Annotated in this window: 100 protein-coding genes and 3 pseudogenes (1 of these 103 running past the window's edge); 45 read left to right on the top strand and 58 right to left on the bottom strand. The window is 70.4% G+C overall.

What is annotated here, in order from left to right; translation table 11 throughout:
- Positions 1–251: 251 nt before the first annotated feature.
- Genes ACW4TU_RS23190 through ACW4TU_RS23180 form a run of 3 tightly spaced genes read right to left on the bottom strand, consistent with a single transcriptional unit; the run spans position 252 to position 2,793 of the window.
- A complete protein-coding gene (locus ACW4TU_RS23190; RefSeq protein WP_457416507.1) occupies positions 252–920 on the bottom strand; it encodes an ABC transporter permease in 669 nt (222 codons plus the stop codon).
- On the bottom strand, positions 917–1,633 hold the full coding sequence (locus tag ACW4TU_RS23185; protein WP_457416505.1) for an ABC transporter permease: 717 nt from the start codon (positions 1,631–1,633) through the stop codon (positions 917–919). The genes ACW4TU_RS23190 and ACW4TU_RS23185 overlap by 4 nt, the downstream gene beginning before the upstream one ends.
- Positions 1,630–2,793: an ABC transporter ATP-binding protein gene (locus tag ACW4TU_RS23180; RefSeq protein WP_457416503.1), complete on the bottom strand. Its 1,164-nt coding sequence runs from the start codon at positions 2,791–2,793 to the stop codon at positions 1,630–1,632. Before ACW4TU_RS23180 ends, ACW4TU_RS23185 begins: the two co-directional genes overlap by 4 nt.
- 367 nt (positions 2,794–3,160) lie before the next feature.
- On the opposite strand from ACW4TU_RS23180, the gene ACW4TU_RS23175 reads away from it, so the two are divergent.
- From ACW4TU_RS23175 to ACW4TU_RS23165, 3 genes are all read left to right on the top strand, one after another.
- Positions 3,161–3,346 (top strand): hypothetical protein, encoded by a 186-nt coding sequence (locus tag ACW4TU_RS23175; RefSeq protein ID WP_457416501.1) that lies wholly within the window; start codon positions 3,161–3,163, stop codon positions 3,344–3,346.
- 248 nt (positions 3,347–3,594) lie between these two features.
- The gene (locus ACW4TU_RS23170) at positions 3,595–4,374 is read left to right on the top strand and encodes a hypothetical protein (RefSeq protein WP_457416499.1); all 780 of its coding nucleotides are present in this window, start codon (positions 3,595–3,597) and stop codon (positions 4,372–4,374) included.
- 154 nt (positions 4,375–4,528) lie between these two features.
- Entirely contained in the window at positions 4,529–5,104 is a 576-nt protein-coding gene (locus tag ACW4TU_RS23165) for a YdeI/OmpD-associated family protein (RefSeq protein WP_457416497.1), read from the top strand.
- A gap of 59 nt (positions 5,105–5,163) precedes the next feature.
- On the opposite strand, the gene ACW4TU_RS23160 is transcribed toward ACW4TU_RS23165, so the two are convergent.
- Positions 5,164–5,460, bottom strand: a complete 297-nt coding sequence (locus ACW4TU_RS23160; RefSeq protein WP_457416495.1) for a protealysin inhibitor emfourin — start codon at positions 5,458–5,460, stop codon at positions 5,164–5,166.
- Entirely contained in the window at positions 5,457–6,704 is a 1,248-nt protein-coding gene (locus ACW4TU_RS23155; protein ID WP_457416493.1) for a M4 family metallopeptidase, read from the bottom strand. Before ACW4TU_RS23155 ends, ACW4TU_RS23160 begins: the two co-directional genes overlap by 4 nt.
- Before the next feature lie 290 nt (positions 6,705–6,994).
- On the opposite strand from ACW4TU_RS23155, the gene ACW4TU_RS23150 reads away from it, so the two are divergent.
- Positions 6,995–7,237 (top strand): hypothetical protein, encoded by a 243-nt coding sequence (locus ACW4TU_RS23150; RefSeq protein WP_457416491.1) that lies wholly within the window; start codon positions 6,995–6,997, stop codon positions 7,235–7,237.
- A 15-nt stretch (positions 7,238–7,252) separates the two neighbouring features.
- On the opposite strand, the gene ACW4TU_RS23145 is transcribed toward ACW4TU_RS23150, so the two are convergent.
- A complete protein-coding gene (locus ACW4TU_RS23145) occupies positions 7,253–8,161 on the bottom strand; it encodes an NAD(P)-dependent oxidoreductase (RefSeq protein ID WP_457416489.1) in 909 nt (302 codons plus the stop codon).
- Positions 8,162–8,256: 95 nt separating this feature from the next.
- Between ACW4TU_RS23145 and ACW4TU_RS23140 the strand changes: the two genes are divergently transcribed.
- Positions 8,257–11,370: a beta-N-acetylglucosaminidase domain-containing protein gene (locus ACW4TU_RS23140; RefSeq protein ID WP_457416487.1), complete on the top strand. Its 3,114-nt coding sequence runs from the start codon at positions 8,257–8,259 to the stop codon at positions 11,368–11,370.
- Positions 11,371–11,421: 51 nt separating this feature from the next.
- On the opposite strand, the gene ACW4TU_RS23135 is transcribed toward ACW4TU_RS23140, so the two are convergent.
- From ACW4TU_RS23135 to ACW4TU_RS23115, 5 genes are all read right to left on the bottom strand, one after another.
- On the bottom strand, positions 11,422–11,709 hold the full coding sequence (locus tag ACW4TU_RS23135) for an SCO5918 family protein (RefSeq protein ID WP_457416485.1): 288 nt from the start codon (positions 11,707–11,709) through the stop codon (positions 11,422–11,424).
- A 125-nt stretch (positions 11,710–11,834) separates the two neighbouring features.
- On the bottom strand, positions 11,835–13,403 hold the full coding sequence (locus tag ACW4TU_RS23130) for a DEAD/DEAH box helicase (protein WP_457416483.1): 1,569 nt from the start codon (positions 13,401–13,403) through the stop codon (positions 11,835–11,837).
- A 281-nt stretch (positions 13,404–13,684) separates the two neighbouring features.
- Positions 13,685–13,888, bottom strand: coding sequence for a cold-shock protein (locus ACW4TU_RS23125; RefSeq protein WP_006373337.1), 204 nt, complete (start codon positions 13,886–13,888; stop codon positions 13,685–13,687).
- Positions 13,889–14,050: 162 nt separating this feature from the next.
- Entirely contained in the window at positions 14,051–14,323 is a 273-nt protein-coding gene (locus tag ACW4TU_RS23120; RefSeq protein WP_457416481.1) for a hypothetical protein, read from the bottom strand.
- Between the two features lie 112 nt (positions 14,324–14,435).
- Entirely contained in the window at positions 14,436–15,023 is a 588-nt protein-coding gene (locus ACW4TU_RS23115; protein WP_457416479.1) for a GNAT family N-acetyltransferase, read from the bottom strand.
- Positions 15,024–15,192: 169 nt separating this feature from the next.
- Between ACW4TU_RS23115 and ACW4TU_RS23110 the strand changes: the two genes are divergently transcribed.
- On the top strand, positions 15,193–15,936 hold the full coding sequence (locus tag ACW4TU_RS23110; RefSeq protein ID WP_457416477.1) for a DUF4142 domain-containing protein: 744 nt from the start codon (positions 15,193–15,195) through the stop codon (positions 15,934–15,936).
- Between the two features lie 2 nt (positions 15,937–15,938).
- Here the strand turns inward: ACW4TU_RS23110 and ACW4TU_RS23105 are convergent, their stop codons facing one another.
- Positions 15,939–17,636, bottom strand: coding sequence for a glycoside hydrolase family 13 protein (locus ACW4TU_RS23105; protein WP_457416475.1), 1,698 nt, complete (start codon positions 17,634–17,636; stop codon positions 15,939–15,941).
- Between the two features lie 315 nt (positions 17,637–17,951).
- On the opposite strand from ACW4TU_RS23105, the gene ACW4TU_RS23100 reads away from it, so the two are divergent.
- The gene (locus tag ACW4TU_RS23100) at positions 17,952–18,914 is read left to right on the top strand and encodes an LAETG motif-containing sortase-dependent surface protein (protein ID WP_457416473.1); all 963 of its coding nucleotides are present in this window, start codon (positions 17,952–17,954) and stop codon (positions 18,912–18,914) included.
- Positions 18,915–19,029: 115 nt separating this feature from the next.
- Here the strand turns inward: ACW4TU_RS23100 and ACW4TU_RS23095 are convergent, their stop codons facing one another.
- A complete protein-coding gene (locus ACW4TU_RS23095; protein WP_457416471.1) occupies positions 19,030–20,037 on the bottom strand; it encodes a nucleoside hydrolase in 1,008 nt (335 codons plus the stop codon).
- Between the two features lie 165 nt (positions 20,038–20,202).
- On the opposite strand from ACW4TU_RS23095, the gene ACW4TU_RS23090 reads away from it, so the two are divergent.
- Together ACW4TU_RS23090 and ACW4TU_RS23085 are read left to right on the top strand one after the other, a co-directional pair.
- A complete protein-coding gene (locus ACW4TU_RS23090; protein ID WP_457416469.1) occupies positions 20,203–21,162 on the top strand; it encodes a hypothetical protein in 960 nt (319 codons plus the stop codon).
- A gap of 182 nt (positions 21,163–21,344) precedes the next feature.
- Positions 21,345–21,980: a hypothetical protein gene (locus tag ACW4TU_RS23085; RefSeq protein WP_457430260.1), complete on the top strand. Its 636-nt coding sequence runs from the start codon at positions 21,345–21,347 to the stop codon at positions 21,978–21,980.
- Positions 21,981–22,099: 119 nt separating this feature from the next.
- Here the strand turns inward: ACW4TU_RS23085 and ACW4TU_RS23080 are convergent, their stop codons facing one another.
- From ACW4TU_RS23080 to ACW4TU_RS23050, 7 genes are all read right to left on the bottom strand, one after another.
- Positions 22,100–22,768: a hypothetical protein gene (locus ACW4TU_RS23080; RefSeq protein WP_457416467.1), complete on the bottom strand. Its 669-nt coding sequence runs from the start codon at positions 22,766–22,768 to the stop codon at positions 22,100–22,102.
- On the bottom strand, positions 22,765–23,373 hold the full coding sequence (locus ACW4TU_RS23075) for an RNA polymerase sigma factor (protein WP_457416465.1): 609 nt from the start codon (positions 23,371–23,373) through the stop codon (positions 22,765–22,767). Before ACW4TU_RS23075 ends, ACW4TU_RS23080 begins: the two co-directional genes overlap by 4 nt.
- Positions 23,374–23,472: 99 nt before the next feature.
- Positions 23,473–24,180, bottom strand: a complete 708-nt coding sequence (locus ACW4TU_RS23070; RefSeq protein ID WP_457416463.1) for a TIGR03943 family putative permease subunit — start codon at positions 24,178–24,180, stop codon at positions 23,473–23,475.
- Between the two features lie 23 nt (positions 24,181–24,203).
- Positions 24,204–25,193 (bottom strand): permease, encoded by a 990-nt coding sequence (locus tag ACW4TU_RS23065; protein ID WP_457430258.1) that lies wholly within the window; start codon positions 25,191–25,193, stop codon positions 24,204–24,206.
- 149 nt (positions 25,194–25,342) lie between these two features.
- A complete protein-coding gene (locus tag ACW4TU_RS23060) occupies positions 25,343–26,686 on the bottom strand; it encodes a helix-turn-helix domain-containing protein (protein WP_457416461.1) in 1,344 nt (447 codons plus the stop codon).
- A 306-nt stretch (positions 26,687–26,992) separates the two neighbouring features.
- The gene (locus tag ACW4TU_RS23055; protein ID WP_457430256.1) at positions 26,993–27,559 is read right to left on the bottom strand and encodes a Uma2 family endonuclease; all 567 of its coding nucleotides are present in this window, start codon (positions 27,557–27,559) and stop codon (positions 26,993–26,995) included.
- A 172-nt stretch (positions 27,560–27,731) separates the two neighbouring features.
- On the bottom strand, positions 27,732–29,012 hold the full coding sequence (locus ACW4TU_RS23050) for an RNA-guided endonuclease InsQ/TnpB family protein (RefSeq protein WP_457416459.1): 1,281 nt from the start codon (positions 29,010–29,012) through the stop codon (positions 27,732–27,734).
- Positions 29,013–29,035: 23 nt separating this feature from the next.
- On the opposite strand from ACW4TU_RS23050, the gene tnpA reads away from it, so the two are divergent.
- Positions 29,036–29,464 (top strand): IS200/IS605 family transposase, encoded by a 429-nt coding sequence (tnpA, locus tag ACW4TU_RS23045; protein WP_457416458.1) that lies wholly within the window; start codon positions 29,036–29,038, stop codon positions 29,462–29,464.
- Positions 29,465–29,653: 189 nt separating this feature from the next.
- Here tnpA and ACW4TU_RS23040 read toward each other — a convergent pair whose 3' ends face one another.
- Positions 29,654–31,168, bottom strand: a complete 1,515-nt coding sequence (locus ACW4TU_RS23040) for an NCS1 family nucleobase:cation symporter-1 (RefSeq protein ID WP_457416456.1) — start codon at positions 31,166–31,168, stop codon at positions 29,654–29,656.
- A 196-nt stretch (positions 31,169–31,364) separates the two neighbouring features.
- On the opposite strand from ACW4TU_RS23040, the gene ACW4TU_RS23035 reads away from it, so the two are divergent.
- From ACW4TU_RS23035 to helR, 3 genes are all read left to right on the top strand, one after another.
- Positions 31,365–31,616 (top strand): hypothetical protein, encoded by a 252-nt coding sequence (locus ACW4TU_RS23035; protein ID WP_457416454.1) that lies wholly within the window; start codon positions 31,365–31,367, stop codon positions 31,614–31,616.
- A gap of 160 nt (positions 31,617–31,776) precedes the next feature.
- On the top strand, positions 31,777–31,911 hold the full coding sequence (locus tag ACW4TU_RS23030) for a glycosyltransferase (RefSeq protein WP_457416452.1): 135 nt from the start codon (positions 31,777–31,779) through the stop codon (positions 31,909–31,911).
- Between the two features lie 44 nt (positions 31,912–31,955).
- Positions 31,956–34,151, top strand: a complete 2,196-nt coding sequence (gene helR / locus ACW4TU_RS23025; RefSeq protein ID WP_457430254.1) for an RNA polymerase recycling motor ATPase HelR — start codon at positions 31,956–31,958, stop codon at positions 34,149–34,151.
- Here the strand turns inward: helR and ACW4TU_RS23020 are convergent.
- Positions 34,126–34,398 carry a DUF397 domain-containing protein gene (locus ACW4TU_RS23020; protein WP_457416450.1) on the bottom strand — a complete coding sequence of 91 codons (273 nt, stop codon included), beginning with the start codon at positions 34,396–34,398 and terminating at the stop codon, positions 34,126–34,128. The genes helR and ACW4TU_RS23020 overlap by 26 nt on opposite strands.
- Entirely contained in the window at positions 34,358–35,206 is an 849-nt protein-coding gene (locus ACW4TU_RS23015) for a helix-turn-helix domain-containing protein (protein ID WP_457416448.1), read from the bottom strand. The genes ACW4TU_RS23020 and ACW4TU_RS23015 overlap by 41 nt, the downstream gene beginning before the upstream one ends.
- Positions 35,207–35,289: 83 nt before the next feature.
- Here ACW4TU_RS23015 and ACW4TU_RS23010 point away from each other — a divergent pair, with 83 nt between their 5' ends.
- From ACW4TU_RS23010 to ACW4TU_RS23000, 3 genes are all read left to right on the top strand, one after another.
- Positions 35,290–35,742 carry an ATP-binding protein gene (locus ACW4TU_RS23010; protein ID WP_457416446.1) on the top strand — a complete coding sequence of 151 codons (453 nt, stop codon included), beginning with the start codon at positions 35,290–35,292 and terminating at the stop codon, positions 35,740–35,742.
- A 57-nt stretch (positions 35,743–35,799) separates the two neighbouring features.
- Positions 35,800–36,111, top strand: coding sequence for a DUF6401 family natural product biosynthesis protein (locus tag ACW4TU_RS23005; protein WP_457416444.1), 312 nt, complete (start codon positions 35,800–35,802; stop codon positions 36,109–36,111).
- Between the two features lie 100 nt (positions 36,112–36,211).
- The gene (locus tag ACW4TU_RS23000; RefSeq protein WP_457416442.1) at positions 36,212–36,763 is read left to right on the top strand and encodes a DinB family protein; all 552 of its coding nucleotides are present in this window, start codon (positions 36,212–36,214) and stop codon (positions 36,761–36,763) included.
- Positions 36,764–37,025: 262 nt separating this feature from the next.
- Here ACW4TU_RS23000 and ACW4TU_RS22995 read toward each other — a convergent pair whose 3' ends face one another.
- From ACW4TU_RS22995 to ACW4TU_RS22980, 4 genes are all read right to left on the bottom strand, one after another.
- Entirely contained in the window at positions 37,026–37,910 is an 885-nt protein-coding gene (locus tag ACW4TU_RS22995) for an aminoglycoside phosphotransferase family protein (RefSeq protein ID WP_457416440.1), read from the bottom strand.
- Positions 37,911–37,959: 49 nt separating this feature from the next.
- Positions 37,960–39,048, bottom strand: coding sequence for an IS630 family transposase (locus ACW4TU_RS22990; RefSeq protein WP_457416438.1), 1,089 nt, complete (start codon positions 39,046–39,048; stop codon positions 37,960–37,962).
- 54 nt (positions 39,049–39,102) lie between these two features.
- Entirely contained in the window at positions 39,103–39,264 is a 162-nt protein-coding gene (locus ACW4TU_RS22985; protein WP_457416436.1) for a carbohydrate-binding protein, read from the bottom strand.
- A 362-nt stretch (positions 39,265–39,626) separates the two neighbouring features.
- The gene (locus tag ACW4TU_RS22980) at positions 39,627–39,935 is read right to left on the bottom strand and encodes a VOC family protein (RefSeq protein ID WP_457416434.1); all 309 of its coding nucleotides are present in this window, start codon (positions 39,933–39,935) and stop codon (positions 39,627–39,629) included.
- Positions 39,936–40,166: 231 nt separating this feature from the next.
- On the opposite strand from ACW4TU_RS22980, the gene ACW4TU_RS22975 reads away from it, so the two are divergent.
- A complete protein-coding gene (locus ACW4TU_RS22975) occupies positions 40,167–41,363 on the top strand; it encodes a glycoside hydrolase family 64 protein (protein ID WP_457416431.1) in 1,197 nt (398 codons plus the stop codon).
- On the opposite strand, the gene ACW4TU_RS22970 is transcribed toward ACW4TU_RS22975, so the two are convergent.
- Complete coding sequence (locus ACW4TU_RS22970) at positions 41,356–45,129, bottom strand: nSTAND1 domain-containing NTPase (protein ID WP_457416429.1); 3,774 nt, start codon at positions 45,127–45,129, stop codon at positions 41,356–41,358. The genes ACW4TU_RS22975 and ACW4TU_RS22970 overlap by 8 nt on opposite strands.
- A 255-nt stretch (positions 45,130–45,384) precedes the next feature.
- Here ACW4TU_RS22970 and ACW4TU_RS22965 point away from each other — a divergent pair, with 255 nt between their 5' ends.
- Positions 45,385–46,197 (top strand): NPP1 family protein, encoded by an 813-nt coding sequence (locus ACW4TU_RS22965; protein WP_457416426.1) that lies wholly within the window; start codon positions 45,385–45,387, stop codon positions 46,195–46,197.
- Positions 46,198–46,315: 118 nt separating this feature from the next.
- On the opposite strand, the gene ACW4TU_RS22960 is transcribed toward ACW4TU_RS22965, so the two are convergent.
- Positions 46,316–47,119 carry a mechanosensitive ion channel family protein gene (locus ACW4TU_RS22960; RefSeq protein ID WP_457416423.1) on the bottom strand — a complete coding sequence of 268 codons (804 nt, stop codon included), beginning with the start codon at positions 47,117–47,119 and terminating at the stop codon, positions 46,316–46,318.
- Between the two features lie 112 nt (positions 47,120–47,231).
- Between ACW4TU_RS22960 and ACW4TU_RS22955 the strand changes: the two genes are divergently transcribed.
- Complete coding sequence (locus ACW4TU_RS22955) at positions 47,232–48,509, top strand: amidohydrolase (RefSeq protein WP_457416420.1); 1,278 nt, start codon at positions 47,232–47,234, stop codon at positions 48,507–48,509.
- Here ACW4TU_RS22955 and ACW4TU_RS22950 read toward each other — a convergent pair.
- Together ACW4TU_RS22950 and ACW4TU_RS22945 are read right to left on the bottom strand one after the other, a co-directional pair.
- On the bottom strand, positions 48,506–50,002 hold the full coding sequence (locus tag ACW4TU_RS22950) for a hypothetical protein (RefSeq protein ID WP_457430252.1): 1,497 nt from the start codon (positions 50,000–50,002) through the stop codon (positions 48,506–48,508). The two genes, ACW4TU_RS22955 and ACW4TU_RS22950, sit on opposite strands and share 4 nt — an antisense overlap.
- Positions 50,003–50,156: 154 nt before the next feature.
- Positions 50,157–51,389, bottom strand: coding sequence for a PP2C family protein-serine/threonine phosphatase (locus ACW4TU_RS22945; RefSeq protein ID WP_457416417.1), 1,233 nt, complete (start codon positions 51,387–51,389; stop codon positions 50,157–50,159).
- A 99-nt stretch (positions 51,390–51,488) separates the two neighbouring features.
- On the opposite strand from ACW4TU_RS22945, the gene ACW4TU_RS22940 reads away from it, so the two are divergent.
- Positions 51,489–51,920 (top strand): hypothetical protein, encoded by a 432-nt coding sequence (locus ACW4TU_RS22940; protein WP_457416414.1) that lies wholly within the window; start codon positions 51,489–51,491, stop codon positions 51,918–51,920.
- Between the two features lie 48 nt (positions 51,921–51,968).
- Here ACW4TU_RS22940 and ACW4TU_RS22935 read toward each other — a convergent pair whose 3' ends face one another.
- A complete protein-coding gene (locus ACW4TU_RS22935) occupies positions 51,969–52,424 on the bottom strand; it encodes an SH3 domain-containing protein (protein WP_457416411.1) in 456 nt (151 codons plus the stop codon).
- 153 nt (positions 52,425–52,577) lie between these two features.
- Between ACW4TU_RS22935 and ACW4TU_RS22930 the strand changes: the two genes are divergently transcribed.
- On the top strand, positions 52,578–53,534 hold the full coding sequence (locus tag ACW4TU_RS22930) for a hypothetical protein (protein WP_457416408.1): 957 nt from the start codon (positions 52,578–52,580) through the stop codon (positions 53,532–53,534).
- A 54-nt stretch (positions 53,535–53,588) separates the two neighbouring features.
- Here ACW4TU_RS22930 and ACW4TU_RS22925 read toward each other — a convergent pair whose 3' ends face one another.
- Positions 53,589–54,938, bottom strand: a complete 1,350-nt coding sequence (locus tag ACW4TU_RS22925; RefSeq protein WP_457416405.1) for an aminotransferase-like domain-containing protein — start codon at positions 54,936–54,938, stop codon at positions 53,589–53,591.
- Positions 54,939–55,159: 221 nt separating this feature from the next.
- Between ACW4TU_RS22925 and ACW4TU_RS22920 the strand changes: the two genes are divergently transcribed.
- Together ACW4TU_RS22920 and ACW4TU_RS22915 are read left to right on the top strand one after the other, a co-directional pair.
- The gene (locus ACW4TU_RS22920) at positions 55,160–55,873 is read left to right on the top strand and encodes an alpha/beta fold hydrolase (RefSeq protein ID WP_457416403.1); all 714 of its coding nucleotides are present in this window, start codon (positions 55,160–55,162) and stop codon (positions 55,871–55,873) included.
- A gap of 63 nt (positions 55,874–55,936) precedes the next feature.
- A complete protein-coding gene (locus tag ACW4TU_RS22915) occupies positions 55,937–57,883 on the top strand; it encodes an FUSC family protein (RefSeq protein ID WP_457416400.1) in 1,947 nt (648 codons plus the stop codon).
- Positions 57,884–58,032: 149 nt separating this feature from the next.
- Here ACW4TU_RS22915 and snpA read toward each other — a convergent pair whose 3' ends face one another.
- Entirely contained in the window at positions 58,033–58,689 is a 657-nt protein-coding gene (gene snpA / locus ACW4TU_RS22910) for a snapalysin (protein ID WP_457416397.1), read from the bottom strand.
- Between the two features lie 200 nt (positions 58,690–58,889).
- Here snpA and ACW4TU_RS22905 point away from each other — a divergent pair, with 200 nt between their 5' ends.
- On the top strand, positions 58,890–59,831 hold the full coding sequence (locus tag ACW4TU_RS22905) for a LysR family transcriptional regulator (RefSeq protein WP_457416394.1): 942 nt from the start codon (positions 58,890–58,892) through the stop codon (positions 59,829–59,831).
- A gap of 28 nt (positions 59,832–59,859) precedes the next feature.
- Here the strand turns inward: ACW4TU_RS22905 and ACW4TU_RS22900 are convergent, their stop codons facing one another.
- The gene (locus ACW4TU_RS22900) at positions 59,860–61,929 is read right to left on the bottom strand and encodes a PhoX family protein (RefSeq protein ID WP_457416391.1); all 2,070 of its coding nucleotides are present in this window, start codon (positions 61,927–61,929) and stop codon (positions 59,860–59,862) included.
- Positions 61,930–62,260: 331 nt separating this feature from the next.
- Between ACW4TU_RS22900 and ACW4TU_RS22895 the strand changes: the two genes are divergently transcribed.
- The 3 genes from ACW4TU_RS22895 (at position 62,261) to ACW4TU_RS22885 (ending at position 66,015) form a co-directional block, all read left to right on the top strand.
- Positions 62,261–63,859 (top strand): VWA domain-containing protein, encoded by a 1,599-nt coding sequence (locus tag ACW4TU_RS22895; RefSeq protein WP_457416388.1) that lies wholly within the window; start codon positions 62,261–62,263, stop codon positions 63,857–63,859.
- A gap of 133 nt (positions 63,860–63,992) precedes the next feature.
- Positions 63,993–65,624: a methionine--tRNA ligase gene (gene metG, locus ACW4TU_RS22890; RefSeq protein ID WP_457416385.1), complete on the top strand. Its 1,632-nt coding sequence runs from the start codon at positions 63,993–63,995 to the stop codon at positions 65,622–65,624.
- Positions 65,625–65,736: 112 nt separating this feature from the next.
- A complete protein-coding gene (locus ACW4TU_RS22885; protein WP_457416382.1) occupies positions 65,737–66,015 on the top strand; it encodes a hypothetical protein in 279 nt (92 codons plus the stop codon).
- A 29-nt stretch (positions 66,016–66,044) separates the two neighbouring features.
- Here ACW4TU_RS22885 and ACW4TU_RS22880 read toward each other — a convergent pair whose 3' ends face one another.
- Both ACW4TU_RS22880 and ACW4TU_RS22875 read right to left on the bottom strand, forming a co-directional pair.
- Positions 66,045–66,491, bottom strand: coding sequence for a PIN domain nuclease (locus tag ACW4TU_RS22880; RefSeq protein ID WP_457416379.1), 447 nt, complete (start codon positions 66,489–66,491; stop codon positions 66,045–66,047).
- Positions 66,488–66,697: a type II toxin-antitoxin system VapB family antitoxin gene (locus tag ACW4TU_RS22875; RefSeq protein WP_164408396.1), complete on the bottom strand. Its 210-nt coding sequence runs from the start codon at positions 66,695–66,697 to the stop codon at positions 66,488–66,490. Before ACW4TU_RS22875 ends, ACW4TU_RS22880 begins: the two co-directional genes overlap by 4 nt.
- Before the next feature lie 122 nt (positions 66,698–66,819).
- Between ACW4TU_RS22875 and metG (ACW4TU_RS22870) the strand changes: the two genes are divergently transcribed.
- The gene (gene metG / locus ACW4TU_RS22870; protein ID WP_457416377.1) at positions 66,820–68,544 is read left to right on the top strand and encodes a methionine--tRNA ligase; all 1,725 of its coding nucleotides are present in this window, start codon (positions 66,820–66,822) and stop codon (positions 68,542–68,544) included.
- A 21-nt stretch (positions 68,545–68,565) separates the two neighbouring features.
- On the opposite strand, the gene ACW4TU_RS22865 is transcribed toward metG (ACW4TU_RS22870), so the two are convergent.
- Positions 68,566–69,009 (bottom strand): hypothetical protein, encoded by a 444-nt coding sequence (locus ACW4TU_RS22865; RefSeq protein WP_457416374.1) that lies wholly within the window; start codon positions 69,007–69,009, stop codon positions 68,566–68,568.
- Positions 69,010–69,247: 238 nt separating this feature from the next.
- On the opposite strand from ACW4TU_RS22865, the gene ACW4TU_RS22860 reads away from it, so the two are divergent.
- Positions 69,248–72,448, top strand: coding sequence for an FG-GAP repeat domain-containing protein (locus ACW4TU_RS22860; protein WP_457416371.1), 3,201 nt, complete (start codon positions 69,248–69,250; stop codon positions 72,446–72,448).
- 68 nt (positions 72,449–72,516) lie between these two features.
- Here ACW4TU_RS22860 and ACW4TU_RS22855 read toward each other — a convergent pair.
- The 3 genes and pseudogenes from ACW4TU_RS22855 to aspS form a co-directional block, all read right to left on the bottom strand.
- Positions 72,517–73,081 (bottom strand): annotated as a pseudogene (locus tag ACW4TU_RS22855) (peptidase associated/transthyretin-like domain-containing protein); the annotation flags it as partial.
- A gap of 16 nt (positions 73,082–73,097) precedes the next feature.
- A complete protein-coding gene (locus tag ACW4TU_RS22850) occupies positions 73,098–74,042 on the bottom strand; it encodes an intradiol ring-cleavage dioxygenase (RefSeq protein WP_457416368.1) in 945 nt (314 codons plus the stop codon).
- A gap of 122 nt (positions 74,043–74,164) precedes the next feature.
- Entirely contained in the window at positions 74,165–75,928 is a 1,764-nt protein-coding gene (gene aspS, locus ACW4TU_RS22845) for an aspartate--tRNA ligase (protein WP_457416366.1), read from the bottom strand.
- A 220-nt stretch (positions 75,929–76,148) separates the two neighbouring features.
- Between aspS and ACW4TU_RS22840 the strand changes: the two genes are divergently transcribed.
- On the top strand, positions 76,149–78,296 hold the full coding sequence (locus tag ACW4TU_RS22840) for an ATP-binding SpoIIE family protein phosphatase (RefSeq protein WP_457416363.1): 2,148 nt from the start codon (positions 76,149–76,151) through the stop codon (positions 78,294–78,296).
- A gap of 47 nt (positions 78,297–78,343) precedes the next feature.
- Complete coding sequence (locus tag ACW4TU_RS22835) at positions 78,344–79,756, top strand: cytochrome P450 (protein WP_457416360.1); 1,413 nt, start codon at positions 78,344–78,346, stop codon at positions 79,754–79,756.
- Between the two features lie 100 nt (positions 79,757–79,856).
- Here ACW4TU_RS22835 and ACW4TU_RS22830 read toward each other — a convergent pair whose 3' ends face one another.
- On the bottom strand, positions 79,857–80,045 hold the full coding sequence (locus ACW4TU_RS22830; RefSeq protein WP_457416357.1) for a hypothetical protein: 189 nt from the start codon (positions 80,043–80,045) through the stop codon (positions 79,857–79,859).
- On the opposite strand from ACW4TU_RS22830, the gene ACW4TU_RS22825 reads away from it, so the two are divergent.
- Positions 80,002–80,781, top strand: a complete 780-nt coding sequence (locus tag ACW4TU_RS22825) for a BRO-N domain-containing protein (protein WP_457416355.1) — start codon at positions 80,002–80,004, stop codon at positions 80,779–80,781. The genes ACW4TU_RS22830 and ACW4TU_RS22825 overlap by 44 nt on opposite strands.
- A gap of 87 nt (positions 80,782–80,868) precedes the next feature.
- Here ACW4TU_RS22825 and ACW4TU_RS22820 read toward each other — a convergent pair whose 3' ends face one another.
- From ACW4TU_RS22820 to ACW4TU_RS22810, 3 genes are all read right to left on the bottom strand, one after another.
- On the bottom strand, positions 80,869–81,840 hold the full coding sequence (locus ACW4TU_RS22820) for a pirin family protein (RefSeq protein WP_457416352.1): 972 nt from the start codon (positions 81,838–81,840) through the stop codon (positions 80,869–80,871).
- A gap of 127 nt (positions 81,841–81,967) precedes the next feature.
- Entirely contained in the window at positions 81,968–83,920 is a 1,953-nt protein-coding gene (locus ACW4TU_RS22815) for a YncE family protein (protein WP_457416349.1), read from the bottom strand.
- A 206-nt stretch (positions 83,921–84,126) separates the two neighbouring features.
- On the bottom strand, positions 84,127–84,591 hold the full coding sequence (locus ACW4TU_RS22810) for an SseB family protein (RefSeq protein WP_457416346.1): 465 nt from the start codon (positions 84,589–84,591) through the stop codon (positions 84,127–84,129).
- A gap of 209 nt (positions 84,592–84,800) precedes the next feature.
- Here ACW4TU_RS22810 and ACW4TU_RS22805 point away from each other — a divergent pair, with 209 nt between their 5' ends.
- The 4 genes from ACW4TU_RS22805 (at position 84,801) to ACW4TU_RS22790 (ending at position 89,580) form a co-directional block, all read left to right on the top strand.
- Entirely contained in the window at positions 84,801–85,673 is an 873-nt protein-coding gene (locus tag ACW4TU_RS22805; protein WP_457416343.1) for an intradiol ring-cleavage dioxygenase, read from the top strand.
- 208 nt (positions 85,674–85,881) lie between these two features.
- Positions 85,882–87,708: an acyl-CoA dehydrogenase gene (locus tag ACW4TU_RS22800; protein WP_457416341.1), complete on the top strand. Its 1,827-nt coding sequence runs from the start codon at positions 85,882–85,884 to the stop codon at positions 87,706–87,708.
- A gap of 218 nt (positions 87,709–87,926) precedes the next feature.
- Entirely contained in the window at positions 87,927–89,249 is a 1,323-nt protein-coding gene (locus ACW4TU_RS22795; protein ID WP_457416338.1) for a M18 family aminopeptidase, read from the top strand.
- A gap of 112 nt (positions 89,250–89,361) precedes the next feature.
- Positions 89,362–89,580, top strand: coding sequence for a DUF6458 family protein (locus tag ACW4TU_RS22790; protein ID WP_457416335.1), 219 nt, complete (start codon positions 89,362–89,364; stop codon positions 89,578–89,580).
- Between the two features lie 29 nt (positions 89,581–89,609).
- On the opposite strand, the pseudogene ACW4TU_RS22785 reads toward ACW4TU_RS22790, so the two are convergent.
- A pseudogene (locus ACW4TU_RS22785) lies at positions 89,610–89,918 on the bottom strand (cupin domain-containing protein); the annotation flags it as partial.
- Between ACW4TU_RS22785 and ACW4TU_RS22780 the strand changes: the two are divergent.
- A pseudogene (locus ACW4TU_RS22780) lies at positions 89,820–90,197 on the top strand (helix-turn-helix domain-containing protein); the annotation flags it as partial. The pseudogenes ACW4TU_RS22785 and ACW4TU_RS22780 overlap by 99 nt on opposite strands.
- 282 nt (positions 90,198–90,479) lie before the next feature.
- A complete protein-coding gene (locus ACW4TU_RS22775; RefSeq protein WP_457430250.1) occupies positions 90,480–90,974 on the top strand; it encodes an LURP-one-related/scramblase family protein in 495 nt (164 codons plus the stop codon).
- Positions 90,975–91,136: 162 nt separating this feature from the next.
- On the opposite strand, the gene ACW4TU_RS22770 is transcribed toward ACW4TU_RS22775, so the two are convergent.
- Positions 91,137–91,934 carry a carbon-nitrogen family hydrolase gene (locus ACW4TU_RS22770; protein ID WP_457416332.1) on the bottom strand — a complete coding sequence of 266 codons (798 nt, stop codon included), beginning with the start codon at positions 91,932–91,934 and terminating at the stop codon, positions 91,137–91,139.
- A 222-nt stretch (positions 91,935–92,156) separates the two neighbouring features.
- Here ACW4TU_RS22770 and ACW4TU_RS22765 point away from each other — a divergent pair, with 222 nt between their 5' ends.
- Entirely contained in the window at positions 92,157–92,981 is an 825-nt protein-coding gene (locus tag ACW4TU_RS22765) for a maleylpyruvate isomerase family mycothiol-dependent enzyme (RefSeq protein WP_457416329.1), read from the top strand.
- 143 nt (positions 92,982–93,124) lie between these two features.
- On the opposite strand, the gene ACW4TU_RS22760 is transcribed toward ACW4TU_RS22765, so the two are convergent.
- Positions 93,125–94,456 carry an MFS transporter gene (locus ACW4TU_RS22760; protein ID WP_457416326.1) on the bottom strand — a complete coding sequence of 444 codons (1,332 nt, stop codon included), beginning with the start codon at positions 94,454–94,456 and terminating at the stop codon, positions 93,125–93,127.
- Complete coding sequence (locus tag ACW4TU_RS22755; protein ID WP_457416323.1) at positions 94,453–95,115, bottom strand: GntR family transcriptional regulator; 663 nt, start codon at positions 95,113–95,115, stop codon at positions 94,453–94,455. Before ACW4TU_RS22755 ends, ACW4TU_RS22760 begins: the two co-directional genes overlap by 4 nt.
- A gap of 310 nt (positions 95,116–95,425) precedes the next feature.
- On the opposite strand from ACW4TU_RS22755, the gene ACW4TU_RS22750 reads away from it, so the two are divergent.
- Positions 95,426–96,340: a D-alanyl-D-alanine carboxypeptidase family protein gene (locus ACW4TU_RS22750; RefSeq protein ID WP_457430249.1), complete on the top strand. Its 915-nt coding sequence runs from the start codon at positions 95,426–95,428 to the stop codon at positions 96,338–96,340.
- A gap of 57 nt (positions 96,341–96,397) precedes the next feature.
- On the opposite strand, the gene ACW4TU_RS22745 is transcribed toward ACW4TU_RS22750, so the two are convergent.
- From ACW4TU_RS22745 to pdhA, 3 genes are read right to left on the bottom strand one after another with little or no spacing between them, the layout of a single operon-like run.
- Positions 96,398–97,867, bottom strand: a complete 1,470-nt coding sequence (locus tag ACW4TU_RS22745) for a dihydrolipoamide acetyltransferase family protein (RefSeq protein WP_457416320.1) — start codon at positions 97,865–97,867, stop codon at positions 96,398–96,400.
- A 10-nt stretch (positions 97,868–97,877) separates the two neighbouring features.
- On the bottom strand, positions 97,878–98,843 hold the full coding sequence (locus tag ACW4TU_RS22740) for an alpha-ketoacid dehydrogenase subunit beta (RefSeq protein WP_457430247.1): 966 nt from the start codon (positions 98,841–98,843) through the stop codon (positions 97,878–97,880).
- Positions 98,844–98,890: 47 nt separating this feature from the next.
- Positions 98,891–100,162, bottom strand: a complete 1,272-nt coding sequence (pdhA, locus tag ACW4TU_RS22735) for a pyruvate dehydrogenase (acetyl-transferring) E1 component subunit alpha (protein ID WP_457416317.1) — start codon at positions 100,160–100,162, stop codon at positions 98,891–98,893.
- A 321-nt stretch (positions 100,163–100,483) separates the two neighbouring features.
- Here pdhA and ACW4TU_RS22730 point away from each other — a divergent pair, with 321 nt between their 5' ends.
- The 3 genes from ACW4TU_RS22730 to ACW4TU_RS22720 all read left to right on the top strand — a co-directional run bounded on the left by ACW4TU_RS22730 (position 100,484) and on the right by ACW4TU_RS22720 (position 103,024).
- Complete coding sequence (locus ACW4TU_RS22730; protein ID WP_457416314.1) at positions 100,484–101,170, top strand: response regulator; 687 nt, start codon at positions 100,484–100,486, stop codon at positions 101,168–101,170.
- 83 nt (positions 101,171–101,253) lie between these two features.
- Complete coding sequence (locus ACW4TU_RS22725; protein ID WP_164312100.1) at positions 101,254–101,649, top strand: pyridoxamine 5'-phosphate oxidase family protein; 396 nt, start codon at positions 101,254–101,256, stop codon at positions 101,647–101,649.
- A gap of 76 nt (positions 101,650–101,725) precedes the next feature.
- Positions 101,726–103,024, top strand: coding sequence for a phosphotransferase (locus ACW4TU_RS22720; RefSeq protein WP_457416310.1), 1,299 nt, complete (start codon positions 101,726–101,728; stop codon positions 103,022–103,024).
- Between the two features lie 137 nt (positions 103,025–103,161).
- Here ACW4TU_RS22720 and ACW4TU_RS22715 read toward each other — a convergent pair whose 3' ends face one another.
- Positions 103,162–104,730 (bottom strand): protein kinase domain-containing protein, encoded by a 1,569-nt coding sequence (locus tag ACW4TU_RS22715; RefSeq protein WP_457416307.1) that lies wholly within the window; start codon positions 104,728–104,730, stop codon positions 103,162–103,164.
- 351 nt (positions 104,731–105,081) lie between these two features.
- On the opposite strand from ACW4TU_RS22715, the gene ACW4TU_RS22710 reads away from it, so the two are divergent.
- Positions 105,082–106,788, top strand: coding sequence for a protein kinase domain-containing protein (locus ACW4TU_RS22710; protein WP_457416305.1), 1,707 nt, complete (start codon positions 105,082–105,084; stop codon positions 106,786–106,788).
- 89 nt (positions 106,789–106,877) lie between these two features.
- Here ACW4TU_RS22710 and ACW4TU_RS22705 read toward each other — a convergent pair whose 3' ends face one another.
- Positions 106,878–107,420, bottom strand: coding sequence for a bacterial proteasome activator family protein (locus ACW4TU_RS22705; RefSeq protein WP_457430245.1), 543 nt, complete (start codon positions 107,418–107,420; stop codon positions 106,878–106,880).
- Between the two features lie 165 nt (positions 107,421–107,585).
- Here ACW4TU_RS22705 and ACW4TU_RS22700 point away from each other — a divergent pair, with 165 nt between their 5' ends.
- Complete coding sequence (locus tag ACW4TU_RS22700) at positions 107,586–107,990, top strand: hypothetical protein (RefSeq protein ID WP_457416302.1); 405 nt, start codon at positions 107,586–107,588, stop codon at positions 107,988–107,990.
- Positions 107,991–108,009: 19 nt separating this feature from the next.
- On the opposite strand, the gene ACW4TU_RS22695 is transcribed toward ACW4TU_RS22700, so the two are convergent.
- The 4 genes from ACW4TU_RS22695 to ACW4TU_RS22680 all read right to left on the bottom strand — a co-directional run.
- The gene (locus ACW4TU_RS22695) at positions 108,010–108,990 is read right to left on the bottom strand and encodes an NAD(P)H-quinone oxidoreductase (protein ID WP_457416300.1); all 981 of its coding nucleotides are present in this window, start codon (positions 108,988–108,990) and stop codon (positions 108,010–108,012) included.
- Positions 108,991–109,195: 205 nt separating this feature from the next.
- A complete protein-coding gene (locus ACW4TU_RS22690) occupies positions 109,196–110,302 on the bottom strand; it encodes a potassium channel family protein (RefSeq protein WP_457416297.1) in 1,107 nt (368 codons plus the stop codon).
- 43 nt (positions 110,303–110,345) lie between these two features.
- Positions 110,346–111,812 carry a molybdopterin molybdotransferase MoeA gene (locus tag ACW4TU_RS22685; protein WP_457416294.1) on the bottom strand — a complete coding sequence of 489 codons (1,467 nt, stop codon included), beginning with the start codon at positions 111,810–111,812 and terminating at the stop codon, positions 110,346–110,348.
- On the bottom strand, positions 111,809–112,115 hold the 3' portion of the coding sequence (locus ACW4TU_RS22680; RefSeq protein WP_457416291.1) for an NTP transferase domain-containing protein. The gene runs 632 nt beyond the window's last position; the window shows 307 of its 939 coding nt (coding positions 633–939); its start codon lies off the right edge, out of view; the stop codon is at positions 111,809–111,811. The genes ACW4TU_RS22685 and ACW4TU_RS22680 overlap by 4 nt, the downstream gene beginning before the upstream one ends.

Here is a 112,115-nt window from a genome sequence, read left to right as displayed (position 1 = left end):
CTCCGAAGCCGGCCACGCCCGGGGCCTGCTCCGGGCCGGGGCAGGCCCCGGCGGACCGTGCCGCAGACGCGGGTCGGTCGGCCCACGCCCTCCCCCAGAGCCAGCAGGAGGGCCGGACCCCCAGCGGGGGGACCCCAGCGCGTCGACGCCGCCCGCCACCTCGCAGCTGCACGCAGCAAGCCTCGCTCACGCGTGCTGATGAGGCGCAGCGGCATTCCTCCGACCTGATCCTGATCCTCCGCCGGTCGGTCTTAGTTGCTCCTGCGCACTCCCGGCGAGACCGCCGCCTTCGTCGCCGCCCAGAACACCGCGAGCGTCGCGAGTGCCATGCCGGCGACCAGGGTGGCGCCGCCCACCACCTTCTCGTAGTCGTGCTGGTAGAGGCCGTCGACGATGTAGCGACCGAGGCCACCGAGGCTGACGTACGCGGCGATGGTGGCCGTGGAGACGATCTGGATGGCCGCCGAGCGCAGACCGCCGAGGATCATCGGCAGCGCGACGGGCAGTTCGACGCGCAGCAGGATGCCGGTCTCGCCCATGCCCATGCCCCGCGCGGCGTCCACGGGGGGCGGATCCACGGAGCGCATCGCCTCGTAGGTGGTGACCAGGATCGGCGGTACGGCGAGGACGACCAGCGGGATCATCACGGGCAGCATGCCGAACCCGAGTGCGAGGGTCGCCACCACCAGCAGGCCGAAGGTGGGCAGTGCGCGGCCGGCCGTGGCCACCAGGGACAGGACGTTGCCGCCCCGCCCGTAGTGACCGGTGATCAGGCCGATCGGCAGTCCGATCGCGGCGGCGATGGCGAGCGCCTCCAGGGAGTACTGGACGTGCTCCCACAGCCGGGTGGGAATGCCGTCGTAGCCGTGCCAGTGCGCGCTGTCGCCGAAGAAGGCGTGGATGAAGTTGATGACGTTCACCGGGCTGCGTCCTCCAGGGCGGGCACGGCCGGCTCGGGCCGGACCCCGGCGGGCCTGGACTTGGCGCCGCGCGCGGCGCTCGGCATCCAGGGGGTGAGCAGGATGCGTACGACGACCAGGGCGGCGTCCGCGAGGACCGCCAGGGCGGCGCTGGTGATCACGGAGTTCCAGGCGAGTTCGGGCCGGTTGTAGATCTGCGCGTCGTGGAGCAGGTTGCCGAGCGCGCCCTGGTTGCCGATCAGCATGCCGACGCTGACGAGGCTGATGCTGGACACGGTGGCGACCCGCAGACCGGCGATGATGGCGGGCACCGCGATCGGCAACTGGACCTGTACGTAACGGCGTACGGGCCCGAAGCCCATGGCGGTCGCGGCGGCGAGGGTCTCCTGCGGGACCGAGCGGACGCCGTCGACGATCGCCGGGACGAGCACGACCAGGCTGTAGACGGTGAGCGGGATCATCACCGTCAGTTCGGTCTGCCCCGTGTAGTCGATGAGGACCACGAAGAAGGCCAGCGACGGGATGGCGTAGAGCACGGTCGTCACCCACAGCACGGGCGGGTACAACCAGCGCAGCCGCACGCACAGTTGGGCCAGCGGAAGCGCCAGCAGCAGCCCGCCCAGCACCGGCAGCAGGGCCTCGCGCAGATGGAGCCCGATGAGGCCGAGCCAGTCGTGCTGGAGGTCGCTGGGAATGTCGAAGAAGCGGTTCACCGGGTGGCGGCCTTCCGGAAGCCCGCCCCGGTGGGAGACGTCTCCGCACGGCCTGCCGCGTGGGCGTGGGCGCCGCGGATGGCGTCGCCGATGGCCGCCTGCGAGACGACTCCGGCGGCCCGGCCCTCGTCGTCCACCGCGACCGCCCAGCCGGTGGGCGACAGGACGGCGCAGTCGAGCGCGGCACGCAGCGAGTCCCGTCCGGCGACGAACGGCCGCCCGTACGGCAGCAGTTGGCCGGCGTCGACCTGTCCGGCCGTCAGAGCGCCGGGCTCGCTCCAGCCGAGCGGACGCCCGTCCAGATCGGCGACCAGGAGATAGGGGGCCTCGGCCGCGCCACGCGCGGCGATCTGCTCGGCGGTGGCGTCGATCGCGACGATCGGGGTGGTGAGCAGTTCAAGTCCGCCGGAGGAGAAGAACGACAGACGCCGGATGCCCCGGTCGGCGCCGAGGAAGTCCTCGACGAACGCGTCGGCGGGGTCGGACAGCAGCTCGGCGGGCGGCGCGTACTGGGCGAGCTTGCCGCCGGTACGCAGCACGGCGACCATCGTGCCGAGCTTGACGGCCTCGTCGATGTCATGCGTGACGAAGACGATGGTCTTGCCCAACTCCTCCTGAATGCGCAGGAGTTCGTCCTGAAGTCCCTTACGGACGACGGGGTCGACGGCGGAGAACGGCTCGTCCATCAGCAGCACCGGAGGATCGGCGGCCAGGGCCCGTGCCACGCCGACGCGCTGCTGCTGGCCGCCGGAGAGCTGATAGGGGTACCGCTTGGCGAACGAGGCGTCGAGCCCCACCCGTTCCATCAGTTCCCGCGCCCGCGCCCGGGCCTTGTCCTTGCTCCAGCCGAGCATCCGGGGCACGGTCGCGATGTTGTCGACGATCGTCCGGTGCTGGAAGAGTCCGGCGTTCTGGATGACGTAACCCATGGACCGGCGCAGGGTGTTGACCGACTGCTGACGACTGTCGACGCCGTCGATGAGGATCGTTCCCTCGCTGGGCTCGACCATCCGGTTGATCATCCGCAGCGTGGTCGTCTTGCCACAGCCCGAGGGGCCGACGAGGACGGTGATCGAACGGTCCGGTATGTCGAGGGAGAGCCGGTCGACGGCCACCGTGCCATCCGGGTATCGCTTGGTGACTGAATCTATCCGTATCAAAGCGCCGAATACCCTTCGGGTCTGGCTGTTCACGCCCACTCTTGACCGCCGAGTTTCGGGCCGTTGCGGGGAGAGTCTAAACCGCTTACGTTTCGGACGTTTTCGCGGGAGAGGCGCGTTCTCCAAGCACCCCGGTCTGTGCACGACAGCCCTGGTGGCGAGGACAGTTGTGCGGTGCTCCTCGTACGACATGGCGACGGACCACCGAAAAGGTGTAGCGGGCTACACCCCGGGTTCGGGAGAGCACTCCCTCGTGACGGAGAGGCGTTCCCGGGATCGTTGACCTCGGAAGCAAACGCCTCCCCGACCACCTCCCCCCGCGTCTCCCACCTGGCCCTCCTTGGGCCTCACCTGGAAGGAAGCCCCCATGAAGTCCCTGCTCGCCTCCAAGCCCGTCCTCTGGTTCCTGTTCCTGTTCAACCTCGCCGTCGCGGCCGCCGCCCCGTTCGTCGTCGACGGGACGCAGGGCGTCATGACCGCTGTCGGTATGGGAGTCGTCTCGCTCGGCGCGGGCGTCAGCCTCTTCAAGAGCAGCGGCCAGCGGCAGGGGTGACAGGGACAGCAGGGACACGGGGCGCACCGGCAGCAGATCTGACGTGCCCCTTCCATACCGTCGGGAGGAACTCCCCTGACAGCCGAATGGCTCCGCACCGCGATCTCACGCGACGCACGACGAAACGCGCAGGTCAGCCGGGTCACGGCGAGCGAGACCGAGGTTACCGAGAGTCTGCGTTCGGTTGCGGGCAGTGGCCGGTGTTCTCACCGTGGGGCCAAAGAGAGCAGCTCTCGAAAGGACTGCGCATGCGCGCCCTCGTATCCCGTTCCGGCCTCGGCCCCCGCTCCCGCGGGCTCCTCCTACCGTCGTCCGTCGTCTGTGCCGCGCTGATATTCGGCCCGGTCGGCACGGCCGTCGCCGTCACCGACGCCAGCCGGGACGCCTACGCCTCCATCGGCGCCCACACGTCGTGGTCCACCACGTCCGGCACCTCCTCCAACGCCTCCTCCTACGCGGACCGGGTGCTCAAGCGGCTCGGCGCCCTCGACCGCGCCGACCGCACCGACGTACTCGCCCCGGTACTGAACGTCCTGACCGACCTCACCGAACAGACCGGCACCGGCCGCCTCACCGCGACCCAGGCGGCCGGGTTCGCCAAGGCGGTCGAGACGGCGAACGCCTCGCTCAAGCAACGCCTGGCGGAACGGACCGGTACGACGAACAGGGCCGCGGCAGCCATGGCCGACCCGATCTCGGACCTCCTCGACCAGCTCCAGGCAACCCTCAGCGGGCTCCTCGACACGGTGACCGGCCTGGTCGACGGCCTGCTGGGCACGGTCACGGGCCTGGTGAGCGGCCTCCTCGACACCCTCGACGGCCTCCTCGGAGATCTCCTGGGCGGTCTGCCGCCACTGCCGGTGGAACTGCCCCCGGTCGCACTGCCGCCGCTGGAGCTGCCCCCGGCCCCGGTACCCGCATTGCCCGCGCTGCCCCCGGCCCCGGTACCCGCGCTGCCCGCGCTGCCCGCGCTGCCCGCAGCAGGGGGCGCGGCGGGAACGGGGAGTACGGCAGCCACGGTTCAGTGACACCGACGCGCTAGCCCCGGTAGCCCGCCCCGTCGACCACGGGAACCAACAGTCGGCGGGGCGGGCCGCGAACCGTGGCCGGAAGGCGGCACCCGCACGGCCAGCGCGACACTGCGGCCTCCCGACGGAGGGCCGGATGTGATTCGCTGCCGGCGTGACTCAGGATCTGGAGACTGTCGACTTCCCATCCGCCGAGGCCTTCGAGGCATGGCTCGGCGAGAACCACGCGACCTCGCCCGGCATCTGGCTCAAGCTGCGCAAGAAGGGCCCCGGAATCGTCGCGCTGAACTACGCCCAGGCGCTCGACGTGGCACTCTGCTACGGCTGGATCGACGGCCAGAAGGCCGCGTTCGACGACCAGTGGTGGCTCCAGCGGTTCACCCCGCGCAGGCCGCGCAGCAAGTGGTCCAAGGTCAACTGCGGCAAGGTGGCCGTCCTGATCGAGCAGGGCCGGATGCGACCGCAGGGACTGGCGGAGATCGACCGCGCCAAGGCGGACGGCCGCTGGGAGGCGGCGTACGACAGCGCGAGGACCGCCACGGTGCCCGACGACCTCGCGGCGGCCCTGACCGCCGACCCGGCCGCGGCGGCGTCCTTCGAGACCCTGGACCGGCAGAACCGCTACGCGATCCTGTACCGGATCCAGGAGCCCAAGAAGGCCGAGACCCGAGCACGCCGGATCGAGAAGTACGTGGCGATGCTGGCGAAGGGCGAGAAGCTCCCCTTTTAGGGCCTGTCCGGCGGACAAACCCTAGGCACACAGCCACTCGGCGATGGACTGGTTCCTGGTCACCGGTGACTGTCGAGCCACCTCAGCAACGCCGCGAACCCCGGAGACATGCTGGTGTCCGACTGGGTGAGGACGGTGGTGGAACGGCCGTCCTCCTCCACCGTGATCGTGTAGCTCATCGCGTCCCTTGCCCGGCCGGCCCGGTCCTCCTCGGTCGCCGGAACCGCCGCGGCGACCAGTCGGGTCAGCTCGGCGGCGGCGTTCTCGGGCAGGGAGTCGGTGTCCAACTCCTGCGGCGGGAGGCGGAGTTGGATCGCAGCCGCCTGCCCGCCGTGTCTCGCCAGAGTCACCCTCATCCGTGGGTCACGTGTTCGCGCTGCAGTGCGGTCACGGCCTTGGACAGCCCCGCCACCTGGGCGGCCAGCGCCTCGACCTGCCGGTTCAGGGCCACCAGCCCGTCCTCCCGGCCCGCTCCACCGTCCTGGCCGGCCGCGCGACCCCGCGCACCGTTCCGGCCGGCGCGGCCCCGCGCCCGGGCGACCCCGGCCGGGACCCCGCTGATCTGGATGCCGACCTCCTGCCACGCCGACAGCACGGCCAACTGTTCGGTGCTGTCGGCCCCGTACAGCTCCTCGGCCTTCTGGTGGGTGGTGTCCGCGAAGTCCTGGAACTGCGTGTCGACGCTGGACGCCTTGAGCGACTCGTACCAGATGAGGCCGGGAGCCTCCCACGCGAACCCGCCGATGTTCGTCGCCGTCAGGTAGAACGCCCTGTTCGGGATGCCGGAGTTGATGTGCACCCCGCCGAAGTCGCCTCGCTCGGTGTCCGGCAGGTGGGCGAAGTGACGCATGTGGGCCGGCTGGGGATCCTTGCCGAACAGCTCGTTGTCGTACGCCGTCCCCGGAGCCTTCATCGACCGCAGGGCGTCGGCGTCGATCCCCGGGGTGAAGACCTCGGGCCCGATCAGCCAGTCCGCGGTCTCGGCCGACTGCTTCATCGACCATTGCTTGACCAGCGACCCGAAGACGTCCGACAACGACTCGTTCAGCGCCCCGGACTGATTGTGGTAGGCGAGCCCCGCGGTGAACTCCGTTACCGCGTGCGTGAGTTCGTGGGCGATCACGTCGAGGGATCCGGTGAAGTCGGTGAACATGTTTCCGTCCCCGTCACCGAAGACCATCTGCCGCCCGTCCCAGAACGCGTTGTTGTATTTCACGTCGAAGTGAACGTAGCCGTCCAGACGCATTCCCCGGTCGTCGAGCGAATTCCGTTGCAGCACGCTGCGATAGAAATCACGCGTGGTACCGAGTCCGTCGAACGCCCGCTTGACGGACTCGTCCGCGGACGCCGGTCCGTCCTCCGTCTGGGCCAACGCGGCGAAGGAGAGCCTGTCCTGATGGCAGTCGAAGACGGTCCGTCGGCCGTTCCCGGCGGACACGGCACCGACGAGGGAAGCCCGGACCCCTCGCTCACCCCGCAGCCGAGCAGTGGTCAGCAGGGTGTCCAGGGCGGCTTTGCGAACCCCGGAGTCTCCGCTCTCCAGCAGCTTGTCGAGAAGGTGCGGGGGAATGATGCAGTTGACGTGACGGGTCCTGCTCATGGCATACCTCCTGTGCAATGGGAGCGCCGGTGAAACTGGTCATGTGATTGACGGGAAGACCGGGCGGGACAAGTCCATCGCAGGACAAGCAGAAAATGCAGGAAAAAAGCGAGACGTCACCAGTTTCCTGCCGCCCATGACGACTGGCAAACGCAGCGCGAGCGATGTCCACAGCCAACTCCACGGCCACGACCACAGCCCTGACCCATCACCCGGACGGCCCTCGCCGGTGGCGGCCCCGGGCCGGGGTTGCTGGCCTGGGACCCCGCCCGCCACCAGAGGGAGTCCGCATGCCCGGCCCGCACGAGAACCCCGGCTCACACAGGACCGACAACCTCACCGAGACCTTCGCCTTCCGCTGCCTCGACTGCGGCGCGCACTGGAACCGCACCTTCGAGGTGGTCATCCAGCCTGACCCGGCCGGCTGCCTCAACCCGATGGAGTACGTCGACGAGGACGGCCGCGCCATGCACTCCCCCCTGACGGATGCCGTGTGCGGCACCTGCGGCAGCCGAAAGGTACGGGTGGGCTGAAGGCACCGGCCCGGGTTACTTCTCCTCGAAGCTCGCGAAGTACGCCGCCGCCATGTCCTCGTCCCCGTGCCCCTGTTCGGCGGCACGCCGGAACCGTTCGGCGCTCGCGGCGGCCACATCCAGCCGTACGCCGTTCCGCTCGCCCGCCTCGACGATCAACCGGGCGTCCTTGGCCGCCGTGGACACCGCGAAACTCGCCGGGGTCAGCTTGTCGTCCAGGATCAGGCCGGCCTTGGCGCGCAGATAGCCCATGTCGAGCGGGCCGCCGGCGATCACGTCGAAGAAGCTCTGCGGGTCGACGCCGAGGGCCTGGGCCAGGGCGAGCACCTCACCGGTCGCGCTGGTGGCGGCCAGCACCCAGCTGTTGGCGACGAGCTTCAGCCGCGTCGCACTGCCTGCCCCGCCCTCCTCACCGGTCCACACCGTTCGGGCACCGACCGCGTCGAGGACCGGCGTGACGGCCGCCCGGTGTTCCACGGGCCCGGCGGCGAGCACGAGCAGTTGCCCGGCCTCGGCGGGCTGCCGGGTCCCCAGCACGGGCGCGTCGAAGAAGGCCAGCCCCCACTCCGCCGCCAGTGCGCCGAGTTCACCGATCGCGTCCACCCCGGCCGTGGTCGACTGCACCCACGCGGCCCCCGGACGCAGCGCGGGCGCGGCCTCGCGCATGACATCCCGGACGGCGTCACCGTCGTACAGCATCGTCAGGACGACATCCGCGTCCCGTACGGCGTCGGCGGGAGTGTCGGAGACCTGGACGCCGTTCTCGGCGGCCAGCGGTGCGGCCTTCGCGCGGGTCCGGTTCCACACCCGGACGGCGTGGCCGGACCGGGCGAGGTTACGGGCCATGGCGGCGCCCATGATGCCGGTGCCGAGGACTGCGACGGAGAGTGCGACGGGGCGGGCGGGGGTCTCGATGTCGGTCATGGGCTCAGTAAAGCAAGTGGAAGGGGTCTTGCCGTCGGGTGAATCCATCCACCAATATTCCGCGCAATGGATAAAATAGTGAACCGGAGCCGGCCGTGACCCCGGCCCTGAAGTCAGTGAGCGGCCTCCTGGCCGCACTGGCCCTCTGTGTGCTGGGCACCGCCCCGGCCCCCGCCGCAGTGGCGACGCCCCACTCCGCCACAGCGTCCACCGTCCCCCACATCTGGCCGACACCCCAGCAGGTGAGACCCGGCCGCGGCACCCAAACGGTCCCGAAGCAGGTCGTCGAGGTCATCGGCCACGCCACCGACCCCGCCGCCCGCGCCCTCGTCGAACGCGTACTGCGCGACGCCGGCGCCCGCACCATCCGTACGGTCACCGCGGGCCGGCCGACACCCCCCGCCGCCCTCACCGTCTACGTCGGCGGCCCCACGGAGAACCCGGCGACGGCAAAGGCCCTCAAGCACCTGAACGCCGCGCCCCCCACCCAACTCCCCTCCGGCGGCTACACGTTGGCCACGGGCAAGGGCACCGTCGCCCTGTCCGGCGTCGACCCGACGGGCACCTTCTACGCGGCCCAGACACTCCGCCAGCTCATCACCCACCGCTCGGTCCCCTCCACAACCGTCCGGGACTGGCCGACGACCGCCCTGCGCGGAGTGGTCGAGGGTTTCTACGGCGCCCCCTGGACCCAGCAGGCCCGCCTCTCCCAACTCGACTTCTACGGCCGCACGAAGCAGAACGTGTACGTCTACTCCCCCAAGGACGACCCGTATCTGCGCGCGAACTGGCGTGACGACTACCCGCCCGCCCAGCTCGCTACCCTGAAGCAACTGGTGGACCGCGCGACCGCCAACCACGTCCGCTTCACCTACGCCCTCTCCCCCGGACTGTCGGTCTGCTACTCCTCGGCCGCCGACGTCAACGCACTGGTCGCCAAGTTCGAGTCGCTGTACGCGATCGGCGTCCGCTCGTTCGCCGTACCGCTGGACGACATCAGCTACACGTCCTGGAACTGCCCCGCCGACGAGCAGAGGTTCGGCACCGGAGGGGGAGCGGCGGGCGCCGCGCAGTCGGCCCTCCTCAACGCCGTCGTCAGGGACTTCGTCGACGCGCACGACGACGTGACCCCCCTGGAGATGGTCCCGACCGAGTACTCCGACCTCGCCGGCTCCCCGTACAAGACCGCGCTGCGCGAGCGGCTGGACCCCTCGGTGGTCGTCGAATGGACCGGTGTCGGAGTCATCGCGCCGACGATCAGTACCGAACAGGCCCGCCAGGCAAGGGAGTTGTTTGGTCACCCCATTCTCGTCTGGGACAACTACCCGGTGAACGACTACACCACCAGCCGCCTGCTCCTGGGCCCCTACACCGGCCGCGAGGCAGGCGTGGCCACCCAGGTCACGGGCATCACCGCCAACCCGATGATCCAGGCGGAAGCCGGCAAACTCGCCCTCTTCACCTCGGCGTCCTACGCCTGGAACCCGACGGCGTACGACCCCCGAGCGGCCTTCCTGGCCTCGGTGCGGGACTTCGCGGAGAACTCCTCCGCGCCCAGGTCCACAGCCACCTCCCTCCGGATCTTCGCGGAGAACAACTACTCCTCACTCCTGGACGCCACCGAGTCCCCGACCCTCACCCCGCTCCTCAAGGCGTTCACGACCTCGTACGAGAGCGGCACCGGCCTCGACAGGGCGGCCCGCGCCCTCACCGCCTACTTCACGGCGATGGCCGCCACCCCCGCCGACCTCCGCGCACACCTCTCCAACTCGCGCTTCCTGGCCGAGACTTCGGCCTGGCTCGACAAGCTGGGCGCATACGGAGAGGCAGGCGGAACCGCCGTACAGCTGATGCTCGCGCAGACGAACGGCGACACGGATGCCGTAACGACCCTCTACGCCCGTCTCCAGTCGCAGCGCAAGCGACTCGACTCGGTCCCGCAGCAGATCGCCCCCGGCGTACTCGACCGCTTCCTCTTCGACGCGACACTGCGAGCCGCCCCCGACCCCGGCCCGGACGCCTCCTTCACCCCGACGTCCCTGTCCCTGACCCCCGGCGCCACCACCACGGCGACCCTCACGATCGCGGACAACCGCTCCACCACCGCCCGTACAACGGATTGGAAGATCAGGGAGGTTGACGGCCTGACCGTCACTCCGTCCGCCGGCACGGTCACCGTCCCGGCGGGCGGCAAGGCCACCACGAGGCTGACCTTCACGGCGGCCGGCGGGGCGGGGGCAGGCGTAAGGTCGGTCGCCGTCACGGGAGACGGGCTAATCAGCCGGGCAATTCCCGTGCAGATAACAGGAGTTGGCGGGAGCACACGCGCCCTTACTGCCAACTTCAGCGGCGCGTCGGTCAGTTCGGTGAACCTGACCTCCGGTACGTCGACGGAGATCCCTGTCGGCAACAATCCGGGGGAGGTCGTGGTCAGCGCGGACGGCCGTACCGCCTACGCGGCGAACCAGGGTTCGGACACGGTGAGCGTCATCGACATCGCCGCCGCGAAGGTCACGGCGACCGTGGCGGTCGGTGACGTGCCGGCGGGCCTCGCTCTCACCCCCGACGGCCGGACACTCTGGGTCGCGGACTACTCCGACGACGCGGTCCAGCCGATCGACCTCGCCACCGGCACGGCGGGCGCGAAGATCACGGTGGGCGACGGTCCGGAGAACATGGCGATCACCCCGGACGGCACCGCCCTGTACGTGGCGAACATCCACGACAGCACGGTGAGTCCGGTGGACCTCGCGACAGGCACGGCGGGAACGCCGATCGCGGTCGGGCCGAACCCGTTCAACGTGGTCGCGGCTCCCGACGGACGGACGGTGTACGTGTCCAACTCCGGCGGCTCGACGGTCACTCCCATCGACACCGCCACGAACGACACCCGCCCGACCTACCTGGTCACCGGCCAGGCGTACGGCCTCGCCGTCTCCCCGGACGGCCGCACCCTCTGGGTCAGCGCGAGCAACGGTGACACGATCACCCCGCTCGACACGGTGACCGGCGCTCCGGGCACCCCGGTCACCGTCGGCCGCTCCGCCTTCGACGTCACCCTCGACTGGAACGGCGACACGGCCTATGTCACCACAGCCGACGCCGGCACCCTCGTACCGGTCACCACGGCGACGGGCAAAGTCGGTACGCCCCTGAAAACGGGCGCGTACCCGCTGGCCGCGGCGGTTACGGGGGTGCCGGTCGACTGAAAAGCGAGTGAATCCGGCTGAACCGGGCAACTCGCCCGGCTCGTCCGGTGGTTACTGCATCTCGGCCCAGGGGTCGATGACCGCCGGACGGGCCGGGGCTGCCGCCGCGGCCGGACGGCAGGTGAAGCCGAGCCGGTTGAGCGCGGCGATCATCTCCTTCTCGGTGAAGTCCCGCCGGTCGAGGCGGGTGATGACCGCGCCGACCTGCTTGACGGGGTAGTCCACGCCACCGATGCCGACGGCCGCACTGGTGATGGGTTCGGGAGCGACCCCGTCCATCTTGTGCGTGACCTCGCTCATGATCAGGTCGAACGGGAATCGGGCGATCACACAACGCATGGTGCCTCCGCAGGTCAGAGAAGGGTCCGGAGTCTGTGGTTCTGGGCAAGGTGCTGCGGGCGCCGGTCGGCCTGACACCAACCGGCTGGGTGAAGCCGGGACGACGCTGGGGCTTGGGGCTGCGGTCAGCCTGCCTGACGTGCGTCGGAGCCCGGGCGCCTGTTCCGGGGCGCCCGGCGCCGGCGGCTGCGTGGCTCGCCGGTGGTGGGGTCCTGCTCCGTACGGGCGGACGGGTTCCCGCCCGACACCCGCGGCGGCTTGGCACCGCCACCGGTCGGACGCGACGCCTTCTTGGCGGTGCCGCCACCTGTCGTACGGGTCTTACCCGCGGCGCCGCCGCCGGCCGTGCGCGCCGTGGCCGCACCACCCTCGGCGGACCCGCGGCGGGAGCGTGAACCCGAACCGGCAGCGGAACCGGCACCCGCGCCCGAACCGGACCGGGACCGCGAGGACCTGGACCGGCCGCCGGAGCCGTCGCCCTTGGGGGCGGCCGGCGGGGTCGGGGCCGGGACCGGGATGATCACGGGTATGCCGGAAGGCGTACGGGCGCCGGTGATACGGGTCAGTTCGGCGGCGCCGGGGGAGACCTTGGCCGTGTTCGGGTCGACGCCCGCCGCCCGGGTCAGGGTCCGCATCTCGCGGCGCTGCTCGGGCAGGACCAGGGTGACCACGCTGCCGGAGGCTCCGGCACGGGCCGTACGACCGCCGCGGTGGAGGTAGTCCTTGGCGCCGCCGGGCGGGTCCACGTTGACGACCAGGTCGAGGTCGTCGATGTGGATGCCACGGGCGGCGACGTCGGACGCGACCAGCACGGTGACCTCGCCGGTCTTGAACTGGGCGAGCGTACGCGTGCGTTGGGGCTGGGAGCGGCCGCCGTGCAGGGCTGCCGCACGGACGCCGCTCTTCAGCAGGTGCTTGGTGAGGCGGTCGACGCTGCGCCGGGTGTCCATGAACATCAGGACACGCCCGTCGCGGGCGGCGATCTCGGTGGCGACCGTCTTCTTGTCGACGTCGTCGACGTAGAGCACGTGGTGCTCCATCGTCGTGACGGCGCCGGCGTGCGGGTCGGTCTGGTGCACCACGGGCTCGTGCAGATAGCGGCGGGCGAGCCGGCCGACGTCCGCGTCGAGCGTGGCGGAGAACAGCATGCGCTGGCCCTTGCGCGGCACCTGGTCGAGCAGGTACGTGACCTGCGGCAGGAAGCCCATGTCGACCATCTGGTCGGCCTCGTCGAGGACGGTGACGGAGACACGGTCGAGCCGGCAGTCGCGGCGGTCGACGAGGTCACGGAGCCGGCCGGGCGTCGCGATGACGACCTCGGTGCCGTCGCCGAGCGCACGGGCCTGACGGCCGATGGGCAGCCCGCCGACGATCGTGGTCATCTTCAGACTCAGGGCGCGGGCGTGCGGGGTGAGCGCGTCCACGACCTGCTGGGCGAGCTCACGGGTCGGTACGAGGACGAGTGCCAGCGGGCGTCCCGCCTCGGCGCGCTGTCCGGCGAGCCGGGCCAGCATGGCCAGGCCGAAGGCCAGGGTCTTGCCCGAGCCGGTCTGACCACGGCCCATGACGTCGCGGCCCGCGAGGGTGTCCGGCAGCGTGGCCGCCTGGATCGGGAAGGGGACGGTGATGCCCTCGACGGTGAGGGAGGCCAGCAGCGAGGGCGGCAGGCCCAGGTCGGCGAACGACCGGTTCATGCAGAACCTTCCTCAATGCGGCACGTCGACAGAATCACGGCAGCGCTCAGCGTCCGCCGCGAGAGCGGCGGCACACAGGACAGAAAGGCCGTGGGGACGAGCCGAAAGGAAACGAGCGGTGGCGGGGGTCAACCCCGAGAACCAGGGACGGGCGACCGGTGTCCGGTGCGAAACCGTCCCTAAAAAACTGTGAGCCGGGGCTCGCACCCCTAGGTGCGGGCCCCGGCCACAATCACGTGTATCGATGTCGACCCACTAGTGGACCGGCAGGATCACGCGGATCAGGCGGGGAGGATGTTCTCCGCCTGGGGGCCCTTCTGACCCTGCGTGACGTCGAACGTCACCTTCTGGCCCTCGTGAAGCTCACGAAAGCCCTGAGTGGCGATGTTCGAGTAGTGAGCGAAAACGTCGGCGCCGCCGCCGTCCTGCTCGATGAAGCCGAAGCCCTTTTCCGCGTTGAACCACTTCACGGTACCGGTGGCCATGTTAAATCTCCTTGGGGCATGCTCGGGGGCCCGCACCGTGCGGACCCCGCGTCACCGTAATGATTGCCCCGACCGGAGAAGAACACCGAAATCTTTGGGAACCACAACTGCAACTGAAAACCACGCTAGCACAGAACCCGGCGCGGGGGCGCAGTGGCTATGTCACACGTCTGGCGGGAATAGTCTCCGCAGCTCAACGCGGTCCACGGCCGTGGGGACGTCCTCGCGGGTGATCAGGGTGGCCGCGACCATCCGGTGCCCCGGCCGCAGCCCTTCCACGGCGTCCCGATCTTCGAACAGAGCCGCGAGACACCCGGCGGCGTGGGCACGAAGATCTTGCAGGTCCCGGATCTCCTCGGGCTTGCCGGAGTCCCACAGGGCCTCGGCCTCGTCCCGGCCGACGAAGACGAGGGAGTGCCCCTTGGGCGGGGGCATGCGGGCGCGAGGGGGCCGGCCGGCGCAGGGTCCTGGGTGGGACGGTACGGGCCCGGGGAAGCGTGAGTACCCCGAGTGGTGCGGCGAGGGCGGCCGGGGAGTGACGCGACCCTCAGACGAGGGCGCGGCCCTTGTGCCGTACGTGCACATGCCCGTCGTGGGGGAAGGCGGGCGGCTCGGCCGGCAGGACGCGGTCGAGTCCGTACCCGCTCTTGTGCGCCACGCGGCACGAGGCCACGTTGTCCTCCTGGTGCACGAGTTCGAGGCACTGGAGCCCGGCTGCGTCGCCAGGGGCTCCGCCGTACGTGTCGAAGGCCCAGGCCGTGAGCACCTCCAGGGCTCGCGGGGCAACTCCGCGCCCTCGCGCGTGGGCCGCGGTCCAGTAGCCCACCTCGACCGACCGTCCACCTGGAGCCACCCCCTTGAGGACCACCTGACCCGCCAACTCCCCCTGTGCGGATCCTGGTTGGGCCTCGACGACCGCGAAGGCGAACCGGTCGCCGGCCTCCCAGCTCCGCTCCTGACTCCGTATCCAGCGCAGCCCGTCCTCGTCGTTCTCGACGCAATGACTCGTCCAGCGGCGCAGTGCGGGATCCCGGCACGCCTCGACCAGCGCGGCGACGTCCGCGGGGCGCCAGGGGCGCAGGCGGAGGGCGGGAGCGGTCGGGGTCGCGGGCACGTCCAGGGCGAGTATCTCCACGCTCTCTGCCTCTTCGTTCTTCCCAGGTTCTGGGTTCCCAGGTTCTGGGCCTCGTCGGGTCCGCTTTCATGGTGCACCTTTTACGGAGGCCTTACGGAGACGAAAGGTTCCCGCCACCACCCGTATCCGTATCCCTCCTCGACGACCCCCCGTCGCTTCAGGAGGCAAGGTGCGTTTCACCCGGAGCTCGACCGGCACCCTTTTCGTGGGTGGCGCGCTGGGCCTGACGCTCGCCGCGCTCGCCTATCCCGCCATGCTCGGTGTCCAGAACGTGTCCAGTTCGCCCACGCGGATCGTCGCGCAGACCCCCAGCGGGCCGTTGACGGAGGCCGACCGCGACTTCGTGGTGAAGGTGCGGGCGGCCGGCCTCTGGGAGTACCCGGTCGGGCAGATGGCCATCGCGAAGGGAACCTCGCCGGCCGTCATCACCGCCGGGCAGCATCTCGTCGCCGGGCACGCGGCGCTGGACGCGACCGTGCGGCAGATCGCTCCGCAGCTCGGGGTGACCATTCCCAACCTGCCCAGTCCGCAGCAGCAGGGGTTCATCTCCACGCTGACCGCGGACAGCAGGGGAACGCAGTTCGACAGCGACTTCGCCAACATCCTGCGCATCACCCACGGGTCGATCTTCAACACCGTCGCCAAGATCCGGTCGACCACCAAGAACACGCTGGTTCGCGCCCTCGCCGACCAGGCGAACACCACCGTCCTCGACCACATCACGGTCATGGAGAAGACGGGACTCGTCAACTTCGACACCGTGCTCTTCCAGGAGACCACCCCGCCGAAACTGCCCGCCTCCGACGTCACCCCGCCCGTCCCCGTGCCGGGCGCCCCGACCGTCGTCCTCACCCCGCCTCCGAACACCGGCGTCAGTCCGTCCGCCAGCCCGACCTATCCCACGGCGGGGTGAGTTCAGCCTTTATGCCCATGGCCTCGACTTCCGAGCCAGGCCGTCGTGTCCGGGCCCAGGCGTCCGTCCTCGTCCAACGGTGCACTGCTCAACAGGACTTCCCCGGGCGGCAGTTCGACCGGCGTGGCCGACAGGTTCGTCACGCAGCGCCAGCCGTCCGTGCGGGTGAGATCGAGGACGCCGGGGGCGGATTCCGCCGCCCAGGTCAGGTCCTCGCCGTCCAGCAGACGGCGGCGCAGGGCCAGGGCCGTGCGGTACAGCTCCAGGGTCGAGCCCTCGGCCCCGTCCTGTGCCTCGAGGGCGTACGACGCGAAGGCCGGTGGCTGCGGCAGCCAGGCGCCGCCCGCGCCGAAGCCGTACGACGGGCCGGTCGTCGTCCACGGCAGCGGCACCCGGCAGCCGTCGCGGCCCTTGCCGGTGTGCTCCGACTGTTCCCAGATCGGGTCCTGGAGGGCCTCGGCGGGCAGGTCGGCCACCTCGGGGAGGCCCAGCTCCTCGCCCTGGTAGACGTACGACGAACCCGGCAGCGCCAGCATCAGGAGCGTGGCCGCCCGGGCCCGGCGCAGGCCCGCCGCCTCGTCGACCGGCGGGGCGGTGCCGTCCGACAGGAGCCAGGCGTTCGCATCGGTGCCCGGCGGGAGTGTCAGGCGGGAGGCGTGGCGTACGACGTCGTGGTTGGAGAGGACCCAGGTGGCCGAGGCGCCCGCCGAGCGGGCCGTGGCGAGGGAGTCGGTGATCACCCGGCGCAGCTCCTCGGCGTCCCAACCCGCCTGCAGATACTCGAAGTTGAAGGCCTGGCCGAGTTCGTCCGGGCGGGCGTACAGGGCGCGGCGGGCGCCCGGGACCCAGGCCTCGGCGACCGCCATCCGGGGCGGGGTGTAGGCGTCGAAGATCTTGCGCCAGTCGCGGTAGATCTCGTGGACCTCGTCGCGGTCGAAGAAGGGATGCGTTCCGGGTGGCAGGGCGTCCAGCGCCTCCGCGCCGCTCAGTTCGGGAGCGCCCAGGTCGCGCAGCGGCATGTCGAGGTCCTTCGCCAGGGCGTGGGCGACGTCGATCCGGAAGCCGTCGACGCCCCGGTCGGACCAGAAGCGGAGTGTGGTGCGGAAGTCGGCGCGGATCTCCTCGTTGGCCCAGTTGAGGTCCGGCTGTTCGGGGGTGAAGAGGTGCAGATACCACTGGCCGTCGGGCGCCTGGTCCGCCGCCACCCGCCGCCAGGCGCTGCCGCCGAACACCGACTGCCAGTCGGTGGGGGGCAGTTCGCCGTGCTCACCGCGCCCGTCGCGGAAGACGTAGCGGTCGCGGGCCGGGGAGCCGGGGGCCGAGCGCAGGGCCTCCTCGAACCACACGTGCCGGCGCGAGGTGTGGTTGGGGACGATGTCGACCATGACCTTGAGGGCGAGCCGATGGGCCTCGGCGACCATGGCGTCGAAGTCGTCGAGGGTGCCGAGGCGGGGGTCGACGTCACGGTGGTCGGCGACGTCGTAGCCGCCGTCGGCGAGTTCGGAGGGGTAGAAGGGGCTGAGCCAGAGGGCGTCCACGCCCAGCGTGCTCAGATGCGTCAGGCGCCGGGTGATGCCCCTCAGGTCGCCCAGTCCGTCGCCGTCGGCGTCGGCGAAGCTGCGCGGGTACACCTGGTAGAAGACGGCCTGGCGCCACCAGTCGGGGTCCCGGGAGGAAAGGTCCAGAGTCGGTTCGGGCACGCTCGGTCTCCTTGTTTGTGGCGCTTCTCCGGTGGACGACAAGCCCACCTCTGTCCACTTCGCCGGGAACGTGAACGCACGCGCCCCCGGAACACACCGTTCCCTATGTGGCGGAATGGCAATGAACCGCGAACATTCTTTTCATTACCGCAAGTTGACACCCCGCTCCGCACGATTCACGATGTGCGAACGCTGTGGCGCATGTGACCTATGAGCCCAGCGTCGCTCACACCAGACTCCCTCGGCACGGCCCGGCAGCAACGCGCTGCCCTCCCGCCGTACCCGGGTTCTCGCACACGCCACGATGGGATCCGCATGTCCATACTGAGACGTGTCAACGCGCTGCACCTTCTGGGGACCGGCGCCGCCGCGATCGCTCTCTGCGCGGCCTCCGCCTCGGGGGCCTGGGCCACCGGCACACCCGGCGGTGACGGCTGGGGCGCCAAGTCCGGCGGCTACAAGCCCGGCGCGGGCGCGGGTACGAAGACCGAGGCCGACCGCTGCCAGTTCTCCGTCGACGGGCAGAACTTCTTCGACTCGGTCCGCGTCGACGACCAGAACCTCAAGCCCACCGAGGACGGCAAGGTCCACATCAAGGTCCGCACCGCCGGTGACGCCAGCACCTGCACCGCCTCCCTGGCTTCCTACATCGCCCACGGTCCCACCTTCGGTACCTCGGGCCTGCAGGTCTTCGTCGACTTCGACACCGTCACGGTCACGCAGGGTCAGACCGACTCGCTCGACATCGCGGTGCCGGACGCGGGCTGCTTCGCGCAGATCGACCTCTACCGCGGCAAGGTCAGGTTCGACGGCGACTTCGACGCCAACGACGGCTTCGAGCACGGCGACCTGCCCAAGGGTCCGGACCGTCCGGTCATCAAGGACAAGCTGATCGCGGCCTGGAACGGCGGCACGAAGGACTGCACGACCACGCCTCCGCCGGCCGAGGAGACCCCGGGCACCCCGACTCCGACGCCTCCGGGCGAGGAGACGCCGGGTACGCCGACTCCCTCCGAGCCCGTGTCCGAGACGACCCCGCCCGCCTCCGAGACGCCGTCGACCCCGACACCGTCCGAGTCGACGCCCGCCGAGTCGGCCTCGGAGTCCACCCCGCCGGCCACTCCGGCGAGCCCGGACAGCTCCCAGCCCCCGCTGGCCGAGACCGGCGGCGGCAGCGCCACCGGCCCGCTCGCGGGCGGCGCCGCGGCGCTGCTGATCGGCGGCGCGGCGATCGTGATGGCGACGAAGCGACGCAGGGCGGGTCGCGCCGGCGCGTAACCCCGTCGGTGGCGCTGAGTACGTGCAGTACGTCCGCCCCGGTGCCGCTCCTCGCGAGCGGCACCGGGGCGGACGTCGTTTCCGAACTCCTGGCGCCCTGTCGCTATGGCTATGGCTATGGCTTCTCGACCGTCCCGAGGTATAGCCGTACGTACCGGTCCACGTCGATGTCCAACGCCACGTCCACCAGCGGCTTTTCCCGCGTGCCGTGGTGGATCTCGGACTCGCCGGGGCGCGGTCTGCGGTCGACGACCGTCTGGCCCCGGGTCGGGCCGGGGGCGAGGGAGACCTCGACCGGCAGCAGGCTGGTGGTCAGCCCCGCCGGGTCGGCGACCGCGCAGACGGCGCCCGCGTCGCCGAGGCTGCCGGTGGGGGTGGGGTCGCCGGTGAGAGCCGGGTCGCGGTGGGCGAGCAGTGCGCCGGCGAGCCGCGTACCCGGTTCCGCGCTCGCGCACAGCCGCTGGACATCGGCCCCCGGCACGACGACGCGCGTGAAGACGTCCAGGCCGTACATCGTGATCGGCACCCCGGCGGTGAGCAGGATCGCGGCTGCCTCGGGGTCGTGCCACACGTTGAACTCGGCGACGGGCGTGGCGTTCCCGATCTCCACCGCGCCGCCCATGAAGACGATCCGCTCGATGTTGCGGGTCACCTCGGGGTACGTACGCAGGAGCAGGGCGATGTTGGTGAGCGGCGCGGTCGGGATGAGCGTGACCGGACGGGGCGAGCCGAGGATCTCGCGGCGCAGCAGGGTCACCGCGTCCACGTCGACGGGCGTCCGGTCGGTGGGTGCGTGCAGGCCCATGTCGCCCATGCCGTCCCGCCCGTGCACATGGGCGGCGGGCCGCGCGGGCTCGATCAACGGCCGCTCGGCCCCGCGCGCGACCGGCAGATCGGGGGCGCCGGCCTGGTCGAGGACGGTGAGGGTGTTGCGTACGACCTGGTCGACGTCCGTGTTCCCGGCGACGCAGGTCACCGCGCGGAGGTCGAGTCCCGGGTGGCGTACGGCGAACAGCAGGGCCAGGGCGTCGTCGATACCGGTGTCGCAGTCGATGATCACGGGCACGGGGTGGGCCGGACTGGCGTCGGGCCTGGCGTGGGTGGTGGGTTCCGCAGTCGTCACGGTGAGGGCTCCTTTCCCGGCTGCACAGACTCCCATGCCCTCCGCTTCCCACCCGCACCACCGGCCGCGCTCACCCGTACGGCCCGGCCCGCTGGTGGGACCGGGCGCGTGATGGTGCCGTCGGAGGGAGATCTGACGTACCGGCGCCCCTGGAGGAACCCCTTGATGACCCGTCGGCACTCTCCCCGCGCGGTACGTCTGCTCGCCTCGGCCCTCGGGATGGGCACCCTGCTGACGATGGCCGCGTGCATGCACGACGAGGGGCGCGCCGGGGGCACCATGGAACGCCGGCAGGCCAGGCCCGTCGCCTCCCCCGCCGCACAGCGGGCCTCCGCGTCCCCGGCAGTCCCGACCACCCCGACCGCTCTCACCGAGGCCCAGGCCCAGGGCGCCCTCCTCACCGACGCCGACCTCGGGGCGCCCTGGACCCCCACCGAGGGCGCCGCGCTCTGGCGGGACGCGCTGCTCAAGGCGACGGCGGACAACGCCGAGTGCGGGCGCCTCCTCGACTCCGTGTACACGGAGGAGCTGCTGGGCGAACCGGCCGGCGCCCGCGCCGTCGCCGGCTTCGACGACTACGACGAGGGCGGGCAGCTCCGCTACCAGGTCACCGCCGCCCACCGCGCCGACGTGGACGGACGGCTCGCCTGGCTGAAGACGATGCCGCAGAGATGCGCGAGCTTCACGGCGGTCGGACCACGCGGCGCCCGTCAGGAGGTGCGGGTCACGGAGGTCGGCCTGCCGGAGGCGGGGGACGCCAGACAGGGCCTGCGGCTGGCGACACGCGGGGAACTGGACGGTGCCCCGGCGACGCTCACCCTGGATCTCGCCGCCGTACGGGTCGGCGACGACGCGATCGTCCTCACCAACGGCGGCCTGACGGAGCCCCGCACGGAGTACACGGTCCACGCGGTCCAGGTAGGCGCCGAACGCCTGAAGCAGACCAGGAAGGAAACCCCGGCCCAACCCCAGACGCCGGTGCGGGACCAGAGCCAGAGCCCGGCTGAGAGTCAGAGCCCGACGCGGGGCCCGGTCCAGCCCCGGCCCCAGCCGCAGGAGCAGGAGGCGGAGGGGGAGAGCCAGGACGGGGAGCAGGCACAGGACCCGAACCAGGATCTGTACTGAGCCACCGCGTGGCCGTGGGAGCAGACAACGGGAGGTGTACCCAGCACCACCCCCGCATCCGCCACTCAGGCCCAGGGACGAAGAGCGCCGCGACCGGCACGATCCCTTCCATGGACAACACGACGAAGACCCAGCAGACAACCGCCGCGGACACGGCAACCGACACGCCCCACCCGACCGGGATGAGCGAGGCGACCGCCCGCCGCCTGACCGGCGCCGCGGGCATCGCCGCCGCGGTCGCCCTGATCGTCGAAGTACCCCTGTACTTCGTCTACTCGGGCCCGCCCCCGGACACGAACGTCCTGGCCCGGCTCCTGGTCGGGATCTTCGCGCTGGCGTTCCTGATCGTCTTCGTGACGAGCTTCCGCGAACTGGTGAAGCGGGTGCACCCGGCGTACGAGTGGGCGGCCTCGCTGGCCTGCTCGACGGGCCTCGTCTACGCGACGATCACCCTGGTCTCCATGGGCCTGGAGGCAGGCGCGGTGATCGCCACCGACCACTCCATCGACCCGACGATCGACGTGAACGGCACGTACATCCTCTACGGTTCGATCGGCCGCCTCCTGCTCGCCGTGTTCCTGGCGGCGACCGGCTTCACGATCGCCCGCACGAACCTCCTCCCGCGCTGGACCGCCCGCTCGGCCCACGTCCTGGCAGCCGTCAGCCTGGCCTTCGTACCGTCCCTGTTCTTCGGCAACACCCCGGCCGACTTCTACGCGGCGAACGGCTGGGGCACGACAGCCTCGATGGGCGCGCTCCTCAGCTACTGGCTGCTGGCCCTGGGCATCTCGACGTACCGCAGCGGCGCGAAGCGCTGAGACACCTCAAGTGCCCATCCCCGTACGGCCATCGCGGCGCCCGCCTCTCCGGCAGGGCGCCGCGGTGTGTGTATCGCTCGGCCCGAAATCGCCGGAAAGGCCATCCGGCCCCCTGTTCGCTACTTCTTCGGAGCCCCGAACGCCTCCTCGAACATGGCCCTTCCCTCGTCCGTGGCCTCGGTCGTGCCGCCGCAGATCGGGACGATGCCGCTGTCGGCCGTGACGAGGTAGTGGGCGCCGAGCGGGAAGTCCGGAGCCTCCGAGTTGCCGTTGTCGCTGCTGAAGCGGACCACGTCGGTAGGGTTGGCCAGGTTGGCGTCGAGGCGGTACCAGTGGTCGACCCGGAGAACCACGCGGTCGCCTTTCTCGGCCGTCACCGTGCCCTCGAAGGCGAGTTCGTGGCGGCGCAGGAGTTCGGGTGTGGGCGCCGCACACTTCACCGCCACCGTCGAGTCGCCGTCCGGGAGAATCAGGGTCAGGGGCTCAAGCCCGGGCACCTGGCCGCCTCCCGCCACACCTGCCCCCGCTTTGTCCGCCGCACTCTCTCCGCCCCGCGCGACACCCCAGCTGACACCGCCTCCCACCAGCAGCAGTGCCGTGAACGCCAGGGCCGGTACGAGGCGTCGGCGCGGCCGTGCGACCTGAGTGGTTGTGGTTGCGGCTGCGTTCATGTTCGTGTTCGTGCTCATCGTGGCCTCCACAAGACGGGTGACGTCAGGTCGCGGAGCCTTCGAGGTCAGTGCCGGGTCCGTGGCCTTCAGGTGGGCCAGCAACTCGTCGTCGTTCATCGACTGCTCCTTCCGTTTCCGGTACCGGTTCCTTGTCCTTCGTCCGTCTCATGTCCGGGGCGCGGGCCGGTCTTTCGCTCCAGTTGTGCCGCCAGTTTCTTTTTCGCCCGGTGCAGCCGGATGCTCACGGCGTTCGCGGTCAGGCCGGTCACCTCGGCGATCCGGCTCGGGGTCAGTTCCTCGTACGCCCACAGGAGGACCACCTCCCGGTCCAGCGCGCGGAGTTGGGCGAGCGCCGCGTGCAGGGCGCTGTGGTCGGCGTCCCCGGTCTCCCGCGCCGTGCCCGCCGCCGTCCACGTCAGGCGTTCCAGCAGGGAGCGTCTACGCCGGTCCGCGCGACGGGCGTTGGCCAGGCAGCCGCGGGCCACGCCGTAGCACCAGGGCAGTACGGCGTCGGGGTCGGGGACGTGCTCCGACGCCTCCAGACCCGGTACGTCCTCGATGCGGCGCCACAGCACCAGCAGCGTCTCCGCGAGGACGTCGTCGACCTGGTCGGGCTCGGCGCGCCGCAGCAGATAGCGGTGCAGGGGCGCGGTCACGATGTGCGCCAACGCCTCGAAACGGGCCCGCTGATCCCGAGTGGCCCTCTGTTCCGTCTCTGTCATGGATTCCACGCCCCGACCTGTCCGGCACCGGGGGAATCCTTTCACCGCCGCCGAGTTCCGGTCGGTCGCCGGTCGACTCCGGTCGGTTCTGGGTGACCCTCAACGTTTCTCGTACGGATTCGACGGCTCCGCGACCGTCTTCACCGACCCCGCGTCCAGCACCGGCGGCCAGGCCGCGTCCGAGCCCAGCCTGCCCTTGGGCACCCAGGTTCCGGTGACCGTGACCCAGGTGTCCGTGACCGGGGCGTCGGCGTCGCGGATCTCGACCTTGCTCGTGCTGGCGTCGGCCGCGCAGCAGGAGACGAGGAGGCGGGTGACGTACCAGACGCCGTCGTCCCCGTGGGTGACGAAGCCGGTCAGCCGGACGGTTCGGCCCGTCAGGGACCGCCCGCTGTCGAAGATCGCGCGCGAGCCGAACTCGCCGACCGTCAGCTCCAGCGGATTCCCGGCGGGCAGCGCGGGGAACGTACCCACGCCCTGCGCGGCCCGCTGAGCCGCCTCCCGGTCCGCGCTGTACGAGCCCAGGGCGGGCGGCGGGAAGAGGAGCAGCGCGAGGGCGGGGAGCGTGAGCAGCCAGGCGACCCGGGGCCCGTGACCGTGGCTGTGCCCGTCACTCTGATCGTGCCCATGGTCATCGTGTGCGCCCTCGGCCGGTCGCCGCGCCACGGCGGCCACCACCCCCAAGAGCACCAGCAGCACCCCGGACACCACCAGGTACGGCCGCAGCCCCTCCTGCACGTACCGCAGATACAGCTCGCTGAACAGCGCGATGCGCAGCACCGCCCCGCCCGTCAGCAGCAACAGCACCGCAGGCCCGTACCGGCTCCGCCTCACAGCAGCCACCACCCGACGACCACGCTGCTCGTCACCGCGACCACCCACGTCACCGACGAGAACCGGACGGCGAAGGACCGGCCGAAGGTGCCCGCCTGGAGGGCGATCAGCTTCAGGTCGACCATCGGGCCGACCACCATGAAGGCGAGCCGGGCCGTGGGGGAGAAGCCGCTGAGGGAGGCCGCCACGAAGGCGTCCGCCTCGCTGCACACGCACAGCACGACCGCCAGTACGGCGAGCAGCAGCACCGACAGCCACGCCGAGCCGGTGAACACGTCGAGCACCGACCTCGGTACGACGATGTTGAAGGTCGCCGCCGCCCCCGCGCCCAGCACCAGGAAGCCACCCGCGTGCAGGAAGTCGTGCTGGAGCCCGGCCAGGAACCCCCGCCAGCCGGAGGGCGTCGACGTCCCGCTCCCCGGCGTGGGCTTCCGCAGCCACTGCTCACGCCCGAACCGTGCCCACAGCCAGCCCATGACCACCGCCGTGGCCAGGGAGGCCACCAGCCGCCCGAGCACCATCTTCGGCTGCCCGGGGAAGGCGATCGAGGTCGCCACCAGCACCACGGGATTGATGGCCGGAGCGGACAGCAGAAACGCGAGCGCGGCGGCCGGGGCCACCCCCCGCCGCATCAGACTCCCCGCCACCGGCACGGACGCGCACTCGCACCCCGGGAGGACGATCCCCGCCACGCCCGCGATCGGCACGGCGAGCGCCTGGTTGCGCGGGAGCAGCCGGGTGAACACCCTCTCCGGTACGAACGCCCCGATCGCCGCCGACACCACCGTGCCCAGCAGCAGAAACGGCACCCCTTGCACCACCACCGCCGTGAACACCGTCCACCAGGCGGCCACGGCGGGCGTGTACAGGTCCAGGGCGACGGTCGGCCCGAGTACGGAGGCGACGGTGACGATCGCGATCAGCGCGACGCCCCCGACGACGACGTACACGAACGCGCGTACGACGAACCTCAGCCCGTCGGCCACACTCCGCCCGTCACCGTCGTATCCGCCGTACTCGCCGCCGTACCTTCCGCCGTGCTCGCCGTCCAAGCGCCCGTACCGTTCCGATCCGGTCAAACTTCACAGTTCCGGCCGAAGGCTAACCGCCCGTACTGTGCGCCGCCCCGGATTCGTCAAAGAGGAGGCTGTGCGGGCGCAGGACCCAGGGTGGTGGTCCCCGGGGCCGTACGATGCCGCAGCCCCGTCCGGTACGCGTCCAGCGCGGCCTCCACCCGGCCCGTACGGCGCAGCAGATCGCCGAGCAGCCGGCACAGGTCGGCGAGGTCGCCGGCGGCCCCCGCGCGCTCCAGGACGCTGAGGGCGCGGACGTAGTGCTCCTCCGCCCGCTCCGTGTCGCGGGCGTCCTCGGCGATGATGCCGAGCAGCCGGTGGGCGGCGGCCGAGTGGACGGCGCCGCGTTCCGAGGACAGGTCGCCGAGTACGTCCCGCAGCAGCTCCGCCGCCTCGTCCGACTTGCCGCGCCGGTGCAGTACGTCGGCCAGCTCGACCGTGACCTGGCTGCTGTAGAGGGCGGCGCGCTTGGCGGACAGCATGGCGTGCGCCTGGCGCAACTCGGCCTCGGCGCGCGCCAGTTCGTTCTGCTGGGCGTACAGATAGCCGCGCATCCAGTGGCAGTTGGCCAGCTCGGTACGGATCTGCAGCTGCCGGTAGAGCTCGGCGGCCTTCGCCAGCGAGGCGTCGGCGTCCGCGTACCGTCCCTCGGCGAGCATCGTCCGGGCCACCTGCCGGTGCATCCGGGCGACCAGCGCCGGATCGCTCACCTGCGGCGCGAGCGCGAGGGCGAGTTCGGCCGCCTGGGCCGCGCGCGCGTGGGCGCCCATGTCCATGTACGGGGCGATGGAACTGGCGTAGAGGGGCAGCAGCGCATCCGGGTCATGGAGCCCGCTGCGGTTCAGCTCGTCGATCGTGGACTCGAGAAGGTATACGGAGTAACGGAGTTCACCGGCGAGGTAGTGCGCGACGGCTCGCCCGCGCAGCGCGGGAACCCGCCCGGTCAGGGGCTCGTCGGCCAGACACCGCTCGGCGAGCTCGAAGTACTCCTGGGCGGCGGCGAGATCCCCGGTGTCCACCCCGCACTCGCCGAGTCCGAGCAGCGCGGCGGCCTCCTCCGCGAGAAGCCCGAGCCGCGCGGCCTCCTCCCGCAACTCCCCGTACTGCTTGGCCGCCGCCTCGGTCTCACCGGTGGCGAGGGTGCGCTGGGCGTCGGTGAGGCGCAGCCGGATACTGGTGGCCAGATGGGCGGGCCGCCCGGTCACCACCTCCTCGTACGCCACCCCGAGGCGCTCGGCGATGTGCCGCAGCGCCTCGTCGGAGGCCCGTACGCGTCCCGCCTCCAGGGTGGAGATGTAGGCGGGGGTGTAGGCGGGCTCCGCCAACTGCCGCTGCGTCAGCCCCTGCTCGATACGCAGCCGTTGCACCCTGCGCCCGATGACTTCCGGGTCGTCCCGCTCAGCCATCGCCCAACTCCCCTGTGCCCACTTGCCGTTGAGGTCCGTCAGCCTCTACGTTAAGCCACGAGTTAAGCGTGCTTAATACGTCGCTGTTGTTGCGAGGTTGCGGTGCTCTCACATTTCAGAGCGGTCTGCGCGGCGATCGTCGCCGCCGCCACACTCATCATCGCAGCGAACGCGGGCCCGGCACGGGCGGCGGAGCCGCATCCTGCCGGGCCGGCGAGCCAGGAACTGGGGCAGGTTCAGGGTCGGCCGGGGTAGGGAAGCGTCAGTTCCAGCGGACGATCAGAGCCGCCAGAACCGCGCCCGTGCTCAGAACTCCGCCGTGTCCAGCTCGAACCCCAGGGGTGCGGGCAAGGGCACGGTCAGGCCCAGTTTGTGCTTCAGGCTCTTGGCGTAGTCGTCGCCCGACGGCTCGGAGTACACCAGCACCTCGCCCTCCTCCCGGTCGATCAGCAGGTAGACGGGGATGTCGGCACGGGCGTAACCGCGGATCTTCTTGTCGCGGTCGCGGGCTGCGGTCGACTCGGAGGTGACCTCGGCCACCAGGAGTACGGGGGCCGAATCGTGCCACTCCTCCTGGTCGTCGAAACTGCCCTTGGGCGCGACGACCAGGTCGGGGATGACATGGCCGGTCTCGGATGCTCCGGGGACGTTCAGGCCGATGCCCGTGTAACTGCGCAAGGCACGGTCAGTGCGGCGCTCGGCCACCTGATCCACCACCTCCGACACGATCTCCTCGTGCTCCCCATTCGCTGGCGGGGACACGCAGATCTCCCCTTCGACCAGCTCAACGCGCCAGCCCTCAGGGGCCGCCGCACTGAACAGCTCGAAGGCCTGCTCGACACTTGCGCCGCCCAGGTAGTCACGCATACGCATTTCGTAGCGCTCCCCATCGGGATCGTCAGGATCGTCGTCGGGACCGTGAATGGCCTCGCCCTGGTAACCCGCCATGATGATCGGCTCCGCCGTCGCCATGTCAGACCTCTTTCGCTCAGCGCGACAGTCCCAGATTGAAGTGCTCTTCCGGCTGAGGCCGGGAGATTCCTGCTTACCTTGCGGTAGCGGGCTTGACGCGCTTGGCGCGCCTGACGACTGCCCTTCCGGCAGCCGGGATGAGCGCGAGGCCCATCCGGTACAGGTGCAGGACGTTGCGGGCCGCGTTGTGGTCGGCGTTGCCCGACCAGCCGCAGTCCGGGTTCTTGCACACGAACAGGGCCTGGGACTCCCGGCTGCCGGGCGTGGTGCAGCCGCAGGCGGAGCAGCGTCGGGAGGTGCCGGGGGCAGGGACCTTGTGCAAGGTGCCGCCGAGCTGGGCGGTCTTGTACGTCAGCATGGTGACCGTCCGGCCCCACGCCTCCCCGCTGATGGAGCGATTCAGCCCAGACTTCTGGGCGACGTTCCTCCCCGGCGCTTCAATCGTTCCCCTGGCGGACTTGACCATGTTCGTGATGGTGAGTGCTTCGACCACAACCGTGCTGTAGGTGCGGGCGATGGCGGTGGTCGTCTGGTGCTGCCAGTCCAGGGCCCGGCGCTTGGCTTTCGCGCGGAGTCCTGCGATCTGGTCGTAGGTGTAGTGCAGTCGGCGGCTGGTGCGCTCGCCGGGCTTGCGGTGCTGCTTACGCCGTGCGGCGCGCTGCTCCAGGTACAGGAGCCTGGCCTTCTCCGTCTCCGTCAGCCATTCGCCGTGCTCGTACGTTTCGCCGTCCGAGAGGGCGATGGGCACGGTGACGCCCACGTCGATGCCGACATCCGGCCCGGTGTGGGGCTCGGGCTTGACCTCCAGGGTCTGGACACGGAAGGCGATGTGCCAGCCGAGCGCGTCCTTGATCAGTCGTGCCCCGGTGATCCGGTTCTCCGTGTCGGCACGCTTGCCCACGGGCAGGTCTTTGGTCCACCGGAAGCGGACCCGGCCCACCTTGGGGATGTTGGCCATGCCCCAGCGGCGGTGCACCCGGGTGATGTTCAGGTCCCGGCCCTGCGGGATGTCCACGGACATCACCGTGCGGAACCGGTTCTTGAAGTTCGGGGCGTCGGCGCGGCCCTCCCAGCAGTTCTTCCATGCCTGGAAGTACGTCTTGAGTACCGCTTGCGCGGCCTGCGCGGGCAGGAGGGCCAGGAAGTCGATGTCCTGGCGGGCTTGTCGGATCGCGGCGTCCGCGTTCGCGAGAGTCCGCTTTTCCTTCGGCATCATCTGCCACCAGGCGTGCAGAAGGTTCCACATGGTGCGGGCCGCGTGCGCCTGGTCATCTACTGCGTGAAACCCCGCAGGAGACAGCGCGAGCCGAGCGCGGTGCCCGAACTGCCGCTTGACCAGGGTACTTTGACTCACGATCGAGAACCTAGCATTGGTTTATGTCACCGCGCTGGAACCCTCATCCCGATGTCAGAACCGGTCGCCATGTTGTCTACAACCTGCACGTTCACTTGGTTTTCGTCACCAAGTACCGGCGGAATGCGTTCACCGACGCCATGCTGGCCCGCACCGAGGAGATCATGCGGGAGGTCTGTGCCGACTTCGAGGCCGACCTGAAGCAGTTCAACGGCGAACAGGACCACGTCCATCTGCTCGTGCACTACCCTCCCAAAGTCCAGCTGTCCAAGCTGGTCAACTCCCTCAAGGGCGTCAGCTCCCGGCGACTCCGTCAGGAGTACGACAGCCACGTCCGCCGGTACCTGTGGGGCGGACACTTCTGGTCCGGCTCCTACTTCGCGGGATCCTGCGGCGGGGCACCCCTGACCGTTGTCAAGCAGTACATCGAAAACCAGCAGCGCCCCGTCTGAGCGTCGCTCCGGAGGCGCAGACTACTCCGGCGCTTCGCACCTCCGGGCCGAGGATGACCTTCACCCCATCCTGAAAGGCGGAGCACTGGTCAAGAGCAGAGGTAGACCGGCGGCCCGAATACGGAATCCGCAACCATTCACTCGAACGAGCGTGCTGTTACGTTTCCGCACACGGACCGCCCCGCCCTCTCAGACCGCAGGCGTCACCGAGCCCCCCGACCCCACCAGCCGGCTCCTCCCCCCGCTCACCCCGAAGTAGATCGTCCCGGCGACCAGCACCCCGATGAACCACGAGTACGGGCCCATCGCGGCCCCGTACCCCGAGGGTCCGTACGTCGGGAGGATGCTGGAGAAGATCGCGCCGACCGCCGCCGCCGCGAAGGCGCGGATGTTCCAGCCGCCCTGGAAGCGGAACTCGCCGTCCTCCTTGTAGAGGTCGGGGATGTTCAGCTGAGCCTTGCGGATGAGGTAGTAGTCGACGACCACCACGCCGAAGATCGGGCCCATCGTCGAGCCGATCGCGTTGACGAAGCTCGGGGCGTTGTCCCAGGGGTGGAGCGGGTAGAGGAGCAGCGCGATGACCGCCGCGATCAGGCCGCCCCGCTTGAACGAGATGTGCTTCGGGGCCACGTTCGCGAAGTCGAAGGCCGGGCTGACGAAGTTGGCGACGACGTTGATGCCGAGGGTCGCGACGGCGAACGTCAGGGCGGCCAGCAGGACGAGGAACGCGCTGTCGAACTTCGCCGAGATCGCCGCCGGTTCGAGGATGACCTCGCCGTACACCTTGCTGGCGGAGGCCGTTGTCATCGCCGCGACCAGCGAGAACAGGATCAGGTTGACGGGCAGGCCCCAGACGTTGCCCTTCTTGAGGGTCTTCTCGTCCGGTGCGAACCGGGCGAAGTCACCGAAGTTCAGGAACAGCGCGGCGAAGTACGTCACCCAGGTCGCCGCGATGGCCGCTATCGCGGCGAACGAACCCGGCGTCACGTCCAGGCCGGTCGCGTTCTTCGCCAGCGCGGCCAGGTCCTTGGCCGGCATGTCCACCGCGAAGGACAGCGTGCCCGCCTTCACCGACAGGGCCACCGCCAGCACCAGCATCATCAGCCAGACCGCCGGACCGGCGAAGTCCTGGAACCGGCGGACCGTCTCCATGCCCTTGCTGATGATCAGCAGTTGGGCCGCCCAGACGGCGAGGTAGCAGATGACCTCCAGCCCGCTGTGGTCGAACAGACGGCTCGTCTCGTGCAGGTGCTTCGGGCCGTCGTAGCGGACCAGGAAGGCCACGATCGCGCCTGCCGCCGCGCTGGTCTGGGCTCCGTACCAGAACGTGGCGACGATCGCTCTGACCAGCGCCGGTACGTTCGCGCCGAACGTGCCGAAGGAGGCGCGGGCCAGGACGGGATACGGGACGCCGGTGCGCACGCCCGCCTTTCCGATCAGCGTCATCAGGTAGTAGATGATCAGCGATCCGACGCCGATGCCGATCAGGAACTTGAAGGTGTTCCCGGCGACCAGGAACAGGCTCGCGGCGAGGAAGTAGCCGTACAGACTGTGTACGTCCGAGGTCCACACGTTGAAGATGCTGAACGCGCCCCACTTGCGCTCGGTGGCCGGGGCGAGGTCCTCGTTGTAGAGGCGGGGGGAGTAGCCCTCCCGGTCCGCGATCTCCGTATCTCCGCCTGATTCTCTGACCGTGTCCGTCATCGCGTTTCTCTTCCTGCGCGGGTCGCCACGATGGCGCCGGATGGCGTAAAGAGAACGGGCAGGATGTTTCTCCCAAATGCCGCACACGTAACCGGCCTGTCAATGGAAGTTTTCTTCCACTGAACGAAACGGGGTCGTACCGATAGCCCCCAAGTACGGCTCAAAGGGGCAATGTAAGAATCGGCCGAACCAGGAGGTGAGCGAGGAGAGTCGAGAGATGGAAGAGACGAGCGAGAAGAGGCACAGGATGCCGCTGGCCCTTGTGGCCCTCACGCTCTACTCCGGCGGCCTCGCCCACTTCCTGACCACCTTGACCTTCCACTTCTCCGTCGACAACCTGATCGACGCCCTGGTGGAACTGGTCCTCCACACAGGGGCGACCACCGTGCTCGTCCTGATCGTCGTCATCGTCAGGGTGAGAAGGGAGAGGAGGAGTGCGGAAGCCTGAGGTTCGCCGTCCGGGCCCGCCACAAAAAACAAAGGCAAGGAGTTCTGGACCCCTTGCCATGTTCAAGATATAGCGCACTGGGGGGCTTGCGGCAAGGCCCCCGTCGTGCCGCAGAATCTCCGGCCTAGGGCCTGGAACTGCGGAAACGGGGAGTCTCGAAGTGCGTGTTCTGTTGTCGACCTACGGGTCGCGCGGGGATGTCCGGCCGATGGCCGCCCTCGCGGTGGCGTTGCGGGAAATCGGGGCCGAGGTGCGGGTGTGCGCGCCGTCGCCCGGACGGGAGTTGATGCCGTGAACCCCCGGACCACCACGTCCATCACCACCACGTCCATCACCGCCATGTCCACCACCAGCGCGTTCGCCCTCCCCGACCGCCTCTCCGCCAAGGCCGACCCGAAGCTGATCGGCCGCGACGAGCAGCACTTCACCGCCGTCGCGGAGTGCCTGGAACAGTCGATCGCCGAACTGACCGACCGTCTCGACGCCCTGCGCAAAGCCCCCGGCGGCACCGGCCGCGATGCGATGGACCGGGACACCGAGATCCACCGGCTGACCGCCCGCCTGCGCGCACTGCGCCGCTTCGGGCTCGACCTGTGCCTCGGGCACATGGTCAGCGCGGACGACCCCGAGCAGCCCGTGTACGTGGGTCGGCTCGGCCTCACCGACTCCACGGGCCGTCGGCTGCTGCTCGACTGGCGCTCCCCCGCCGCCGAGCCGTTCTTCGGCGCCACCCACGGCAACCCGATGGGCCTGGCCAGCCGCCGCCGGTACCGCTGGACCGACGGCCGGATCAGCGACTACTGGGACGAGGTGTTCGCCTCGGACGGGTTCGACGGGCACGCCGCCGCCCTCGACGACCAGTCCGCCTTCATCGCCAGCCTGGGCAGCAACCGGTCGCCCCGTATGCGGGACGTCCTCGGCACCATCCAGGCCGACCAGGACGCCATCATCCGCGCGGGTTCGCGCGGCGCACTCGTCGTGGACGGCGGTCCGGGCACGGGCAAGACCGTCGTCGCCCTGCACCGCTCCGCCTACCTCCTCTACGCCGACCCCCGCCTCGGTCACCGCCGTGGCGCCATCCTGTTCGTCGGCCCGCACCGGCCCTACCTGGCGTACGTCGCCGATGTCCTGCCCAGTCTCGGCGAGGAGGGCGTGCAGACCTGCACCCTGCGGGACCTCGTCGACGAGGGTGCCTCGGCGGCGGTCGAGGCCGACCCGGACGTGGCCCGTCTGAAGTCGTCCGCGGACCTGGTGAGGGCGGTCGAGAAGGCCGTCGCGTTCTACGAGGAGCCGCCCACCCAGGGGCTGACGGTCTCGACCCACTGGTCCGACGTCCGGCTGACCGCCGGCGACTGGGCCGTCGCCTTCGAAGCGGCACCCGGTGTGCCGCACAACGAGGCCCGCGACCAGGTCTGGGAGGAACTCCTGACGATCCTCGCGGACAAACACGACAGCGACGACGATCACGGAGTCTCTCCCGACCAGCTACGCAAGTCACTGTCACAGGACCGGGAGTTGGTCACCACCTTCAACCGGGCGTGGCCGCTGCTCGAAGCGGCCGACCTGGTCGGAGACCTGTGGTCCGTGCCCGCCTACCTGCGGATGTGCGCGCCCTGGCTCAGCCCTGACGAGGTACGGAAGCTGCGGCGCGCGGACGACGTTCACGCCTGGACCGTGTCCGACCTGCCGATCCTGGACGCGGCACGCCAGCGGCTCGGCGACCCGGAGGCCGCCCGGCGCAGGCGCCGGCACGAGAGCGTCCTCGCGGCCCAGCGGGAGCGGATGACCCAGGTCGTGGACAACCTGATCGACGCCGTACGCGACTCCGGCGCCGACGGTGACGAGGGCGAGGGCCTGGTACGGATGCTGCGCGGCCAGGACGCCAAGGTCAGCCTGGTCGACGAGTCCGAACTGACCATCGCCGAGCCCGACTTGCTCGCGGGACCGTTCGCGCACATCGTCGTGGACGAGGCCCAGGAACTGACCGACGCGGAGTGGCAGATGCTGCTGCTGCGGTGCCCGTCCCGGAGTTTCACCATCGTCGGGGACCGCGCCCAGGCCCGGCACGGGTTCACGGAGTCGTGGGAGGAACGTCTCCGACGCATCGGGCTCGACCGGATCAGCCTGGCCTCCCTCAGCATCAACTACCGCACGCCGGAGGAGATCATGGCGGAGGCCGAGCCGGTCATCCGGGCCGCCCTCCCCGACGCCAACGTGCCGACCTCGATCCGCAGCGGCGGGGTACCCGTTGTCCACGGTTCGGTGTCGGAGCTGGATACCGTCCTCGACACCTGGCTCGCCTCACACGCCGACGGCATCGCCTGCGTCATCGGCGACCCCGGGTTCCGGGCGACGACGTCACGCGTCCGGTCGTTGACCCCGGAACTGTCCAAGGGGCTCGAATTCGACCTGGTCGTCCTCGTCGACCCCAAGAGGTTCGGCGGGGGCAAGGGCATCGAGGGGGCGGTGGATCGCTATGTCGCGATGACCCGGGCGACCCAGCAACTCGTCATCCTGACCAGCCCACAGCGGTAACGAACGCGACGAAGGCCTCCGGCGTGAGCGTGAGAGCGCCCAGGTCGGGGGCTTTTGAGTCGCGGATTGCGATGTGGGGGGTCAGAGGGGCGACTTCGACGCAGTCGCCGCCGGTGTCGCCGCTGTACGAGGACTTGCGCCAGGCTGCGGTGCCGAGGGGGGCGCACTCGACGCACTCGCCGCCGGTGTCGCTGCTGTAGCTGGACTTACGCCACCGCGCGTTCGTCAGGTCCCGGTTGGTGCCCATAACGCTCCTCCATCACACGCGCGATCAGCTTCGCCGAAGCCTCCACGGAGAGTGCGGAGGCCTTCAAGTGATCGTAACGGTGAAAGCCTTCCTTGAGCTTGTCCGGGTGAGCGGTCATGTGCCCCTGGACGAAGTCCTCGGTGTAGATGATGTCCGGATCGTCATCGAAGCGCAGAAGAGTGAACGGCCCAGGCAGGCCGTGGTGTTGACCAACCTCGAAGGGCAGCACCTGAACCTGGGTCCAGCCACCCGCAGGCAGTGCCAACAGGCGCGCCAGTTGGTTTCGCATGATCTCGCGGCCGCCGATCTGGCGGTGCAGCACCGCCTCGTCCAACACCACCCATGCCATGGGCGGTTGCTCCCGGGCCAAGACCCGCTGCCGCTCCATCCGAGCGGCCACCCGTGCGTCGAGGTCCAGGTCACTCCGTACGCCAAGTACCGCCCGTGCGTACTCCTCCGTCTGCAGGAGTCCGTACATCACCTGCGCCTGGTACGTGGAGATGTAAGTCGCTCGCGCCTCCATGTCCGCGTAAGCCTGGAACCAGTGCGGGAGTTGGCTCCGCAGCACCAACCCCACCAACCGCGAGAACTCCCCGTCCGTTCCCAGTGCCGCGTCCACCCGCTCGGCGAACTCCCTGGTGGGAACCTTCCTCGCGGTCTCGACCTGGCCCACCAGTGATCCCGTACAGAAGATGCACGCACCCAACTCCCCCTGGGTGAGCCCCGCTTCCTCTCTCTTCCTGCGGAGCTCGAAGCCGAAGTAGTCCAGCGGTGACGCGCTGGGGTCGAGTTCGCGGATGTTGGGCACGGTGGGCCACCCCCAAGCTGACGCTTCGCGTCGTTGGATTCGTTATGTAGCCCAGCGTAATCACGCGACTCCATTCTGGTGACGTGAATCACGCAACTGACGCAACCGACCTGGACGAAAGCCCACTTGGGCCGAGGTACGGCATCAGCTTCACCCTCGGTGACCATTCGGCCCGGCACCTGCGCCGCATCCTGCGGGCATACCTCGCCTGCTGGGGCATGCCCGACCTCGCCGACTCCGCCACCCTCGCCATGACGGAGCTGGTCTCCAACGTCCTACGGCATGTCCCCGACCGGCGCGCCACCGTACTGCTGCTGCGGCAGCCCGGCGGGGTCCGCGTCGAGGTGACCGACACGGAACCGCGCGTCCCGGAGTTTTCCACAGCCGTGGACGGAGAAGGCGGGCGCGGACTTCTGATCGTCGAGGCCGTCACCGACCGCTGGGGCTGGCACCGCACGCCCACGCACCCCACGCACACCGGCAAAACCGTCTGGTTCGAGTGTGACGCCAAGGACGACAACGAAGGCTCAGTGTGATGGAAACCATGACATACACCCCTCCTCCCACCCTCGCGCCCCACATACCGTGGAGGAATGTCCCCCTTGGCCAAGATCAGCAGCGCGTTCGCGCCCCGTTTCGCGGAGTTCGCGTTCGAGCCTGCCTTCACGGCCGCCGTGGACCAGCACGTCGCGGAGATAAGGGAGCGGCTGGAGGCAGGCGGCCCCGGGCTCATCCCCCGGCAGCCGCAGCGCGAAGACCTCGCCGACTACGCGCTCGGGTTCCTCGACGCGCTCGACGAACTCGACTGGCGCGAACCCGTCGGGCACGACTACGCGGTGTGCCGCCTGACCGCCATCAGCTGGCTGGCCCATCGGCACGACCTCCTCACCGAGCGCGCCGACTAGGAGCTGACCTGTCCGGCGGATCCTGTGGTTCGAGGGACCGGTTCGTCGCGGTTCACTCACCGGGCCGCGTTGTCGGAGCCGTTCGCTAAGGTCTGCGGCCATGACTGAGCTCACTGCGGAAACGTGGCCCGAACCTCCACTCGCCGGTACCGAGGCAGCAGCCGTCCTCGGTGCCCTCGAACGCCAGCGGGCCACGTTGGGCTGGAAGTGCTCCGGCCTGGACGCAGTCGGCCTGCAAGCCACCGTCGGCGCATCCACCATGACTCTGGGCGGCCTGCTCAAGCACCTGGCGCACGTGGAAGACAGCCACTTCGCCCGCCTGTGGCTCGGCTCTGCTGTCGGCGCACCCTGGAACGCCGTCGACTGGGACAGCGACCCCGACTGGGACTACCGCTCCGCTGCCGAGGACGCCCCCGAGCAACTACTCGCCCTTTGGCGGGAATCAGTCGCCCGCTCCCGTGCCATCGTCGACAAAGCACTCAGCGCGGGCGGGCTGGACCAGCTCGGCGCCTACACCACCCGTAGCGGCGAACACCCCAACCTCCGCCGCATTCTTCTGGACCTCGTTGAGGAGTACGCCCGCCACGTCGGTCACGCCGACCTCATCCGTGAATCCGTCGACGGCCTCACGGGCGAGGACCCACCGAGGTGAACAGGGGCTGGCCGACCAGCCGACCAGCGTCTTCTTCGGGCGCACCACGCAGAACTCGTTCCCCTCCGGATCTCCCAGCACTCCGTTCTAGTGTCCTGAGTCGTTAGTTCGCTTGCGGTTGTAGAGCGGGGCGGTGCCCGGTCCGAAGGCGTTGCCGCTGGAGTTGTCCGATCACGAACACTGGGTGCTGCGGGGCTGGTTGCGCAGGCAGACCGCCTCTCAGGGCGGTGGCCCCGGTGGGTCCATGCGCCCCTATAGCCCCTCAGCCTCGATCAGCGAGGATCTCTGAGAGCACGCGTCGCGCGTTACGGACGTCAGCGCCGTTCTCGCCCAGGCCGTTGGCGCACGAGACGAGCGTCTTCCACAGCGCCCAGCCGCGTCCGCGCGCCCACGTTGCATCGTCGACGCCGAGCCGCTTCCGGAACAGGTCACGGCCGTCGGCCGAGAGCAATGTCCACGCGATCGCGAGGTCGCAAGCGGGGTCCCCCACGCCACACGTACCGAAGTCAATGACGGCGGCGAGCTGTCCGTCCTCAAGGAGCAGGTTCCCCTGGGCAAGGTCGCCGTGGAACCAAACGTCGGCCCCGTCCCACTGCGCCTCGAACGCCTGAGCCCACAACTCGTGTGCCAGTGCGACGTCGATGTGGCCGCGCAGCTCGTCCAGCGCACCGAGCGCCTGCGCCTCGTAGATCCGCAGCGTTGCTCCACGAAACCAGTTGTGCTTGCCAGGCTGTGGCCCCTCCGAGGCATCGATGCTCTGCAACGCGGCGACGAAGTTGGCCAGCTCCTCGGTGAAGCGGATCGGATCGACAACGGACTCGAACGTCGCGGGCGTGCCGTCGATCCACCTGTAGACCGACCACGCGAACGGGTAGGTCGCACCAGGGCTCCCCTTCGCCAGCGGTATCGGGATCGGCAGCGGGAGAGCGGGTGCCAGCTTGGGTAGCCAACGGTGCTCCTTCTCCACGGCCAAGGCGTACTCCTCCGCGCTGGGCAGGCGGAGCAACATGTTGTCGCCCAAGTGGAAGGTCCGGTTGTCCCAGCCGCCGTTCTCCACAGCCGTCACAGGTAGTGCGGCCCATTGTGGGAACTGTTCGGCCACGAGCCGCCCTGCCTGTTCGGCACTGATGGTGACCCGCTGGGGCATGGGCCCAAGATCTGGAACATCGTTCAACAGGTACACCCTTGTCAAGGATCTATTGTCCTGAGTTGTTAATTCGTGTGCAGTACGCGGCAAGGGTGTCGAGGATGTCATCGGCGGTCTTCGTCCAGACGAACGGCCGGGGGTTCTTGTTCCACTCGTTGATCCAGCCTCGGATGTCCCGTTCCAGTTCGACGACGCTGCGGTGGGCCGAGCGGCGGAGTTTGCGGGAGGTCAGCTCGGCGAACCAGCGTTCGACGAGATTAAGCCAGGACGCCGAGGTGGGGGTGAAGTGGAGGTGGAAGCGGGGGTGCCGGAGCAGCCACTTCTTGACCGGTTCGGTCTTGTGGGTGGCGTAGTTGTCCAGGACCAGGTGGAGTTCGAGTTCCTCGGGGACGGCGGCGTCGATGACCTTCAGGAAACGGAGGAACTCCTGGTGGCGATGGCGGCGGTAGTGCTGGGCTATGACCGAGCCGGAGGCTACGTCCAGGGCGGCGAACAGGCTGGTCGTGCCGTGCCGGACGTAGTCATGGGTCATCCTCGCCGGCATGGCCGGCGCCATCGGCAGCACGGGCTGGGTCCGGTCCAGTGCCTGTATCTGCGACTTCTCGTCCACCGCCAGGACCAGGGCGTTCTCGGGCGGGGCGAGATAGATGCCCACCACGTCGCGGACCTTGGTCACGAACTGGGGGTCGGTGGACAATTTCCAGGTCTCCACGATGTGCGGCTTGAGGCCGAACGCCCGCCAGATCCGTGAGACGGCCGACTGCGACATCCCCGCCGCCCCGGCCATCGAACGCGTCGACCAGTGCGAGTCACCCGCCGGTGGCACCTGGTCCAGTGTCCTGGCGACCAGGGACTCGACCTGCTCGTCCGTGATCCTCCGCGGTGCCCCCGGACGCGGCCGGTCCACCAGGCCCTCCAGCCGGTCCGCGGCAAACCGGGCCCGCCACTTGCGCACCGTCTCCCGCGAGACACCCAGATCGTCCGCGACCTGCGCGTTGGGTCGACCCTCCGCGCACGCCAGCACGATCCTCGACCGCAACACCAGAGCCTGAGACGCCGTCCGCTTGCGCGACCAGCCCCGCAGCACCCTGCTTTCGTGATCGGACAACTCCAGCGACAGTGGCTTCGGACCAGGCACTACCCCACCTACAACCGCCCACAGATTAACGACTCAGGACACTAGGCCCCCTAACTAGGCAGTGTACTTTTGCCACATTGTGACAGCTGTCTTCGGATTACATGCAGAATTCGATTTGTGTGTCACCAAGCAGCGATACTGCTTGCCCAAGTAGCTGGCACGGTCATTCACTGAGTATTGCCGGTTGACTTTCCATTCCGAAAATCCCGCTGCCATGTGATCACGCCCTTTCACCGGACCGACTCGCTGCCGACCCGCGTGAATCTTCCCACGGCCGACTTTCGCACCCCATCGGAGGTGATCCCCCATGCCGCGTAAGCCCCGCCCCCCTTGTTCTGTCCCCGGCCACCCCCAGCTCACTACTGGTGGGCGCTGTCCTGCACATGAGCGGGAGGCGAACAAGGACCGTGCGTCCCGGGGTGGTGCCGTCTACGCCACGCGACGGCAGCGGGTCCGTAAGGCGTTCCTGTACGCCAACCCCTGGTGCGTATCGTGTGGCCACACTGCCAACGTCCCGGACCACTTCCCTTTGAGTCGACGTGAATCGGTTGCTCGGGGTGAGTCGAATCCGGATGCGTTCAAGTATCTGCGTCCGCTGTGCACGACGTGCCACAACCGCGAGACCGCGAAGCATCAGCCCGGCAGATTCGCTGCCGAAGCGCTCTCACGTCGCGAATCGAAGGAGCGTCCGCCGTTCGGTTCTTGGCGGTTTCGCGGTCCGTTACGGGCGTGAAGCAGATGCCCACCGGCGCGGTTTCGTCCGGCCCGATCACGACCTCCCACTCCCGCTCGGAAAGGATCCGCCAGCCCAGCGCCTCGGCCCAGAACCGGGCCAGGGCGGGGAGGTCGTGGGCGTCGATGACGATGTGATGCAGCGATAACGGCATGCTCGCCAGTGTGCCTGGCGATCCCCCGAGCAGATCCTGGCCACCAGCGCCCGGGCAGATCCTGGTCACCGCCCCCGGACAGGTCCCCGGCCCTACCCCTCACCCCGGCCACTCGGCCTGCGCACCCCCGTCCCCACCCATCTTGGTCTAGACCTTGACGTGTTCCGTTCACGAGAGCAGCCTGAGAGCGCTCTCAGGAAGCGACGAGCAAGCGACACGAGGAGGACGAACGTGTTTGCCACACGGAAGGTGCTGGTGCCCCTGGTCGCCGCGGCGGCCGTCGCCACGGGACTCACGGCCGCCGGGCCCGCGCCCCGCGCCGAGGCTGCGGTGCCCACGACCATCCCGCTGGAGTTCCGGAACAACTCCGGGCGCGGCGACCAGATCTACGTCTACAACATCGGGACCCTGCTCTCGACCGGTCAGCAGGGCTGGGCCGACGCGAGCGGCACGTTCCACGCCTGGCCCGTCGGCGGCAACCCGCCGACCCCCGCGCCCGACGCGTCGATCGCCGGGCCGGCCAACGGACAGTCGATGACGCTCCGGATGCCGAAGTTCTCCGGCCGCGTCTACTTCTCCTACGGCCAGAAGCTGGTCTTCAAGCTGACCACCGGCGGTCTCGTGCAGCCGGCAGTGCAGAACCCCTCCGACCCCAACGCGAACATCCTCTTCAACTGGACCGAGTACACGTTGAACGACGCCGGTCTGTGGCTCAACAGCACGCAGGTGGACATGTTCTCGGCCCCGTACGCGGTCGGCGTCAAGAACACCTCGGGCGCCGTCAAGAACACCGGCCATCTGAAGGCGGGCGGCTACGCCGGGTTCTACAACGCCCTGAAGAGCCAGCCCGGTGGCTGGGCCAACCTCGTCCGGACCCGGTCCGACGGCACGATCCTGCGCGCCCTCTCGCCCGGCCACGGCATCGAGTCCGGCGCCCTGCCGAGCACCGTCATGGACGACTACGTCAACCGCGTGTGGAGCAAATACGCGGGCTCGACCCTCACGGTGACACCGTTCGCCGACCAGCCGGCCACCAAGTACTACGGCAGGGTCTCCGGCAACGTCATGAACTTCACCAACAGCGCCGGTGCCGTCGTCACCACCTTCCAGAAGCCGGACGCCGACAGCGTCTTCGGCTGCCACAAGTTCCTGGACGCGCCGAACGACCTGGTGCGCGGCCCGATCTCCCGCACCCTCTGCGCCGGTTACAACCGTTCCACGCTGCTGACCAACTCCAGCCAGCCCGACACGAGTTCGGCGGGCTTCTACCAGGACGCGGTGACCAACCACTACGCCCGGCAGCTCCACGCCCAGATGGCCGACGGCAAGGCGTACGCCTTCGCCTTCGACGACGTCGGCAACCACGAGTCGCTGGTCGACGACGGCTCCCCGCAGACTGCGTACATCACGCTCGACCCGTTCAACTGACGCACACCCGGCGGTACTTCACCTCCGGGACGTACGTCCGCCACCGCTCCCGCGAGAGGTCCGCCCCCGTGCCCGCCCGCGCGCACACCAGGGTGACCGCCCGTTCCGGGGCGACGGCGTACCGCTGGAGCGGGACATGGGCGCTGCCCGCGAACAGGGTGCCGCTGTCGGGGCTGAAGGCGAGGGTGTCGACCGGCTCGCCCGGTGTGGTCAGCGGGCCGCCCAGGGGCTGTTGGGTGGCGATGTCCCAGAGCTGGAGTGCACCGGCGTCGCCCCCGACGGCCAGGGTGGCGCCGTCGGGGCTGACTGCCAGCGCGCTCACCGCCTCCGCCTCCGCCTCCGCACCCAGGGGAGCGGGGAAGACGTTGCGCAGGATGCCCGTACGGTCGCTCAACTCCCCGTCCCACAGGGCTACTCGGCCGGTCAGGTCGCCCGCGGCGAGGCGCGAGCCGTCGGCGGCGAAGGCGAGGGCGCCGATCTGTTCGCCCTGGACGAGGCCCTTCCTGGTGACCCCGGCGGTGGTTCTGTTCGTGGTTCCGTTCGTGGGCAGGCTCGCGGTGCGGTTGTCGCCGACGAGGAGGCGGCCGTCGGGGCGTACGGCCAGGTGGGTGCTGGTGAGCCCGGTGAGGACGGCGGTCCTGCGGCCGGTCGCGGTGTTCCACGCCTCGTCGGTCACGTCGCCCAGGACCGGCAGCCGGGCCGCGTACAGGGTGGAGCCGCCGGGGCCCAGCGCCAGGGCGACCACCGGGGCGCCGGATCCGGGGGTCGCGAGGTCCAGGGCGGCCCGGGGCCGGTCCCGGCCCAGGTCCCAGACCGTGAAGCGCTGCGGGGCAGCCTCCCTGCCGGGCGCCGAGACACCGTACGAGAGTGCGTGGCCGTCGGGGCTGAACGCGAGCAGCGCCAGCGTGTCCGCCGGGATCACCGGCTCGGCGGGGTCGGCCGAGACGGGCGGGGGCGGGGCGGGGAGGGTGCGCAGGAGGCGGCCGTCGGAGGTGGCCCGGAGTTCGAAACGGTAGCGGCCGTCGACGAGTCGGGCGGTCGCGTAGGTACCGGCGTCCGGGCTCACGCGTACCGCTGTCAGGGGGTCCGCGCGCCAGGCGGGTGTGACCGCCGGCCCCAGTTCCAGGCAGTGGACGGCGCCGCCTTCGAGGTAGCGCAGGGTGGTCCGGCGGGTGGGGTCCCAGGAGATCCCGTACAGGTGCTGGTTGTTGAGGGCGTGCCGGAACACGGGGGCCGCCGGGTCGGACAGCCGCCACACCCGGATCTCCGCGCCGCCGGCGGTCGCGAGGAAGGCGCCGTCCGGGGTGAACGCGGCCCGCTGCGCGCCCGGTTCGGCGAGGTGCGCGACCTCGCGGGCGGACGCGGTGTCCCACACCGTCACGCCGGACTCGGAGAGCGCGGCGAGCCGGTCCCCGCCGGCGCCGAACACCAGAGCCGTCGCCTCCGCCTCGTCGCACAGGCCGTGGGTCCGGTCCCAGGGGCCGGACAGGGCGCGGTGGCGGGCGATGTCCCGGACCTGCGGGGAGCCGCCCGCCGGGCAGACGGCGATCAGACGGCCGTCGGCGCTCACGGCGGGGGTCACCAGGCCGCCGCCCGCCACCCGCGCCTCGAACAGCGCCCGGCCGTCGGCGACGGACCGCAGGCGGACCCGGTCGTCGTCGATGTCGCCCACGAGGTAGGCGCCCGCCGCGATGTCGGTGACGGAGGTGAGGGGGAGAGGGCGTGGGTCGCCGGTCCAGCGGGCGGTGGCCGTGTCCCACAGGCGGATGCCGGCGGCCCCGGCGACCGCGAGGACCCGGGCGTCGGGGCCGGCCGCGACCACCTCGCCGGCCGGGAGCCGTCCGGAGGCGATCGGGCGGGCGCCGGCCACGTTCCAGGTCCGCCAGGTGCGGCCGTCGACGCTGAGGAGCGTACGGCCGAAGTCGGCGAGGAAACGGGACGGGCCGTCACCCGGCGCCGGGTCGGTGAAGACCGCGTGTTCCGGCTGGGCGAGGGAGCCGAGCAGGGCCCGGCGGGCCTCGGGCAGCGGTGAGACGCGCCAGGCGGCGACGCTCAGCAGCATCGCGGTGCGCGGGTCGGTCGTCCGCATCGCGTCGGCGAGGTCCGCGACCCGGCGCGCGGCGGTGTCCGTGCGCTGGCGCACGTTGTCGACGCTCAGGTGCCAGGCGGCCAGCCCACCCGTCAGGGCCACCGCCAGTACGGCGGACAGCGCGGCGACCAGGACGCGGGAGCGCCGGGTGGCGCGGGTGGCGGCCCGGGACTCCCGCGCGCGGGCCGCCAGCGCGGTGTCGAGGAACTCCCGCTCGGGCGGGGTGAGCCGGCCCCGTTCCCCGTCCTGCTCACCGGCGAACAGTTCCTCGGCGCGGGCCAGCCTGCTGCCCCGGACCAGCGCACCCGGGTCGCGGTCGTGCTCCAGCCAGAGGCGGGTCTCCTCGGCCAGCCGCCGATGGTGGCTCAGCCACTCCCGGTCCGTCTCGATCCAGTCGCGCAGCCTCGGCCAGCAGGTGATCAGCGCCTCGTGCGCGAGCTGTACGCCGTCCTCGTCGACGGTCAGCAGGCGGGCGCGGGCCATCCGTTCCACCACCACGGGCACCTGGTGGTCGGTCGCCGACTCGGCCAGTTCGGCACGGGTCAGCGGACGCCGGGTGTCCGCGCCGCCCTGCCCCGGCTCGACCATCCGCAGCAGCAACCGGCGTGCGCTGCGCGCCTGGGCGGGGGTCAGCTGCCCGTACACCTCCTCGGCGCTCGCCGCGATCGCCCCGCGCACCCCGCCCGCCGCCTCGTACGCGGCCAGGGTCAGCAGCCGGCCACGGCGCCGGCGCCAGGTCTCCAGCAGGACGTGCGACAGCATCGGCAGCGCGCCCGGCCTGTCGAGGACCTCCTCGACGATCCGCACGGTCAGCTCCCGTTCCACCAGCAGCCCGACGGCCGCCGCCGGTCTGGTCACCGCCTCCCGCAGTTCGTCCGCCGTCATCGCCCCGACCAGCAGCCCGGCCCCGCCGAGCGCGTCCGCCAGTTCCCGGTGCTCGGCGCAGCGGGCGTAGAAGTCGGCCCGTACGGACACGAGGACCCGCAGCCGGTTGTCCGGGTCGCGGGCGGCCAGCAGGAGGTCGACGAACCGGGCCCGCTCGGCGCGGTCGTGGCACAGGGTGAAGACCTCCTCGAACTGGTCGACCACCACCCAGCTCTCCGGGCCCCCGTCCTTCGGGACCAGCAGATGCCCGTACGTCTCGGCGGGCCGCTCGCCGGGCGTGAACACCCGCAGTACGGCGGGGCCGCACTCCTGCTGGAGGCGGGGTATCAGCCCGGCCCTCAGCAGCGACGACTTGCCGCTGCCCGACGCCCCGAACACCATCGCGAACCGGTGCTCCCGGACCAGCCGCAGCAGCTCGCCGACCAGTCCGTCGCGCCCGAAGAACAGCTCCCGGTCGCCCTGCTCGAAGGGGGCCAGCCCCCGGTAGGGCGCCACGGTGTCCCCCTCGCCGTCCCGGGCGGCGGACGCGACCCCGTCCTCGGCGTCCTTCCAGCGCGGCTCCCACTCACCCGGGTCGCCCCCGCACGCCCGGACGTACCCCTGGACCACCGCGAGCGACGGCAGCCGCTCCCCGCGCGCCGCCTCGGACAGGGTCGCCGCCGAGAACCCGGCCGCCTCGGCCATCAGCCGGTACGAGGGTCCGCCCGCCGTCCGCCGCAACTCCCGCAGCTCATGGGCGAACCGCTGCACGGGACCGGCCTGCGGGTCCACAGGTCTCTCGGGACGCCCCATGAGCTCCACCCCTCCCCATCCCCGTGCCCATACGGCACAGGAGTCACATCACAGGGGAAAACGGTCCGAGCGCCATACCCGTTCACAAGGAAAACGGACGGGGCGGTGAACACGAACTCCCGACGACGGAATTGAACGGCCCGGTGAGAGGGGTGCCAGTCAACTTTCCGGCTGCCAGTGTCGGTCCCGCCACGCCGGACTTCACGGCACGACCGAGCCGTATTCCCGGCACGACCAAGTGGAGAGCACCCGCACATGTTCAAGGCATCCACGCACAGCGGCAGGACGCGCGGCAGCAGGACGTCCCGGCTCGGCCGGGCCGCGCTCGTCGCGCTCAGCGCCGGCGCACTGACCGTCGGTATCTCGACGAGCGCGTCCGCCGCGATCCTGACCCCCCTGCCGGAGAACGCGAGCACCTTCCAGAAGAAGTACCAGCCGGTCTGGGACTACGACACGGACAGCTGCTTCCCCGCGGCGGCCGTCGACGCGAGCGGCAGGCTCAACGGCGGTCTCAACAACAGCGGCTCGATCACCGGCGGCTGCCGGACCAACCACCTCGGCAAGGCCAACACGTACTCGCAGAGCTGGTGCAAGAACGGCTGGTGCGCGTACGTGTACGGGCTCTACTTCGAGAAGGACCAGACGCTCAACGGAGCCGACGCCTTCGGTCACCGCCACGACTGGGAGTCCGTCGTCGTCTTCCAGAAGCAGGGCGACGAGCGGCCCAGCTACCTCGCGGCCTCCCGCCACGGCGGCTACAGCACCCACCCGATCAACGAGGTGCCGATGGACGGCAACCGCGTCAAGATCGTCTACCACAAGGACGGCGCGAGCACGCATGCCTTCCGCTTCGCCAAGTCCGGCGAGGTGGCGCATGCCTGGGGCGACGGCGGCTGGGACCGGCCGGCCCTGGTCACCATGGAGAACATGGCCGACGCGCCGCGCAACGCGCTGTGGAACTCCAAGTGGGGCGACGCCAACTTCCCGCTGACCGGCAACCTGCAGAGCAACATCAACAAGGCCCGGAACGCCGACAGCCGCGCCGCGTCGGCCATCCCCGCGTTCTGACACCAGGGTCCGTGACGCCCGGGTCTGCTGTGAAGCCCGGGCCGTCCTGAGCAGCCGCCGGTGGGACCAGAGCTCCCCCGCGCCGTCCCACCGGCGGCACCACACCCGCTGATTCGTCCTACATGTCGTTCGTACGCGGCGGCAGGTCGGTCCGTTCCCGGACCGGCTGGTTGCCGAGGGCGTCCGCGCGGCCCGCCTGATAGGCGCTGACACTGCCCCGGGCGGTCACGGTCTCCCGCTCGGCCGCCGTCAGCATCCGCTCCCAGCGCTGCCGCATCGGCGCGATCATGCCGCCGCCGACCCCGACGACCAGGATGCCGACGACCACGGCGAGCGCCGCGTACAGCACCGGCCGGGTGACGTCACGGGCGATGCCCGCCTGACCGAGGGCGGCGATGACGCCCAGCGCGAGGATGCAGCCCCAGACGACGGTGGCGACCGTACGCCCGTACGAGACGGACGAGAGCGCGCCGGCGACGATCCCGCGCACGGCGTTGGCGATGGCCATCGCCACCACGATGAGGACCACAGCCACGATGCCGCGCGGCAGCCAGGCCACGATGCCGTTGATCATCGTGCTGACCGGGTTGGCGCCGAAGACACCGAGCGCGAGCTGGAGCGTGATCAGCATCAGCGCGTAGTAGACGATCTTGCAGACGATCCCGGTCAGGTCGTACGCGGAGTCCTGCAACAACCGTGCGGTACCGGCCCGTTCGGCCAGTTTCTCCGAACCGACCTTGCGCAGGACGCGGTCCAGGACGCGGGCGATCACCTTCGACACGAACCAGCCGATGGCCAGGATGATGAGGAACGCGACGAGCTTCGGCACGAACGTGGCGATCTTCGACCAGGCGTCGTCGAGCCCCTGGGTGAAGTCGATGGCGAGACCGGTGCCGCTGCCGGCACGGGTGGTGGTGACCATGGGTGGTCTTCCTTCGGTAGGTGATCAGGTGCTGCCGGCCCCCTCCTTCGTGGATATCAGCGACGGCTGCGGACGGCCGTGGGTGCGCGGCCGAACGAGTGACCGGTCCCACATGTCGGAGACATACGCTGCCTCCGTGACCTCTCCGATCTCTCCCGCCGCCCGCACCGCGCTCGACCTCACCGCCGACCTCCCGGTCCCGGCCCTGGAGGACCTCTACCGCGACCTGCACAGCCACCCGGAACTGTCCCTGGCGGAACACCGCACGGCGGCCCGGCTGGCGGACTCGCTCCGGAAGTCCGGGTACGAGACGACGGAGGGCGTCGGCCGTACGGGCGTCGTGGGCGTCCTGCGCAACGGCGAGGGCCCGACGGTCCTGCTCCGCGCCGACATGGACGCGCTCCCGGTCCCGGAGGAAACCTCACTCCCCTACGCCTCCACCGTCCCCGGTGTGATGCACGCCTGCGGCCACGACCTGCATGTGACCTGGCTGGCGGGGGCGGCCCAGGCCCTGTCCGCGGGCCGCGACACCTGGCGAGGCACGCTGGTGCTGGTCGGCCAGCCCGCCGAGGAGACGGGCGAGGGCGCGCGGGCGATGCTGGCGGACGGCCTGTACGAGCGTTTCCCGCGCCCGGACGCACTGCTGGGGCAGCACGCGGCGCCGGGCCCCGCAGGCCTCTACCCCCACATCCCCGGCCTGATCATGTCGGCATCGACGGACGTCGACATCGTCGTACACGGCCGGGGCGGCCACGGCTCCCGCCCCGAAACGACGGTCGACCCGGTGGTGACGGCCGCGTACATCGTCACGCGCCTCCAGACGGTCGTCTCGCGCGAGATCGCGGCCCGCGACTCCGCCGTCCTGACGGTCGGCGTGATCGAGGCGGGCACCCGGCACAACATCATCCCGGCGACGGCCCGTATCGGCCTGAACCTGCGCAGCCAGTCGACCGACGTACGGGACCGCATGCTGGCCTCGATCAGGCGTATCGCCCAGGGCGAGTGCCTGGCGGCGGGCTGTCCGCGCGAGCCGGAGATCCAGGTCGGCGCGACCTTCCCGGTGACGGTGAACGACGCGACGCTCGACGAGCGGGTGGCCTCGGTCCACCGGGAGGTCTTCGGCGCGGGCACGGTCTTCGACCCCGGCCCGGCCATGGGCAGCGAGGACTTCGCCCACCTGGCGACGGACCAACTCCCGTACGCCTACTGGTTCGTGACGACCACACCAGGTGCGGTGTGGAACGCGGCGGAGGGCGGCGACGACCTGATGGCGAAGCTCGCGGCGGTACCGAGCAACCACAGCCCGCTGTTCGCACCGGACCTGTCGACGGTCGCGCCCGGGGTACGGACACTGGTGTCGGGGGCGCTGGCTGTGCTGTCGCCGGCCTAACCAGGCACGTGCTGGGCCGACTCCAGCCGCTCCAGCTGCCGCTCGGCATGCCGTACGGCCCCTTCGCGCCGGCCGGGTACCCGACGCCTCAACTCGACGACCACCGGCCCGAGTTCATGCGCGTCGGCGCTCCCACCAAGGCTCGTCCACTGGTGGTGGGCCCGGTCGACGGCCGCCTCGACAGCGGGCGCGTCCGCCGCCTGCCCGGCCCCGAGCCGCGCATCGGCGACAGCCAGCCAGACCCGGCAACTCCGGGCCGGATCCCCGGCGAACATCGCGAGATCGGCCCGCACCTCGGTCCAGTGCAACGCCTCCTCGGAGGCAACCCCGTAAGCCCGACAGGCGGCCTGCTCCCACTGAGCAGCCACCGCATCGGCGTCCCCATGCCGCCCGGCCCGCACGGCGGAGGCGATGAAGGAGTGCGGATCACCGTCCTCGACGACGTCCTCGACAACATCCTTGACGACGGCAAGCCGACGCGGTGCGCCTGCTACTGGGGCCGACAGTCCGGCTGAGCCGGGCGCGGCTTCGGCTGACCCCAACTGTGCTGCCGGGCCGTCCAGTTCGGCGGGGACCGACGGTTCGACCGGGATCGCCGGTTCGGCGGGGCTCGCCTTCGCGGCTGGGCCCGGTACCTGCGCGGCTTCGCCGGGCATCTCTTCGGCGCCGCCCGGCATTTCCAGCCCGTCTGGGGGTCCCCCCTCTGGGGGAGTTTGAGGACGAGGCCCTTCGGGCCGATCCACCCCCCACCCACCCGCACCCGGGGGTCTGGGGGCGGAGCCCCCCTGGGATGGGACGGGTAGGGGCGGCGGGGGCGAAACCACCCCGGCGTTCACATCCGCACCGACCACCGCGTCCCACGCCAACACCACATCCCCGTAAGCCGCCCCCTCCGACGACAACCGCCCGAGCGCCTCCTGATGCAACCGCCCCGCCTCGGGCCGATACCCACTGCGCAGAATCGTCGCGACCGTCTTCATGTACGCCGGCACGGCCACCACCCGCCGAGGCGGCGGCGGAGCCACCCTCCCGTACACGCTCACCCCCCGCCCCGCACCGAACGCCCGCCCCGTGACGTACTGCCACGCGGCGGCATCGGCATGCAGGTCGAGGAACAGGGTCGTCGTCCCCGGCGCCCGCAACCGCAGCTCCTCGGCGATCCAGTGCCAGGGGAAGGCGGTGTAGCGGACCGTCGCGGGCGTCGTGCGGGCCAGGGCGAGATGCGGAAGGTGCTGTTTGCGGTCGAGCTGGAGCTGCCCGGTGAGGAACACGGTGAGCGGCCCCGGGGCCACCGCGGCGGCGCGCAGCCGGGTCAGCACGGCCTGCGGCTCCAGCGGGTCGGCGAGTTCGACAACGTTCGCCGTGTCGGTGCCGGTCAGCACGGCGGGGGCGACTGCGGCGAGAACGGGCAGCACGGACGCCGCGTCCACCAGGCAGCCCTTACCCACGGGCGAGGCGGCGAGCAGCAACGCGGTCCCGGTCGTCGAACCCATCGAACCCATCGAACCCGCTGTACCCGCCGTACCCGCCGTACCCGTTGATCCACTCATGGTCGCCCCCCTCACCTCCTTCACGTCCGTCACATCCCTAGACAGCACCGTAACCGGTGCGACTGCGAAGGGGCATTGGCGGTACGGCTATCGCCCTCTATGGACGGCTTGTACCTGACCCGGGGTCAGCCGCACCGTCCGCCGCACCCTCAGCCGCACGCACCGCGAACACCGTCGTGTCGTCGGCGAGACGCCCACCGCAGTGCCGCAGCGTGCCGTCCCGTACGAACGCCACCAGCCGCTGCGGATCGGCGACGCGCGGATCGACGGCGACGGCGTCGGCGACGCGTTCGCGCAGCGGGAAGAAGGTGCCGCCGGCGTCCCGGGCCTCGGTGACACCGTCGGTGACGAGGAGCAGGGTCTCCACGGCGCCGAGCGGCACCCGGACGACGGACGGCAGCCCGCCGTCGCCGGAGGTCAACTCGCTGAGCCCGAGCGGGAGTCCGTCCCCCGGCGGCAGGCTCCGTACCCCGTCGGGTGACACGATCAGGGAAGGCTCGTGCCCGAAGTTGACGACCTCGACGACGACCCCGGCGACGAGCCCGTCGGCAGCCACCCGCTGTTCCTCGGGGAAGCCGATGAGGACGGCCGTGGCGAACCGGTCGCCGTCGTCCCGACCGACGGCCGCCCGGTAGCGGATGTGCCGCAGCATCCGTACCTCCAGACGTTCCGCGACCGCCGCGAGCGCCGGTTCGTGGTACCCGGCCTCCCGGAACGTGCCGAGCAGGGCCGCCGCCGCCTCGACCGCGCCGAGCCCCTTGCCCTGGACGTCGCCGATGAGGACCCGGGTGCCGTACGGGCCGGGCTGGATGTCGTAGAAGTCGCCGCCGACGCGGGCCACGGCGTCGGCGGCGAGATAGACCGCCGCGTGGTCGAGGCCGCCCCAGACCGGCGGCAGCGGGCGCAGCACCGTACGGCGGGTGGTCTCGGCGACGTCCCGCATGTGCAGCATGCGCCGCTCACCGCGCAGCCGGACCACGCAGGCGAGGACGGCGAGGACCCCGCCGAGGCCGACGAGGATGAAGTCGGGCAGCCCGGTCTGGTACTGGTGCGGCCAGGCACCGTCGACGAACACGTAGGTGCCGAGGGACAGGGCGGCGAAGACGACCGTGCCGGCCACCCGGCACAGCGCGGCGGCGATCCCGGGCACCAGCACGATCCAGGAGATGATCCGGAACTCGCCGGTGGTGTTCCAGTCGAGGACCGCGATCACGACGAGCAGCACCAGCGGCGGCACCCAGCCGGCCCCGCGCCGCCCGGCGGAGAGGGGCGCCGAGAAGGCGGGGCCCTCGTCCGTGCCCACGGCCCCCGCCCGGCCCTCCGGCTTCATGGCACCCAGCGAAACACGGCCGTCCACCCCTGTCGACTTGCCAGCGGGCCTCTCCAGGTGTGCTCTGGAGGGCGGGGGCGAGGAGAGAGGAACACTCTCATGGCTCAAGCAACGTCCGGCATCCCCGGCAAGGCCAGGATTCCCGACATCTTCAGCGCCCGGGCCCACCTGGCCGCGAACCGGGCACTGCCCGTCGTACTCGGGCTGGTCTACGGCTTCTGGGCCGCGGCCAACCGGCGCGGCGGCGGTCCCATCACCGGCTGGAACGTCCTCTTCGGCTTCGTGAGCGCGCTGGCGTTCATGGCGGTGCTGGTCGGCGTACGGGCGGTGGCGCCGCGACTGGCGCGCGAGTCGCACGCGGTGGCGTGGGGCGCGTTCGCCGGGGTCGCGTTCGGGTTCCTGTACAGCCAGACCGGGGCGAGTGTGCTGCGGTCGTGCGGCAACTCGCTGGTGGTCGCGGCGTCCGTGTCGGCGGTGCTGTTCTACCGCTACTACACGCGCGAGGACGCGGCCGGTCACCGGGTGAGCTGATCCCGGCCGAAGGTCATCAGAAGCGACCTTGAGCGACCTTGAGCGACCTCAGCCGAAGGTGACGTCCCAGGTCACGTTCCAGTTGAAGCTCCACGTCCCCGAGGCGCTCCAGTGGCCGTGGCCGTGGCTGTCGTCCTTCCACTCCGGGCACGGGTCGGTGCAGCTGGGCACCGACCTACCGCCGGTGTCGATGAAGACGGCGCTCGCCCAGGCGTTGACGCCGGGCAGCCAGTACCAGTGCGGGTTTCCGCGCACGGTCTGTCCGACGACCGCGCACTCGACGCGGCCGTGGCTGCCCGGTGACAGCCACCCGACGACGGGCGAGTCGGTGGTGGGCTGCTGCCGCAGGTTCAGCTCGCCGGCGGAGACGACGGTGCCCCGGACCCCGGAGCCGTCGGAGCCGGCCGGTACGGCGGCCATCGCCGTGCCGATGGGTACGGCGGCCAGGATTCCGCCGGTGAACAGGGCCGCGGTCAGGGTCCGCAGGGCTGGAGTGGTGGGCATGATCGGCCTCCTTCTCCCCAAAACCAGGAAACACCCGTTCGGGTGAACGCTCCACCGGAGGCTCCACCTCGGAGGCTTGTCCCGCACCCCCATATGCAGTCATCCGCGGTCAACCGGCTCGCGTTTCCCGCCCCGGGGCCTTTGCCTGGAGGGGTGTCTCACCGTCTCCGGAGTGTCCTGTCGGCCGTCCTCACCGCCCTCGCGTGCTTCCTGCTGCCCTTCGGCGCGCTCTCGGCCTGGGCGGCGTACGGGCTCGCCGACACCGGCCGGTACGTCACCACGATGGCGCCGCTCGCCAGGAACCCGTACGTCCAGGACGCCATCGCGGACAACGTCGGCGCCGGGATCGTGCACGCGGTCGACGTCGGCCCGCTCGAAGGCACCGTGAACCACTTCGTGCAGGACGCGGTGCACTCGTTCACCCGCACCGAGGCCTTCCGCACCGCCTGGGACACGGCGAACCGCGCCACCCACGAGGCGGTGCTGCACGCCCTGCGAAACGGCCCCGACAGACAACGCCCCGGCGACCGCTACGGCAGATACGGCAGTCACGGCGGCGAGGGCGCCGTCACCATCGACCTCGCCCCCGTCACCGCCCAGGTCAAGCGTCAACTCACCGCCGACCATGTTCCGTTGGCGAGCCACATCCCTGTCGCGCACACCGAGGTCGCGGTCCTGCCCGCGCAGGACCTCGTACCGCTCCGGAAGGGTTTTCGCGTGCTCGAAGTCGCCGGTTTCTGGCTTCCGGTGACGGCCGGCGTCCTCGCCGTCGCCGGCATCGCACTCGCCGTCCGGCGCCGCCGGGCGATCACGGCGACCGCGCTCGGTACGGCGCTCGGCGGGGCGCTGCTCGGCGTCGCGCTCGTGATCACCCGCCACCTCACCCTCGCCGACCTGCCGCCAGGCGTCTCAGCCCCCGCCGCAGGCGCCGTCTACGACGCCCTGACGGCCACCCTCCGCACGGTCTCCTGGCTGCTCCTCACCCTCGGCCTCACCGTCGCCCTCGGCATGTGGCTCACCGCCCGCTACGGCCGCGCCGCACGATCACGGCGAGCATCAGCAACGCCCGCGCCAGCTCCGCTTCCGGCGCCGACGCGAGCCCGAGTCTGACGGCATCCGGCAACCGCTGCGGACCCACGGCGACGCCACACACCCCACCAAGGGTCACCGACCGGCACGGCCGCGCCGCGCGATCGCAGCGAGCATCCGCAACGCCCGCTCCAAATCCGCCTCCGGCGCCGACGCGAGCCCGAGCCTGACCGCGTCCGGCGCCCGCTGGGGTCCCACGGCGAAGGCGTCTCCCGGTGTGACGGCGATGCCGTGCACCGCCGCGGCAGCCGTGAAGGTGTCCGCACGCCAGGACGCGGGCAGCTCCCACCAGGCGTAGTAGGCGTACGGATCGGACCGCACCGCGTCCCCGAACTCCGCCAACTCCCGTGCCAGCAGCCGCTGTCGACGCGCCGCGTCCAGCCGCTTGGCGGCCACGAGCCGCGCCACGGTCCCGTCCTCGATCCACCGCTCCCCGGCCTCCAGCGCGAACCGCCCGGCGCTCCACCCACCCGACCGCACCGCCGCCGCCACGGCTTCCGCCCGGTCCGGCGGTACGACGAGAAAGCCCACGGTGAGGCCGGGGGCGACCCGCTTGGACAACCCGTCGACGACATGGGCCAGTTCGGGGACGTGCGCGGCCAGGGGCTCGCACATCTCTGTGAGGAACGACCAGATTCGGTCCTCCACCACCGGCACACCCAACTCCCGGATCACACCCGCGAGTTCACGCTTCCTCCGCTCGCCCATTGTCACCGACGTCGGGTTGTGCAGCGTCGGCTGGACGTACAGCGCGGACAGGGGAGCCGTGCGGTGGGCTGCGGCGAGGGCGTCGGGGCGCAGGCCGTCCCGGTCCATGGCCAGGGGGACGAGGGTGATGCCGAGGCGGACGGCGATCTCCTTGACCAGCGGGTACGTCAACGCCTCGACGCCGACCCGGCCGCCCGGCCGGACCATGGAGGCGAGGGCGGCGGCGATCGCCTGCCGGGCGTTGCCCGTGAAGAGGACGCCGTCGGGGTCGGGCCGCCAGCCCGGGGTGGCCAGCAGCCCGGCGACCACCGACCTGGCCCCGGCGGTACCGGTGGCGGGCGCCGGACGCAGCGCCTCGGTGAGCACGTCGGGGCGCAGGAGAGGCACGAGCGCCGGGGCGAGCAGCTCCGACTGGCCAGGCACAGAGGGATAGTTGAGCTCCAGGTTCACCGTGGTGGCCTGGCTGCTCGGCGCCGGCTCGGCGAGCGCGCGCCCGCCCGGCGCGTGCGGCGCGGCCCGGACGAACGTGCCGCGCCCGACCTCCCCGACGACCAGTCCACGCCGCACGAGCTCGCCGTACACCCGCCCGGCCGTCGACCCGGCGATCCCGCGCCGACGCGCGAACGCCCGTTGCGGAGGCAGCCGTTCGCCGGGGCGGAGCCGTCCGGTGGCGATGTCGTCGGCTATCCGGTCGGCGAGGCGTCGGTAGTCGTCCATGTATCCCCCGTACCCGTTCTCCTACATTGCACCGAGCGCAAAGATCCTATTGCACCGAGGAGTTGGATGGACCTAGGGTCGTCCACATGACCCCACTTACCCCTCTCACACCTATTGCGCCCTATGAATCCCCTGCACCCATTACACCTATTGCGGCTGTTGCTCCTAATGCATCTCTCATACCTCTTGTCCTCATTCACGGCCATCCCTTCGACCACACGATGTGGAACCCGCAGATCGAGGCGTTCTCGGCCACCCGCCGGGTCATCGCCCCCGATCTGCGCGGCTACGGCACCTCCCCGGCGACCCTCGGCACCGCCACCCCGCTCTCGCGGTTCGCGCAGGACATCGAGGAGTTGCTCGACGAGGCACAGGTCGAGTCGTGCGTGCTCGCCGGGCTGTCGATGGGCGGCCAGATCGTGATGGAGTGCTGCGACCGCTTCCCGGAGCGTGTCCGGGGCGTCGTCCTCGCCGACACCTTCCCCGCACCCGAGACACCGGAGGGCCACCTCGCCCGGAACGCGACGGCGGACCGTCTGCTCGCCGAGGGCATGGGCGGATACGCCGACGAGGTGCTGGAGAAGATGGTGGCCCCGTACGCCGACGCGAGCGTCAAGGCCCACGTCCACCGCATGATGACGGCCACGGACCCCCGGGGCGCGGCGGCGGCGCTCCGGGGCCGTGCGCAGCGCCCCGACTACCGCCCCCTGCTGACCGAACTCACCGTCCCGGCCCTGGTCGTCGTGGGCGCCGACGACGAGTTCACCCCGGTCTCCGACGCCGAGGCCATGCACACGGCCCTCCCCGACTCCACGCTCCACGTGATCGAAAACGCGGCCCACCTGCCCAACCTGGAACGCCCCACGGAGTTCAACAGGGCCCTGGCCGACTTCCTGGCGACGCGGATCGACCCGGCCCCTCACCCGGCCCCATGACCCGGCCCTCCACCAGCGCGGACGCGCCCGTCCGGAAACACGCCGTACGGCGATAATGGGCCCATGTCCCGCGAGTTCCCCATCGGCCTCACGCCTCCCGACTGGCTGGTGCGGAATCTCCGGCCCCAGCCGGCCCCGCCCGTCAACCGCCCCGCCGTGGCACGCGCCGCCATCGCCATGTCGCTGCCCCTGGCCGTCGGCCTCGCCACCGGCCACGCCGCCTACGGCGCTCTGGCCTCGATGGGCGCCCTCTCGGGCGTCATCGGGGACACCGCCGACGCGTACCGGATGCGCATCATCAACATCGCGATCCCCCAGCTCTTCGGCGCCCTCGGCGTCACCCTCGGCTCGCTCGTGTACGGCCGGGGCTGGGCCGCCGTCGCCGCCGTCACCTGCGTGGCCCTCGTCTCCGGGATGATCTCGACGATCGGCGCGGTGGCCTCCGTGTCCGGACTGCTGCTGCTCCTCAACTCCGTGATCGGCGCCGGGCTGCCGCTGCCGGGGGCCTGGTGGCTCGCGCCGGCGCTGATGTCCGGCGGCGGGCTGCTCGTCCTCGTGCTGGCCCTGCTCGCCTGGCCGCTGCGGTCGGGGGTGCCGGAACGGGCCGCGGTCGCGCAGACCTACCGCAAGGTCGCCGAACTGCTCGCCGCCGGCACCACCGACGGCTACGAGGACGCCCGGCAGGCCGTCACCCAGTCCCTCAACCAGTCGTACGACCTCGTCCTCGCCCGGCGCGCCCGCCACCACGGCCGCAGCCCCGAACTCGTGCGGCTGCTCGCCCAGTTGAACGCCATCACGCCGGTCGTCGAGGCCGCCCCCGCCGCCCACCAGGCCGGCCGCCCGCTGCCGCCCGAGGTCCCGGAGGCGGTCCGCCACCTCGCCGACGCCGTCGAGACGGGCTACACGGGTCCGACAGGACTCCACATCCCCGCCCCCGCCGACCACACCTCCCGCGCCGTCGAACAGGCGCTGCGCCACACCGCCGAGGTGGTCGGCAGCCGCTCCCCCGACCTGCGCACCGCCGCCGACGACGACCGTCTCGGCCGGCCGGCCACCCTGCGCGCCCGCACCGTCCGCGCGGCCCGCGACGTCGCCTCGTCCGGTGACTCCTGGCGCTACGGACTGCGCCTCGCGCTGTGCATCGGCCTCGCGCAGGTGCTGGTCTCGATCGTCCCGGTGCCGCGGTCGTACTGGGTCGCGCTGACCATCACCTTCGTCCTGAAGCCCGACTTCGGTTCCGTCTTCTCCCGGGCGTTCCTGCGCGCCCTCGGCACGGTCGCGGGGCTGGTGATCGCGGCGGCGGTGCTCGTCCAGGTGCCGCGCGGCTGGTGGGACGTACCCGTGGTCCTTCTCCTCGCCACGCTGATCCCGGCGTTGACGCCACGCGGGTACGGCTACCAGACGGCCGCCATCACCCCGGTGATCCTCCTTCTCTCCGACGTCCTCAACCACCAGGGCGCGGCCCTGTTGCTGCCCCGGCTCCTCGACTCCCTCATGGGGTGCGGGATCGCCCTCGTCGCCGGGTACCTCCTGTGGCCGGAGAGCTGGCACACCCGCGTCGGTGACCGCCTCGCCGACGCGGTCGCGGACACGGCACGCTATGTGGAGTCGGCGTTCCGCCCGGACACCGAGGGCGCGGCACGGGCCCGGATGCGGCGCCGCCTGTACCGCGATCTCTCCGTCGTCCGTACGGAGTTCCAGCGGGCCCTGACCGAACCACCGCCCACCGGACGGCGGGCGGCGGCCTGGTGGCCCCTGGTCGTCGCGGTGGAACGCATCGTCGACGCGACGACGGCGGCCCGGGTCCACATCAAGCAGGGCGCCAAGCCGCCGTCCGACACCGAGATCACCCAAGTAGTCCTCCAGCTGAGGGAGTTGTCGGACGGACTGCGCCGGGTCGAGACGCTGTACGCGGTGCGTACGGACCTCAGCGGACCGGCGGACAGCGTGCTGGAGCCACTGCGGCAGGAGGTGGCGGCGGCGAGGGCGGTCACGTCACCGCACAAGTAGGAGACGGGACGAAGGGGGGCGCGGGCCGCCCCCGTGCAGAGGGACGACCCGCGCCTGTGGGGGGTGGGGATGGGGGCTACTGGGGAACTGCCGGGGAGCTACCGGGAGCTACCGGGAGCTACCGGGAGCTACCGGGAGCTACCGGGGGACTAACGCAGGGCCTTCGCGAGTCCGTTGGCCCACAGCTGGTTCACGCGGGAGCGTTCGGTCGCGTTCGGGTTGGCGTTGGTGCAGGACGTGCCGGGACCGCCGCCCGACATCAACTCGCTGCACGGGCCGGAGTAGTGGTCCGGCAGACCGAGCACATGGCCCGTCTCGTGGGCGGTGATGCGGGTCGGGTTGTACTGCTGGCTCTGCGCGTAGTCGATGAAGATGTAACCGCTGCCGTGGCCGTCCGTGGAGGCGTACGAGCCCTGGGAGCTGTTGCCCTCGCGGTAGGTGAAGTCGGCGGCGGACGCCGAGCCCGACTGCAGCTTCACGTTCGTCACCGAGCTGTTCCAGATCGAGGTGGAGCGGGCTATTTCGGCGCTGAAGGACGGCGCACGGGACGCGTTGTAGATGACGGTGACGGCGGCGGCCGAGCGCGGGTTCGCGGCGCGCTTCTCCGCGACGGACTTCAGCACGGCCTCGAAGAAGGCCTTGTTGGCGGCGGTGTCCTCGGCCGACCCGGCGTACGCGGCCTTCGCGGTGGTCACGGAGGTCGCGGGCGTGGGTGCGGCGGATGCGGGAACTGCCGTACCCAGAGCGAGAGTTGCCAGGCTGAGGCCTAACGACGCCGCCACGACACCAGAGATGGGCTTTCTCATCGATGACTCCTTGTGTGGGGGATGAGTCAGTCGGTCGTACGGTGAGTGTCGGCGTCTGTGCGGCGGCTGTGATGATGGCAAGTCGCGATAGCACGGCCCTATCACCGACTTTGTGCGTCTGTCGGAACACGGGGTTCCGGCCTAGGGTGCGATGGCATGGACATGTGCATGCGCATGATTCGCGACGCGGAGCCGGTCGCATGGAGCTAGAGGTGAGGCACCTCCGGGCGCTGTGCGCCATCGCCGACACCGGCAGCCTGCACCGGGCCGCCCGCCAACTGGGGGTTGCCCAGCCCTCGTTGAGCACCCAGTTGCGCCGGATCGAACAGGCGCTGGGCGGCGCGCTGTTCACCCGTACCCGGGCCGGCTGCCGTCCGACACCGCTCGGCCGGGTCGTGCTGAGCCGGGCCCGTCCCCTGGTGGCGGAGATGCGCTCGCTGGTCATGGAGGCGCGGGCCGCGGCGGCGGACGAACCGCAGCTGCGCATCGGCTCGACGGCCAGCCGGGCCCTGTCGGGCTGGCTGCGCCGACTCCGTCAGCGCCAGCAGGAACCGACCCTGCGCATGGACGTCTCCGCGAACGCGCTGCTGCGCATGGTCGCCGACGGCCGGTTGGACGTGGCCTTCGTGCACGAGGTGGAGGGCTGCCCGCTCCGCATCCCGGACGGCCTGCGCCTGCGCGTACTCGTCGACAGGGAACCCCAGTTCGTGTCCCTGCCCCCCGACCATCCGGCCGCCGCGAGACCGGTGGTCCACCTCTCCGAGCTGGCCGACGACCGCTGGATGGTGGACGAGACGGTCGACGGCGAGTTCGACGCCCTCCTGCGCATCCTGCGCACCGCAGGCCTCAACCCCCGTGTCCTGCACGGCGATTACCACACCACGGCCTCGCTGGTGGCGACCGGCGAGGTCGTCACCGTCTGCCAGCCGACCTGCCTGCCGCGCCCCGAGATGGCGGTACGCCGGCTCCACGGCGACCCGCTCGGCGTACGGCTTCTGCTGGCGGCCCGTACGGAGACGGAGCTGGACGGGGTGCATCCGGCGCTGGCGGAGGCGTACGAGGAGGTGGCGAGGCAGGCACCGGCGTACCGGGAGTGGCTGGAACAGAGTGAAGCGAAAACCCCGGTCCCAGCACTCCCGTAACCCGCCTCGGCCCGTTCTCCGAGTCGGCTCAGACGCCGATGTCGCAGCCGTCCGTACGCCACACGGCGACGACCGCCGGGCGGACGATCTTTCCCGGTCCGTCGGGCCACGTGCTGGCGGGCTTCTCCACCGACGCGCCGTCGATCTCGCCCGGGTGCTGCACGGCGACGACCACCTGCCGTTCCCCGATGATCGGACCGCAGGTCTCGGCGCCGGTCGGCACCGTCAGGAACTGCTTGAGCTCACCGCGCCGGGCACCCTTCGTCGTGACGCCGAACAGGCCGTCGTGGGAGCCGAGCTGGTTGCCGTCCGTGGAGATCCACAGGTTGCCGTGGCGGTCGAAGGCGACGTTGTCCGGGCAGGAGATCGGGCTGACGTCGTCCTTCGGGAAGCCCGCGAAGTAGGTGGCGGGGTCCTTGGGGTCACCGGCGACGAGGAAGAGCGTCCAGGCGAACGAGGTGCTCTCGGCGCGGTTCCAGCGCTCGGTCAGCTCCAGAATCTGCCCGTGCTTGTTGGAGTTGCGCGGGTTGGCCTCGTCGGCGGCGGCGAAGCCGGCCTTGCCCCGGTTGCTGTTGTTCGTGAGGACGACATAGACCTTGCCGGTGACCGGGTTGGGCTCGATGTCCTCCGGCCGGTCCATCTTGGTGGCGCCGACCTTGTCCCCGGCGAGCCGTGTGAAGACGAAGACCTCCTCGGCGGTCATGCCGTCGACGTGCGAGACGGCGCCCTTGGCGGTGGCGGTCGCCAGCGGGATCCACGTACCGCTGCCGTCGAACTCGCCGTCGGCGGGCAGCTTCCCGCTTCCGTCGATCTCGATGGCGGGGGAGTCACCGGTGAGCTTGGCGACGTACAGCGTGCCCTCGTCGAGAAGGGAGAGGTTGTGCTCCCGGACGGAGCGCGAGTCCCCGTGCCGCATCCGCTTGCTGCCGACGAACTTGTAGAAGTAGTCGAAGCGCTCGTCGTCGCCGGTGTAGACGACGGGACGCCCGTCCGAGGTCATCCGGATGGTGGCGGCCTCGTGCTTGAAGCGTCCGAGAGCGGTGTGCTTGCGGGGCGTGGAGGAGGGATCGTACGGATCGAACTCGACCACATACCCGAACCGGTGGACCTCGTTGGGCTCCTGGGCGACGTCGAACCGCTTGTCGAACCGCTCCCACTTGCGCTCGGTGGCGCCGGTGCCGATGCCGTACCGCTTGTCGGTGTCGCGGGAGGAGTTGGCGAAGTACTGGTTGAAGTTCTCCTCGCCGTGCAGGGTCGTCCCCCACGGCGTGGTCCCCCCGGAGCAGTTGTTGAGCGTGCCGAGGACCTTCCGCCCGGTCGGGTCGGTGGAGGTCTTGAGGAGATCGGAGCCGGCGGCCGGTCCCGTGATCCGGAACTCGGTGGTGGCGGTGACACGGCGGTTGAGCGGGTGGCGGAGTACGGGGGTGAGCTGGCCGGTACGCCGGTCGCCCTCGACCACGACGGCGGACAGCCCGTGCGCGGCCCAGGCGACCTCGACCTGCTCGCGGGTGGGGTTGGCGGCGTCGTAGCCGCGGAACATCAGGATCTCGTCGGTGTACTCGTGGTTGGCGACCAGAAGCTTCTGGTTCCCGTGGAGGGGGAGCAGCGCGAGGAAGTCGTTGTTGTACCCGAACTGGCCGGCCTGCGCGGCGGCGGTCTGCTTCTCCGGGTCGAAGGCGGGGGCGCCACGGAGGATGGGCTCGCCCCAGCGGATGACGACGTTCTGGCCATACCCGCCGGGGACGGTCACGGCGTCGGCGGTGTTCGGCGCGACGGGGCTGAAGCGCAGGCCGCGCGGCACGGAGGAGGGGGTGGGGTGCGGGTGGTGGGAGGCCGCGGTGGCCGCTTCCGCGCCCTCGGCGCCGGCGACGTTCACGGCGGTACCGGCCGCGGTGGCCACGGTGACGACGGCGGCGGCGCGCATCACGGAACGGCGGCTGAGGGCGCCGGCGATCACATCGCCGAGGTACTCGTTGGCGCTGGTGTTGGGAACCTCGTGGAAGCAGGCGTCACCACACCGGAAACGGCAGGTCATCGCTGACCGGCCGCCAGGATGCGATCCGGACGACGATCCGATCAACGGCAGCAGCTTGCGCACTTTACTCTCCCCATGGTGTCCCTATACGTGCCTTTGGTGTCAGCGTGACGCTAGGCGGACGGAAGTGCGACGGTGGGGACGCCGGATGAACGAAGGGTGAACCATGGGAGCGGTAGGGGTATTGGGGTGCGGGGAAGATGCGGACAGGACCTGCCGCAGGCCCGGCCGATGCCTGCTGGGAGGCGGGGCGCGAGGTTGGCGAAGTGGCGCCCTTGACGCCCGCCGGGTTCCGTGAAAGACCCTGCCCAAGATCGTCAATCCGGACCGCTAACCTTACGTGTCCGTCCTGGCCAGGGATTGACGGCTACAACTCACGTGAAGGGTTGCGCACATGGGCATTCTCACTCTCCTGCGGAGCGCGTTCGGCAAGTCACGCAAGGGGCGTGACGCCGAGGCGGCGCCCGCGCGGGAGGCGGAGTCGGTTCCTCAGCAGGAGGTCACCGAGCCGAAGATTCCGGCACCGTCCCCGGAACCGACCCTGACCCAGTCCCCGACACCGAAGCCCGTGGAGGCCCCCTCGGTGGTGGACGACCTCGTCTCGGCGGCCTTCGACAACGTAACGGTCCCCAAGCCGGCCAGGCCGGTGGACGAGGCGGAGGATGTCTCCACTCCCGAGGCCGAGCCGGCCGTCGAGGAGCCCACTGCCGAGGCTGAGGCCAAGCCGACACCCGAGCCGAAGCCGCTGGCCGAGGTGACTGAGGCCGCCCCGGAGCCGGAACCCGAGGTCACAGCGGTCGCCGAACCCGAGGCCAAGCCCGTCGCAGAGGAGCCCGAGGCCATCGCCGAGGATCCCACCCCCGAGACCGAGGCCAAGCCCGAGCCGACACCCGAGCCCGAGCCGGAACCCGCCGCCGAGGCGACCCCGGAGCCCGAGGCCATCGCCGAGGAACCCACCCCCGAGCCCGAGCCGAAGCCTCTGACCGAGGCGACAGAGGCCGCCCACGAGCCGGAACCCGAGGCCGCAGCGGTCGCCGAACCCGAGGCCAAGCCCGTCGCGGAGGAGCCCGAGCCCGAGGCCCTCCCCGAGGAGCCCAAGGTTGAGGCTGAGCCCGCCGTAGAGGAAGCCGCGCCGGTGGCCGAGGTGACCCCGGAGCCGGAGGTCGTCGTCGAGGCCGAGGCAACGGCGGAGCCGCAGCCTGCACCTGAGGCTGAGTCCGCGTCTGAGGCTGAGGACCTGGTGCCGGCAGCCGCCGACGCAGCGGAAGCCCCACAGGGGCCACCCGCACCTGACGACGATGCCGTCACAGGTGGTGCGGGTGGGAAAACCGATCCGGCCGAGGGCGAAGCCGAGGCGGAGGCCGTGCCCGCGAGCCTTCTCACCGCGTACGACTCCGCCGCCACCACCCTCACCACCCTCAACCTCACCACCGCCCGCGCCAAGGTCTACCTCGTACTGGACCGCTCCTCGTCCATGCGTCCGTACTACAAGGACGGCTCCGCCCAGGCCCTCGGCGAGCAGACCCTCGCCCTCGCCGCCCACCTCGACCCGGAGGCGACCGTCCACGTCGTCTTCTTCTCCACGGAACTGGACGGCACCGGCGAGCTCACCCTCACCGACCACGACAACAAGGTCGACGAACTCCACGCCTCCCTCGGCCGCATGGGCCGTACGAGCTACCACGCTGCTGTGGAGGAGGTCGTCACGCACTACGAGAAGTCCGGCACCGAACACCCCGCCCTCATCGTCTTCCAGACGGACGGCGCCCCGGACGCCAAGACCCCCGCCACCCAGTCCCTCACGGACGCGGCGGCGAAGCACCCCGCCCTCTTCTTCTCCTTCGTCGCGTTCGGCGAGCCGGAGAACAAGGCCTTCGACTACCTCCGCAAGCTCAAGACGTCCAACACGTCCTTCTTCCACGCGGGCCCGACCCCCCGCGAGCTGACGGACACGGAGCTGTACGAGGGCGTACTGGCCAACTGGCGCCCGTAACCCCCCGTACCACCGTAAAACCTCACGCACGACGGCCGACAGGGCCCGGGGCCATACCCCGGGCCCTGTCCCCGTAATCCCCCCAGCCGTGATCGGCGTGAGCCAATCTCCCCTCGGCCAGTAGGATTTCGCCATGGCGGCCACTGGATCCGAGAAGCAGGGCGGGAAGGCGTACTACGTCTCCACCCCCATTTACTACGTCAACGACGCTCCTCACCTGGGCCACGCCTACACGACCGTCGCAGGCGACGTGCTCACGCGCTGGCACCGTCAGCGAGGCGAGAGGGTGTGGTACCTCACCGGCACGGACGAGCACGGTCAGAAGATCATGCGTACCGCGGAGGCGAACGGCGTCAGCCCGCAGCAGTGGGCGGACAAGCTCGTCGACGAAGCCTGGAAGCCCCTCTGGGAGCACCTGAACATCGCTAACGACGACTTCATCCGTACGACGGAGAAGCGTCACACGGACCGCGTCCAGGAGTTCGTCCAGGATCTCCACGACAAGGGCGAGATCTACAAGGGCGGCTACGAGGGCCCGTACTGCGTGGGCTGCGAGGAGTACAAGCTCCCGGGCGACCTCATCGAGGCCGGGCCGGAGGCCGAGGACGGCACGCCGACCACGAAACTGTGTGCCATCCACAAGAAGCCGGTGGAGCTCCTCAAGGAGGAGAACTACTTCTTCAAGCTGAGCGAGTACGGCGAGAAGCTCCTCGCCCACTACGAGGCGAACCCGGACTTCATCCAGCCCGAGTCGGCGCGCAACGAGGTCGTGAACTTCGTCCGCCAGGGCCTCCAGGACCTCTCCATCTCCCGTTCCACCTTCGACTGGGGCGTCCCGGTCCCGTGGGACGACAAGCACGTGATCTACGTGTGGGTCGACGCGCTGCTGAACTACGCGACGGCGGTCGGCTACAACGAGAACCCCGAGAAGTTCGAGAACACCTTCCCCGCCGACGTCCATCTGGTCGGCAAGGACATCCTCCGGTTCCACGCGATCATCTGGCCCGCGATGCTGATGGCGCAGGGTCTGCCGCTGCCGGGAAAGATCGCGGCCAACGGCTGGCTGATGGTCGGCGGCGAGAAGATGTCGAAGTCGAACCTGACGGGCATCAAGCCGCAGGACCTGACCTCCCACTTCGGTGTGGACGCGTACCGCTGGTACTTCCTGCGCGCGATCGCGTTCGGCCAGGACGGCTCGTTCTCCTGGGAGGACTTCTCCGCCCGCTACACCAGCGAGCTGGCGAACGACTACGGGAACCTCGCGTCGCGCGTGGCCGCGATGGTCGGCAAGTACTTCGGCGGCACGCTGCCGGAGGCGACGGCCGCCGGCGAGGCCGAGAAGGCCGTCCAGGAGGGCATGGCCAAGGCGGTGGCCGAGGCCGATCGCCGGATCGGTGACGAGGTGGACTTCCAGGGCGGCATCCTGGCGATCTTCGACTTCGTGAAACAGGTCAACGGCTACATCACGGAGCAGGAGCCCTGGAAGGTCGCGAAGGACGAGTCGCCGGAGGGCAGAGCCCGCCTGGCGACGATCCTCTACACGGCCACGGAGTCGCTCCGGGCGGTGGCGGTCCTGCTCAACCCGGTCATGCCGGACACCTCGCAGAAGCTCTGGGACTCCCTCGGCGCGGACGCCGTCCTCGGCGCGCTCCCCGACCAGCGGATCGCCGACGCCGCCACCTGGGGCCGGCTCCCGGCGGGCGCGACGATCACCAAGGGCGCGGTGCTCTTCCCCCGCCTGGAGGAGAAGCCGAGCGTCGCTTAGCACGTACGCGAGCACATGAGTACGTGACGGGCCCCGGGAACAAGCCGTTCGTTCCCGGGCCCCGCACGTCTTTCCGGGTGCGGCCGCGTGCCACCCGGGGGACCCTGCGTCCATGGCGTACAACCGGCTGGAGATCTGGGCCACGGGCGAGTGGCACAGCGTTCGGGGAGCCCGCCCCCTTGGGCGACCCTTCGGGGTGAAAGGCGACTTCACGTGTGGCCGCAGGCAGGCCACGGACACGACGCGGCAATCACTTGAGGCCGAACTGAACAGGCTGCTGCAGGTGAACGACCCCATCGAGGTGGTCGTGGAAGACGGACCCACGCTGTACTTCGCGCCCGGAACAGCGGGGCCGTTCCGCCTGGCCGGCGACGAGGACCAGGAGTCCTGACAGTACGAGGCCCGGGGCCGCGCCCGCGTTCAGGACTCGGGGATCTCGGGGGACTCGGGGGACTCGGGTTCGGCCAGCCAGACCGTCGACTGGCCCGTACGGCGGGCGACGGTGTCGAAGTCCCGGTCGTGGTGGAGCAGGGTCAGGCCCGACAACTCGGCCGTGGCGGCGACGAGCAGGTCGACCGGTCCGGCCGAACGGTGCTCGCCGTTGTCGGTGAGCAACTGCTGCACCTCGCGAGCGCGCTGATAGATGCCGTCGGGCATCAGTGTCCAGCTGAAGAGGCGCCGCAGACGCTCCTGTTTAGCATCCCGGTCCTTTCCGGAACGGGCGGAAAAGAGAAGCTCCAACTCGGTCAGGTCACAGAGCGCGACCAGCCCATTGTCGAGGACCTGCTGCCATCGCTCGTCATACACGTCGCTGCTGAGTAGACGTACGACGGCCGAGGTGTCGATCAGATACGAGACGTCACTCACCGGCGGTAGTTCCTCTTGTCCAGAAGGATGTCGAAGTCACCTCGCGCTCCCATCTCCCGGAGCTCAGCCAGCGCTATGGCCCGGCTGCGCCGCTTGGCGACTTCCAGCAGCGCGGTGTTGACGGTGTCCTTCTTGGTCTTGGTGCCGAGCAGGACCTGAGCCTCCGCCAGAGCCTCGTCGTCGACCTCGATGAGCAACTTCGACATGACAGACCTCCCGATATAGATACGCGCCTCATAGAGTATATACCGGCGCGGCGAGTGTCCACTCGCAGCTACGATTTCAAGGTTCGCGAAGCAGCAGGAACCAACCTGGGAGCAGCCCCCCGATGGCTCGACACCTCATCACCAGCGCCCTTCCGTACATCAACGGGATCAAGCACCTGGGCAACATGGTGGGGTCCATGCTCCCGGCGGACGTCTACTCCCGTTACCTCCGCCAGCGAGGCCACGACGTCCTCTACATCTGCGCGACGGACGAGCACGGCACCCCGGCCGAGCTGGCCGCCAAGGAGCGCGGCATCCCCGTGGCGGAGTTCTGCGCGCAGGCGCACGACGCGCAGAAGGCGGTGTACGACGGGTTCGCGCTGGCCTTCGACTACTTCGGCCGGAGTTCCTCCCCGCAGAACGTGGAGATCACCCAGCACTTCGCCCGCCGCCTGCGCGAGAACGGCTTCATCGAAGAGCGTGCGATCCGCCAGGTGTACAGCCCCACCGACGGCCGCTTCCTCCCGGACCGGTATGTCGAGGGCACCTGTCCCCACTGCGGCTACGACAAGGCCCGCGGCGACCAGTGCGAGAACTGCACCCGGGTGCTCGACCCGACCGACCTGATCGACCCCCGGTCCGCGATCTCCGGCTCCACCGACCTGGAGGTCCGTGAGACGAAGCACCTCTTCCTCCTCCAGTCGAAGCTCCAGCACGAGGTCGAGGAGTGGGTGACCGCCCACGAGGGCCAGTGGCCCCACCTCGCCTCCTCCATCGCCCGCAAGTGGCTCACCGAGGGCCTGCACGACCGTGCGATCACCCGTGACCTGGACTGGGGCGTGCCGGTCCCGGCGGACACCTGGCCGGAGCTGGCGGCGGAGGGCAAGGTCTTCTACGTCTGGTTCGACGCCCCGATCGAGTACATCGGCGCGACGAAGGAGTGGTCGGACGAGCAGCCGGAGACCAGGGACTGGAAGTCCTGGTGGTACGAGGCCGACGCGGGCGACAACCCGGTCCGCTACACGGAGTTCATGGCCAAGGACAACGTCCCGTTCCACACGGTGATGTTCCCGGCCACGGAACTCGGCGTCCGCGAACCGTGGAAGAAGGTCGACGTCGTCAAGGCCTTCAACTGGCTGACGTACTACGGCGGCAAGTTCTCCACGTCCCAGAAGCGGGGCGTCTTCACCGACCAGGCGCTGGACATCCTCCCGGCCGACTACTGGCGCTACTTCCTGATCGCCAACGCCCCCGAGTCCGACGACTCCTCCTTCACCTGGGAGCACTTCACGGCCACGGTGAACAAGGATCTGGCGGACACCCTCGGCAACTTCGTCAACCGCGTCCTCTCCTTCTCGAAGAAGCGCTTCGGCGACGAGGTCCCGGCGGGCTCGGCGGCCGGCGAGGCGGAGGCGAGGCTGGGCGAGCAGATCGCCGAGCTGCTCGCGGAGTACGAGAGCCAGCTGGAGGCGCTCCAGTTCCGCAAGGCGGCGGCTGCCCTGCGCGCCCTGTGGTCGGCGGGCAACTCCTACCTTGAGGAGAAGGCCCCCTGGCTGGAGATCAAGACCGACCAGGACGCCGCGGCCCTGACCCTCCGTACGGCGATGAACCTCATCCACCTCTACGCGGTGGTCTCGGAACCCTTCATCCCGGCGACCGCGGCGACGATGCGCGCGGCGTTCGCCCTGACGGACGACACGAGCACGTGGGTCACGGCCGACGAGGCAAAGTCGCTGTCCGCCGTCCCCGCGGGCACCGCCTTCACGGTCCCGCCGGTGCTGTTCGCGAAGCTGACGGACGAGGACCTGGAGACGTACAAGGAGCGCTTCGGCGGCGCACCCGAGTGACCCGGTCCCCGCGCTCGCGCCTCACGCGGTGACACCGAACCGCCCGTCAACTCCCAGGAGCTGACGGGCGGTTCCTTCGTTCGGGTCGTCCACGTCGGCGCCCGGCGGACCGGATGCGAGCCCGAGCGCGCTGCGGGCGGCACTGACGTACTGGAGCCCCTCCACAGCGGTCTGCCTCGCGACCGCGTACTCGGCGGGTGTGCGGGCGGAGGCCAGTTGGCCACGGGCGGCGTGATGCCGTCCGGTCGCCTCGGCCAACGCCTGCGCGGCGGCTTCGTCGGCCCCCGGCCGCAGTCCCGCCAGACTCCCCCCGAGCCGCACCACCCACCGGTTGGCCTCGACCTCGGCGTCCAGCCCGGACAAGCCGGACGAAGCCGTGTACATCCCCGCCTGCCTGCGCAGAAGGACGCCGGAAACCACCGCTCCGACGATCAGCAGCAGCGTGAGCGGAACGACGACTTCCATGACTTCCTCCAGCGAGCAACGAGCGTGAGTGGAACATGCCGTGAGGTGCGGCTACCCCACCGCGACAGTTCCCATCAAACGCCCCGCCACTGTGCCCTCCCGACGAGAAATCTGTGCGCTCCCTGCGAACCTCCCGTGTGCGTGGAGGACAGATCCGCCGATCATGACCTGCCCCAAGCCCTGGTAAAGTCCGCTCACCTGTGCGAGGGCTGTGGCCCTCCTGGGGAGGGAACTTCACGTGGGCAGACAAGCCCTGCGACGGGGCGCGCCGACCGCGCTCGTCTCCGCTTTCACGGTCGCCCTTGCGGCCGGAACCATCACTCTGTTCGCCGCGACACCCGACGGCGGCGGCGCGGCGCAGGCCGCCACGGCGTCCGGGACAACCGCCACCGCCACTGCCACCGCTGAGATCGTCCTGGACGACCCCCACACGACGACCCCGCGCACCGAGCGCCTGCTCGCGGCGGGCGGGACCGGTTTCCTGCATCGGCAGGACGACGTCGCGGGCCTGCTGTGGACGAACTACACGGACGGCACAACCGTCACCGTTCAGGGCCCGAGCGGAGCCTACGAGCCGGACCGCGCCACCGGCTGCTACGACATCACCCTGGCGTGCCCGTCGGGCTTCTTCGCGCAGGCCGGCGACATCGTGGCGATGCCGCCCCGCAGCCCCGGCGACCCGGCTGTGCTGTGGAGCCCGGACAGCGGCGCGCTGCGGACCGTCGACCTGCCGTACGGCGACTACGTCGGAACGTACGGGTCGACAGTCGTCGCGATGGACAACGACCGTGCCGCGGTGGAAGTGATCGACTTCGTCGACGGCGAGCAGCGCGACCGTACGGTGACCGGTCTCTCGGGCGATGAGTACCGGCGCTACGAGTTCGGCAGTACCGGTGACCAGGCCGGTGCGGTCCTCGCCTACGCGGTCTTTCAGCCTGACGGTACCCGCAGGTCCACCATCGGGTATCTCGACTTCGCCACCGCCGAGTTCACCGTGGCCTTCACCGGTGCGGACGATTTCCCCGAGGTCGTACTCACCGAGGACCGGGTCGGCTGGTACACGCCGGCCTCCGGTCTGCACCTGAAGCCCCGCGCCGACCCCACCGCCGAGGAGACGGTCCCGGTTGCCGGAGACCCCGACCTCGGCGAGGTCGTCAACGTTCCGGTTCCCGTTCTCGTCGGGGACTGGCTCGTACTGACTGACCCGAACGGCGGCAGCACGGCCGTCTCCCTGGCCGACGGCTCCACCCGCACCCTCCTGAACAGCACCTACGGCAACCCGCTGGCCGTCCCCGACGGCTCCGCCCTGGTCACCGGCGGCACCGGCCCCGCCGACTGGTGGGTCCAGCGGATCACCGAAGGCCCGGACGGTGCACCGCGGTTGACCAAGCTGTACAAGGTCGCCCCCTACGAGAACGCCAAGACCGGACTCGCCCTCAGCCGGGGCAGCCTGCGCGTCGCGGAGGACAGTTCGAGCAGCAGCACCGACTCGACGTCCATCCGCACCCTCACCACGGACAACGGCACCACACTCACCGCGTCCACGGCCAAGAGGGGCGACGACACCAGCAGTGCCGTGTGCCCGTACAAGGGCGTCACCTGCTCGGTCCTGTGGGGCAACACGGGTGCGGTCCCCGAGGACGTCTTCCTCCTGAAGGACAACGCGGGCAAGGACCGCCTCATAGCCATGGGTGACGAAGAGGGGAGCAACACCCTGGAGTACGGCACCGCAGGCGGCGCCATCGTCGACGTCTCCGACAACTACACCGTCTACAACTCCGGCGGCTCCACGCCCACGCAGTACGTCGGCGAGTTCGGCTACGCCGTGAAGCTGAAGCGCACGGTCCGTGCCGCCGCCCTCAACGGTTCCACCCTCTGGAGCGCGACCACCACCGCCGGCCGGCTCGACTCGTACAGCCTCACCGCGAACAAGACCCTCGCCACGGTCACCGTCCCGGGCCTCGGCTGCGTGCCGAGCGAGCTCCAGGCGGCGGGCCGCTGGGTGTACTGGGCCTGCGGTACGGCCTCGGCGGGCGTGTACGACATCAAGTCCCGCAAGTCGACCGCCGTCAAGCCCGGTGATGTGCTCCTCGGTGACGGGTTCACCGTCCGGCACGACCACACCACCGACGAACTGGTCCTCACCCAGGCGCCCACCGGGACCACCCGTGTCCTCGCCTCCCACGTCCCGGACACCGGGCTGGCAGCGGACCGCCGTTACCGCTGGACGGTCGACGAGTACACGGGTCTGGTCGCCTGGTTCGACGAGTACGAGCAGACGCACGTCGCCACCACCGGCGTCGCCCCGTCCGGCCCGACCGCGTTCGTCAACGCGATCGAGAACTCCCTCGTGGAGCCGCCCACCGCAGGGGCCTACCCCTGGCTGGGCTCCTGGCTGCTCTCCCGCCCGGTCACGTCCTGGTCCCTCACCTTCACCTCGGAGCAGAGCGCCGCGACCGGCCGGCTCACCCGTACGCTCACCGGCGGCGCGGCCCGAGCCTGGTTGTCGGCAAGCTGGAACGGCCTTACGGCGAACGGGACTTACTTCCCCAACGGCGAGTTCGCCTGGACGCTGAAGGCGACCGGCCTCGGCACTGCGGCCCCGGTCACGGTGGTCACCGGTACGGGCTTCACCGGCCGTGGCTCGGCGGTACGCCACGACTTCACCAGCCTCGACGGCCCGGACGGCCGCGGCGACCTGCTCACCCTCGGCGGCTCCGGCGCCCTGGCCTTCCACGACGGCACCGGAAAGGGCGGGATCAGCCGCGACGACGGCGAGAACACCGGCACCGGCTGGCCCACCTCCATCACCGCCGTCGCCTTCGGCGACCTCAGCGGCGACCGCTGCAACGACGTCCTCGTCAGGATGGCCAACGGGGCCCTGCGCCTCTACAAGCCGCGCTGCGGCTACCCGGTCACGCCGAGCACTTCGTACACCACGCTCGCCACCACCGGCTGGACCCAGCACGACATCCTCACCTCTCCCGGTGACGTCTCCGGCGACGGCCGCCCCGACCTGATCGCTCGCAAGGCGTCGACAGGCACCGTCTACCTCTACAAGGGCACCAGCGCCGGCAAGCTCTCCGCGCCTGTCACCCTGTACGCCAACTGGAAGGGCTACAAGAAGATCGTCGGAGCCGGAGACCTCGACGGCGACGGCATCGGCGACCTTCTCGCCCAGGACAAGGCCAACAACCTGTACCGGTTCAACGGCACGGGCAGGGGCACCTTCACCGCCCGTACGAAGCTGTTCGGTTCATGGGGAGCCTCGTACAACGTGGTCGTCGGCGTCGGCGACCTCAACGACGACGGCAGGACGGACCTCGTCGCCCGAGACACGGCCGGCAACCTGTACCGCCAGAGCGGGGACGGGAAGGGGTCGTTCGGGGCCCGGGCGAAGATCGGGAGCGGCTGGGGATCGTACAAGTCCCTCTCCTGAAGCGGGCGACGGCCCGGAACCCGGGAGGGTTCCGGGCCGTCCATCGCGGACTGCCGGCCGTACGTCCGTCAGCTCGCTGTCGCCGACGCCGACGCGCTCGGCTGCGTCGAGTCGCCCGCGCCGTCGTTGGTCGCGTCCGGGTCGACGCCCATCGTGATGGAGCCGGTCACACTCTTCGCGATGTTCTTCTTGTCGTACTTCAGCTTGAGCAGACCGCCCGCGGTGCCGCTCTGGTCGTAGATCGTGTCCTCGGTGAGCGTGGTGCGCTCGGTCGTCGACGTCGAGTACGGCTCGACCGTGGCGGAGAGCAGCACCGACTCCTCGTCGAGGAAGAACTGGCCGGTGTGGCAGGTGGTGCCGCCCTCGTAGCCGGCGTCCGTCCAGGTACCGTCCACGTGCACCTTCGTGTGGATGTGGACCGTGCGGCCCCGGTACCAGCCCGGGAAGACCGTCGTAGCGCTTGTCGTCGGTCGGCTCCTCGTGCACACCGCCACCGCCCGTGCCGCCGGAGGGCGCGTCGGTCGGCGGCTCACCGGTCGGGGTGCCCGAGGGGGCGTCCGTCGGGGCGCTGCCACCGCCGCCGGTGGAGAGGCTCTCGTAGCCGGAGTACAGGCCCAGGGCGTCGCAGTGCCAGGATGGCCTTATCTGTTCACCCGGCGCTGTCGTGCGTCTCGTCCGGTGCCACGCCCATCGTCAGCTCGGCGTGAACCCCGCGCCCGATGTCCCGCTTCTTGTACCGCAGCCGCAGCAGCCCGCCCTCGGCGCCGTTGTCCGGGTAGATCGTGTCCTCGTCGAGGGTCGTACGGGTCGCCGTGTTCGTCGAGTACGGCGCCACCTCCGCCGAGAGCAGCACCGACTCCTCGTCGAAGAACAGCTGGCCCGTGTGGCAGGTGTGCCCGCCCTCGTAGCCGGCGTCGGTCCAGGTGCCGTCCACGTGCACCTTGACGTGGATGTGGACGCAGCGCCCCCGGTACCAGCCCGGGAAAACGGTCCGGAAGGTGACGTAGCCGTGCCGGTCCGTCCGCCACGTACCGCGCAGATAGCGCTCGTCGTCGGTCGGCTCCTGGTGGCCGCCGCCGCCCCCGCCTGGACCGCCCGTCGGGGGCGGACCTGTGGGTACGTCCGTCGGCTCGCCGGACGGCGGGGTGCCGCCGCCACCGCCGTTGCCCATGCCCTCGTAGCCGGAGTAGACACCGAGCGCCGAGCAGTGCCAGATGTCGACGGCCGCGTTCCGCACCGGGCGGCAGGTCTCGGCGTCGATCACCTTGAGCCTGAGGGTGAGGGGGATGCCCTCCTCGTCCTCGGTGACGTCCTGGCGGAGCTTGTCCACGTCGATGTAGTACGGGCCCTCGGTCGTCTCCGTGGTCAGCACGTAGCAGGCCTCGGGCGTGCCGGAAGGGGTGCCCGAGGGGGTGCCGGCGGGCAGGCTTCCAGGGCCGTGCCGCGTGCCGCCCTTGGCCTCCGGTGCTCCCTGCGCCGACGCCAGTCCGGCGCCCAGGGCCACCGCCGTGGCCGTCACCGCCGTCGCGCCACCGGCGACGACGACTCTGCGGCGGGTCAATTCCCGTAACTCTTGCGGGGGGATGTCAGTCATGGCCACGGAGATTATGAACGCGACCTGTCAAAGAGCTGTGATTTCCCGTGTTTCCTGAGCATCACATGAGAATGGCCCGGAATCGCCGCCGATTCCGAGCCACCCGCACAAAACCGCTTTCTTTACTTCGGCTGCGGCTTCCGCACCGAAATGTGCAGCTCCCGAAGCCGCGCCTCCTCCAGCTCCGTCGGCGCGCCCATCATCAGGTCCTGCGCGTTGCCGTTGAGCGGGAACGCGATCGTCTCGCGGATGTTCGGCTCGTCGGCGAGGAGCATGACGATACGGTCGACGCCGGGCGCGATCCCGCCGTGCGGAGGGGCGCCGAAGCGGAACGCGCGGAGCATGCCGGCGAACTCGCGCTCGACCGTCTCCTCGTCGTAGCCCGCGATGCCGAACGCCTTCAGCATGATGTCGGGCTCGTGGTTGCGGATCGCGCCGGAGGACAGCTCCGTGCCATTGCAGACGATGTCGTACTGCCAGGCCAGGATGTCCAGCGGGTCCTGGGTCTCCAGGGCCTCCATGCCGCCCTGGGGCATCGAGAACGGGTTGTGCGAGAAGTCGATCTTGCCCGTCTCCTCGTCCTTCTCGAACATCGGGAAGTCGACGATCCAGCAGAACCGGAACACGTTCTCCTCGAAGTGCCCGGCACGCTTGGCGGCCTCGACCCGCACCGCGCCCATGATCTTCGAGACCTCGTCGAACTCGCCCGCGCCGAAGAACACGGCGTGACCGGGGGCCAGCGAGAGCCGCTTGGTCAGCTCGGCGACGTTCTCCTCGGTGAGGAACTTCGCGATCGGCCCGGACAGCGAACCGTCCTCCGTGACCCGCACCCAGGCCAGACCCTTCGCGCCCAGCGTGACGGCGAAGTCACCGAGCTGGTCGAAGAACTTCCGGGACTGTCCGGCGACGTCCGGCACCGGCAGGGCGCGTACGTGCCGGCCGGCGAAGGCCTTGAACTCCGAGCCCGCGAAGACGTCGGTGATGTCGACCAGCTCCAGCTGGGCGCGCAGGTCCGGCTTGTCGGAGCCGTACTTCAGCATCGCCTCGCGGAACGGGATGCGCGGGAAGGGCGAGGTGACCTCACGGCCCTTGCCGAACTCGGTGAACAGCTCGGTCATCAGCCGCTCGATCGGCTGGAAGACGTCCTCCTGCTCGACGAAGCTCATCTCGACGTCGAGCTGGTAGAACTCGCCCGGCGAACGGTCCGCGCGCGCGTCCTCGTCACGGAAACAGGGCGCGATCTGGAAGTAACGGTCGAACCCGGAGATCATCAGCAGCTGCTTGAACTGCTGCGGGGCCTGGGGCAGCGCGTAGAACCGGCCCGGGTTGAGGCGCGACGGCACGACGAAGTCGCGGGCGCCCTCCGGGGAGGTCGCCGTCAGGATCGGCGTGGCCATCTCGTTGAAGCCCAGCGCGGTCATCTTGTGGCGGATCGCCGAGATGACGGCCGTACGCAGCATGATGTTGCGGTGCATGCGCTCGCGGCGCAGGTCCAGGAAGCGGTACTCCAGGCGCCGCTCCTCGTTGACCCCGTCCTCGGTGTTGATCGTGAAGGGCAGCGGCTGGGCGGCACCAAGCAGCTCCACCTCGCCGACCTCGACCTCGACCTCGCCCGTGGGCAGCTCGGGGTTGATGTTCTCCGCGCCGCGCGAGACGACCTTGCCGTCGACGCGGACCGTCGACTCCTTGGTGACCTTGTCGAGTGCCTCGTAGGCGGGCGTGCCGGGGCGGGCGACGAGCTGCGTGATGCCGTGGTGATCGCGCAGGTCGATGAAGAGGATGCCGCCCAGGTCGCGCCGATTGTGCAGCCAGCCGCTCAGCCGGACGTCACTGCCGACGTCAGAGGCGCGGAGCTCGCCGCAGGTGTGGGACCTGTACCGATGCATCGTCGTTCATCCAGCCTTCGCGGATCGGGGATCGGGGTCTGTGCCGGCGAAGGTTTCACGTGAAACACCGAAACCTCGGAAAGCACAGCCCCAAGGGTACCGGCCACCCCGAGACCGCTTCCCCGCAATTGTTCGGGCGCGTAGCCTGTACCGCCCCTCCACAGGGTGCTCCGTACAGCTTGGGTGGCACGCTGCGATCACCTCTCCATAAAGTAGGTCAATGCGCACTGGTGAGCCCCTGCCCGCCGTGGGGGACGTCCTGGTCGCCCTCGCGACCGGCATGTGGCATTGGGACACGGCCACACAGCTGGTCACGCTCGACGCCGAGGCGGCCCGCCTGCTCGGCCTGCCCGCCGAGCCGACGACCCTCACGGAGGCCGCGACCCGGGCCCGTCTCCACCCGGTCGACTGGAACGAGATCGTCGGCGTCATCCAGCTCGCCGTCGCCGAGGACAGCATCGCCGAGGTCCGGGTCCGCGTCATGGACGAGCAGGGCCGGGTGATCCGTACCGCCCGCAGCCGCGCGAAGCCGACCTTCGACATCGCCCGCAAGGCCTACGACGTGATGGGAATCCTCCAGGAGGTCACCGAGCCCTCGCCGGGCACCGCCGCACGCACGCCAGTCACCGGTGACTGGCGCCGCTCCCGGGAGGCGTTCCTGCTGGACGCGGGCCGGGCGCTGGCCGAGGCACGGTCCACGGAGGAGGTGCTGCGGGTCGCGGCCGGCCTGTCGATGCCGGGCTTCTCACCGGACGGCCTCGCCGTCTTCGGCGTCCAGGGCGACCGCCTCACCGTCATCGGGCATCACGGCCAGCGGCCCGGCGACGAGCGTCCCTTCTCCCACATGCCCCTGGAGACCGACTACCCGGCCGCCGAGGTGGTCCGCACCGGCCGGGCCGTCTACCTCTCCTCACCCGAGGCCTACAAGGCCCGCTACCCCACCGCCTGGCCACTCGCCCAGGTGTTCGACCGGCAGTCCTGGGCGTTCCTGCCGCTGACCGTCGCGGGCCGCACGATGGGCGCCTGGATGGCGGGCTTCGCCTACCCGGTCAGCTTCATCCCCGACGAACGCTCGGTCCTGACGACGGTCGCCCGCATGCTCGCCCAGGCCCTCTCCCGGGCGGGCGTCGCCGAGTCGGAACGCGAACTGACCGACGGACTGCAACGCTCGATGCTGCCGACCCTCGGCCCCGAGATACCCGGCATGGAGGTCGCCGCCCGCTACATACCGACCGGCGGCGGTCTCCAGGTCGGCGGCGACTGGTACGACATGATCCCGCTGCCCGGCGGCGGACGATTCGCCCTGGTCATCGGCGACGTCCAGGGGCACGACGTCCGCGCCGCCGGTCTGATGGGCCAGCTCCGCATAGCGCTGCGCGCCTACGCCTCCGAGGGCCACCGCCCCGACGCCGTCCTCTCCCGCGCCTCCCGCTTCCTGCACGGCATCACCAACTCCGCGAACAGCACGGTCAGCGGCGACCTGCGCTTCGCGACCTGCCTGTACGTCGAGGTGGACCCCGCGACCGGCGTCCTGGAGATCGCCCGGGCCGGCCACCCGGACCCGGCGATCCGGATGGCGGACGGCACGGTGCTGACCCGCCCGACGGCGGGCGGCCTGCCCCTGGGTATCGACCCGGACGCCGACTACCCCACCACCCTCCTCGCCCTCGAACCCGGCGAGACCATGCTCCTGTGCACCGACGGCCTGATCGAGACCGGCGGCCATGACCTGGACACGGGCTGGCAGCGCATCCGGACGACCCTGGAGGAACACAAGGGGGACATCGAGGCCGACGGCCTGGAGGAACTGGCCGACGCCCTCGTCCAGGCCGTGCACGGCCCGTTCTCCCACCACACCACCGGCCCGCTGGCCGACCGCCGCGAGGACGACATAGCGCTGCTGCTCCTGAGCCGCCCGGGCGAGTGCGCCACCGACGGCACGCTGCCGCCCGCGGTACGCCCCACCGTCCGGCGCACCATGCTGACCATCGCCCAGGCGGAACCCGAGCGCGTCGCCGTCGCCCGGCAGCAGCTCCGCGAACAGCTCCACGACTGGCCCTCCCCCGACCAGGTCGACTCGGCGGTCCTCCTGATCTCCGAAACGGCCACCAACGTCCTGGTCCACACCGACGCCGACGCCCTGGTCGTCGCCGAGGTCACGGGCGACCCCGGCGCACGCCGTATCCGCATCGAGGTCACGGACGTGAGCGACGACCTCCCGCACAAGCGCCGCCCGGGCGAACTCGCCTCGTCGGGCCGGGGGTTGCTGCTGATCGAGATGCTCGCGGACGCGTGGGGGGTCGACCCGCGGGGCGAGGGCAAGAGCATCTGGTTCGAGCTGTACGAGAGGGCGGAGAAAGAGGTGTAGGACGAAAGGGTGCCCCCGGGCGCCCAAAAAAAGCAGATGATACGACCATGGCTGTCATGCGCACCGCCCGCAGAACCGCCCCCGGGACCACGCACACCACCGCTCCCGCTCCCGTCCCCGGCCCCACCGGCCACCCCCTGCTGGGGTCGGCCCTGGACCTCCGCAGGGACCCGCTCGGCACCTTCGTCCGCGCCCAGCGGGAGCACGGCGACGTGGTCCGCGTAACCGCCGGACCGCCCGGCCTCCGTACGGTCATGTACTGCGTCTTCTCCCCCGAGGGCGCCCAGCAGGTCCTGGCCACGCAGGCCACCAACTTCCGCAAGGACAACGTCTTCTACGAGGAGCTGCGCCAGACCGGGGGCAACGGCCTCCTGACCAGCCAGGACGACGTATACCTCCGCCAACGACGCCTGATCCAGCCCCTGTTCACCAAGAAACGGGTCGACGGTTACGCCGCGACGATCACCAGCGAGGCCGAGGCGACAGCGGAACGCTGGCGGAACAGGCCCGACGTGGACGTCGTACGGGAGATGGACCGGCTGGCGCTGCGCACGGTCTCCCGGGTCCTGTTCGGCGCGGATGTCGAGGCCGCGGTGGACGTCATCCACGCCAACTTCCCGGTCATCAGCGCGTACATCACAGGGCGGGCCTACTCCCCGCTCAGGCTCCCGCGCACCTGGCCCACACCGTCCAACAGGCGTGCGGAGGCGGCGACCCGGGCGGTGTACGAGGTCTGCGACCGGATCATCGCGGCGCGCCGCGGCAAGGGGAGCGAAGCAGCCGACGAGACCACCCAGGACCTGCTCTCCCTCCTCGCCCAGGCACAGAACGAGGAGGACGGCAGCCTCGACGCCACCGAACTCCGCGACCAGGTCCTGGTGTTCCTGCTGGCCGGCCACGAAACGACGGCGACGTCACTGGCCTTCGCGCTCCGCCTCCTGGCCGGCCACCCCGAGGCGAAGGCCCGGGCCCAGGAGGAGATCGACGCGCTGCCGCCGGGGGAGCCGTACACGGCGGCGACCGTGGACCGACTCCCGTACCTGACAAGGGTCCTGAAGGAGACGATGCGGCTGTATCCGGCCGCTCCGCTGATGGGCAGGCGGGCGGTGACGGAGACGGAGATCGACGGCCACGTCATCCCGGCGGGCGCGGACGTCCTGATCGCGCCCTGGGTCACCCACCGCCACCCGGCCCACTGGGACACCCCCGACCGATTCGACCCGGACCGCTTCACCCCCGACCTGGAGACCGCCCGCCACCGCTACGCCTGGCTCCCCTTCGGCGGCGGCCCCCGCGCCTGCATCGGCCGCCACTTCTCGATGCTGGAGTCGGTCCTGGCCCTGGCGGTACTGCTCCGCGAGTACGACATCGAGGCCCCGGCCACGGAGATGCCGGTGACAGCGGCGGTGACGCTGCAGGCGGTGGGGGAGGGCCGGGTGGGGGTACGGGCGCGCGCGTGAGAATACGGGCGCGCGGGCGCGGACACGCCGCAGAATCGATGCCTCTATCCCTCTAAGGGACGAAACAAGTTTGCTACGGACATATGCCACGCTCCTCTGCCTACCGTCCCAGACGGAGGTGATGCTCGATGTACGAGCAGAACGACAACCCGCCGTCGAACGGATCGACGGCACACCGGCAGGACGCGATCGACATCAACGACTTCGTGTTCGCGGCCACAGGGGCGCGGGTGCGGAGGCTGACGATGCCGGACGGGACGCACTGGTTTCCCGCGGCAGACGTACTCAACGAGCTGGGGTACAGGAACCCTCGAAAGACTCTGGCGGACCATGTCCCCACAGAGCACCGAGAGACTCTTGAGACCGTAACTGGAGAGTACGGTCTCAGCGTTCCCGCAGGTCGAGAGTGGCGACGAGACATGAACGTCATCGATCTCCAAGGCCTGATCCGCTTGGTCAACGGCTGCACCAAGCCCGCGGCCCAACCCTTCAAATCCTGGGTCACCGAAGTCATCGTCGCCATCCATCGAGACGGCTCCTACTCCCTCGAACCCGCCGCCCTGCAACCCACCCCGACCACCGTCACCGCCTACGCCGTCCCACAGCAACTCGCCGACGCTCTCGTCCGTCTCGAAGAACGCGTCGACCGGCAGGACGAAGCCCTGCGCCAGATCGACAACAAGCAGAACGTGATCGTCGACCTGCTCCGCGACATCACCCGGACCCTCCGCCGCACAGGCGACCGCACCCGCCAGGTCGAGGCTCCGGAGCTGACACCCCAACAGCTCCTGTCCAACTGGAAGTCCAGGAACCTCGTCGTCACCGAGGACGTCCACACGGTCGCCGCCCACCTGGCCCCGGCCCTGCTGCACGGCGGCGCCAACTACAGCGTGGAGGAGATCTCCGTGCACACCGGGCTCTCCCCGGACCGGGTCCGCCACAGCCTGGAGCTGCTGTCCGAGCAGGACTGCGTACGCGAGGCGGGCCGCACTCCGGACGACACTCCGTTCTACGTTCTGCCGTAGCGGCACCGCCCCGACAGAACAGGCCCGAAGCCGCAACACCAACTTGCGGCTTCGGGCCCAGTCGTACCGTACTCAACTTTCGAGGGTCTACAGCCCACCCTCGGACATTCCATGCACCGCCGGGACAGTTCCCAGCCGGCCCTTCTGGAAGTCCTCGAACGCCTGCTCCAGTTCCGCCCTCGTGTTCATCACGAACGGGCCGTAGTGGGCCATCGGCTCACGGATCGGCTGCCCGCCGAGGAGTACGACCTCCAGGTCCGGGCTGTTCGCGTCCTGCACGTCGTCCGCGCGGACCGTCAGGGACGAGCCCGTGCCGAAGACCGCCGTCTGACCCTTGTGGACCGGGCGCCGGTCCACACCCACGCTGCCGCGGCCCGCGAGGACGTACGCCAGGCCGTTGAAGTCCTCGCGCCAGGGCAGAGTGACCTCCGCACCCGGGGCCAGCGTGGCGTGGACCAGGCTGATCGGGGTGTGGGTGATGCCGGGGCCCTCGTGGCCGTCCAGCTCGCCGGCGATGACGCGCAGGAGCGCGCCGCCGTCGTGGGACGTGAGGAGCTGGACCTGGCCACCGCGGATGTCCTGGTAGCGCGGGGCCATCATCTTGTCCTTGGCCGGGAGGTTCACCCACAGCTGGATGCCGTGGAAGAGACCGCCGGACATGACCAGGGACTCCGGGGGAGCCTCGATGTGGAGGAGGCCCGAGCCGGCCGTCATCCACTGGGTGTCCCCGTTGGTGATGGTGCCGCCACCGCCCTGCGAGTCCTGGTGGTCGAAGATCCCGTCCATGATGTAGGTGACGGTCTCGAAGCCCCGGTGGGGGTGCCACGGGGTGCCCTTGGGCTCGCCCGGCGCGTACTCCACCTCGCCCATCTGGTCCATCATGATGAACGGGTCGAGGTGCTTGTAGGCGATTCCGGCGAACGCCCGGCGCACCGGGAATCCCTCGCCCTCGAAACCGCTCGGCGCGGTCGTCACGGTGAGCACGGGACGCGCCACGGCGTCGGCCGGAGCGGCCACACGGGGCAGGGTCAGCGGGTTCTCGACGGTCACTGCAGGCATGTCGGGACCTCCTTGTGCGGCCAGTTTAGTTGATTATTGAACTTCCTGCTACCCCTAACAGAGGAGGCCCGGAGGACATTCCCTCCGGGCCTCCGCAACCGGCCGGGGCCGGCCGGTACTCGCGGTACTAGTTGCTGAAGTACAGGTACTTCCAGGATCCGGCCGCCGTCGAGTTCACGTTGTCGCCGGAAGCGCCGTCGGCGTAGACCGACCGGACCCGTGCCTTGATGCCGGACTCGCCCGGCGCGTCGAGCCGGACGGCGGACTTGCCGTTGGCGGCGACCGCGAAGTACTCCGAGTACGTCGCGTACCACGTGCCCTGGTACAGCACCTGGAGCTCGAAGCGCTGCTTACGGCCCGGGTAGTAGTTCATGGTGGTGGTGAGCACCGGTTCGGTGTTCTTGTGGAACCAGTAGTACGACAGCGAGCCGATCTTGCCCGTCTTGTAGTGCTTGGAGACGGCGGTGGAGACCCTGGCCTTGCCGTACGCGACCGACTTGACCGTCCGGGGCGAGTAGCGGGCGTCGCCGTTGAAGGTCGCGGTGACGACCATGTCCCGGGTCATGTCCACGATCGCGGAGAGGTTGCCCGCCGAGTTGACCTTCCCGGACTTCAGCAGCTTCTTGGGCCGGTCGGTGCCGTACGGGTCCACCCAGATCTCGACCGTACGGTTCTTGTAGGTCGCCCCGAGGTGCGCGGTGAAGGAGACGTCCTTCCCGTATTCGTACGTCTTCTTGTTGTTGTTCAGGGTCAGCGCCGGGGTCGTACGGGAGACCTCCACGCTGTCGGAGGCGACGGCCGCGGTGTGCTCGGCGTCACCGGCGTAGGAGACCTTGTAGGTGACCGTGCCGCCGGCCGGCGGGGAGTTGGTGAACGAGTACGTGCCGTCCGCGTCGACCGCGACGGAGGGCAGCACGTGGCCGTTCGGGCTGTCCAGGTCGGTGCGGGTGACCTGGAGCTTGGTGCCGCTCGGCAGCTCGTCCGCCGTCAGCTTGCCGGTCACGGTGAGCGGCTTGGTGCGCGTCGCCTTGGCCGGGGCGTTGACCGTCAGAGTCGGGGTGTTCACCGTCGGGGCGGTGAACATCTTGAGGGTGTAGTCGTTCTCCGGCCCCGTGATCGCGAAGATCCGTGAGGAGTCCGGTGCCCACGTCAGGTCGGGTGTGTCCTGCGTGCCGTCCGTGCCGATCGTGTAGGTGCGCAACGGCGCGGCGGCGCCGGGCCGGTACACGGCCAGGTTGGCGCTGTTGACCTGGGCGACCAGCCCGTTCGGTGCGATGTCGGCACGCCGCCCGGCGGGGTAGGAGCCGGCGGGGGTGAACTTCCCGTTCGCGTAGGCGTCCCGGTCCGTGCCGTTGACCAGCACCTGCGGGGCGCCGGGCACGAGGTCGAAGTCGCGGGTGCCGTTGTTCAGCGAGTAGTCGAGATCCGACCAGGCGATGATCTTCGGCGCGCTGCCCGAGACGTCGACGACGGCCATCGCGTCCGTGGAGAGGCCGGTCTGACCGATGGCGAGCACGCCCGGCTTGTTCGGGTCGGTGTCCAGCAGCGCCTGGCCCCAGAGTCCGCTGGAGGTGCCCTCGGCCGGGAACTGCGCCATCGCCACCGGGTCGGATTCGCCGGTCGGGTCCACCGCCGGGTCGACCGAACCCAGGTCACCGTCCCACTGGTCGCCGTACGTGAACCACACCTTGCCGCCCGCGAAGGCGACGTAGCGTGGGCCGGTGTTGGTGGGGACGATGTAGCGGGTCTTGACATCGAGCGTGGCCGCGTCCAGGGCCACGATCTCGTGCAGGTCCTGGACAGCCGCGTACAGGGTGGCGCCGTCGTCGGACACCGCCAGGTCGGAGACCCGGCCGAGACCGCTCACCGAGTCGACGAGGGCGCCCGTGTAGTCGGCGGCCTGGATCTTTCCGGCACTGCCGTCGCCGACGAAGACCCGCTGGAGAGCGGCGTCCGCGACGATGCCACCGGGTGCGGCCACCGAGACGGTGGCGGCCGAGGCGGGCCCCGCCGCCGCGACGCTGAGCGCCGCCGAACTGAAGAGAACCGCGAGCGCGGTCGCGGTCGAAGTGCTGCGCATACGCACAGTAATGAACCCCCCACAAGGAACCCGGCATCGCCGGGAGCTGAGAGCGCCGCGCGGCACCCAGACGCGACCGCGGGAAGCGGTGGCCAGTGGGGCGCGGCTGCCAGGAGGAACCCTATGGCATGCCTGTGACAATCACGGAGGGGTTTTCCCGCGCGGGGGAAGGGGCTTCCGGCGCCCGGGAGACGGCGGAGCGATTCTCAGCCGTACATCCTGCGCATCGCGAACTCCACCATCTGCTCGACCGCCTTCGCGTCGAACACCATGCGGTGCTCGCCCTCCATGTCCACGACGAAGCCGTAGCCCGTGGGCAGCAGGTCGATGACCTCGGCGCCGGTGATCACGAAGTACTTGGACTCCTTGCCGGCGTAGCGGCGCAGCTCCTTCAGCGAGGTGAACATCGGGATCACCGGCTGCTGGGTGTTGTGCAGCGCCAGGAACCCGGGGTTGTCGCCGCGCGGGCAGTACACCTTCGACGTGGCGAAGACCTGCTGGAAGTCCTCGGCCGAGAGCGAGCCCGTCGTGAAAGCGCGCACCGCGTCCGCGAGGGACGGCGGGGACGGCTCGGGGTACAGCGGCGGCTGCTGGCCGTACCCGCCCGGCATCTGCTGCTGCGGCTGGGCGTACTGCTGCTGCGCTCCGGCGTTCTGGTCATAGCCGTACATGGCGCAAGAGTACCGAGAGCGCGGCGGAGTGGGGGCGGCCCGGTCCCCTGCTCGCGGCCGGCGCGACCGGCCCGCCCCCCTGGGAAGTCCATGGGTGCGGCCCTGTTCTGCCACTGCGGGCGCTCATACTGTCAACTTCAACAAAGTTTCGATCAGGCAGCGGCAAAGCCCGCGTAGTCCCCGGCGGGCACAGGCAGAGGGAGACGGCCATGAGCGGACATGGGCATCATGACCACGCAGATCACGCCGACCACGCGGACGACGGGGTCCACGAGCACGACAGAGGCCTCTCCTACGACCTTCCCGTCCTCGCCCGCCGCCGGATGATCCGCCTGCTGGCCGGCGCGAGCCTGGTGCCGCTCGTGGGCTGTACCGCCGACGACTCCACGTCCACCTCCACCGCCTCCGCCCCCTCGACCAGCGGCACGGCCTCCTCTTCCTCGTCCGCCGAGTGCGCGACCATCCCGGACGAGACCGCCGGCCCCTACCCGGCCGACGGTTCGAACGGGGTGAACGTGCTCAAGGAGAGCGGAGTCGTCCGCGGTGACATCAGGTCCAGCTTCGGGAACTCGGCGGGCGGTACGGCCGAGGGCGTACCGCTCTCGGTCACGCTCACCGTCGTCGACGCGGCCTCCGGCTGCGGGACCCCCAAGGTGGGCGCCGCCGTCTATCTGTGGCACTGCGACCGCGCGGGCGACTACTCCCTCTATACGGAGGGAGTGACCGACGAGAACTACCTCCGGGGCGTCCAGGAGACGGACGCCAAGGGGCAGGTCACCTTCACGAGTATCTTCCCGGGCTGCTACACGGGCCGCTGGCCGCACATCCACTTCGAGGTCTACGGCGGCCTGGAGGACGCGACGGCGGCCACGTCGGTGACGAACACCTCGCAGCTGGCGTTCCCGAAGGACGTCTGCGACACGGTGTACGCGACGGACGGCTACAGCCGGAGCGTGGAGAACCTCGGTCAGCTCTCCCTGGAGACCGACATGATCTTCAGCGACGGCTACGACCAGCAGCTGGCCGCCATGGAAGGCAGCGTGGACAAGGGATACACGGCCACCCTCACCATTCCGGTCTAGACCATTCATGCGCACGGTCAACGATCGTTCGACGACCATTCGACGACCGTACGCATGATCTCCGGCGCGTAACGCGTCACATATGACCGGCTGGGGTTGCGTCTTATTACCGACGGGTAGCATCATCGTGGGAAGCTAGCTACCAGTCGGTACGAATTAGGCGCGAGGAGCCAGTGCCTCGCCGATCTCTCTCTACGGAGCAGTCGCCATGGGGCACTACAAGTCGAACCTCCGCGACATCGAGTTCAACCTCTTCGAGGTCCTCGGGCGCGACAAGCTGTACGGCACGGGTCCGTTCGCGGAGATGGACACGGACACCGCCAAGAGCATCCTCGGGGAGATGACGCGCCTCGCGGAGAACGAGCTGGCGGAGTCCTTCACGGACGGCGACCGCACCCCGCCGGTCTTCGACCCCGCGACGAACACCGCGCCCGTACCGGCGTCCTTCAAGAAGAGCTACAAGGCCTTCATGGAGTCGGAGTACTGGCGCCTCGGCCTGCCCGAGGAGATCGGCGGCACCACCGCCCCCCGCTCCCTGATCTGGGCGTACGCGGAGCTGCTGCTCGGCTCGAACCCGGCCGTGTGGATGTACGCCTCCGGCCCGGCGTTCGCCGGCATCCTCTTCGACGAGGGCAACGACGTACAGAAGAGGATCGCCCAGATCGCGGTCGACAAGACCTGGGGCTCGACGATGGTCCTCACCGAGCCGGACGCCGGCTCGGACGTGGGCGCCGGCCGGACCAAGGCGGTTCAGCAGGAGGACGGCTCCTGGCACATCGAGGGCGTGAAGCGGTTCATCACCTCCGGTGAGCACGACATGGAGGAGAACATCCTCCACTACGTCCTCGCGCGGCCGGAGGGCCACGGCCCCGGCACCAAGGGCCTGTCCCTCTTCCTCGTACCGAAGTTCCTCTTCGACTTCGAGACCGGCGAGCTGGGCGAGCGCAACGGCGTGTACGCGACGAACGTCGAGCACAAGATGGGCCTCAAGGCCTCCAACACCTGCGAGATGACCTTCGGCGACCGGCACCCGGCCAAGGGCTGGCTGATCGGTGACAAGCACGACGGCATCCGCCAGATGTTCCGGATCATCGAGTTCGCCCGGATGATGGTCGGCACGAAGGCCATCTCGACGCTGTCGACCGGCTACCTCAACGCCCTGGAGTACGCCAAGGAGCGCGTCCAGGGTCCGGATCTCGCCAACTTCATGGACAAGACGGCACCCAAGGTCACCGTCACGCACCACCCGGACGTCCGCCGCTCGCTGATCACGCAGAAGGCGTACGCCGAGGGCATGCGCGCGCTGGTGCTGCACACCGCCGCCGTGCAGGACGACATCCAGGTCAAGGAGGCGGCCGGCGAGGACACCGCCGCCCTGGAGGCCATGAACGACCTGCTGCTCCCGATCGTGAAGGGCTACGGCTCCGAGAAGGGCTACGAGCAGCTCGCCCAGTCGCTCCAGACCTTCGGCGGCTCCGGGTTCCTCCAGGAGTACCCGATCGAGCAGTACATCCGCGACGCCAAGATCGACACCCTGTACGAGGGCACGACCGCGATCCAGGGCCAGGACTTCTTCTTCCGGAAGATCGTCCGCAACCAGGGCGCGGCCCTCAACTCCCTTGCCGAGGACATCAAGAAGTTCCTCGCGCCGGGCACGGGCGGCGAGGACCTGGCGGTGGCGCGCGAGCAGCTCGCCAAGGCGGCCGTCGAGCTGGAGGCGATCGTCGGCCTGATGCTGACGGACCTCGCGGCGACCGAGCAGGACGTCAAGAACATCTACAAGGTGGGCCTCAACACCACCCGCCTGCTGATGGCTTCGGGCGACGTCGTCGTCGGCTACCTGCTCCTCAAGGGCGCCGCGGTGGCCGCCGAGAAGCTTCGGACGGCTTCGGCGAAGGACATCCCGTTCTACACGGGCAAGATCGCGGCGGCGAAGTTCTTCGCGGCCAACGTCCTCCCCGGCGTCACCGGCGCCCGCAAGCTCGCGGCGGGCGTGGACCTCGACCTGATGGAGCTGGACGAGGCGGCTTTCTGAGCCGGACGGACACGTACGGCAGGCCAGGCACGGCGGCCCGCACCCGGATCCACTCCGGGGGCGGGCCGCCGTCCTGCTGAACCAGGACACATCCCCACGGTCCGTCCGCAGTCCGGAAACTGACTCACGGGCCAGTTGTCCGGCCTTCACATCCCCGTTACGAGAGCCCGCTCACCATCCCAGGAAGCGGGCGCTATTACGTCGTTAAGGTGAACCCCATGAGCGCACCCCACCGCTTCGACCGCGGCCACACCGACGACTTGATGTCCTTCCTGGCGGCGAGTCCGTCGCCGTACCACGCCGTGGCGAACACCGCCGAGCGGCTGGAGAAGGCCGGCTTCCGTCAGGTCGCCGAGACGGACGCCTGGGACGCGGAGACATCGGCGACATCCGCGGCGGGGAGCGGCGGCAAGTACGTGCTGCGCGGCGGCGCGATCGTGGCCTGGTACGTCCCCGAGGGCGCCGCGCCGCACACCCCCTTCCGGATCGTCGGCGCCCACACCGACTCCCCCAACCTGCGCGTCAAGCCGGTGCCGGACCTCGGAGGACACGGCTGGCGTCAGGTCGCCGTGGAGATCTACGGCGGACCGCTGCTCAACTCCTGGCTCGACCGCGACCTCGGCCTGGCCGGCCGGCTCACCCTCCGGGACGGCACGTCGCGTCTGGTGAACATCGACCGGCCCCTCATGCGAGTCCCCCAGCTCGCCATCCACCTCGACCGGGCCGTGAACACCGACGGGCTGAAGCTCGACAAGCAGCGCCATCTGCAGCCGATCTGGGGCATGTCGGACGACGTCCGCGAGGGCGACCTGATCACCTTCCTCGAACAGGAGTCCGAGCTCGCGCCGGGCGAGGTCACCGGCTGGGACCTGATGGTCCACTCCGTCGAACCGCCCGCGTACCTGGGCCGCGACCGCGAACTGGTCGCGGGCCCGCGCATGGACAACCTGCTGTCCGTGCACGCCGCCACGGCGGCCCTGGCTGCCGTGTCCGCAAGCTCCGACGAGCTCCCGTACATCCCGGTCCTCGCGGCCTTCGACCACGAGGAGAACGGCTCGCAGAGCGACACGGGCGCGGACGGCCCGCTGCTCGGCAGCGTGCTGGAGCGTTCGGTGTTCGCGCGCGGAGGGTCGTACGAGGACCGGGCAAGGGCGTTCGCGGGCACCGTCTGTCTCTCCTCCGACACGGGCCACGCCGTGCACCCCAACTACGCGGAGCGGCACGACCCGACGCACCACCCGCGCGTCAACGGCGGCCCGATCCTCAAGGTCAACGTCAACAACCGCTACGCCACGGACGGTTCGGGCCGCGCGGTCTGGTCGGCGGCCTGTGACAAGGCCGGCGTTCCGTTCCAGAACTTCGTGTCCAACAACTCCATGCCCTGCGGCACGACGATCGGCCCGATCACCGCCGCGCGGCACGGCATCAAGACGGTCGACATCGGGGTGGCGATCCTGTCGATGCACAGCGCCCGGGAGTTGTGCGGCGCCGACGACCCGCATCTGCTCGCCAACGCGCTCGTGGCGTTCCTGGAAGGCTAGTCGGACAGTGCAGTTGGGCAACCACGCATACCTGTCCCAGGTCCGGGCACCCGGAAACTCCGGAACAACCGGAACCTCCGGCGCGACCGGACCCGACAGGGAGGCAACACTCATGAGCCTCGGCGGATGCATCATCCTGATCGCCGTGGGAGCCATCCTCACCTTCGCCACCGACTGGGAGATGCAGGGTGTCAACCTCGATCTGGTCGGCGTCATCCTGATGATCGTCGGAGTGATCGGTGCCCTGGCCTTCCGCAGCGTGGCCCGGCGCAGGCGGGTAGTGATACCGCCCTCGACGACCGTGATCGACGACGACCGGTACCACGGCTGAGTCCAAGCGGTCGCCCGCGACTCCCGCTCCTACAACAGGGCGTGCCCCGTCGTGACGTCCACATGGCCGGGCACGTCGTCGTGCCGGTCACCCACGCCCAGGGTGCCGGTGGGTTCGATGACGAGGATCTCGGCGCGGACCGGGGCACAGGGCTTGTGCTCCGTGCCGCGGGGGACCGTGCAGGCCGAGCCCTTGGCGAGGACCACCGTGCGCTCACCGGCCGACTCCCGCAGAGCGATGTGCGGTTCACCGTCCAGGACCAGGAAGAACTCGTCGGCGCCCTCGTGCACCTGCCAGACGTGGTCGCCCTCGACCTTGGCGACCCGTACGTCGTGGTCTTCGTGGAGCGGCCGGTGCCCGCGACGCCGGACGGGTCGCTGGGTCCGCTGCTGGCCTGGGCACAGGAACGGCTGCCCGAACCGCTGACGGTCGCCGGTCCGGCAGCCCGGGCGGCGGTCTCACCCGCCACGCTCCACCGCCGCTTCCAGGCCCGGCTCGGCACGACACCGCCGGCCTGGCTGACCGCGGAGCGGGTGACCCTCGCCCGCCGGCTCATCGAACGCGGGGAGGAACGCCTCGACGTGGTCGCGGCGCGCGGTGGCCTCGCAACAACGCCCAACCTCCGCTCCCGGCTCCGCCCCGAGACCGGCCTCGGCCCGTCGGCGTACCGACGGCGTTTCGGTGGCGGCCACGGGAGCGAGGACCGGCACCGTCCTGGCGCAGTCGTTCCCCGGACAGGAACCCGACCGCGCACCACGGGTGGGACGACGCCGTCGCTTCGGCTTCATCCCTGCGTCATTGTCATCCCCCAGGCGGGCAGCCGCCCTGGTGATGGCAGACTTCGGCCTGTCGGCCTACAAATGGCGTTTTGGGACGGATGGCGGGGAAACGGTGAGTACATGAGATTCCTCGTACGCGACCGGCTGCTCGGCTTCGGCGACGACTACTGGATCGAGGACCAGCACGGCAACAAGGTCTACCTGGTCGACGGCAAGGCGATGCGACTGCGGGACACCTTCGAGCTGAAGGACACGCAGGGGCAGGTCCTGATCGACATCCACAAGAAGATGCTCGCCCTGCGGGACACGATGGTGATCGAACGGGACGGCGACCCGTTGGCGACGATCAGACGCAAACGCCTGTCGTTGCTGCGCAACCACTACCGGGTGTCGTTGGTGGACGGCACGGAACTGGACGTCAGCGGAAAGATCCTCGACCGGGAGTTCGCGGTCGACTACGACGGTGAACTCCTCGCCCAGATCTCCCGCCGCTGGCTGCACGTCCGGGAGACATACGGGGTGGATGTCGTACGGGACGACGCGGATCCGGCACTCCTGATCGCGGTGGCGGTCTGCGTGATCCACCTGGCGGAGAAGGAGCGGACGGAGGACTGAGGCGGGGTCGCTTCAGTCCAGGCCCGGCATCCCAGCCCGTCCGGCGCTTGAGGACGAGGCCCGTTCAGGGCCGAAGCGGGGGTCTGGGGGTGGCAGCCCCCAGGGACGGGACGGGTAGGGGCGGCGGGGGCGAAACACCCCACCTGCAGGCCCCACGTCGCGTCAGCCGCGGCGCGGAACCGCCACCCCCAGCACCCGGTCCTTCAGCGCCGGGAACTGTTCCCGGGTCTCCCCCACCTTCGCGGGATCGAACTCGACCCGCAGGACCTCCTCGCCCCCGCCCGCCTCCGCCAGCACCTCACCCCACGGATCGACCACGATCGAGTGCCCCGCCTGCGGAACTCCCGCGTGCGTACCAGCCGTTCCACAAGCGAGGACGTACGCCTGGTTCTCGACCGCCCGCGCCTGAGCCAGCAGCGTCCAGTGGGCGCGCCGCCGCTCCGGCCAGCCCGCCGAGACGACGATCGTCTCGGCACCCGCGTCGACAAGACCACGGAACAGCTCGGGGAAACGGAGGTCGTAGCAGGTGGCGAGACCAACCGTCGTCCCGGGCAGAGAGACGGTCACCAGTTCCGCGCCCGCGCCCATCAGCACGGCCTCGCCCTTGTCGAAGCCGAAGCGATGAATCTTGCGGTAGGCGGCGGCCAGGTCACCGGCGGGGGAGAAGACGAGGGAGGTGTTGTACAGAGGACCCTCGGGGTCCCGTTCCGGGATCGACCCGGCGTGCAGCCACACGCCCGCGTCGCTCGCCGCCTTCGCCATCGCCTCGTACGTCGGACCGTCCAGCGCCTCGGCCTCGGTGGCGAACCGCTCGTACGCGAAAGCCCCGGTCGTCCACAGCTCGGGCAGTACGACGAGATCGGCTCCGGCCTCGTCCCGTACCAGCGAGGCCACGCGCCGTCTGCGCGATTCGACCGATTCGCCCTCTTCTACACCGATCTGGATGAGCGAAGCGCGCACACTACCACCGTCCTGACATTCGAGCCGTTCACACGGGCCTACGATCGTCACACGAAAGCACTGCCGGGGTGCCGCACAGCAGCGTAACTTAACGTTCCAAGACGCCCGCTGACAGCTATCCCGTCCGAGCCTTCGCCCCGCCGACAACGCCGTCGACACCCACCGTCACGTCATCCGCCGTCACCACTGCCCGCGTACCGACCGCCCGAGGGGTCCCGTTCCGTGAGTCTGCATCCCACTCTCCAGCCCTACGCCGACGCCTGGACCCACTCCATCGACGCGATATCCGAGCTGGTGTCACCGCTCGCGGAGGGCGAGTGGAACCGCCGGACCCCGTGCCCGGGCTGGTCGGTCCGTGACCTGGTCTCCCACGTCATCGGCCTGGAGTGCGAGATGCTGGGCGACCCGCGCCCCATCCACACGCTCCCGCGCGACCTCTACCACGTCACCAACGAGCACCAGCGGTACATGGAGATGCAGGTCGACGTACGGCGGCACCACACGGCCCCCGAGATGACGTCCGAGCTGGAGTACACGGTCATCCGCCGCAACCGCCAGCTGCGCAACGAGTCACGGGAACCGGGGACGATGATCCGCGGCCTCTACGGCCGGGAGACCGCCCTCGTGGACCTCATGCGCAACCGGGCGTTCGACGTGTGGGTGCACGAGCAGGACCTGCGTACGGCCCTCGGCCGGCCCGGCAACCTCGACTCGCCCGGCGCGCACATCACGCGGGACGTACTCCTCGACGCGCTGCCGAAGGTCGTCGCCAAGGACGCGGGGGCACCGCGCAGTTCGGCGATCGTCTTCGACGTGCACGGCCCCATCGAGTTCCTGCGCACGATCCGCGTCGACATCAACGGCCGCGGCACCCTGGAAACCTCCCCGGCCCTCGGCCCCGCCGCCAGCTTCGCCCTCGACTGGGAGACCTACGTCCGCCTGGCCTGCGGCCGGGTGACCCCGGAAGCGGTCGCCGACCGCATCAAGACGGAGGGCGACCCGGGCCTGACCGCAGCGATCCTGCGCCACTTCGCGGTGACGCCCTGAGGGTTGGCTTTCCAGCGCCGGCCAGCATGATCAGCCCGTCCGGCGATTGAGGACGAGGCCCCTTCAGGGCCGAAGCGGGGGCCTGGGGGCGGCAGCCCCCAGAGACGCCCACACCAACACCGGCCCCCCCTGTGAACCGGCGCTCACACGGGAACGTGCACCGTAGAAACCCTGCTGGCAACCAACCGCTCCGACTCCCGCAGAGCGGCCCGCTTCCGCAACCGCAGAATCTGGCTGACGCCGACCCCCTGCAGCAGGAACACGAACGAGAACGCCACGGTATAGCTGTCCCCGGTCGCGTCCAGCAGCACACCGACCGCGAAAAGCGTCGTCATCGAGGCGACGAAACCACCCATGTTGGTGATCCCCGAAGCCGTCCCCTGACGCTCGGGCGGATTCGCGGGCCGGGCGAAATCGAAGCCGAGCATCGAGGCGGGCCCGCAGGAACCCAGCACCGTGCACAGCGTCACCAGCAGCCACATCGGGGCGTGGTCGGCGCCGGCCACCGCCGGGTAGGCGAGCGTCACCGCCCACATCACCGCCGTCGCGCCCACCGTGCCCAGCGCCAGCGGCAGCCGCGCCCTGTGGTGCCGGGCGACGATCTGCCCGTACACCAGGCCGATCACTATGTTCGACAGCACGACCAGGGTGAGCAGCTCGCCCGCCGTCGCCCGCGTCAGCCCCTGTGCCTCGACGAGGAACGGCAGGCCCCACAACAGCAGGAAGACCATCGCCGGGAACTGGGTGGTGAAGTGCACCCACAGGCCGAGCCGCGTCCCGGGCTCGCGCCACGAGGCGGCGATCTGCCGGCGCACGTAGGCCGCTCCCTGGTGCGGGAACGGCTCCGGCTCGTGCCCCTCCGGGTGATCCCTGAGGAACACGAGCATCAGCACCAGGACGACGACTCCCGCGACCGCGCTGCCCGCGAAGGCCGCCGTCCACCCGACGCCGTGCAGCAGCCGGGCCAGGACGAGCGTCGAGACGAGGTTGCCCGCCATCCCGGCCAGCCCCGCGAGCTGCGCGATCATCGGTCCGCGCCGCGCCGGGAACCACCGGGACCCCAGCCGCAGCACGCTGATGAACGTCATCGCGTCACCGCACCCGAGCAGCGCGCGGGAGGCGAGGGCCGTGCCGTACGAGGGGGAGAACGCGAAGCCCAGTTGGCCGGCCGTGAACAGCACCGCCCCGATGGCCAGCACCTTCTTGGTGCCGAGCCGGTCGACGAGCAGACCGACCGGTATCTGCATGCCCGCGTAGACGAGGAGCTGGAGGATCGAGAAGGTGGACAGTGCGGACGCGTTGACATGGAACCGGTCGGCGGCGTCGAGCCCCGCCACCCCCAGGGACGTACGGAAGATGACGGCGACGAAGTAGACCGAGACGCCGACGGACCAGACAAGGACGGCGCGGCGCCCGCCGGGAGGATCGCCGGGCAGCGAACCGGAACCGGCGCCTGCGATGGGCCTGGGGCTCATCGGACCTCGCCCCGGGCCAGGTTGGAGAACCAGCTGACGTGCCGGTGCACGATCGCGACCGCCGCCTCCGGGTCGCCCGAGCGCAGCGCGTCGAGGATCTCCTGGTGCTCGACGAGCGTCTTGGTGATGCGGTCGGGGTGGGCGTGCATCACGGCGACGCCCATCCTCAGCTGCCGGTCGCGCAGTTGGTCGTACAGCCGGGAGAGGATCTCGTTGCCTCCGCTGCGGACGATCTCGGCGTGGAAGCAGCGGTCGGTCACGGCCGCGCCCGCGAGGTCACCGGCGGCGGCCTGCTCGCGCTGCCGTTCGAGCAGTTCGGTGAGCCGGGCGATGAGCTGCGGCGAGGCGGGGACCGCCTTGCGGACGGTGTGCTCCTCGACCAGCTGCCGGGTCTCGACGACGTCCGCGATCTCCTGCGCGGAGACGGGCAGGACGAGCGCGCCCTTCTTCGGGTAGAGCTTGATCAGCCCCTCGGCCTCCAGGCGCAGCAGCGCCTCGCGCACCGGCGTGCGGGACACCCCGGCGGCCTCGGCCAGTTCACCTTCGGTGAGCAGGGTCCCGCCCTCGTAACGGCGGTCCAGGACGCCCTCTTTGACGTGGGCGTAGACGCGTTCGGCGGCGGGAGGTTGCTTCACGTGCTGCACGGACAGGCTGGTCATGCCCACAGCATAGATACATCACGTACGCATGAGGGCGGCCGTCCGCCATATGGACCGATCACCCGGACCGATCCCGTTCGGGGCGTGACGTCGTCGCGCGGACAACAGTTCAACTTCCGGAAGGGACGCGGGAACCACGCACAGTTGTACGACGTCTCTCGGAAAGGGAAAAACGGGGAACCCGCCTCAGCACGCGCACAACCTACTGTGCTAGTTACGAGTCACACGAGAGCGGCGTTCCGCCTATGCGGCCAACTCGGCCGCTCTCCAGGGACATTCGGACGATCCAGACGTAATCGGGGTATTGAAGTTGATAACCGGCATCCAGGGCATCCGTTTTCGTAGAGCCGTAGCCGTGGTGGTCACCACCGGCGCCGTGCTCGCGACCGGAGCGCTCACCGCGGCGCCCGCTCAGGCAGCTCCCGCGGCGCCCGCCGTTCCGACGATCGTCGCCAAGGGCGGCTATCTGATGAACAACGCCAACGGCGCGAGCCTGTACACCAAGGCCGCCGACACCAAGCTCTCCACCGGTTCCACCACGAAGATAATGACGGCGAAGGTCGTGCTGGCCACGGCGAACCTGAACCTCAACACCAAGGTCACGATCCAGAAGGCGTACAGCGACTACATCGTCGCCAACACCGCCTCCTCGGCGGGCCTGATCGTCGGCGACAAGGTCACCGTCCGCCAGCTGCTCTACGGGCTGATGCTGCCGTCGGGCTGCGACGCCGCGTACGCGCTCGCGGACAAGTTCGGCACCGGCACGACGCGTGCCGCCCGGGTGAAGTCGTTCATCGCCAAGATGAACACCACGGCCCGGAGCCTCGGCATGACGAACACCAAGTTCGACAGCTTCGACGGCATCGGCAGCGGCGCGAACTACTCGACGCCGCGCGACCTGACGAAGCTCGCCAGCAACACCATGAAGAACGGCGCCTTCCGCGCGATAGTGAAGACGCAGAACTTCAAGGAGAAGGTCACCACCAAGACCGGCGGCACCCGCTGGATGAGCTGGGAGAACACCAACAAGCCGCTGCTGTCCGGTTACGCCGGCACCATCGGCATCAAGACCGGCTCCGGCCCGGAGGCCAAGTACTGCCTGGTCTTCGCCGCGACCCGCAACGGCAAGACGGTCATCGGCACGGTCCTCGCCTCCACCTCGGTCGCCAACCGCACGGCGGACGCGAAGAAGCTGATGAACTACGGCTTCGCGCGCCTGGGCTGACATCCAGTAGCAGAAGACGGAGGGCCTGCCGCGCTGAGCGCGGCAGGCCCTCCGTTTCTATGCCCAGGTGATGAGCTTCTTCGGCTGCTCCAGGATCGCCGCCACGTCCGCCAGCACCTTGGAGCCCAACTCCCCGTCCACCAGGCGGTGGTCGAAGGAGAGGGCCAGGGTGGTCACCTGGCGGGGCTTGACCTTGCCCTTGTGGACCCACGGCTTGAGCTTTATCGAGCCGACCGCGAGGATCGCGGCCTCGCCGGGAGGCAGGATCGGCGTGCCCGTGTCGACGCCGAAGACGCCGACGTTCGTGATCGTCACCGTGCCGCCCTGCATGGCCGCCGGCGAGGTCCTGCCCTCCCGCGCCGTGGACACCAACTCGCCGAGCGCCTCCGCCAGTTGCGGGAGCGTCTTGTCGTGGGCGTCCTTGATGTTCGGGACGATCAGGCCGCGCGGGGTCGCCGCCGCGATGCCCAGGTTGACGTAGTGCTTGAGCACGATCTCCTGGTTCGCCTCGTCCCAGGACGCGTTGATGTCCGGATGGCGCTTGATCGCGACCAGCAGCGCCTTGGCGATCAGGAGCAGCGGGTTCACCCGCAGACCCGTCAACCCGTACGAGTCGGGGGCCCCCTTGAGCTCCTCCACCAGCTTCAGCGTCCGCGTCACGTCCACCGTCACGAACTCCGTGACATGCGGCGCCGTGAACGCCGAGCCGACCATCGCCGCCGCGGTCGCCTTCCGTACGCCCTTGACCGGGACGCGCGTCTCCCGCGTGCCGTCGTACGTGGCGGCCGGTGCCGGGATCGCCGGGGCGGCCGGCGCCGTGCGCACCGGCTCGGGGGCGGCCGGGGCCACCGCGGCGTGCACGTCCTCGCGCGTGATGACGCCGTCGGGGCCCGACGGGGTCACCGTCGTCAGGTCGACGCCGAGATCCTTGGCGAGCTTGCGCACCGGCGGCTTCGCGAGCGGACGCCCGGCCACCGGGGCCAGGACGGCCTGACCGGGCAGGCCTGCCAGGCCGGTGAGGGCGCTGTGGCCGCCGTGGCCGTTCGCCTCCGCCCGCCCGCCGTGGCCGTTCAGCTCCTGCTGGACCGCCGCGGCGACCTCCCGGGCCGGGACCTCGGCACCCCTGCGGGGGCGGCGCTTGGTCGAGGACACGGACACGCCGTAGCCCACGAGGACCGGCTGGCGGGCCGGCGGCTTCGCCTCCTCGGGGGTCTCGGGTGCCGCGGCGGCAACCGGCGCCTGGGCCTCCACCGCGGCGCCGGCCGCGCCGGTCACGTCCACCGCGATGATCGACGTGCCCACGTCGACCGTCGTGCCCTCGGGGAAGTGGAGTGAGCGCACCACCCCGTCGTACGGGATGGGCAGTTCGACGGCCGCCTTGGCGGTCTCGACCTCGCACACCACCTGCCCGTCGGTGACCGTGTCGCCCGGCTTGACATACCACTTGAGGATCTCGGCCTCGGTGAGTCCCTCGCCCACGTCGGGCATCTTGAACTCGCGAACGGACGCGTCTGTCATCGTCGTCACGTCCCTCTCCTCAGTACGCCAGCGAGCGGTCGACGGCGTCGAGCACCCGGTCCAGGCTCGGTAGGTACTCGTCCTCGAGGCGCGCCGGCGGATACGGGGCGTGGTAGCCGCCGACCCTGAGCACCGGGGCCTCCAGGTGGTAGAAACAGCGCTCCGTGATCCGGGCGGCGATCTCCGCGCCCGAGCCGAAGAACACCGGTGCCTCGTGCACCACGACCAGGTGGCGGGTCTTCTCGACCGAGGCCTGGACGGTGTCGAAGTCGAGCGGGGAGACCGAGCGGAGGTCGAGGACCTCCAGGGACCGGCCCTCCTCGGCCGCCGCGCCCGCGACCTCCAGGCACAGCTTCACCATCGGGCCGTAGGCGGCGAGGGTGAGGTCGGTGCCCGCGCGGACCACCTTGGCCTTGTGCAGCGGGCCCGGGATGGCCGCGGCATCGACCTCGGCCTTGTCCCAGTAGCGCCGCTTCGGCTCGAAGAAGATCACCGGGTCGTCGCTCTGGATGGCCTGCTGCATCATCCAGTACGCGTCCGACGCGTTGGCCGGGGACACCACCTTGAGGCCCGCCACGTGCGCGAAGAGCGCCTCCGGGGACTCCGAGTGGTGCTCGACCGCGCCGATGCCGCCGCCGTACGGGATGCGGATGACGATCGGGAGCTTGATCTTGCCCAACGCGCGTGCGTGCATCTTCGCGAGCTGGGTGACGATCTGGTCGTACGCCGGGAAGACGAAGCCGTCGAACTGGATCTCCACCACCGGGCGGTAGCCGCGCAGGGCGAGACCGATGGCCGTGCCGACGATGCCCGACTCGGCGAGCGGGGTGTCGATGACGCGGTCCTCGCCGAAGTCCTTCTGCAGACCGTCGGTGACCCGGAAGACACCGCCGAGCTTGCCGACGTCCTCACCCATGATCAGGACCTTGGGGTCCGACTCCAGGGCCTTGCGCAGCGATTCGTTGATCGCCTTGGCCAGGGCCATGCTTGTGGAAGTCACAGCCCTGGAAGTCACTGTCTCCGCCGCCATGGTCATGCCCCCTCCACATCGGTGAACGACGCCTGGTAGGCGGCGAACTCGGCCCGCTCCTCGTCCACGAGCGCGTGCCCGTCGGCATAGGTGTGCTCGAACAGCGCGAAGGGGTCCGGGTCCGGCATGGCCCGGACCACTTCGCGTACTCGCCTGCCCAACGACTCGCTCTCGGCCTCCAGTTCCGCGAAAAATCCCTCATCCGCGTGGTTTGAGGCCTCCAGGTACGCGCGCAGACGCGCGATCGGGTCCTTCGCCTCCCAGGCGACCCGCTCGTCGTCGTGGCGGTAGCGGGTCGCGTCGTCGGAGGTGGTGTGGTCGCCCATGCGGTACGTGAACGCCTCGACCAGCGTGGGGCCCTCGCCGCGGCGGGCCCGCTCCAGGGCCCACCTCGTCACCGCGAGGACGGCCAGCACGTCGTTGCCGTCCACCCGTACGCCGGGGAAGCCGTAGCCCTGCGCGCGCTGGTAGAGCGGGACGCGGGTCTGGCGTTCGGTCGGCTCGGAGATGGCCCACTGGTTGTTCTGGCAGAAGAACACCACGGGGGCGTTGTAGACCGAGGCGAAGGTGAAGGACTCCGCGACATCGCCCTGGCTGGAGGCGCCGTCCCCGAAGTACGCGATGACGGCCGAGTCCGCGCCGTCCTTGGCCACGCCCATCGCGTAGCCGGTGGCGTGCAGGGTCTGCGAGCCGATGACGATCGTGTAGAGGTGGAAGTTGTTGCTGTTGGGGTCCCAGCCGCCGTGGTTCACCCCGCGGAACATGCCGAGCAGGTTCGTCGGGTCGATGTCCCGGCACCAGGCGACACCGTGCTCCCGGTAGGTCGGGAAGACGTAGTCGTCGGGGCGGGTGGCGCGGCCGGAGCCGATCTGGGCCGCCTCCTGGCCGAGCAGCGAGGCCCACAGGCCCAGCTCGCCCTGGCGCTGGAGGGCGGTGGCCTCGGCGTCGAAGCGGCGGGTCAGCACCATGTCCCGGTACAGGCCGCGCAGTTCGTCGGGGGTGATGGCGGCGACGTACGGGTCGTAGTCGGCGTTCTTGACGCGCCTGCCCTCGGGGGTCAGCAGCTGGACGAGGTCCGGATCGGCGCCCGTCCCGGCCGGCTTCCTGGTGGCGGCGCGTTTGGCGGCGACGCGCTTCGCGGCCGTGGGCGGTGTGTCGGCGGCCGGCGCGTCGGCGCTCTGGGCGGGGGTGCCCTGGGCAGTGGTGCGGGTGGTACCGGTCTTGCTTCCGGCGCTGCGTCGCGGTTTGCGCGCGGCAGTGCTCTCCACGGTCACGTGTACTCCTCCGTCGGTCCGGCCCCGGGGTTGCCGGGTAACCAGTGCGGTCACCTGTACCCGATACCCGTGCACGGGGTGGGTGCCGCTCGGCCGGGAACAGGCGTGACAGGCGCCCCGGCGAGCGTCCCGCAAGGATGACGTTACCCAGTGCGTCATATTTCTATGAAACCCCCCTGACCTGCCATTTTGCTTGGAAATCCAAGTAAATTGAGCAAGTCGGGAAGGGACCCTGGTCACAGCCTTGCAGGGGGCCGGAACAACGGCACGTTATCCCGCTCACCCAGCTCACGGGAAGAGCCGGTGTGTGAGACTGTCCGCGTGCCCGAAGACGGAAAAATCACCGTATTTCTCCTCGATGACCATGAAGTCGTCCGCCGGGGAGTCCACGAACTGCTCTCGGTCGAGGACGACATCGAGGTGGTCGGCGAGGCCGGTACGGCGGCGGAGGCGCTGGCCCGGATTCCGGCCGCCCGCCCGGACGTGGCCGTCCTGGACGTACGGCTCCCGGACGGCAGCGGCGTCGAGGTGTGCCGCGAGATCCGCTCGCGGGACACGGGCGTCAAGTGCCTGATGCTGACCTCGTTCGCCGACGACGAGGCCCTCTTCGACGCCATCCTGGCGGGCGCCTCCGGGTACGTCCTGAAGGCCATCCGCGGACATGAACTACTGGCGGCCGTACGGGACGTCGCCGCAGGCCGGTCCCTGCTCGACCCGGTCGCGACCGCCCGCGTCATGGAGCGGCTGCGCGGCGGCGGCGACGCGGCGAGAGGCGACGAGCGGCTCGCGAACCTCACCGAGCAGGAACGCCGGATCCTCGACCTGATCGGCGAGGGGCTCACCAACCGCGAGATCGGCGAACGACTGCACCTGGCGGAGAAGACGATCAAGAACTACGTGTCCGGACTGCTGTCGAAACTGGGCATGCAGAGGCGCTCCCAGGCGGCGGCCTACGTGGCGCGGACGCAGGCGGAGCGACAGGGGCAGCGGCAGGGTTTTGAGGGGTGACCCCCCGAATCGGGACCTAAGACCCCTCTTCTCGGGGCGAGCGCCCCTGGTGCGCCCACTCTTCCTACGCGCAACCTGGGTGTATGCCGACCGACGAACAGCGCGCCGCCGATCTCCTCGGCCGCGTCGAACACGGCCGGGTCGCGACCAGCATGCGCGCGCTGCCCTTCCTGGCGTCCGCCCGGCACATCGTCGTGGACGGCCGGGTTCTGCTGCGCCTGCACAGAGGGCACGGGTACCACCGGGCGTGCGTGGGCGGTGTCGTCGCGTACGGCGCGGATGTTCCGTCCGCGCGGAGCCGGTCGTGGTCCGTGCAGGTCGTCGGGGAGTGCGCCGCCGTCGAGCCGACCGCCGCCGAACTCGACCGGTTCGGCCCCGCACCGCGCTCCGTGGACGGCGTTCCCTTCGATCCCGTCTACCTCCGGGTCGAACCCCAGTTCGCGACGGTGCACTCCGTGATCGAAACCGACTGCCCATGACTGCCCGCGGTCACCTGTGACTGCGCGTGACAAGCGCCCCGCTCACGCGCCCGGCTCGTGCCCTACCATCTGGCGCGTGCCGCGCTCATCTGTACCACCCTTCGCGTCCCATGCGCCCCCGCTGGGCGCCCTCCTCCGCCAGTACGCCGCCGGGTCCGCGCTGACCTGCGACCCCGTCGACCAAGGGCTGCTGAACCGCGGCTACCGGCTCGCCACCACCCGCGGCGACTACTTCCTCAAGCACCACTTCGACCCCGAGACCGCCGACCCCGCCGCGATCGCCCGTCAGCACCGGGCGACCCAGCGCCTCGCGGACCTCGGCGTCCCGGTGGCCCCACCCCTGCCGGGCCGCGACGGACGTACGGTCGCCGTCGTCGGCGGCCACGCCTACGCCCTGCACCCCTGGATCGACGGCCGCCACCGCCACGGCGGCCAGCTCAGCACCGTCCAGTGCGGCCGGCTGGGCGCTCTGCTGGGCGTGGTCCACGCGAGCCTGGAACGGGTGATGCCGACGCGGGGCCGGACACCGGGCGAACGGTGCGAGAACGAGGCCGCCGGCCGAGGACAGCCCCCCGAGCAGGGCGGCGTCGGCGTCCACGGGGGACCGCCCGGCCGCGAGGAAGGCACCGGCCGAGCGGGCACAGTCGCCCGCCGCCGGGACGCCACCCGGCAGAGCCGGTTCACCGACAGGAGCCGGGCCCACGCCGAAGCCCTCGCGAAGTCCCCTGCCCCCCGCACCACCGCCGGGCCCCCGCACCCGGCCGGCGCCCAGCCGGGCCCCCAGACCGCCGCCGAGCCCCCGCAGGCACTCTCGGCCGACCCCGCCGACACCTTCGCGCTCATCGACGACCTCCTGGCCCACGTACGCCGCCACCGCCCCACCGACGCCTTCGACGAACTGGCCCGCCACCGGCTCCTGGAACGGCGGGCGCTGCTGGAGCAGCACGTGGACCGGCGGCCCCCGCCGGGCGGCTCGGTGGGCTGGGTGCACGGGGACTTCCACCCGTTCAACCTGCTCTACAAGGGGGACGCCCCGGCCGCGATCGTCGACTGGGACCGGCTCGGTGTGCAGCCCCGCGCGGAGGAGACCGTACGTGCCGCCGCGATCTTCTTCGTACGGCCCACCGGGACGCTCGACCTGCCCAAGGCACGGGCGTACGCGCGCGCGTACCGGCGTGCCGCGGGGGCCGCGCCCTCCGAACTGGCCGCCGCCGTGCACCGGGTGTGGTGGGAGCGCCTCAACGACTTCTGGATGCTGCGCTGGCACTACGAGCGGGGCGACACCCGCGCCGACTCCCAGTTCCCGGCCGCCTCGGCGCTCGCGGTGTGGTGGACACGCGAGTACGACGCGGTGTGCGAGGCGTTCGTGGACTGACGCCGGCCCGAGGCCGGCCACCGGGTCCCGGTGAACGCGGCGCGCGCGTGAAGCCCTCTTCGGGCCGCACGCGCGCGTGGACGCTGCCTTCCGTCAACCGGCCGCCGGTTCGTTCACGCGGCGGGGCGGTCGGCGGGTCAGGGGGTGGTGCCGCCCTCCGTACCGCCGTCTCCCTCTCCGGTGTCGCCCGACGTCTCGGACGACGGAGTCGCCGGGTCCGACGGCTGGGACGCGGTGACCGACGGCACCGCGCTCGTCTCCACGTCCGACGGGGTGGGCGACGGCTCGGTGGAGGGGGTCGCGGACAGCGTGAACGACGGCGTGGCCGACGGCGTCCACTGGGACCCTCCGTCCGAGCCACTGCCGTCGTCCGTGGCAGTGTCCGACGGCTCCGCGGAAGGCTCGTCGCTGGCGCTCGCCGTGGTGTCGTCGGCCGTCTTGGGCTGAGAGGCGGTCGGCGTCTTCGAGGTGCCGGTGTCGCCGCCCGTGCCGTTGCCGTTCTGCAGGGCCAGGGCCACGCCCGCCGCGATGGCGATCACGGCGAAGAACGCCAGTATCCACAGCTTGCCCCGGCCGCCGCCCCGGTTGCCGTGCCCCTCGAAGCCGCCGTCGTCCCCGCCGCCGTATCCGACGGGCAGGATCTGCTGGGGGATCTGGGTGGTGCCGGACTGGTCGCCCGGGTGGTTCATCACCGTGGTGCCGGCGAAGCCCCCCGAGGGGGTGTGCCGGCCGTCGTGCATGTCGACGGGCCCGGTGTTCCAGGTGCCGGTGTGGCCGCCCTGGTCGTACAGCATCTGCAGGCCGTACTGGATCAGCCCGCGCATCTCCTCGGCGGTCTGGAAGCGGTCGTCCGGCTCCTTGGCCAGGGAGCGCATGACGAGCCCGTCGAGTTCCGGCGGCGCCACGTCCGAGACCTGGGACGGGGGCACCGGAATGTCCTGGACGTGCTGGTAGACCACGGACAGCGGGGTCTCGCCGGTGAACGGGGGCCGCAGCGCGAGGAGTTCGTACAGCAGACAGCCGGTGGCGTACAGGTCGGAGCGGTGGTCGACGGCCTTGCCGAGTGCCTGCTCCGGGGAGAGGTACTGGGGCGTGCCCATGACCATGCCGGTCTGCGTCATCGTGGTCGACGCCCCGTGCAGCGCGCGGGCGATGCCGAAGTCCATGACCTTCACGGCGCCGCCGTGCGTGATGATCACGTTGGCGGGCTTGATGTCGCGGTGCACGATGCCGTGCTGATGCGAGTAGGCAAGCGCTTCCAGCACCCCGGAGACGATGATCAGGGCCTGCTCGGGCCCAGGCGCCTCGGCGTTGATGAGGAGGTCGCGGATGGTGCGCCCCTCGACGATCTCCATCACGATGTACGGGACGGACTGACCGCCCACGTAGTCCTCGCCGGAGTCGTACACGGCGACGATCGAGTGGTGGTTGAGTCCGGCCACAGCCTGGGCCTCGCGCGTGAAGCGGGCCTTGGAGATCGGGTCCTCGGCGAGGTCGGCGCGGAGCAGCTTGATCGCGACGGTCCGCCCGAGGCGCACGTCCTCGGCGGCGAACACCTCGGCCATGCCGCCCCGGCCGAGTCTGTGGGTGAGCCGGTACCGGCCGTCCCCCACCAGTCCGCCGTTGCCCCACAGCTCAGGCGCGTCTGACATACCGCCGCCAGCCGCCTCGGGGTCGGACGGGCCCTGAGCGCGCTGCTGTGCCATCAGTCCTCGCCGTCGTTTCTGCCCGCGGTGCGCGCGGTGTTGTTACGGTCTCCGTCGGCCACGCTACAGCCTCCACGCAAGCCTCCGATCCGGGAGGCGATCCCGGAAGAGCTCCGGGACGAACCCGGGTACGAGTCCCGGGCGGACCGGTTATCAAACCCGTTGCGGGTATCGGCGTGCAAATCCCGTACCTCGTCCGTACAGCCCCTGTAACGCTTCCGCGACGCTTCCTTCCCGTACGGTCACGGAACGGGCACCCCGCTTGACGTGTCAGTGCCCTCCGGCAGACTTGGCCCGGCATCAGCCGATCGATCACGTGTGGCTGTGGAGAAGTTCGGGGGACGCGGAAACATGAGCCAGGACGGCGCACACGGCCGGTACGCGGGGCACGCGCTCGCCGGCGGGCGCTACCAGCTGCGCGATCTGCTCGGCGAGGGCGGCATGGCCTCGGTGCACCTCGCGTACGACTCGGTCCTGGACCGGCAGGTCGCGATCAAGACGCTGCACACCGAACTGGGCCGTGAGCCGGCGTTCCGCGAGCGTTTCCGCCGCGAGGCCCAGGCCGTGGCCAAGCTCACCCACACGAACATCGTCTCGGTCTTCGACACCGGCGAGGACGAGGTGGCGGGGACCATGACCCCGTACATCGTCATGGAGTACGTAGAGGGGCAGCCGCTCGGCTCCGTTCTCGACGCGGATGTACGGCAGTTCGGGGCGATGCCCGCCGACAAGGCGCTGCGGATCACCGCGGACGTGCTGGCGGCACTGGAGATCAGCCACGAGATGGGCCTGGTCCACCGGGACATCAAGCCGGGCAACGTGATGACGACCAAGCGCGGTGTCGTCAAGGTCATGGACTTCGGCATCGCCCGCGCCATACAGTCGGGCGTCACGTCGATGACGCAGACAGGCATGGTCGTCGGCACCCCGCAGTACCTCTCCCCGGAGCAGGCACTGGGCCGGGCCGTGGACGCCCGCTCCGACCTCTACTCGGTCGGCATCATGCTGTTCCAGCTGGTCACCGGACGGCTGCCGTTCAACGCCGACTCACCGCTCGCGATCGCGTACGCGCATGTCCAGGAGCAGCCGGTCGCCCCCTCGTCGGTCAACAGCGCGCTGCCCCCGGCGGTGGACGCGCTCGTCGCCCGCGCGCTGAAGAAGAACCCGAACGAGCGTTTCCCGAGCGCCGTCGCCATGCGCGACGAGTGCCTGCGCGTGGCCGCCTCCCTCCACCCGGCCGCCCCGAACATCGTCCCGGGCGCCCCGGCGCAGAGCGGCGCGGGCATCGCCTCCGCGGTGTTCCCGCCGGTCGACCAGGCGATCCCGGCCCCGCCGGGCTCCGTACAGACCCCCTACCAGCCGCACCCGCAGCACGTGAATCCGTACCGCGACACTCCGCCCCCGGCGTACGGGCCTGTGCACACGCCCCCGCAGCCACCGGCTCCGGCGTACGGCTATCCGCAGCAGGCGGCGTACCGGACGCCCGGCGCGTACGCGCCGCAGCAGCACACGCCCCCCGCCGCGTACTCGCCCTCGCCCTCGACTCCGGCCCCGTCCTCCTCCGGAGGAGGACGGAAGAGCAACACCCCGGTGATCCTGGGCTCGGTCCTCGTCTCCCTCGCCGCCGTCGGCGGGCTGATCCTGGCCCTGAACCTGGGCGGGGACGCCACCGACAACGGCCGCGGGACCGGCGGCAGCAGCACCGCGAGCGCCTCGGCCTCGCGGTCGGTGGAGGCGGAGACGGGGTCGAGAACCGGATCGGGGTACAAGGAACCGGACCTGGACAAGAAGATCGACGCGAAGGAGTGCTCGGAGGCGCAGGAGTCGTACACCGACCCGGACAAGATCCGGCTGCCCGACTTCCGCTACAAGAACCTGGCCTCGGTCACGCTCTGCTTCCAGGCGGCCGGCTGGCAGATGAAGGTCACGCGGGTCGCCGAGAACACGTACGGCAAGGACACGGTCATGGACCAGTTCCCCTCCGCGGGCGACGACGCCGACCCGGAGAACATGCCGGTGATCAGCCTGAACGTGTCGACAGGCTACCCGTCGTCCTGAGCGGATGGCCGTTCATGGAGCGGGGCCCGGCAGCCGGTCGGTCGGCCACCGGGCCCCTCTCCATGAGATCTGGGGGCGGACCCGGCGGACTAGAGGTACGGCCCGCCCGTACGTCCACCCGTACGCGGGTCGTCATCGCCCTCGTGGCCGCCGACACCCGGCGGCAGCGCGCGGCGCATCTGCTCCAGCTGGGCCCGCGCGGCCATCTGCTGGGCGAACAGGGCGGTCTGGATCCCGTGGAAGAGACCCTCCAGCCACCCCACCAACTGGGCCTGCGCGATCCGCAGTTCCGCGTCGCTGGGAATCGCCTCGTCCGTGAACGGCAGGGACAGGCGCTCCAGCTCGTCGACCAGCTCCGGCGCGAGACCGTCCTCCAGCTCCTTCACCGAGCTGGCGTGGATCCTCTTGAGCCGGACCCGGCTCGCCTCGTCGAGAGGAGCCGCGCGCACCTCTTCCAGCAGCTGCTTGATCATGCTGCCGATCCTCATGACCTTGGCGGGCTGCTCCACCATGTCCGTCACCGGGATCTCTCGGGAGTCGTCGTCACCGCCGCCGCCGAGAGCCGTCCCGTCCTGGCCAACGACCAGGATCTGGGGGTTCTCCGGTGACCTGTCGTTCCTCGGCATCTCCATGCCGTCATTCTCTCGCACCAGGTCGCGGCCGCGGCCGGTGGGTCCGGCCCGGCTCGCCGTGTCCGGGATGCCGGACGGACGGGCGCGTGTGAGGCTGGTGCCGTCGACACCCCGGTGACGGGTGACTGCCGACCGGCGACTCCGCGAGCGGGAGGTGGCCACGACATGACTCCATGGCTCCGCGCCCTGCGTACCTGCGGCACACTGCTGGCCCTGGCGGCCCCCACCCTCGCCGCTGCCCCGCACGGCACGGCACCGGCGTACGACGACATCTCCTACGTCGCCCGGCCCGCCCCCGACGCCTCCCGGGCCGGGAGCCCGGCGGGTGAGGGGCGGGAGCGTCCCGGGCGACGGGAGTCCACGCCGCCCGACGAGGCGGCGTACGAGGAGGCCGTGCCCGTCCCCGAGCCCACCTCCGTGCCGGACGGACCGCGGGACGCCGACACCCTGCCGAACACGGTCTCCGGGCCGGTGCTGCGGACACTGCCGCTCGGCAGCGGGCTGGTTCTGATCGGCCTCGGCCTCGGCCTCGTCCTCCTGGCGCTGCGGCTGCGCGTACGGAGGACGTGACCGGGACGAGGACGTCCCGCTACGGGACGACCAGCAGTACCTTCCCCACGTGCCCGCTCTCCTCCACGATCCGGTGGGCCGCCGCCGCGTCGCTCATCGGGAACTCACGGTCGATGACCGGCCGGACCTGACCGGCGGCGAGCAGCGGCCAGACATGTTCGCGTACGGCGGCCACGATCGCCGTCTTCTCGGCGATCGGGCGGGCACGCAGCGAGGTCGCGCTGATCGCGGCCCGCTTGGTGAGGAGCGCGCCGATGTTCAGTTCGGCCTTGAGGCCGCCCTGCATGCCGATGATCGCGAGCCGTCCGTTGACGGCGAGGGCGCTGACGTTGCGGTCCAGGTACTTGGCGCCCATGTTGTCGAGGATGACGTCGGCGCCGGCGCCGTCGGTGGCCTGCTTCAGCTCCTCGACGAAGTCCTGCTCGCGGTAGTTGACCAGGATGTCGGCGCCCAGCTCGGCGCACTGGTCGAGCTTCTCCTTCGTCCCGGCCGTGACGGCGACCCTGGCGCCGACCGCCTTGGCGAGCTGGATGGCCATGGTGCCGATGCCGCTGGAGCCGCCGTGCACGAGGAAGGTCTCGCCGGGGCGGAGGTGGGAGATCATGAAGACGTTCGACCAGACCGTGCAGGCCACCTCGGGCAGCGCCGCGGCCCGCTTCAGGTCGATGCCCGCGGGCAGGGGCAGCAGCTGCCCGGCCGGGACGGCGACCTTCTCGGCGTAGCCGCCGCCCGCGAGCAGTGCGCACACCTCGTCGCCGACGGACCAGCCGGACACTCCGGGCCCGATCTCCACGATCCGCCCCGAACACTCCAGTCCGGGGTACAGGGAGGCGCCGGGTGGCGGGTTGTAGAAGCCCTGGCGTTGCAGGATGTCGGCGCGGTTGACGGCGCCGGCCACCACTTCGACCAGCACCTCGCCCTCACCGGGCACGGGATCGGGGACCTCGGCCCACACCAGCGCCTCGGGCCCTCCGGGTTCGGTAATCGTGATCGCATGCATAAGGGGACGCTACTCCCCGTGCCGGCGACCTCCACGTGCGGTCGGGCTCGCCGGAGGGACCGCGGACAGACATGAGGCAGCGCGAGCGATGAGATCCCGGCCGGCCGGCGGATGACCGGCCGCTGGGGTGGGCGGGCCTGCTCGTGCCGGTCTGCGGCCCGGTGCCGATACGGCTCCCTAACCGCAAGCAGCCGGCGTTACGGGTTCAGCGGTCGCGGAACGGGCGGGCGTCGGGGGCCACGTGCGCGCCCGGTGTCGCCCGCACGATGGTGATGAGCCGGTCGGCCACCTGAAGCTCCCCGATGGACGGATCGTCGTAACCCAGCACGCGATGCCCGCGTACGACGCTCACGACCAGGTCGTCCGTCTCGCGCGGCCCCTTGCCCACCTCGGCCTTTATAACCGGCCGTTCGACGATGTCGAGCCCGCTGCCCTGCTGGATGAGGTCCTCCATGACCATGCCGGCGGCGGGGCTGAGCACCGACAGCCCGAGCAGACGACCGGCCGCGCTCGCGCTCGTGATGACGGCGTCGGCGCCGGACTGCTTGAGCAGCGGCGCGTTCTCCTCCTCGCGCACGGCGACCACGATCTTCGCCGTCCGGTTGAGTTGCCGGGCCGTCAGCGTGACGAGAACGGCCGTGTCGTCGCGCTGGGTGGCGATGATGATCTGGCGCGCCTTCTGCACCTCTGCCCGAAGCAGTACGTCGCTGCGCGTGGCGTCGCCGACCACTCCTGCGTACCCCTCGGCGGTGGCCGCGTCCACGGCCTTGGAACTGGGGTCGACGACCACGACCTGTTCCTTCTTCAGCCCGGTGACACAGACGGTCTGCACGGCCGACCGCCCCTTGGTCCCGAATCCGATGACAACGGTGTGCTCTCGCAAGGTCGCCCTCCAGCGGTTCTGCCGCCACTCCTCACGAGTGCGCTCCGTGAGGACTTCGAGAGTCGTGCCGACCAGGATGATCAGGAAGAGCACGCGCAGCGGGGTGATGACGAAGATGTTGGTGAACCGGGCGGCGTCGCTGACGGGTGCGATGTCGCCGTATCCGGTGGTGGAGAGGGTGACGGTGGCGTAGTAGAAGGCGTCGAGAAGGCCGACGGAACCGTCGGCGTTGTCGCTGTAGCCGTCGTGGTCGGCGTAGACGATGAGTGCCGTCCCGACCAGCACCAGCAGGGCCATGGCGACGCGTTTGCCGACCTGCCGCATCGGCCGCTCCACCACGGTCCGGGGAAGTTTCACCCGATAGGTCAACAGATGCTCGTCCGCCTGGCGGGCGATGGCGTCATGACCCGGCAGTTTCACGTGAAACATCCTCCATTGCCGCTGAGTCGGGTGCCGTTCCGGTCCGAATGTTTCACGTGAAACACTGCCCGGCTTCGGTGGCCGCAGCCCAGGGCAGGTCGAGCAGTTCCAGTTCCTGACCGGCTCGCGCCCCGCCCGGAGGTACGACGGCGAGGGCCTCGGCCGCCGCGATGCCGCGCAGCATGGCCGGCCCGTTGTAGTGCAGCGGCACGGCCCGGTCGACGCGCAGGACGACGGGGACGAGCCGGGTGTCGTACGGGTGACCGTGCACCTCGTCCTTGAGGGGCAGCGTGTACGGCTCGGGCGCCGTCCGTCCCGCGAGGGTCCGCAGCAGGGGTTCGGCGAGGGTGAGCAGCCCGGAGACGGCGGCCAGCGGGTTGCCGGGCAGTCCGACGAGGTGCTGGTTCTCCTTCAGCCGGGCCAGCAGCATGGGGTGGCCGGGGCGCACCTGGACGCCGTGCACAAGCAGTTCGGCGCCGAGGCGGCGCAGGGTGGGGTGGACGTGGTCGACGGGTCCGGCGGCGGTGCCTCCGGTGGTGACGACGATCTCGGCGCGGGAGTTCTTCAGGGCCGCGTAGAGCGCCTCGGCGTCGTCCCCGAGTCTGCGTACGGCGATGACATCGGCGCCGAGCGAGCGCAGCCAGGGCGGCAGCATCGGGCCGAGCGCATCCCGGATCAGACCGTCGTGGGGCAGTCCCTCGGTGAGCAACTCGTCGCCCAGGACGAGGACTTCGGCCCTGGGCCGGGGGATCGCGGCAAGGGTGTCGTACCCGGCGGCTGCCGCGAGCCCGAGCACGGCCGGGGTCACGAAGGTGCCGCTGGGCAGCAGCTGGTCGCCGGAGCGGCACTCCTGGCCGCGCGGACGGATGTCCTGGCCGTGACTCATGGTGGGGGTCCCCCCGCTCGAGCGAAGCCGAGAGTGGGGGAGGACGGCGTGCAGCCGGCCCTTGTCGTCGGTGCGGCCGTGCTCGCTGCGCAGTACGGCGCTCGTGTCGTACGGGATGCGGGCACCCGTCGCGATCCGTACCGCCTCGCCGTCGGTGAGCGGCTCGGGCTGCGCGTGCCCGGCGAGCACACCGGCCTCGCGCACCCTCCAGGGGCCGGGGCCTGCCACCGCCCAGCCGTCCATCGCGGACGTGTCGAAGGAGGGGAGGTCGGTGAGGGCGGCGAGAGGGGCGGCGAGGACCAGGCCGAGGGCGGCGTCGAGGGGGACGGAGACGGGGGCCGAGGCGGTACGGAAGACCTGGCGGGCGGCGCGCTCGGCGATGGCGCGGGCCTGGGGCCAGGGGGTGGCCCGGGGGCGCTCGGAGGCGGGGGCAGGGGCGGGGGTGGCAGCCGATCCGGGGCTGTCGGTGTCGGCGTCCACGTCGTAGACGCCCTTCCCGGTGGGGGCCGGTACCGCGGAGCCCGCGGGGGTCGGTCCGTCACCCTGCCTACCGCTGCCGCCGCCGTTTCCTTGGTTCACGAGGGCGAGCGCCTCCTCGGCTCCGAGGTCGTCCAGGTCGCTGCGGGCGGTCATCCGGCGTCCGAGCGGCTGTCGGGGGCCTTGCCCGCACCCGGCTCGGCGGCTGCGGACTTCGCGTCCGCCGCTGCCTCGTCGGCCCAGCGCAGCGCGCGGGCGACTGCCTTGCGGGTGGCCTCGGCGACCGCCTCCGGGCCTCCCCCGGCCCGGCCCGCCGCGTACCCGACGAGGAACGTCGTCAGGGGAGCGGCAGGCCTGGCCACTCCGTGCGCGGCGTCACGGGCGAGGTCCAGGAGGAGGTCGGTGTCGACGTCCAGGTCGATGCCCAGTTCGTCCTTGGCTGCGGAAATCCATTCGTCC

This window comes from Streptomyces kryoterrae (genome assembly GCF_054072135.1).
This window is presented reverse-complemented; position numbering and strand designations above follow the sequence as displayed.

What these genes read in the sequence shown, in the direction of transcription:
- ACW4TU_RS23175 (WP_457416501.1), top strand. Translation starts at nt 3,161, where the DNA reads ATGAAGTCCCTGCTCGCCTCCAAGCCCGTCCTCTGGTTCCTGTTCCTG.
- ACW4TU_RS23170 (WP_457416499.1), top strand. Translation starts at nt 3,595, where the DNA reads ATGCGCGCCCTCGTATCCCGTTCCGGCCTCGGCCCCCGCTCCCGCGGG.
- ACW4TU_RS23160 (WP_457416495.1), bottom strand. Translation starts at nt 5,460, where the DNA reads ATGAGGGTGACTCTGGCGAGACACGGCGGGCAGGCGGCTGCGATCCAA.
- ACW4TU_RS23155 (WP_457416493.1), bottom strand. Translation starts at nt 6,704, where the DNA reads ATGAGCAGGACCCGTCACGTCAACTGCATCATTCCCCCGCACCTTCTC.
- ACW4TU_RS23150 (WP_457416491.1), top strand. Translation starts at nt 6,995, where the DNA reads ATGCCCGGCCCGCACGAGAACCCCGGCTCACACAGGACCGACAACCTC.
- ACW4TU_RS23145 (WP_457416489.1), bottom strand. Translation starts at nt 8,161, where the DNA reads ATGACCGACATCGAGACCCCCGCCCGCCCCGTCGCACTCTCCGTCGCA.
- ACW4TU_RS23135 (WP_457416485.1), bottom strand. Translation starts at nt 11,709, where the DNA reads ATGCGTTGTGTGATCGCCCGATTCCCGTTCGACCTGATCATGAGCGAG.
- ACW4TU_RS23130 (WP_457416483.1), bottom strand. Translation starts at nt 13,403, where the DNA reads ATGAACCGGTCGTTCGCCGACCTGGGCCTGCCGCCCTCGCTGCTGGCC.
- ACW4TU_RS23125 (WP_006373337.1), bottom strand. Translation starts at nt 13,888, where the DNA reads ATGGCCACCGGTACCGTGAAGTGGTTCAACGCGGAAAAGGGCTTCGGC.
- ACW4TU_RS23120 (WP_457416481.1), bottom strand. Translation starts at nt 14,323, where the DNA reads ATGCCCCCGCCCAAGGGGCACTCCCTCGTCTTCGTCGGCCGGGACGAG.
- ACW4TU_RS23100 (WP_457416473.1), top strand. Translation starts at nt 17,952, where the DNA reads ATGTCCATACTGAGACGTGTCAACGCGCTGCACCTTCTGGGGACCGGC.
- ACW4TU_RS23090 (WP_457416469.1), top strand. Translation starts at nt 20,203, where the DNA reads ATGACCCGTCGGCACTCTCCCCGCGCGGTACGTCTGCTCGCCTCGGCC.
- ACW4TU_RS23085 (WP_457430260.1), top strand. Translation starts at nt 21,345, where the DNA reads ATGAGCGAGGCGACCGCCCGCCGCCTGACCGGCGCCGCGGGCATCGCC.
- ACW4TU_RS23080 (WP_457416467.1), bottom strand. Translation starts at nt 22,768, where the DNA reads ATGAACGACGACGAGTTGCTGGCCCACCTGAAGGCCACGGACCCGGCA.
- ACW4TU_RS23075 (WP_457416465.1), bottom strand. Translation starts at nt 23,373, where the DNA reads ATGACAGAGACGGAACAGAGGGCCACTCGGGATCAGCGGGCCCGTTTC.
- ACW4TU_RS23060 (WP_457416461.1), bottom strand. Translation starts at nt 26,686, where the DNA reads ATGGCTGAGCGGGACGACCCGGAAGTCATCGGGCGCAGGGTGCAACGG.
- ACW4TU_RS23055 (WP_457430256.1), bottom strand. Translation starts at nt 27,559, where the DNA reads ATGCGTATGCGTGACTACCTGGGCGGCGCAAGTGTCGAGCAGGCCTTC.
- tnpA (WP_457416458.1), top strand. Translation starts at nt 29,036, where the DNA reads ATGTCACCGCGCTGGAACCCTCATCCCGATGTCAGAACCGGTCGCCAT.
- ACW4TU_RS23040 (WP_457416456.1), bottom strand. Translation starts at nt 31,168, where the DNA reads ATGACGGACACGGTCAGAGAATCAGGCGGAGATACGGAGATCGCGGAC.
- helR (WP_457430254.1), top strand. Translation starts at nt 31,956, where the DNA reads ATGTCCACCACCAGCGCGTTCGCCCTCCCCGACCGCCTCTCCGCCAAG.
- ACW4TU_RS23020 (WP_457416450.1), bottom strand. Translation starts at nt 34,398, where the DNA reads ATGGGCACCAACCGGGACCTGACGAACGCGCGGTGGCGTAAGTCCAGC.
- ACW4TU_RS23005 (WP_457416444.1), top strand. Translation starts at nt 35,800, where the DNA reads ATGTCCCCCTTGGCCAAGATCAGCAGCGCGTTCGCGCCCCGTTTCGCG.
- ACW4TU_RS23000 (WP_457416442.1), top strand. Translation starts at nt 36,212, where the DNA reads ATGACTGAGCTCACTGCGGAAACGTGGCCCGAACCTCCACTCGCCGGT.
- ACW4TU_RS22995 (WP_457416440.1), bottom strand. Translation starts at nt 37,910, where the DNA reads ATGCCCCAGCGGGTCACCATCAGTGCCGAACAGGCAGGGCGGCTCGTG.
- ACW4TU_RS22985 (WP_457416436.1), bottom strand. Translation starts at nt 39,264, where the DNA reads ATGGCAGCGGGATTTTCGGAATGGAAAGTCAACCGGCAATACTCAGTG.
- ACW4TU_RS22980 (WP_457416434.1), bottom strand. Translation starts at nt 39,935, where the DNA reads ATGCCGTTATCGCTGCATCACATCGTCATCGACGCCCACGACCTCCCC.
- ACW4TU_RS22970 (WP_457416429.1), bottom strand. Translation starts at nt 45,129, where the DNA reads ATGGGGCGTCCCGAGAGACCTGTGGACCCGCAGGCCGGTCCCGTGCAG.
- ACW4TU_RS22965 (WP_457416426.1), top strand. Translation starts at nt 45,385, where the DNA reads ATGTTCAAGGCATCCACGCACAGCGGCAGGACGCGCGGCAGCAGGACG.
- ACW4TU_RS22960 (WP_457416423.1), bottom strand. Translation starts at nt 47,119, where the DNA reads ATGGTCACCACCACCCGTGCCGGCAGCGGCACCGGTCTCGCCATCGAC.
- ACW4TU_RS22955 (WP_457416420.1), top strand. Translation starts at nt 47,232, where the DNA reads ATGTCGGAGACATACGCTGCCTCCGTGACCTCTCCGATCTCTCCCGCC.
- ACW4TU_RS22950 (WP_457430252.1), bottom strand. Translation starts at nt 50,002, where the DNA reads ATGGGTTCGACGACCGGGACCGCGTTGCTGCTCGCCGCCTCGCCCGTG.
- ACW4TU_RS22945 (WP_457416417.1), bottom strand. Translation starts at nt 51,389, where the DNA reads ATGAAGCCGGAGGGCCGGGCGGGGGCCGTGGGCACGGACGAGGGCCCC.
- ACW4TU_RS22940 (WP_457416414.1), top strand. Translation starts at nt 51,489, where the DNA reads ATGGCTCAAGCAACGTCCGGCATCCCCGGCAAGGCCAGGATTCCCGAC.
- ACW4TU_RS22935 (WP_457416411.1), bottom strand. Translation starts at nt 52,424, where the DNA reads ATGCCCACCACTCCAGCCCTGCGGACCCTGACCGCGGCCCTGTTCACC.
- ACW4TU_RS22925 (WP_457416405.1), bottom strand. Translation starts at nt 54,938, where the DNA reads ATGGACGACTACCGACGCCTCGCCGACCGGATAGCCGACGACATCGCC.
- ACW4TU_RS22920 (WP_457416403.1), top strand. Translation starts at nt 55,160, where the DNA reads ATGTGGAACCCGCAGATCGAGGCGTTCTCGGCCACCCGCCGGGTCATC.
- ACW4TU_RS22915 (WP_457416400.1), top strand. Translation starts at nt 55,937, where the DNA reads ATGTCCCGCGAGTTCCCCATCGGCCTCACGCCTCCCGACTGGCTGGTG.
- snpA (WP_457416397.1), bottom strand. Translation starts at nt 58,689, where the DNA reads ATGAGAAAGCCCATCTCTGGTGTCGTGGCGGCGTCGTTAGGCCTCAGC.
- ACW4TU_RS22905 (WP_457416394.1), top strand. Translation starts at nt 58,890, where the DNA reads ATGGAGCTAGAGGTGAGGCACCTCCGGGCGCTGTGCGCCATCGCCGAC.
- ACW4TU_RS22895 (WP_457416388.1), top strand. Translation starts at nt 62,261, where the DNA reads ATGGGCATTCTCACTCTCCTGCGGAGCGCGTTCGGCAAGTCACGCAAG.
- metG (WP_457416385.1), top strand. Translation starts at nt 63,993, where the DNA reads ATGGCGGCCACTGGATCCGAGAAGCAGGGCGGGAAGGCGTACTACGTC.
- ACW4TU_RS22885 (WP_457416382.1), top strand. Translation starts at nt 65,737, where the DNA reads ATGGCGTACAACCGGCTGGAGATCTGGGCCACGGGCGAGTGGCACAGC.
- ACW4TU_RS22875 (WP_164408396.1), bottom strand. Translation starts at nt 66,697, where the DNA reads ATGTCGAAGTTGCTCATCGAGGTCGACGACGAGGCTCTGGCGGAGGCT.
- metG (WP_457416377.1), top strand. Translation starts at nt 66,820, where the DNA reads ATGGCTCGACACCTCATCACCAGCGCCCTTCCGTACATCAACGGGATC.
- ACW4TU_RS22865 (WP_457416374.1), bottom strand. Translation starts at nt 69,009, where the DNA reads ATGGAAGTCGTCGTTCCGCTCACGCTGCTGCTGATCGTCGGAGCGGTG.
- ACW4TU_RS22850 (WP_457416368.1), bottom strand. Translation starts at nt 74,042, where the DNA reads ATGACTGACATCCCCCCGCAAGAGTTACGGGAATTGACCCGCCGCAGA.
- aspS (WP_457416366.1), bottom strand. Translation starts at nt 75,928, where the DNA reads ATGCATCGGTACAGGTCCCACACCTGCGGCGAGCTCCGCGCCTCTGAC.
- ACW4TU_RS22840 (WP_457416363.1), top strand. Translation starts at nt 76,149, where the DNA reads ATGCGCACTGGTGAGCCCCTGCCCGCCGTGGGGGACGTCCTGGTCGCC.
- ACW4TU_RS22835 (WP_457416360.1), top strand. Translation starts at nt 78,344, where the DNA reads ATGGCTGTCATGCGCACCGCCCGCAGAACCGCCCCCGGGACCACGCAC.
- ACW4TU_RS22825 (WP_457416355.1), top strand. Translation starts at nt 80,002, where the DNA reads ATGCCGGACGGGACGCACTGGTTTCCCGCGGCAGACGTACTCAACGAG.
- ACW4TU_RS22820 (WP_457416352.1), bottom strand. Translation starts at nt 81,840, where the DNA reads ATGCCTGCAGTGACCGTCGAGAACCCGCTGACCCTGCCCCGTGTGGCC.
- ACW4TU_RS22815 (WP_457416349.1), bottom strand. Translation starts at nt 83,920, where the DNA reads ATGCGCAGCACTTCGACCGCGACCGCGCTCGCGGTTCTCTTCAGTTCG.
- ACW4TU_RS22810 (WP_457416346.1), bottom strand. Translation starts at nt 84,591, where the DNA reads ATGTACGGCTATGACCAGAACGCCGGAGCGCAGCAGCAGTACGCCCAG.
- ACW4TU_RS22805 (WP_457416343.1), top strand. Translation starts at nt 84,801, where the DNA reads ATGAGCGGACATGGGCATCATGACCACGCAGATCACGCCGACCACGCG.
- ACW4TU_RS22800 (WP_457416341.1), top strand. Translation starts at nt 85,882, where the DNA reads ATGGGGCACTACAAGTCGAACCTCCGCGACATCGAGTTCAACCTCTTC.
- ACW4TU_RS22795 (WP_457416338.1), top strand. Translation starts at nt 87,927, where the DNA reads ATGAGCGCACCCCACCGCTTCGACCGCGGCCACACCGACGACTTGATG.
- ACW4TU_RS22790 (WP_457416335.1), top strand. Translation starts at nt 89,362, where the DNA reads ATGAGCCTCGGCGGATGCATCATCCTGATCGCCGTGGGAGCCATCCTC.
- ACW4TU_RS22775 (WP_457430250.1), top strand. Translation starts at nt 90,480, where the DNA reads ATGAGATTCCTCGTACGCGACCGGCTGCTCGGCTTCGGCGACGACTAC.
- ACW4TU_RS22760 (WP_457416326.1), bottom strand. Translation starts at nt 94,456, where the DNA reads ATGAGCCCCAGGCCCATCGCAGGCGCCGGTTCCGGTTCGCTGCCCGGC.
- ACW4TU_RS22755 (WP_457416323.1), bottom strand. Translation starts at nt 95,115, where the DNA reads ATGACCAGCCTGTCCGTGCAGCACGTGAAGCAACCTCCCGCCGCCGAA.
- ACW4TU_RS22740 (WP_457430247.1), bottom strand. Translation starts at nt 98,843, where the DNA reads ATGGCCCTGGCCAAGGCGATCAACGAATCGCTGCGCAAGGCCCTGGAG.
- ACW4TU_RS22725 (WP_164312100.1), top strand. Translation starts at nt 101,254, where the DNA reads ATGCCGACCGACGAACAGCGCGCCGCCGATCTCCTCGGCCGCGTCGAA.
- ACW4TU_RS22715 (WP_457416307.1), bottom strand. Translation starts at nt 104,730, where the DNA reads ATGGCACAGCAGCGCGCTCAGGGCCCGTCCGACCCCGAGGCGGCTGGC.
- ACW4TU_RS22710 (WP_457416305.1), top strand. Translation starts at nt 105,082, where the DNA reads ATGAGCCAGGACGGCGCACACGGCCGGTACGCGGGGCACGCGCTCGCC.
- ACW4TU_RS22705 (WP_457430245.1), bottom strand. Translation starts at nt 107,420, where the DNA reads ATGGAGATGCCGAGGAACGACAGGTCACCGGAGAACCCCCAGATCCTG.
- ACW4TU_RS22700 (WP_457416302.1), top strand. Translation starts at nt 107,586, where the DNA reads ATGACTCCATGGCTCCGCGCCCTGCGTACCTGCGGCACACTGCTGGCC.
- ACW4TU_RS22695 (WP_457416300.1), bottom strand. Translation starts at nt 108,990, where the DNA reads ATGCATGCGATCACGATTACCGAACCCGGAGGGCCCGAGGCGCTGGTG.
- ACW4TU_RS22690 (WP_457416297.1), bottom strand. Translation starts at nt 110,302, where the DNA reads ATGTTTCACGTGAAACTGCCGGGTCATGACGCCATCGCCCGCCAGGCG.
- ACW4TU_RS22685 (WP_457416294.1), bottom strand. Translation starts at nt 111,812, where the DNA reads ATGACCGCCCGCAGCGACCTGGACGACCTCGGAGCCGAGGAGGCGCTC.